104 protein-coding genes and 2 pseudogenes (2 of these 106 cut by a window edge) are annotated in these 113,544 nt (G+C 64.4%); 48 read left to right on the top strand and 58 right to left on the bottom strand.

Annotated elements, in window-relative coordinates; all coding sequences use genetic code 11:
• Window positions 1–683 carry the 3' portion of a Crp/Fnr family transcriptional regulator gene (locus LDZ23_RS17655; protein WP_008353439.1) on the top strand. Its footprint begins 22 nt before the window's first position, so the window shows 683 of its 705 coding nt (coding positions 23–705); its start codon lies off the left edge, out of view; it ends in the stop codon at window positions 681–683.
• A gap of 1 nt (window position 684) precedes the next feature.
• On the opposite strand, the gene LDZ23_RS17650 is transcribed toward LDZ23_RS17655, so the two are convergent.
• A complete protein-coding gene (locus tag LDZ23_RS17650) occupies window positions 685–1,674 on the bottom strand; it encodes a zinc-dependent alcohol dehydrogenase family protein (RefSeq protein WP_008353440.1) in 990 nt (329 codons plus the stop codon).
• 576 nt (window positions 1,675–2,250) lie between these two features.
• On the opposite strand from LDZ23_RS17650, the gene LDZ23_RS17645 reads away from it, so the two are divergent.
• Window positions 2,251–2,625 carry a DUF3564 family protein gene (locus LDZ23_RS17645; RefSeq protein ID WP_033536165.1) on the top strand — a complete coding sequence of 125 codons (375 nt, stop codon included), beginning with the start codon at window positions 2,251–2,253 and terminating at the stop codon, window positions 2,623–2,625.
• Window positions 2,626–2,643: 18 nt separating this feature from the next.
• Here LDZ23_RS17645 and LDZ23_RS17640 read toward each other — a convergent pair whose 3' ends face one another.
• Complete coding sequence (locus LDZ23_RS17640) at window positions 2,644–2,835, bottom strand: DUF2964 family protein (RefSeq protein ID WP_033536164.1); 192 nt, start codon at window positions 2,833–2,835, stop codon at window positions 2,644–2,646.
• 297 nt (window positions 2,836–3,132) lie between these two features.
• Between LDZ23_RS17640 and phaP the strand changes: the two genes are divergently transcribed.
• Both phaP and LDZ23_RS17630 read left to right on the top strand, forming a co-directional pair.
• Window positions 3,133–3,555 (top strand): phasin family protein, encoded by a 423-nt coding sequence (gene phaP / locus LDZ23_RS17635; protein WP_008353443.1) that lies wholly within the window; start codon window positions 3,133–3,135, stop codon window positions 3,553–3,555.
• Between the two features lie 71 nt (window positions 3,556–3,626).
• The gene (locus tag LDZ23_RS17630) at window positions 3,627–4,439 is read left to right on the top strand and encodes a class I SAM-dependent methyltransferase (RefSeq protein WP_008353444.1); all 813 of its coding nucleotides are present in this window, start codon (window positions 3,627–3,629) and stop codon (window positions 4,437–4,439) included.
• Window positions 4,440–4,446: 7 nt separating this feature from the next.
• On the opposite strand, the gene LDZ23_RS17625 is transcribed toward LDZ23_RS17630, so the two are convergent.
• A complete protein-coding gene (locus LDZ23_RS17625) occupies window positions 4,447–6,591 on the bottom strand; it encodes a serine/threonine-protein kinase (protein WP_033536133.1) in 2,145 nt (714 codons plus the stop codon).
• A 441-nt stretch (window positions 6,592–7,032) separates the two neighbouring features.
• Here LDZ23_RS17625 and LDZ23_RS17620 point away from each other — a divergent pair, with 441 nt between their 5' ends.
• Window positions 7,033–7,254: a hypothetical protein gene (locus tag LDZ23_RS17620; protein ID WP_008353446.1), complete on the top strand. Its 222-nt coding sequence runs from the start codon at window positions 7,033–7,035 to the stop codon at window positions 7,252–7,254.
• Window positions 7,255–7,290: 36 nt separating this feature from the next.
• On the opposite strand, the gene LDZ23_RS17615 is transcribed toward LDZ23_RS17620, so the two are convergent.
• Window positions 7,291–11,658: a DEAD/DEAH box helicase gene (locus LDZ23_RS17615; RefSeq protein WP_008353447.1), complete on the bottom strand. Its 4,368-nt coding sequence runs from the start codon at window positions 11,656–11,658 to the stop codon at window positions 7,291–7,293.
• Between the two features lie 134 nt (window positions 11,659–11,792).
• On the opposite strand from LDZ23_RS17615, the gene LDZ23_RS17610 reads away from it, so the two are divergent.
• A complete protein-coding gene (locus LDZ23_RS17610) occupies window positions 11,793–13,091 on the top strand; it encodes a glycosyltransferase family protein (RefSeq protein WP_008353448.1) in 1,299 nt (432 codons plus the stop codon).
• A 175-nt stretch (window positions 13,092–13,266) separates the two neighbouring features.
• Window positions 13,267–15,666 carry a phosphoketolase family protein gene (locus LDZ23_RS17605; RefSeq protein WP_008353450.1) on the top strand — a complete coding sequence of 800 codons (2,400 nt, stop codon included), beginning with the start codon at window positions 13,267–13,269 and terminating at the stop codon, window positions 15,664–15,666.
• A 134-nt stretch (window positions 15,667–15,800) separates the two neighbouring features.
• Here the strand turns inward: LDZ23_RS17605 and LDZ23_RS17600 are convergent, their stop codons facing one another.
• The 8 genes from LDZ23_RS17600 to amaB form a co-directional block, all read right to left on the bottom strand.
• Window positions 15,801–17,138 carry an MFS transporter gene (locus tag LDZ23_RS17600; RefSeq protein WP_008353451.1) on the bottom strand — a complete coding sequence of 446 codons (1,338 nt, stop codon included), beginning with the start codon at window positions 17,136–17,138 and terminating at the stop codon, window positions 15,801–15,803.
• A gap of 33 nt (window positions 17,139–17,171) precedes the next feature.
• On the bottom strand, window positions 17,172–18,110 hold the full coding sequence (locus LDZ23_RS17595; RefSeq protein ID WP_008353452.1) for a hydroxymethylglutaryl-CoA lyase: 939 nt from the start codon (window positions 18,108–18,110) through the stop codon (window positions 17,172–17,174).
• Window positions 18,107–19,300, bottom strand: coding sequence for a CaiB/BaiF CoA transferase family protein (locus LDZ23_RS17590; RefSeq protein ID WP_244808202.1), 1,194 nt, complete (start codon window positions 19,298–19,300; stop codon window positions 18,107–18,109). The genes LDZ23_RS17595 and LDZ23_RS17590 overlap by 4 nt, the downstream gene beginning before the upstream one ends.
• Window positions 19,301–19,425: 125 nt before the next feature.
• The gene (locus LDZ23_RS17585) at window positions 19,426–20,343 is read right to left on the bottom strand and encodes a LysR family transcriptional regulator (protein ID WP_008353454.1); all 918 of its coding nucleotides are present in this window, start codon (window positions 20,341–20,343) and stop codon (window positions 19,426–19,428) included.
• Entirely contained in the window at window positions 20,343–20,729 is a 387-nt protein-coding gene (locus LDZ23_RS17580) for a PaaI family thioesterase (protein ID WP_008353455.1), read from the bottom strand. Before LDZ23_RS17580 ends, LDZ23_RS17585 begins: the two co-directional genes overlap by 1 nt.
• Window positions 20,730–21,025: 296 nt before the next feature.
• A complete protein-coding gene (locus LDZ23_RS17575; protein ID WP_008353456.1) occupies window positions 21,026–21,217 on the bottom strand; it encodes a hypothetical protein in 192 nt (63 codons plus the stop codon).
• Window positions 21,218–21,480: 263 nt separating this feature from the next.
• Window positions 21,481–22,653: an NAD(P)/FAD-dependent oxidoreductase gene (locus tag LDZ23_RS17570; protein ID WP_033536132.1), complete on the bottom strand. Its 1,173-nt coding sequence runs from the start codon at window positions 22,651–22,653 to the stop codon at window positions 21,481–21,483.
• A 7-nt stretch (window positions 22,654–22,660) separates the two neighbouring features.
• Window positions 22,661–24,160 carry an L-piperidine-6-carboxylate dehydrogenase gene (gene amaB, locus LDZ23_RS17565; protein WP_033536131.1) on the bottom strand — a complete coding sequence of 500 codons (1,500 nt, stop codon included), beginning with the start codon at window positions 24,158–24,160 and terminating at the stop codon, window positions 22,661–22,663.
• Between the two features lie 198 nt (window positions 24,161–24,358).
• On the opposite strand from amaB, the gene LDZ23_RS17560 reads away from it, so the two are divergent.
• On the top strand, window positions 24,359–24,994 hold the full coding sequence (locus tag LDZ23_RS17560) for a helix-turn-helix domain-containing protein (RefSeq protein WP_008353462.1): 636 nt from the start codon (window positions 24,359–24,361) through the stop codon (window positions 24,992–24,994).
• 278 nt (window positions 24,995–25,272) lie between these two features.
• On the opposite strand, the gene LDZ23_RS17555 is transcribed toward LDZ23_RS17560, so the two are convergent.
• From LDZ23_RS17555 to LDZ23_RS17535, 5 genes are read right to left on the bottom strand one after another with little or no spacing between them, the layout of a single operon-like run.
• Window positions 25,273–26,094 (bottom strand): IclR family transcriptional regulator, encoded by an 822-nt coding sequence (locus LDZ23_RS17555; RefSeq protein WP_008353464.1) that lies wholly within the window; start codon window positions 26,092–26,094, stop codon window positions 25,273–25,275.
• A 58-nt stretch (window positions 26,095–26,152) separates the two neighbouring features.
• Entirely contained in the window at window positions 26,153–26,974 is an 822-nt protein-coding gene (locus LDZ23_RS17550) for a sugar phosphate isomerase/epimerase family protein (protein WP_008353465.1), read from the bottom strand.
• Between the two features lie 13 nt (window positions 26,975–26,987).
• Entirely contained in the window at window positions 26,988–27,599 is a 612-nt protein-coding gene (locus tag LDZ23_RS17545; protein WP_008353467.1) for an NIPSNAP family protein, read from the bottom strand.
• On the bottom strand, window positions 27,596–29,335 hold the full coding sequence (locus tag LDZ23_RS17540; protein ID WP_244808201.1) for an FAD-dependent oxidoreductase: 1,740 nt from the start codon (window positions 29,333–29,335) through the stop codon (window positions 27,596–27,598). Before LDZ23_RS17540 ends, LDZ23_RS17545 begins: the two co-directional genes overlap by 4 nt.
• Window positions 29,332–31,110 carry an FAD-dependent oxidoreductase gene (locus LDZ23_RS17535; protein ID WP_008353469.1) on the bottom strand — a complete coding sequence of 593 codons (1,779 nt, stop codon included), beginning with the start codon at window positions 31,108–31,110 and terminating at the stop codon, window positions 29,332–29,334. Before LDZ23_RS17535 ends, LDZ23_RS17540 begins: the two co-directional genes overlap by 4 nt.
• Window positions 31,111–31,204: 94 nt before the next feature.
• On the opposite strand from LDZ23_RS17535, the gene LDZ23_RS17530 reads away from it, so the two are divergent.
• The 4 genes from LDZ23_RS17530 (at window position 31,205) to LDZ23_RS17515 (ending at window position 35,578) form a co-directional block, all read left to right on the top strand.
• Entirely contained in the window at window positions 31,205–32,092 is an 888-nt protein-coding gene (locus tag LDZ23_RS17530; protein WP_008353470.1) for an NAD-dependent epimerase/dehydratase family protein, read from the top strand.
• Between the two features lie 67 nt (window positions 32,093–32,159).
• The gene (locus LDZ23_RS17525; RefSeq protein WP_008353471.1) at window positions 32,160–33,854 is read left to right on the top strand and encodes a SulP family inorganic anion transporter; all 1,695 of its coding nucleotides are present in this window, start codon (window positions 32,160–32,162) and stop codon (window positions 33,852–33,854) included.
• A gap of 174 nt (window positions 33,855–34,028) precedes the next feature.
• A complete protein-coding gene (locus LDZ23_RS17520) occupies window positions 34,029–34,856 on the top strand; it encodes a shikimate dehydrogenase family protein (protein ID WP_008353472.1) in 828 nt (275 codons plus the stop codon).
• 257 nt (window positions 34,857–35,113) lie between these two features.
• Window positions 35,114–35,578 (top strand): hypothetical protein, encoded by a 465-nt coding sequence (locus tag LDZ23_RS17515; RefSeq protein WP_008353474.1) that lies wholly within the window; start codon window positions 35,114–35,116, stop codon window positions 35,576–35,578.
• On the opposite strand, the gene LDZ23_RS17510 is transcribed toward LDZ23_RS17515, so the two are convergent.
• Window positions 35,545–36,894, bottom strand: a complete 1,350-nt coding sequence (locus LDZ23_RS17510; RefSeq protein WP_008353476.1) for a hypothetical protein — start codon at window positions 36,892–36,894, stop codon at window positions 35,545–35,547. The genes LDZ23_RS17515 and LDZ23_RS17510 overlap by 34 nt on opposite strands.
• 382 nt (window positions 36,895–37,276) lie before the next feature.
• Here LDZ23_RS17510 and LDZ23_RS17505 point away from each other — a divergent pair, with 382 nt between their 5' ends.
• Both LDZ23_RS17505 and LDZ23_RS17500 read left to right on the top strand, forming a co-directional pair.
• Window positions 37,277–38,122: an alpha/beta fold hydrolase gene (locus tag LDZ23_RS17505; RefSeq protein WP_244808200.1), complete on the top strand. Its 846-nt coding sequence runs from the start codon at window positions 37,277–37,279 to the stop codon at window positions 38,120–38,122.
• A gap of 200 nt (window positions 38,123–38,322) precedes the next feature.
• Complete coding sequence (locus tag LDZ23_RS17500; RefSeq protein ID WP_008353479.1) at window positions 38,323–38,799, top strand: hypothetical protein; 477 nt, start codon at window positions 38,323–38,325, stop codon at window positions 38,797–38,799.
• Between the two features lie 3 nt (window positions 38,800–38,802).
• Here the strand turns inward: LDZ23_RS17500 and LDZ23_RS17495 are convergent, their stop codons facing one another.
• Together LDZ23_RS17495 and LDZ23_RS17490 are read right to left on the bottom strand one after the other, a co-directional pair.
• Window positions 38,803–40,125: an MFS transporter gene (locus LDZ23_RS17495; RefSeq protein ID WP_008353480.1), complete on the bottom strand. Its 1,323-nt coding sequence runs from the start codon at window positions 40,123–40,125 to the stop codon at window positions 38,803–38,805.
• Window positions 40,126–40,227: 102 nt separating this feature from the next.
• Window positions 40,228–41,187, bottom strand: coding sequence for an MBL fold metallo-hydrolase (locus LDZ23_RS17490; protein WP_008353481.1), 960 nt, complete (start codon window positions 41,185–41,187; stop codon window positions 40,228–40,230).
• A 122-nt stretch (window positions 41,188–41,309) separates the two neighbouring features.
• Here LDZ23_RS17490 and LDZ23_RS17485 point away from each other — a divergent pair.
• Window positions 41,310–42,919: pseudogene (locus tag LDZ23_RS17485) on the top strand (IclR family transcriptional regulator).
• On the opposite strand, the gene pdxY reads toward LDZ23_RS17485, so the two are convergent.
• Window positions 42,916–43,797, bottom strand: coding sequence for a pyridoxal kinase PdxY (gene pdxY, locus LDZ23_RS17480; protein WP_033536161.1), 882 nt, complete (start codon window positions 43,795–43,797; stop codon window positions 42,916–42,918). The pseudogene LDZ23_RS17485 and the gene pdxY overlap by 4 nt on opposite strands.
• A gap of 483 nt (window positions 43,798–44,280) precedes the next feature.
• Between pdxY and glgC the strand changes: the two genes are divergently transcribed.
• Window positions 44,281–45,555: a glucose-1-phosphate adenylyltransferase gene (gene glgC, locus LDZ23_RS17475; RefSeq protein ID WP_008353483.1), complete on the top strand. Its 1,275-nt coding sequence runs from the start codon at window positions 44,281–44,283 to the stop codon at window positions 45,553–45,555.
• 43 nt (window positions 45,556–45,598) lie between these two features.
• The gene (gene glgA, locus LDZ23_RS17470) at window positions 45,599–47,062 is read left to right on the top strand and encodes a glycogen synthase GlgA (protein WP_008353485.1); all 1,464 of its coding nucleotides are present in this window, start codon (window positions 45,599–45,601) and stop codon (window positions 47,060–47,062) included.
• On the opposite strand, the gene LDZ23_RS17465 is transcribed toward glgA, so the two are convergent.
• On the bottom strand, window positions 47,038–48,423 hold the full coding sequence (locus tag LDZ23_RS17465) for a dienelactone hydrolase family protein (protein ID WP_244808199.1): 1,386 nt from the start codon (window positions 48,421–48,423) through the stop codon (window positions 47,038–47,040). The genes glgA and LDZ23_RS17465 overlap by 25 nt on opposite strands.
• A 148-nt stretch (window positions 48,424–48,571) precedes the next feature.
• Between LDZ23_RS17465 and LDZ23_RS17460 the strand changes: the two genes are divergently transcribed.
• Window positions 48,572–49,372, top strand: coding sequence for an SDR family oxidoreductase (locus LDZ23_RS17460; protein ID WP_008353489.1), 801 nt, complete (start codon window positions 48,572–48,574; stop codon window positions 49,370–49,372).
• 14 nt (window positions 49,373–49,386) lie between these two features.
• Complete coding sequence (locus LDZ23_RS17455) at window positions 49,387–50,823, top strand: dihydrolipoyl dehydrogenase (protein ID WP_033536159.1); 1,437 nt, start codon at window positions 49,387–49,389, stop codon at window positions 50,821–50,823.
• A gap of 60 nt (window positions 50,824–50,883) precedes the next feature.
• Here LDZ23_RS17455 and LDZ23_RS17450 read toward each other — a convergent pair whose 3' ends face one another.
• From LDZ23_RS17450 to LDZ23_RS17440, 3 genes are all read right to left on the bottom strand, one after another.
• Window positions 50,884–51,240, bottom strand: a complete 357-nt coding sequence (locus tag LDZ23_RS17450; RefSeq protein WP_033536128.1) for a hypothetical protein — start codon at window positions 51,238–51,240, stop codon at window positions 50,884–50,886.
• A gap of 268 nt (window positions 51,241–51,508) precedes the next feature.
• Window positions 51,509–52,402 (bottom strand): 3-hydroxyisobutyrate dehydrogenase, encoded by an 894-nt coding sequence (gene mmsB, locus LDZ23_RS17445; protein WP_008353493.1) that lies wholly within the window; start codon window positions 52,400–52,402, stop codon window positions 51,509–51,511.
• A 12-nt stretch (window positions 52,403–52,414) separates the two neighbouring features.
• Window positions 52,415–53,947, bottom strand: coding sequence for a CoA-acylating methylmalonate-semialdehyde dehydrogenase (locus tag LDZ23_RS17440; RefSeq protein WP_008353494.1), 1,533 nt, complete (start codon window positions 53,945–53,947; stop codon window positions 52,415–52,417).
• A gap of 190 nt (window positions 53,948–54,137) precedes the next feature.
• Between LDZ23_RS17440 and LDZ23_RS17435 the strand changes: the two genes are divergently transcribed.
• The 6 genes from LDZ23_RS17435 (at window position 54,138) to infA (ending at window position 59,098) form a co-directional block, all read left to right on the top strand.
• Window positions 54,138–55,118, top strand: coding sequence for a LysR family transcriptional regulator (locus LDZ23_RS17435; protein ID WP_008353495.1), 981 nt, complete (start codon window positions 54,138–54,140; stop codon window positions 55,116–55,118).
• A 292-nt stretch (window positions 55,119–55,410) separates the two neighbouring features.
• Window positions 55,411–56,361: a M23 family metallopeptidase gene (locus LDZ23_RS17430; RefSeq protein ID WP_008353496.1), complete on the top strand. Its 951-nt coding sequence runs from the start codon at window positions 55,411–55,413 to the stop codon at window positions 56,359–56,361.
• Window positions 56,348–56,713 carry a hypothetical protein gene (locus tag LDZ23_RS17425; protein ID WP_008353497.1) on the top strand — a complete coding sequence of 122 codons (366 nt, stop codon included), beginning with the start codon at window positions 56,348–56,350 and terminating at the stop codon, window positions 56,711–56,713. The genes LDZ23_RS17430 and LDZ23_RS17425 overlap by 14 nt, the downstream gene beginning before the upstream one ends.
• 60 nt (window positions 56,714–56,773) lie before the next feature.
• Window positions 56,774–57,208, top strand: a complete 435-nt coding sequence (locus LDZ23_RS17420) for a bactofilin family protein (RefSeq protein ID WP_008353498.1) — start codon at window positions 56,774–56,776, stop codon at window positions 57,206–57,208.
• A 169-nt stretch (window positions 57,209–57,377) separates the two neighbouring features.
• Complete coding sequence (corA, locus tag LDZ23_RS17415) at window positions 57,378–58,355, top strand: magnesium/cobalt transporter CorA (RefSeq protein WP_008353501.1); 978 nt, start codon at window positions 57,378–57,380, stop codon at window positions 58,353–58,355.
• A 476-nt stretch (window positions 58,356–58,831) separates the two neighbouring features.
• Window positions 58,832–59,098: a translation initiation factor IF-1 gene (infA, locus tag LDZ23_RS17410; RefSeq protein ID WP_006999277.1), complete on the top strand. Its 267-nt coding sequence runs from the start codon at window positions 58,832–58,834 to the stop codon at window positions 59,096–59,098.
• Between the two features lie 137 nt (window positions 59,099–59,235).
• Here infA and LDZ23_RS17405 read toward each other — a convergent pair whose 3' ends face one another.
• Genes LDZ23_RS17405 through zwf form a run of 3 tightly spaced genes read right to left on the bottom strand, consistent with a single transcriptional unit; the run spans window position 59,236 to window position 62,532 of the window.
• On the bottom strand, window positions 59,236–60,114 hold the full coding sequence (locus LDZ23_RS17405; RefSeq protein WP_008353504.1) for a Cof-type HAD-IIB family hydrolase: 879 nt from the start codon (window positions 60,112–60,114) through the stop codon (window positions 59,236–59,238).
• Window positions 60,114–60,935, bottom strand: a complete 822-nt coding sequence (locus LDZ23_RS17400; protein ID WP_008353505.1) for an ROK family protein — start codon at window positions 60,933–60,935, stop codon at window positions 60,114–60,116. Before LDZ23_RS17400 ends, LDZ23_RS17405 begins: the two co-directional genes overlap by 1 nt.
• A 40-nt stretch (window positions 60,936–60,975) precedes the next feature.
• Window positions 60,976–62,532, bottom strand: a complete 1,557-nt coding sequence (gene zwf / locus LDZ23_RS17395; RefSeq protein ID WP_008353506.1) for a glucose-6-phosphate dehydrogenase — start codon at window positions 62,530–62,532, stop codon at window positions 60,976–60,978.
• Between the two features lie 208 nt (window positions 62,533–62,740).
• Between zwf and LDZ23_RS17390 the strand changes: the two genes are divergently transcribed.
• The 6 genes from LDZ23_RS17390 (at window position 62,741) to LDZ23_RS17365 (ending at window position 67,174) form a co-directional block, all read left to right on the top strand.
• The gene (locus LDZ23_RS17390) at window positions 62,741–63,583 is read left to right on the top strand and encodes an arylamine N-acetyltransferase family protein (RefSeq protein WP_008353507.1); all 843 of its coding nucleotides are present in this window, start codon (window positions 62,741–62,743) and stop codon (window positions 63,581–63,583) included.
• A gap of 13 nt (window positions 63,584–63,596) precedes the next feature.
• Complete coding sequence (locus LDZ23_RS17385; protein ID WP_008353508.1) at window positions 63,597–65,300, top strand: peptidoglycan D,D-transpeptidase FtsI family protein; 1,704 nt, start codon at window positions 63,597–63,599, stop codon at window positions 65,298–65,300.
• Between the two features lie 104 nt (window positions 65,301–65,404).
• The gene (locus LDZ23_RS17380) at window positions 65,405–65,770 is read left to right on the top strand and encodes a hypothetical protein (protein ID WP_008353509.1); all 366 of its coding nucleotides are present in this window, start codon (window positions 65,405–65,407) and stop codon (window positions 65,768–65,770) included.
• 12 nt (window positions 65,771–65,782) lie between these two features.
• Entirely contained in the window at window positions 65,783–66,073 is a 291-nt protein-coding gene (locus LDZ23_RS17375; protein WP_034471787.1) for a hypothetical protein, read from the top strand.
• Between the two features lie 273 nt (window positions 66,074–66,346).
• The gene (locus LDZ23_RS17370) at window positions 66,347–66,652 is read left to right on the top strand and encodes a hypothetical protein (RefSeq protein WP_008353512.1); all 306 of its coding nucleotides are present in this window, start codon (window positions 66,347–66,349) and stop codon (window positions 66,650–66,652) included.
• Window positions 66,653–66,841: 189 nt separating this feature from the next.
• Window positions 66,842–67,174 (top strand): hypothetical protein, encoded by a 333-nt coding sequence (locus LDZ23_RS17365; protein ID WP_008353516.1) that lies wholly within the window; start codon window positions 66,842–66,844, stop codon window positions 67,172–67,174.
• Window positions 67,175–67,181: 7 nt separating this feature from the next.
• Here the strand turns inward: LDZ23_RS17365 and LDZ23_RS17360 are convergent, their stop codons facing one another.
• Window positions 67,182–68,039, bottom strand: coding sequence for a formate/nitrite transporter family protein (locus LDZ23_RS17360; protein WP_008353518.1), 858 nt, complete (start codon window positions 68,037–68,039; stop codon window positions 67,182–67,184).
• Window positions 68,040–68,121: 82 nt separating this feature from the next.
• Complete coding sequence (locus LDZ23_RS17355; protein ID WP_008353519.1) at window positions 68,122–69,189, bottom strand: HoxN/HupN/NixA family nickel/cobalt transporter; 1,068 nt, start codon at window positions 69,187–69,189, stop codon at window positions 68,122–68,124.
• Window positions 69,190–69,354: 165 nt separating this feature from the next.
• Between LDZ23_RS17355 and LDZ23_RS17350 the strand changes: the two genes are divergently transcribed.
• From LDZ23_RS17350 to LDZ23_RS17320, 7 genes are all read left to right on the top strand, one after another.
• Entirely contained in the window at window positions 69,355–70,359 is a 1,005-nt protein-coding gene (locus LDZ23_RS17350; RefSeq protein ID WP_008353520.1) for a fatty acid desaturase, read from the top strand.
• A gap of 25 nt (window positions 70,360–70,384) precedes the next feature.
• Complete coding sequence (locus tag LDZ23_RS17345; RefSeq protein WP_008353521.1) at window positions 70,385–71,197, top strand: phosphate/phosphite/phosphonate ABC transporter substrate-binding protein; 813 nt, start codon at window positions 70,385–70,387, stop codon at window positions 71,195–71,197.
• Window positions 71,198–71,320: 123 nt separating this feature from the next.
• Window positions 71,321–72,316 carry an LLM class flavin-dependent oxidoreductase gene (locus tag LDZ23_RS17340; RefSeq protein ID WP_008353522.1) on the top strand — a complete coding sequence of 332 codons (996 nt, stop codon included), beginning with the start codon at window positions 71,321–71,323 and terminating at the stop codon, window positions 72,314–72,316.
• A 241-nt stretch (window positions 72,317–72,557) separates the two neighbouring features.
• On the top strand, window positions 72,558–72,803 hold the full coding sequence (locus LDZ23_RS17335; protein ID WP_008353523.1) for a hypothetical protein: 246 nt from the start codon (window positions 72,558–72,560) through the stop codon (window positions 72,801–72,803).
• 364 nt (window positions 72,804–73,167) lie between these two features.
• Complete coding sequence (locus tag LDZ23_RS17330) at window positions 73,168–73,500, top strand: H-NS family nucleoid-associated regulatory protein (RefSeq protein ID WP_008353524.1); 333 nt, start codon at window positions 73,168–73,170, stop codon at window positions 73,498–73,500.
• Between the two features lie 463 nt (window positions 73,501–73,963).
• The gene (locus LDZ23_RS17325; RefSeq protein WP_008353526.1) at window positions 73,964–74,368 is read left to right on the top strand and encodes a helix-turn-helix domain-containing protein; all 405 of its coding nucleotides are present in this window, start codon (window positions 73,964–73,966) and stop codon (window positions 74,366–74,368) included.
• A 49-nt stretch (window positions 74,369–74,417) separates the two neighbouring features.
• Window positions 74,418–75,023, top strand: coding sequence for a copper-binding protein (locus LDZ23_RS17320; protein WP_008353527.1), 606 nt, complete (start codon window positions 74,418–74,420; stop codon window positions 75,021–75,023).
• A 235-nt stretch (window positions 75,024–75,258) separates the two neighbouring features.
• Here LDZ23_RS17320 and LDZ23_RS17315 read toward each other — a convergent pair whose 3' ends face one another.
• The 11 genes from LDZ23_RS17315 to rhaM form a co-directional block, all read right to left on the bottom strand.
• Entirely contained in the window at window positions 75,259–76,092 is an 834-nt protein-coding gene (locus LDZ23_RS17315; RefSeq protein ID WP_008353529.1) for an ABC transporter ATP-binding protein, read from the bottom strand.
• A gap of 29 nt (window positions 76,093–76,121) precedes the next feature.
• Entirely contained in the window at window positions 76,122–76,889 is a 768-nt protein-coding gene (locus LDZ23_RS17310; RefSeq protein ID WP_008353530.1) for an ABC transporter permease, read from the bottom strand.
• A 63-nt stretch (window positions 76,890–76,952) separates the two neighbouring features.
• Window positions 76,953–78,776 (bottom strand): OmpA family protein, encoded by a 1,824-nt coding sequence (locus tag LDZ23_RS17305; RefSeq protein WP_008353531.1) that lies wholly within the window; start codon window positions 78,774–78,776, stop codon window positions 76,953–76,955.
• A 165-nt stretch (window positions 78,777–78,941) separates the two neighbouring features.
• Complete coding sequence (locus LDZ23_RS17300) at window positions 78,942–79,955, bottom strand: COX15/CtaA family protein (protein ID WP_008353532.1); 1,014 nt, start codon at window positions 79,953–79,955, stop codon at window positions 78,942–78,944.
• A gap of 33 nt (window positions 79,956–79,988) precedes the next feature.
• A complete protein-coding gene (locus LDZ23_RS17295; protein WP_008353533.1) occupies window positions 79,989–80,675 on the bottom strand; it encodes a hypothetical protein in 687 nt (228 codons plus the stop codon).
• A gap of 1,135 nt (window positions 80,676–81,810) precedes the next feature.
• Window positions 81,811–82,824, bottom strand: a complete 1,014-nt coding sequence (gene rhaS / locus LDZ23_RS17290; RefSeq protein WP_008353534.1) for a rhamnose ABC transporter substrate-binding protein — start codon at window positions 82,822–82,824, stop codon at window positions 81,811–81,813.
• A 52-nt stretch (window positions 82,825–82,876) separates the two neighbouring features.
• Complete coding sequence (locus LDZ23_RS17285; RefSeq protein WP_008353535.1) at window positions 82,877–83,881, bottom strand: ABC transporter permease; 1,005 nt, start codon at window positions 83,879–83,881, stop codon at window positions 82,877–82,879.
• On the bottom strand, window positions 83,874–84,914 hold the full coding sequence (locus tag LDZ23_RS17280; protein ID WP_033536151.1) for an ABC transporter permease: 1,041 nt from the start codon (window positions 84,912–84,914) through the stop codon (window positions 83,874–83,876). Before LDZ23_RS17280 ends, LDZ23_RS17285 begins: the two co-directional genes overlap by 8 nt.
• The gene (locus tag LDZ23_RS17275) at window positions 84,914–86,428 is read right to left on the bottom strand and encodes a sugar ABC transporter ATP-binding protein (protein ID WP_008353538.1); all 1,515 of its coding nucleotides are present in this window, start codon (window positions 86,426–86,428) and stop codon (window positions 84,914–84,916) included. Before LDZ23_RS17275 ends, LDZ23_RS17280 begins: the two co-directional genes overlap by 1 nt.
• A gap of 10 nt (window positions 86,429–86,438) precedes the next feature.
• Window positions 86,439–87,323 (bottom strand): amidohydrolase family protein, encoded by an 885-nt coding sequence (locus LDZ23_RS17270; RefSeq protein ID WP_008353541.1) that lies wholly within the window; start codon window positions 87,321–87,323, stop codon window positions 86,439–86,441.
• Window positions 87,324–87,354: 31 nt separating this feature from the next.
• Window positions 87,355–87,669 (bottom strand): L-rhamnose mutarotase, encoded by a 315-nt coding sequence (gene rhaM / locus LDZ23_RS17265; RefSeq protein WP_008353542.1) that lies wholly within the window; start codon window positions 87,667–87,669, stop codon window positions 87,355–87,357.
• Between the two features lie 163 nt (window positions 87,670–87,832).
• Between rhaM and LDZ23_RS17260 the strand changes: the two genes are divergently transcribed.
• Entirely contained in the window at window positions 87,833–88,801 is a 969-nt protein-coding gene (locus LDZ23_RS17260) for a LysR family transcriptional regulator (RefSeq protein WP_008353543.1), read from the top strand.
• Here LDZ23_RS17260 and lra1 read toward each other — a convergent pair.
• From lra1 to LDZ23_RS17240, 4 genes are read right to left on the bottom strand one after another with little or no spacing between them, the layout of a single operon-like run.
• On the bottom strand, window positions 88,795–89,577 hold the full coding sequence (gene lra1, locus LDZ23_RS17255) for an L-rhamnose 1-dehydrogenase Lra1 (RefSeq protein WP_008353544.1): 783 nt from the start codon (window positions 89,575–89,577) through the stop codon (window positions 88,795–88,797). The genes LDZ23_RS17260 and lra1 overlap by 7 nt on opposite strands.
• 10 nt (window positions 89,578–89,587) lie before the next feature.
• A complete protein-coding gene (gene rhmD, locus LDZ23_RS17250; protein ID WP_008353545.1) occupies window positions 89,588–90,766 on the bottom strand; it encodes an L-rhamnonate dehydratase in 1,179 nt (392 codons plus the stop codon).
• A gap of 29 nt (window positions 90,767–90,795) precedes the next feature.
• Window positions 90,796–92,115, bottom strand: a complete 1,320-nt coding sequence (locus LDZ23_RS17245) for an MFS transporter (RefSeq protein WP_008353546.1) — start codon at window positions 92,113–92,115, stop codon at window positions 90,796–90,798.
• Between the two features lie 22 nt (window positions 92,116–92,137).
• Window positions 92,138–92,899, bottom strand: coding sequence for an SDR family oxidoreductase (locus LDZ23_RS17240; protein WP_008353547.1), 762 nt, complete (start codon window positions 92,897–92,899; stop codon window positions 92,138–92,140).
• A gap of 218 nt (window positions 92,900–93,117) precedes the next feature.
• Here LDZ23_RS17240 and LDZ23_RS17235 point away from each other — a divergent pair, with 218 nt between their 5' ends.
• On the top strand, window positions 93,118–94,602 hold the full coding sequence (locus LDZ23_RS17235) for a Fic family protein (RefSeq protein ID WP_008353549.1): 1,485 nt from the start codon (window positions 93,118–93,120) through the stop codon (window positions 94,600–94,602).
• A gap of 82 nt (window positions 94,603–94,684) precedes the next feature.
• Here LDZ23_RS17235 and LDZ23_RS17230 read toward each other — a convergent pair whose 3' ends face one another.
• The gene (locus tag LDZ23_RS17230) at window positions 94,685–94,849 is read right to left on the bottom strand and encodes a hypothetical protein (protein WP_160172889.1); all 165 of its coding nucleotides are present in this window, start codon (window positions 94,847–94,849) and stop codon (window positions 94,685–94,687) included.
• A gap of 196 nt (window positions 94,850–95,045) precedes the next feature.
• On the opposite strand from LDZ23_RS17230, the gene LDZ23_RS17225 reads away from it, so the two are divergent.
• Both LDZ23_RS17225 and LDZ23_RS17220 read left to right on the top strand, forming a co-directional pair.
• Entirely contained in the window at window positions 95,046–95,315 is a 270-nt protein-coding gene (locus LDZ23_RS17225; protein WP_033536125.1) for a hypothetical protein, read from the top strand.
• 158 nt (window positions 95,316–95,473) lie between these two features.
• Window positions 95,474–96,328 (top strand): helix-turn-helix domain-containing protein, encoded by an 855-nt coding sequence (locus LDZ23_RS17220; RefSeq protein ID WP_008353552.1) that lies wholly within the window; start codon window positions 95,474–95,476, stop codon window positions 96,326–96,328.
• Here LDZ23_RS17220 and LDZ23_RS17215 read toward each other — a convergent pair.
• From LDZ23_RS17215 to LDZ23_RS17205, 3 genes are all read right to left on the bottom strand, one after another.
• Window positions 96,325–98,163 carry an ATP-binding response regulator gene (locus LDZ23_RS17215; RefSeq protein ID WP_008353554.1) on the bottom strand — a complete coding sequence of 613 codons (1,839 nt, stop codon included), beginning with the start codon at window positions 98,161–98,163 and terminating at the stop codon, window positions 96,325–96,327. The two genes, LDZ23_RS17220 and LDZ23_RS17215, sit on opposite strands and share 4 nt — an antisense overlap.
• Window positions 98,164–98,166: 3 nt before the next feature.
• Window positions 98,167–99,804: an ATP-binding domain-containing protein gene (locus LDZ23_RS17210; RefSeq protein WP_008353556.1), complete on the bottom strand. Its 1,638-nt coding sequence runs from the start codon at window positions 99,802–99,804 to the stop codon at window positions 98,167–98,169.
• 78 nt (window positions 99,805–99,882) lie between these two features.
• Complete coding sequence (locus LDZ23_RS17205) at window positions 99,883–100,554, bottom strand: glutathione S-transferase (RefSeq protein ID WP_008353558.1); 672 nt, start codon at window positions 100,552–100,554, stop codon at window positions 99,883–99,885.
• Window positions 100,555–100,703: 149 nt separating this feature from the next.
• On the opposite strand from LDZ23_RS17205, the gene LDZ23_RS17200 reads away from it, so the two are divergent.
• Window positions 100,704–100,874: a hypothetical protein gene (locus LDZ23_RS17200; RefSeq protein WP_008353559.1), complete on the top strand. Its 171-nt coding sequence runs from the start codon at window positions 100,704–100,706 to the stop codon at window positions 100,872–100,874.
• Window positions 100,875–100,920: 46 nt separating this feature from the next.
• Here LDZ23_RS17200 and LDZ23_RS17195 read toward each other — a convergent pair whose 3' ends face one another.
• From LDZ23_RS17195 to LDZ23_RS17170, 6 genes are all read right to left on the bottom strand, one after another.
• Window positions 100,921–101,331, bottom strand: coding sequence for a response regulator (locus tag LDZ23_RS17195; RefSeq protein WP_051079069.1), 411 nt, complete (start codon window positions 101,329–101,331; stop codon window positions 100,921–100,923).
• A 349-nt stretch (window positions 101,332–101,680) separates the two neighbouring features.
• Window positions 101,681–102,475 carry an AraC family transcriptional regulator gene (locus tag LDZ23_RS17190; RefSeq protein ID WP_008353561.1) on the bottom strand — a complete coding sequence of 265 codons (795 nt, stop codon included), beginning with the start codon at window positions 102,473–102,475 and terminating at the stop codon, window positions 101,681–101,683.
• Between the two features lie 85 nt (window positions 102,476–102,560).
• Window positions 102,561–103,832, bottom strand: a complete 1,272-nt coding sequence (locus LDZ23_RS17185) for an NAD(P)/FAD-dependent oxidoreductase (RefSeq protein WP_008353562.1) — start codon at window positions 103,830–103,832, stop codon at window positions 102,561–102,563.
• The gene (locus LDZ23_RS17180; protein WP_008353563.1) at window positions 103,829–104,077 is read right to left on the bottom strand and encodes a 2Fe-2S iron-sulfur cluster-binding protein; all 249 of its coding nucleotides are present in this window, start codon (window positions 104,075–104,077) and stop codon (window positions 103,829–103,831) included. The genes LDZ23_RS17185 and LDZ23_RS17180 overlap by 4 nt, the downstream gene beginning before the upstream one ends.
• Window positions 104,070–105,209 (bottom strand): NAD(P)/FAD-dependent oxidoreductase, encoded by a 1,140-nt coding sequence (locus LDZ23_RS17175; protein WP_008353564.1) that lies wholly within the window; start codon window positions 105,207–105,209, stop codon window positions 104,070–104,072. The genes LDZ23_RS17180 and LDZ23_RS17175 overlap by 8 nt, the downstream gene beginning before the upstream one ends.
• On the bottom strand, window positions 105,206–106,138 hold the full coding sequence (locus tag LDZ23_RS17170; RefSeq protein ID WP_034471826.1) for a 4-hydroxyproline epimerase: 933 nt from the start codon (window positions 106,136–106,138) through the stop codon (window positions 105,206–105,208). Before LDZ23_RS17170 ends, LDZ23_RS17175 begins: the two co-directional genes overlap by 4 nt.
• A 212-nt stretch (window positions 106,139–106,350) precedes the next feature.
• Here LDZ23_RS17170 and LDZ23_RS17165 point away from each other — a divergent pair, with 212 nt between their 5' ends.
• The gene (locus tag LDZ23_RS17165; RefSeq protein WP_008353567.1) at window positions 106,351–107,256 is read left to right on the top strand and encodes a dihydrodipicolinate synthase family protein; all 906 of its coding nucleotides are present in this window, start codon (window positions 106,351–106,353) and stop codon (window positions 107,254–107,256) included.
• Window positions 107,257–107,320: 64 nt separating this feature from the next.
• Here the strand turns inward: LDZ23_RS17165 and LDZ23_RS17160 are convergent, their stop codons facing one another.
• Window positions 107,321–108,064 carry a response regulator transcription factor gene (locus tag LDZ23_RS17160; protein WP_008353569.1) on the bottom strand — a complete coding sequence of 248 codons (744 nt, stop codon included), beginning with the start codon at window positions 108,062–108,064 and terminating at the stop codon, window positions 107,321–107,323.
• 525 nt (window positions 108,065–108,589) lie between these two features.
• On the opposite strand from LDZ23_RS17160, the gene LDZ23_RS17155 reads away from it, so the two are divergent.
• From LDZ23_RS17155 to LDZ23_RS17145, 3 genes and pseudogenes are all read left to right on the top strand, one after another.
• On the top strand, window positions 108,590–109,882 hold the full coding sequence (locus LDZ23_RS17155) for an MFS transporter (protein ID WP_033536124.1): 1,293 nt from the start codon (window positions 108,590–108,592) through the stop codon (window positions 109,880–109,882).
• Between the two features lie 134 nt (window positions 109,883–110,016).
• Window positions 110,017–111,439 (top strand): annotated as a pseudogene (locus LDZ23_RS17150) (MFS transporter).
• Window positions 111,440–111,505: 66 nt separating this feature from the next.
• Window positions 111,506–111,673, top strand: a complete 168-nt coding sequence (locus tag LDZ23_RS17145) for a hypothetical protein (RefSeq protein WP_008353574.1) — start codon at window positions 111,506–111,508, stop codon at window positions 111,671–111,673.
• 92 nt (window positions 111,674–111,765) lie between these two features.
• Here LDZ23_RS17145 and LDZ23_RS17140 read toward each other — a convergent pair whose 3' ends face one another.
• Together LDZ23_RS17140 and LDZ23_RS17135 are read right to left on the bottom strand one after the other, a co-directional pair.
• Entirely contained in the window at window positions 111,766–112,038 is a 273-nt protein-coding gene (locus tag LDZ23_RS17140; RefSeq protein WP_008353575.1) for a hypothetical protein, read from the bottom strand.
• A 131-nt stretch (window positions 112,039–112,169) separates the two neighbouring features.
• Entirely contained in the window at window positions 112,170–112,988 is an 819-nt protein-coding gene (locus LDZ23_RS17135) for a helix-turn-helix domain-containing protein (RefSeq protein ID WP_008353576.1), read from the bottom strand.
• Window positions 112,989–113,226: 238 nt separating this feature from the next.
• Between LDZ23_RS17135 and motA the strand changes: the two genes are divergently transcribed.
• Window positions 113,227–113,544: the start of a flagellar motor stator protein MotA gene (motA, locus tag LDZ23_RS17130; RefSeq protein ID WP_008353577.1), read on the top strand. Its footprint extends 555 nt past the window's final position; 318 of the gene's 873 nt are visible here — the first part of the coding sequence; its start codon is at window positions 113,227–113,229; its stop codon lies beyond the right edge, outside the window.

Below are 113,544 nucleotides of genomic sequence, written 5' to 3'. Positions count from 1 at the left end.
GCGCTTCGACCCGGCGCGCGCCGACGTTGCACGTCCGCTTTTCGGACACCGACGCGATCCCGTTTCCGACGCGCACCGTCGAGCGTGGCGATGCGTTGTATTGCGCGGGGGAGCCGTTGCGCAGCCTGTATACGGTGCAAAGCGGTTGCTTCAAGACCGTTGCGACATTCCCCAGCAGCGACGATGACAGCGCGCCGCACACGCAGGTCACGGGCTTTCACTTCGAAAACGAAACGCTCGGTCTCGACGGCATATGCACGAACCGGCACGAAAGCGACGCCGTCGCGCTCGAAGCGAGCGTCGTGCGGATCATGCCGGTCGGCATTCTCGAACCGCTGTGTCGCGAATACGCGGGGATGCAGCACGAACTGCTCGCGATCATGAGCGCGGAGATCGTGCGCGCATCGCGTCTCGCGCTGATGCTCGGCACCATGCCCGCGCGCGAACGCGTCGCGGCGTTCCTGCTCGATTTCGCCGAACGCCTCGACGCGGGCGCAACGTCATCCGGCGGACATCCGGTCGATCTTCTCTTGCCGATGACGCGCGCGGATATCGGCAGCTATCTCGGGCTCGAACTCGAAACCGTGAGCCGCACGCTCTCGAAGCTGCAGCGCGAAGGCGCGATCGGGCTCAACGGGCGTCAGGTCCGCATCGTCGATCGCGCGATGCTCGAACATCACTGATTCACGCGCGGACCGTCAGCACCGCCGCGCCCGTCAGCTTGCCGTCGCGCAGATCGGCGAGTGCGCGGTTCGCTTCGTCGAGCGGATAAGGTGTCGTGTGCAGATCCAAATGAAACTGCGCGGCGATCCCCATGAACGCGCGGCCGTCCTCGCGCGTGAGATTCGCCACCGACATGACGCGCCGCTCGCCCCAGAGCAGCGCATACGGAAACGAAGGAATGTCGCTCATGTGGATGCCGCCGCACACCACGGCGCCGCCCTTCGCGACCGCCTTGAGCGCCGCGGGCACGAGCGCGCCGGCGGGCGCGAAGATCAGCGCGGCGTCGAGTTCATCGGGCGGCGTCTCGTCGCTGCCGCCCGCCCAATGCGCCTTCAGGGCGAGCGCGAGACGTTGCGCCGCGATATCGCCCGGACGCGTGAACGCATAGACCGCGCGCCCCTGATGCTTCGCCACCTGCGCGACGATATGCGCGGCCGCCCCGAAGCCATAGATGCCGATGCGCTGCGCGTCGCCGGCCACCGCGAGCGTGCGATAGCCGATCAGTCCCGCGCAAAGCAGCGGCGCGGCTTCCACGTCCGAATACCGTTGCGGCAGATGCAGGCAGTAGCGCGCATCGGCGACGACGCGTTGCGCGTAACCGCCGTCGATCGTATAGCCGGTGAAACCCGGCGCATCGCAGAGATTCTCGCGGCCGGCGATGCAGTAGCGGCAACGGCCGCAGGTATGGCCCAGCCACGGCACGCCCACGCGATCGCCGGGCGCGAAGTTCGTCACGCCCGCGCCGAGCCGCGCGACCGTTCCCACGATCTCGTGGCCCGGTATCACGGGCCGCTTCGGATGCGCGAGCTCGCCATCGACTACATGGAGATCGGTGCGGCACACGCCGCACGCATGGACGTCGATGAGCAGTTCACCTGCGCGCGGCACCGGATCGGGCAGATCGCGCAACTGCAGGAAAGGACCGTTGCCGTCGAAGACCATTGCGCGCATGAATTCATCTCCATCGATATTGCAGCGCAGCGTGTTGTCCGTCGCAGCAGCAAACGAACGGCACGCACGCGCGATGCGCTGGGGCGCGCGAAGCCGCCTTGGTGCACCGATGCACGCTCGACGGGCATTCTGGTTACACCACATCACGCGATGATGCGGCGCACGCATCGCGCATCGGTTGCTCGCGCGTGCGGCGATTTGCCTCCGATGACTGTCGCTGAACGGTCAGATTGTCGTACTAAACTTGACTCATGCAGTCACGAAGCGAACATGTGTCGGCGACACATTTCGGCATCGGACTTGCTTGTTTGGTTCGGACATCATCGCTGTTGCGGCGCGGCAAGTTCGCGATCCGAAGCGTGCCATACGAACGCATCGGCGATGGAACCCATTACATGCGGCGCGATTAAACTTATCTGCGGCGTCCAGTTCGAACCTCTCATCGCGGTCTGAGAAGATCGGGTCGCAACGCCTCAACAATACGCGCGGCGCAAGCCGCCATTCAACCGAGGACGCTCATGGCCGGCGAAAGCGCCGAGCGTCTTCGTCCATCGAATTTGCTTCATGGAGGATGACATGCGTATCACGGTCAAGCTGGATGGCTTCGAAGGCGCTCAATCGGCGGCCTACGCCATCCTGTGGCTCGACAAGGAAACCCGCCGATGGTCGCGCGAGGGTCATCAGTCCGTCGATGTGCCGGACTGGGGCGGCTTGCGCACAGGTTCGAACGGCACGATGATTTGCGGCCAGCAAGTGGGCGATCCCATCTGCGTTCTGGAGCGCCTCGATGTCGACGCGCCGGATGGCCCATGCGAGGGTCTCGCGGGACGCGTCCTCTGGTATGCCGACGGCGCGGGCATGAAGAGCACCGGACGCTGGCACGTCCAGTGCATCGATCGCGAGCAGATCAAGGCGGAGCACGGCGTATTCGCCGACGAGGAGAGAATCTGATCGGCACGCGCTCAATCGTCAGGGCTCGTCGCTCGGGAACGGTGTCAGCATCACGACGAACGACGCAGCCCCGATGAGTATCGCGAGCACGCCGTAGTACATCACCGACGTCTCGTCGAAGAGCAGGCCGCGCAGCGCCGCATTGATGCCGCCCAGCGTCACGAACACCGCGCCCAAAGCCGCCACGATGCGCCCTTCACCCCTGATCATGATGTTCTCCCGACCGTCGGGCGCACCGATACCGCGCCGCGATAATTCAATGGTCGCTTGCTCGGCGCGGCACGAATTGACCTGCATCAACCTCAACCGAACGCCGCGCGCGCTCGGGAGGCGACCGCTCGTTCTGGTGTTTTCCCTTGCCCCATTTCCACGGCTTATATTGGTAGTATCAGGTGCTGGCTGCGCGTTGGCATGGCTTCGCGCACACGGCGCATGCTGCCCGGGCCATCCTCGCCTTTGCCCGCAAGAATGGCTCGCATTCGACCGACAAAACCCTGGGGAGGCACGATGAACCAAAATTTCAGCGATCCGTTCAGCCAGTTTGCAGCCATGTTCCAGCAGTACCAGCTTCCTGGGTTTGACGTCACCGCGATCATGGAATCGCGCCGCAAGGACGTCGAAGCGCTCGCGGCGACCAATCGCGTCGCGTTCGGCGGCATGGAGGCGCTGCGCGACAAACAACTCGAAATCCTGCGCCGGACCTTGAGCGATCTCGAAGGCATCGCAAAACAATTCGCCACGACCTCGACGCAACCGCCGTTCAACGCCAACGAAGTCGTGCAACGCGCGCTGCACAACGCGCTCGCGGACATGCAGGACATCGCGCGCACGACCCAGCAGACTCAGGCCGAAGCCTATGCGCTCGTCAGCAAACGCATGGAAGACGCCCTGAACGAACTCAAAGCTTCTATCGAGAAGCCCAAGACCTAGCCTCGCGCGGTCCTGACGAGGCCCGGCCTCCGGCAACGACGAGCCGCGCGTGCGGCGAGCGGAGGTGCGTCATGCAATTCGACGAATTCGCAGCGTTCGAGAAGGACGGCTGGGAGCATGTGGTCCCGTCGTACGAGGACTATTTTGGAAGGCTGACCGTTCAGGCGCATCCCGCGCTGCTCGATGCGCTTTCGGTCGCGCCGGGCATCCGCATGCTCGATGTCGCCGCCGGGCCGGGCAATCTCGCCGCGGCGGCGATCGAGCGTGGCGCGACTGCGGCGGCCGTCGATTTTTCCGCGTCGATGATCGCGCACGCGCGGCAGTTTCATCCCGAGATCGAGTTTCATCTCGCGGGCGCGGAGCAGTTGCCGTTCGGCGACGAAAGCTTCGACGCCGTCGGCATCAACTTCGGCATGCTGCATTTTCCCGAGCCCGAGCGCGCGCTCGACGAAGCGGCGCGCGTGCTCCGCCAGGGCGGACGCATTGCGTTCACCGCGTGGGCTGCACCCGAACGCGCGGTCGGCTTCGGCATGGTGCTCGACGCGGTCCGGCTGCATGGGACGCTCGATGTCGGACTGCCGCCCTCGCCGCCCTTCTTTCGCTTCAGCGATCCCGACGAATGTGTGCGCGTGCTCACCGAAGCCGGCTTTGCGGACGCGCGCGCCGTCGAAGTCGAGCAAACGTGGCATCTCGTGCTGCCCGAAACGCCGCTCGACGCCTTGATGCACGGCGGCGTGCGAATGGCGGCGCTGCTGCGCGCGCAATCGAAAAGCGCGCTTGCCGCAATCGCGCAGGAAGTGCACGCCCGCGTGACGGCGTACGCGCGGCACGGCGAGCTGCTCGTGCCGATGCCCTGTGTGCTGGCGTCCGCCACGAAACCCTGAGCCGGCGCTACTTTTTGGCTTGCGTCGTGATCTGGAAGATATCGACGGCGACGCGCTCGCGGCCGTATTTGCCCGCGAGCGCCGAGAGCCGCTTGTCGACGGCGCGCAGATATTCGGACTTCGCTTCGCTGTCGGGGCGCGGCGAGTCGAAGAGCGGCGCGGGCGTGACTGTCAGCACGATCATCTCCGAACCGAACGGCTTGCCGACGACCCAATCGCCCATTGTGCCGATGGTCGCCGTGTAGTTCGCGGGCGCCTGGTTGTCGCGCGAGCGCGCGTTCGGCAACAGATGCACGACGCTGCCATCGAGCATGAAATAGTCGACGTTGACGTAGGACTCGAACGCGGGCGTCATCAGATCGACGATGAGCGGGTCGCCTTCGGTAAGGCTCGTCGCGCGCGAGCGCGTGTGCACCGATGCCGGTCGCCCCGACTGGCGGTTGGCCGTCCAGAACGGGCCGTACACCTTGAGCAGATCGCATTTGTCGTCGGCGACCGGCTGCACGCCGAAGTTCGTCGTCTTCACGCCTGGCACCCGGCCGAGCGCTTCCTTCAGTCGCGCGAGACCGTATTTCTGCGATACGAAGCCCTGCACGTCGACGGTCTGATCGTGCACCGACGCCACCAGCGCCGAGCACGGCACGCTCCCGAGCACGGGCGTGACGGCGGCCATCGTGAGTTCGGGAACGGGCGTCGCGGGCACGGCGGGCGTGACCGCCACCGCCGCCGAAGCGGGGGGCGCGCCGGGCGAATGCGGTGTCACCGTGCCCGCGGCGCTGCCTTCTGCCGGCGCGGGCGGCGCTTCGTGCGCAACTTCCTCGCCGCCCCTCGACTGATCGTAGAAGTAATATCCCGCGCCCGCCGCCAGCAGGGCCACGAGCGCCGCCGCGCCGATCGCAAACTTCGGCACGCCGCCTTTTTTTCCCTTGCGGCCCGCGGGCGACGCGGCATTTTCGTCGGCGATATCTTCGAGAAATTGCGTGACGCTCGGCGTCCTCGCTTCGCGTTCGAATGCGAGCGCGGCCTTCAGCGCTTTCCACTGCTTGTTGCCGAGATGCTCGGGACGCTGCGGCTTCATGCCCGCGCTTCTCGCCTGCAACGCGGGCACGCGATCGAACGGATGCTTGCCCGTCAGCAATTCGTAGGTGATGCAGCCGAGCGCGTAAATGTCGTCGCGCGGATCGGGCTCGCGATGCTCCAGCATCTCCGGGCTCGCGTACGCGGGCGTGAGCGCGCCGAGGCTGCCGGGATCGAACACGGTCGCCTCGGTTTCCTCCTCGGGCCGCTGGATCACGCGCGAAATGCCGAAGTCGATCACCTTCACTTCCGACGTGTCCGTGAGAAACACGTTGGCCGGTTTGAAATCGCAGTGCACGAAGCCGCGTTCGTGCGCGTAGGCGAGCGCGTTGGCCATGCCCTTGAAGATCGGAAAGACCTCGGAGAACGGCATGCCCTTGAAGTTCGGGTTCCGAAGCAGACGCGAGAGGGGCTGGCCAGACAGATATTCCATCGTCAGATAGACGACCTGACCGTCGCGGTCGAAGTCGTACACGGTGACGATATTCCGATGCGCGAGCTGCTGCGCCTTGCGCGCCTCGCGCTGCAACGCGATCAGCGATTTCGGATTGCCGCGGAACTGGAGATTGAGCACCTTGATCGCGACATACGGCCGCCGGTCCGACGCTTCGAGCTTGCGCAGATCGAGCGCCTTGTACACGGTCCCCATTCCGCCGATGCCGAGACATTCTTCCAGCACGAAACGGCTGTTGAGCGTGTCGCCGACGCCTTTCATCTGCTGATCGTGATCGACCATCACTTGCGTCGCCTGACTCCCGGTGCCGCCGCTCGGATCGCGCGAAGGCGGCGGCGCGAAACCCGGCGACGTTTGCAGACGCGTCTCGTCGCGGCTCGCGGGCCCGGTGGGAGAATCGGCTTCGGGACGCATGCGCGCCGCATGCTCGATGCGGCGGCGGATGGCCGCATAGATGTCGGGGGGCAACGGCCGCGCCGCGTGCTCCTCGTCGAGGATCTCCATGAGCCGCCTTGCCGGAGTCTGTTCGGTCGCCAGTGCGCCGTCCACTCCCGCAAAGAACTCGTCGCGCGACCCGCCGTCGCCCCGATAAGTACGAATCGCTTGCGCAAAACTTGTCATCTGTGCGACGCGACGCGGCTCCAATCGATCGACAACTACTTGTCGTAACAAAACCCCGGTGATCGTTCGATACTAGCCTTCACATGGAGCTTTCGCAAATGGCGTTTTCGATCATGAGCGGCATCGCGCACATGTCGTTCGGAGACCGACACATCGATGACGAGTGTTGGCGTCACGCCATCGAAATACGCTTGGCACGAACTCGCCGCGTGGCGAAAAGGACAAAAAAATCAACGCACTGGACAGTTCACGCAGCTCGCACGCGGCGTTGGCACGCGATTCGCATTGATCTTCACGAACGTCTTTGCGGCAGAAGGCACGCGCCTTGTGCCGCCATTGGCGTTCACGCGCGATCGGTGTTGCGGATCACGGAGTCGCTCCGGCACATCGAAGACGATTGTCTATACTCGATTGCGACTCCCCACTCTGGAGGAAGCATCCATGGCCGTCATCAGAATCAGGGATCTCGCCGACAGCGTCGAACTCGACAGGCAGGCGATGCATACGATCGTCGGCGGCGCGCGCGATGGCGTGCGTCCATTGTTTCGCATCCGGCCGGCATCGGCGACGAATCGCGTCGTCGATTATCCGGGCGTGCCGGTGAAGGACGTGCCCGCTACGCAGGCCGGTCCGTTCACCACGAGATTCGTCTCGAAGAAATAACGTCGATAGCGGCGAGGGATCGCGTCCTTCGCCGCTTCAATGGCGCGTCGGCATGCTCGCGCCCGTCACTCCGCTGCCGATGGAACTGCCGAGCGAACGCGCCGTGCGCTTGACGAGCGCGAGACGCATGCGCTCGCGCCCTTCTCCATCGAAATCGCCGAAATAGCGCGTCTTGCCCGCGACCACCGCGCCGACCGGCACGCCGTCGAGATACAGCACGCGATTGGCCGCGAGCGCCGGCACCTTTTCTCCCGGCAGCAAGGTGCCGACGAGATTGAGCGGATCGACCGCCGACAGCGCCACGAACACGCCGTCCTTCGGCCGCTTGCGCATGTCGCGCAGCAGCGGCACGGCTTCGGGCAGCGCGAATTGCTCGCCCGCGAGCCCGGCGACGAAGCGCCCGCCGCGAATCTCGCCGCGCGCTTCCAGCCGGTGATAGACGCGCAGCAGATCGCGCCACGGCGGCAGCCATTGCGCCTCGCGCTCCAGAAGACGCCAGAACACGACACCGTAGCGCCGCAAAAGCGTCAGCGCGATGTGTTCGAGATCGCCGTCTTCGCGCGCGTCGTCCGGTTTCGCGCGGCGCAGGAGCGCCCAGCGGCCCGCGTCGTCCATTCCGCCGATGAAGAGGCCACCGCGCCTCGGACGCCGCGCGAACGCGTTGCGCTTCGCCGCCGGAGCGAGCAGCGCGCGCAGGCCCGCGAAACTGTCGGCATTGACGAGTCCGAGCGCGACCAGTTCGCCGAGCGCGTCTTCGAGTTCGGTGCGCAGAAGGCGCACGTCGGAGAGCAGTTCGTCGAAGAACATCGCGCCGTGCGCTTTGAGCGCGTCGAACACGCGTTCGGCGCGCGATGACAGTTGCGGCGCTTCGTCGGGACGCATGAGCGCGTTCCATGCATCGAGGTGACGGCGCGGCAGCAGCACGATCGGCGTGCCGCGCACCGGACCGCCCGATGCGCGCGAGCGTCCTGCCGGACGCGTCCACACGAGCTTGCCCGCGCGGCACAGATCGTCGAGCCACATGCCCGAATAATCGGCGATGCGCGCCGGCAGTATTTCTTCCTCCCACGCGACGGCGGGCGCCTCGAAACCTTCGAGCTGTTCGAGCACGGCGCCGAGCGCGTCGCGGCCCTCGCCGCGCGAATCGGGCGCGACGCGCTGCCATTCGAGCAGAAAGCGCATGAAATCCTGCCGCTCGACCGGCTCGATCTCGCGACGCAGCCGCCGCACCGTATAGCGATGAATCCGCGCGAGCAAATGCCGCTCGCACCACTCTTCGACCTGCGCGCCCGGCGCGAACCGTCCGCGCATCACGTAGCCCTGCGCTTCGAGCCGCGTCAGGGCGAGCGCGATCGCCGACGCGGGCAGCGCGAGCGGACGGGCGATCTCCGGCACCGTCAGCGGCCCGAATCCCGACAGACGCGCGCGCACGATTTCGACGAGCGCGTCGTCGGTTGTCCACGCATCGTCGAAACCGGGCGGCGGCTGCAGCGACGGATGCATCGGCGCATGCTCGTAGACGGCGCGCACACACGCGAGACGTTCGACGGGCGTCCACAGCGCGTCGTGCTCCGCGATCTGCAGACGCGTCGCTCGGCCGGAGCGCGCGAGCGCATCCAGCCACGCGATCCATTGCGGGTCGCGTTGCGCTTCGGATTCGGCGATGCAGGCGAGCGTCGAAAGCGCCTCGTGCATTTCATCGGCGCTCGTGACTTCGGGCCAGGCTTCGTCGCGCACGCTCGCGATGGCGTCGGGATCGAGCGCGCCGAGATCGTCCGCCGATTGCGGATCGCTCCATCGGCGCGCGAGCACGGCCTGCGTGCGGCGTTCCTCGAGCGGCGCATCGTCGAGAAACGCATACGGCCGCGCCGACAGAATCTCGGCCGCGAGCGGCGACGGCGCGGGCAATTCGCGCGTGACGAGCCGCACATCGCCTGCTTCGATGCGCCGCAGGAGCGCGAGCCACGCGTCGGCATCCATCGCGTCGTGGAGGCAATCGTCGATCGTCTGCTCGACGAGCGGATGCGTCGGCACGTCGCGCTCGCCCGCGATGTTTTCCGCGCACGCGACCTGATCCGGGAACACCGCCGCGAGCAGATCCTCGCTTTTCATGCGCTGCAACTGCGGCGCGACCTTGCGCCCGCCGGTATAGCGCGGCAGCGCAAGCGAGTTGGTCGCGTTCCAGCGCCAGCGCACGCCAAAGAGCGGCGCGTCGAGCAGCGCCTGGATCAGCACGTGCTCCGCAGTCGCCGATTTCAGATAGCGCCAGACGTCATCGAGCGCAAAGCTGTGGCTGCCCGTCAGCGACAGCACGATCGCGTCCTCGGTCGCGGCCGCCTGCAGCTCGAAGTTGAACGTGCGGCAGAAGCGCTTTCTCAGCGCGAGTCCCCACGCACGATTCACGCGGCTGCCGAACGGCGCGTGGATGACGAGCTGCGTGCCGCCGGATTCGTCGAAGAAGCGCTCCATGACGAGCGTGTCCTGCGTCGGCAGCACGGTCAGCGCGGCGCGCGAACGCGCCAGATAATCGACGATCTGCCGCGCGGCTTCGATGTCGATGCCACTTTCTTGTGCAAGCCGCGCGACCGTCGCTTCGACGCCGCTATCGAGCCATGCGTCGACATCGGCGCGCAGACGCGAAATCGCATGAGAAAGCTCGTCGCTGCGGCCCGGCGCTTCGCCGAGCCAAAACGGGATGTTCGGCGGCTGGCCGTTCGCGTTTTCGACGCGCACGCGCCCGCCTTCCACGCGCACGATCCGGTACGACGTATTGCCGAGCTGAAAGATGTCGCCCGCGAGACTCTCGACGGCGAAATCCTCGTTCACCGTGCCGATCTGCAAGCCTTGCGGTTCGAGGATCACGGCGAAATCGGCGTTGTCCGGTATCGCGCCGCCCGAGGTCACGGCCGTCAGCTTGCCGCCGCGACGGCCGCGCAGCGTGCGCGAGACCGCATCGCGATGCACGTACGCCGCCCGCACGCCCTGCCGTCCGGTATAGCCTTCCGCGAGCGTGCGCAGCACGGCCTCGTAATGCGCGCGATCGAGCGTCGCGTACGGATACGCGCGCGTGATGCGCTCGAACAGTGCGTCCTCGCCCCACTCGCGGCACGCGACTTCGGCGGTGATCTGCTGCGCGAGCACGTCGAGCGGCGCGTGCGGGATCGTCAGGGCATCGAGTTCGCCGCGCCGCACGCAATCGAGGAGCGCCGCGCATTCGATCAGATCGTCGCGCGAGGTCGGGAAAAGCCGTCCTTTCGGCACGCCGCCGACGTGATGCCCGGAGCGCCCGACACGCTGCAAGAATGCGCCGATCGAGCCGGGCGAGCCGATCTGGCAGACGAGATCGACATCGCCGATATCGATGCCCAGTTCCAACGACGCCGTCGCGATCAGCACGCGCAGTTCGCCGCGCTTCAGACGCTGCTCCGCGTCCAGCCGATGCTCGCGCGCAAGACTGCCGTGATGTGCGGCGACGGCTTCCTTGCCGAGGCGCTCGGTCAGATGCCGTGCCGCGCGCTCGGCCATGCGCCGCGTGTTGACGAAGACGAGCGTCGTCCGATGCAGCCCGGCAAGCTCCGCGAGACGGTCGTAGACGCGCTCCCACATGTCGTTGGACATGATCGCTTCGAGCGGCATCGGCGGGAGGTCGAGCGCGAGATCGCGCGCTCGAACATGTCCGACATCGACGATCTCGCAGGGCTGGTTATCACCGACGAGAAACTTCGCGACGAGTTCGATCGGCTTTTGCGTCGCCGACAAGCCGACGCGCACGGGCCGCTGCCCGCCCGCTTCCTCGCACAGCGCGTCGAGGCGCGCGAGCGACAGGCTCAGGTGCGAACCGCGCTTGCTGCCCGCGACCGCATGAATCTCATCGACGATCACCGTGCGCGTGGTCGAAAGCATCGCGCGGCCGGAATCGGACGACAGCAGCACGTAGAGCGATTCCGGCGTCGTAACGAGGATATGCGGCGGGCGCTTCCTGACGGCGTTGCGCTCTTGCTGCGTCGTGTCGCCGGTACGGACGGCCGCGCGAATCTCGGGCGCCGCCACGCCGGATTCGCGCAAGGTCTGCGCGATGCCCGCGAGCGGCTCCTCCAGATTGACGTGGATGTCGTTCGACAGCGCCTTCAGCGGCGACACGTATACGACGCGCGTCTCGTCCGGCAGCGTCCCGCCGCGCGCGACGCCGTCACGCACCAGTTCGTCGATGGCGGCGAGAAACGCGGTAAGCGTCTTGCCGGAGCCGGTCGGCGCGGCGACGAGCGTCGAGCGGCGCGCGTGGACGAGCGGCCACGCGCGCGCCTGCGCCGCGGTCGGCGCGGGAAAGCGGGCGCCGAACCACGCGGCGACGGCGGGATGAAAGCCGTGCAGCGCGTCGGCGATGGAAGCGGATTTTCGGATCATTCGGACATTCTATGGGCGCTTGAGAAACGGCGTATTACTGGCGCTTTTCGGACAGTTCCCATGCGACCCGGAACGCTTTACAGCGATGCTAGGCGGTTCGCCCAAGCAATCCGTTCAAACGCTTTCCGCCTCTCATGATCGTCCTAAGCCTTCTGTCCGACCACGCGCCCGGCGCGCTCGCCAACCATCGCCACTACGCACGGGAATTCGGCTATCGCCACATCGAGATCGACTTGTCCGATTTGTCGGGAAGCAACAAGCACCTGCAATGGGTCTACAAGTACGAAGCGTTGCTGCGTCATTTGAGCCGCGCCGCGCCGAACGAAATCCTCATGCTGCTGAGCGAGAACGCCGCGATACTGCGGCCCGTCGCATTGCCCGATCTCATGGCCGGGCGCGACTGGCTCCTGACTTGCGCCGAAGGCCATATCCCGCAGACGGATATCCTCATCTTCCGCAATACGGAACCGGTGCGCCGCAAGCTCGCGGATCTCGTCGGCCGCTGCCGGCTCGGCGTCGCGTTGCCGGAAAACGAAGGCGAAATGCTGCATGACTTCACGATTTGCCCGCAACAGTTCCGCGTCGGCGACGTGTACGTTGTGCTTCCGGCCGCGGTCAATCTCGAATGCGTCTGGGCGACGTGGAACAGCTTCTCCACCTGCTTTCGCGACGAGAAACATCATCGGCGGCTTCGTGCGGCAGCGTTTGAACACATCAACGAATGCAGGACGCGCGCAACGCCGTTTCTCTCGCTCGCCAATCCGGGCGTGCATGAAACCGAAACGCAAAGCGTCTATCAACCGAACCACGCGATCGCGATCGTCATGCTCTATACGCCGAATATCGCGCAGTACGGGCGCATCGCCGAGGCCAACATCAGGCAATATTGCAAACGCCACGGTTACACGCTTTACGTGCATCGCGATGTTCCGCCGCGATTGAACGACGGAAAGACGTCGGCGAACTGGCACAAGGCCGCGTTGCTGCACGCGTACTTGCCGCATCATCAATGGGTGTTCTGGCTCGATGCCGATGTGCTCATCAACGACATGAACCGCCGTCTCGAACCGCTCACGCGCGAACGCGACACCGTGTTGGCACGCGATATCGGAACGTGGGCGTTCAACTCCGGCATCATGGGCTTTCAGCGCAATCAGCAGAACTACGACGCTCTCGCGCGTGTGATCGAAAGGTGCCGGAACCTGGACGACAGATCCCACATCTATGCGAACCAGGGCGATCAGTATTACTTCATCGATGTCTTCCACTCGCTGCCGGACTTCGATGCGACGCGCATTTACGATTTCATCGAACTGAACACGCCCTGGGTCTATCGCCGCCCGGACAGCTTCATGGTTCATTACATCGGCATGTGGGAAGATAACCGCGCGCTTATCATGGACTACGACCTCCGCCACGCCGCGATGGAATGACGCGCTCGCCACCATCGTTGCCGCGCCGCCGGTAAGATGTACCGGACGGCGCCGCGCGTGCCCTGCAACCAAACCGCCACAATCACAGCCGATCATTAACCAGCGCGCAGGATTCGATCTGCGCAAGCCGCACGCACGACGCTCGACCAATCCTCTCACTCATCAGGAGAACCAATTGAACGACGACGTCACTCGCACGACCGCCCTCGAGACGCCTCTCGATCCCGATCTTCTCGCGAAGATCGACGCCTACTGGCGGGCCTGCAATTATCTTTCGGTCGGCATGATTTACCTGCGGGCGAATCCGCTGCTGCGCGAGCCGCTCGAGCGCGAACACATCAAGCGGCGTCTGCTCGGACACTGGGGCTCCGATCCCGGCCAGTCGTTCGTCTGGGTGCATCTGAACCGGCTCATCAAGCGCGATGATCTGAACGTCCTGTTCGTCTCCGGTCCCGGCCATGGCGCGCCCGCGACGCTCGCGAACTCGTGGCTCGAAGGCCATTACTCGGAGATTTACCCCGATCGCAGTTTCGACGAGCGCGGCATGCTCAAGCTCTTTCGCGCGTTTTCGTCGCCGGGCGGCATCGGCTCGCATTGCACGCCGGAAACGCCGGGATCGATTCACGAAGGCGGCGAGCTCGGTTACAGCCTGTCGCATTCGTTCGGCGCGGCGTTCGACAATCCCGATCTGATCGTCGCGGCGGTCGTGGGCGACGGCGAAGCGGAAACCGGCCCGCTCGCCACATCGTGGCATTCGAACAAGTTTCTCAATCCCGCGACCGACGGCGCCGTGCTGCCGATTCTCCACCTGAACGGCTACAAGATCGCCAATCCGACGATCCTCGCGCGCATTCCGCACGACGAGCTCGAAGACCTGTTCAGGGGCTACGGCTACGCGCCGCATTTCGTCGAAGGCGACGATCCGGAAACGATGCATCAGCGCATGGCCGCGACCTTGGAACGCTGCATCGCCGATATCCGCGCGATTCAGGCGAACGCGCGCGCCAATCCTGAGAACGTGACGCGCCCGCGCTGGCCGATGATCGTGTTGCGCACGCCCAAAGGCTGGACCGGACCGAAGGAAGTCGACGGCCGGAAGGTCGAGGATTACTGGCGCTCGCATCAGGTGCCGATCGCGGATGCCGTAAGCAATCCCCGCAGTCTCGCGCAACTGGAAGCGTGGCTGCGCAGCTACAAGCCCGAGGAACTGTTCGATGAAGACGGCCGTCTGATCGAACCGCTGCGCGCGCTCGCGCCCGAAGGCACGCGCCGCATCAGCGCGAATCCGCACGCGAACGGCGGCGCGCTGCGGCAATCGCTCGACATGCCCGATATCCGCGACTACGCGTTCGAGTTCAAACGCGCCGCAAGCGTCTACACGTCGCCGACGGCCGTGCTCGCCACGTTCCTGCGCGAAGTGATCCGCCGCAACATGACGAGCTTCCGTCTCTTTGGCCCGGACGAGACCGCGAGCAACAAGCTCGACGGCGTGTACGAAGTATCGGGCAAGCGCTGGATCGCACAGACGCTGCCCGAAGACGAAGACGGCGGCGCGCTGTCCGTCGACGGACGCGTCATGGAGATGCTGTCGGAGCACACGCTCGAAGGCTGGTTCGAAGGTTACGTGCTCACCGGGCGTCACGGTCTTTTCGCGACCTACGAAGCGTTCGTGCACGTCATCGATTCGATGTTCAACCAACACGCGAAGTGGCTCGAAAAAGCAAAAACCGAAGTCGGCTGGCGCGCGCCGGTGCCGTCGATCAACCTGCTCATCACGTCGCTCGTGTGGCGGCAGGATCACAACGGCTTCACGCATCAGGATCCCGGCTTTCTCGATGTCGTCACGAACAAGAGCCCGAACGTCGTGCGTATCTATCTGCCGCCCGATGCGAACTGCCTGTTGAGCGTCGCGGATCACTGTCTGCGCACGCACGACTACGTGAATGTGATCGTCGCGGACAAGCAGCCGCATCTGCAATATCTGAACATGCAGGACGCCATCGTGCATTGCGCGAAGGGCATCGGCATCTGGGACTGGGCGTCGACGGATCAGGGCGCGGAGCCGGATGTCGTGATCGCGTGCGCGGGCGATATCGCGACGATGGAAGCGCTCGCCGCCGTCGAAATCCTGAAGGCGCATTGCACCGATCTGAAGATCCGCTTCGTCAACGTCGTCGATCTCTTCAGGCTGCTGCCGGACACCGAGCATCCGCACGGCTTGTCGCATCGCGATTTCGATTCGATCTTCACGCGCGACAAACCCGTGATCTTCAACTTCCACTCGTACGCGTCGCTCGTGCACAAGCTCACGTACAACCGCACGAATCACGCGAACATGCACGTTCACGGCTATCGCGAGCGCGGCAACATCAACACGCCGTTCGAACTCGCGATCATCAACGGCGTGGATCGCTATACGCTCGCGATCGACGTGATCGACCGCGTGCCGCGCATCGCGGGCAGCAGCGCGCATACGAAGGAATGGCTCAAGAACCAGATCATCGAGAGCGTGCGGTACGCGCATGAGGAAGGCATCGATCGCGACGAGATCCGCGAGTGGACGTGGAAGGATTGATGCGAGACTGAATGCGGCATGCAAGATGCCATCTGGCCTGATGAATGCAAAACGCCAGATGCAAAATGCAAAAAGCGCCCGGGGACAGGACATGCAGTCCGCCGGGCGCTTTCCCGTTCGCAGAAGCCTTGGCGTCAGGCTTTGCGCTCCGAATGATCCTTCTGCCTGAGCGTCTGCGGCAAGCCGAAGAGCAGCAACAGCGCGCACAGCACGCTCATCGCGCCGATCGCATACAGCGCGGGCGTCGTGCTGCCCATCGTGTCGCGGATGCGGCCGACCATCACCGGGCTCACGATGCCGCCCAGTTGCCCCAGCGTGTTGATCAGCGCAATCCCGCCCGCCGCGCCCGCGCCGGTCAAGAGCTTCGGCGGCAGCGCCCAGAACGCCGGAATCGAGGCGATCACACCCGCGCCCATCACGCCGAGCGCGGCGATGAGCAGCGTCGTCTGCTTGTCGAAGATGCCCGCCGCGAAGAAGCCGGCAGCCGCCATCACGAGCAGCGTCGCGACGAACTTGCGGCGCTCGCCCGACCGGTCCGACATGCGGCCGACCACGACCATGCAGATCGCGCCGCAGATATATGGGACGGCCGTGAGCAAGCCGATGATCGTCGGATTCTGCGTGCCCGCCGCCCGGATCAGATGCGGCGCCCAGAAGTTGAGACCGTACGACGCGATCTGAATCAGGAAGTAGATCAGGCCGAGCATCAGGAAGCCGGGCGTCCTGATCGCGCCGAACAGCGAATGGCCGGTGTCGGTATGCTGACTTTGCGTCGAGATCTGGCTCTTCAGATACGTCTTCTCGTCGCTCGTGAGCCACGCGGCGTCATCGACGCGATCTTTCAGCACCTTCAGCACGAGAATGCCGAGCAGCACGCACGGCAGGCCGCCGAGCAGGAACAGCCAGTGCCATCCCGCGATGCCCGCGACGCCATTCAGATGCCCGAGCACGAGCCCCGACAGCGGCGCACCGAAAAGCCCCGAGAAGGCCGACGCGAGAAACAGCATCGACGTGATGCGCCCGCGATAGCTCGCCGGAAACCACAGCGTCAGGTAATACAGCACGCCCGGCGCGAAGCCCGCTTCCATCGCGCCGATGATGAAGCGCAGTCCGTAGAACTGCCATTCCGTCTGCACGAAGACCATGAGCGCGGTCGCGATGCCCCACGAAATCATGATGCGCGCGATCCAGCGGCGCGCGCCGACCTTGTAGAGCAGCATGTTGCTCGGCACTTCGAAGAGCACATAGCCGATCACGAAAAGACTCGCGCCGAGACCGTATGCGGTGTCCGACAGGCCGAGCGAACTCTGCATCTGAAACTTCGCGAAGCTGATATTGATGCGGTCGAAAAACGCGAAGAAATAGCACAGCATGATGAGCGGCATGAGCCGCAATGCCACCTTGCGGATGATGTGCGAGGTGTTGCCGACAATGTGCGGCTCATCGGCCGCGTGGACGCTTAGATCGCTCATGTTTTGTCTCCAGTGTTGTTTTGGTCTTTTGAATTAGATCGCTTGCACGTAATCGGGCGCCGGATGCAGATCGCAATTGCGTCCCGCCTTCGCGACTTGTCCCGACACTTCGTGTCCGACGAGCGCGGGCAACGTGCGCGACAGCGCAATCAGCCTTGGCAGATCGATGCCCGTCGGAATGCTCATCTCATCGCACATGTTCACGAGGTCTTCGGTGCAGATGTTTCCCGAAGCGCCCGGCGCGAACGGACAGCCGCCGAGACCGCCGAGCGCGGCGTCGAAACGGCGCGCGCCGGTGTCGTAGGCAGCGAGGACGTTGGCGAGGCCGAGGCCGCGCGTATTGTGAAAGTGCAGCGTCAGATCGGCGGCGGGGACGTGTTCGAGCACGCGTGCGACCAGCCGCGCGACCTGACGCGGATTCGCCATGCCGGTGGTATCCGCGAGCGTGATGCCGTCGATGCCCATTTCGCGATACGTCCGCGCGATCGACACGACGCGCTCTTCGTCGATGCGCCCCTCGAACGGGCAGCCGAACGCGGTCGCGACGGTCGCGTTCAGCGAAGCCTTGCCGGAGGCGAGCCGAACGACATTGCCGAAACCGGCCAGCGACGACTCGCAACTCATACGCATGTTCGCGCGATTGTGCGTCTCGCTCGCGGACATCACGAGGTTCAGTTCATCGGCGCCCGCGGCGAGCGCGCGCTCGGCGCCCTTCACGTTCGGCACGAGCGCGACGTAGATCACGCCTCGCCCGCGCCGGATGCCGTTGAAGACCGCGTCGCCATCGCGCAGCGCGGGAATCGCTTTCGGCGACACGAACGAGCCCGCCTCGATGCGGGAGAAGCCGCACGCCGACAATGCGTCGATCAGCGCGATCTTGTCTTCGGTCTCGACCCACTGCTTTTCGATCTGCAGACCGTCGCGCGGCGCGACCTCCTGCACGACCAACGGTTCTTTGTATTCGTAATTCATTGCACCGCTCCTTCGGCACGCAACCGTTCCACTTCATCCGCGGCGAAGCCGAGCGATTCGAGCACCGATTGCGTATGCTCGCCGAGCGCCGGGCCTTGCCAGTGCACTTCGCCCGGCGTATCGGAGAGCTTCGGCACGATGCCCGGCATCTTCACCGATGCGCCGCCCGGCAGTTCTGCCTTCAGCAGCATGTCGCGCGCTTGGTAATGCGTGTCGTTGACGATGTCCGCGACGGAGTAGATGCGACCCGACGGCACTTCCTCGCGTTCGAGCGTCGCCAGGACATCGTCCATCGAGTGATGCGAGGTCCACGCGGTGATCGCTTCGTCGAGCATTGCGCTGTGACGCACGCGGCCGTCGTTGCGGGCAAGCGCGGGATCGTCCGCGAGATCGGGACGGCCGATCACGTTCATGAGCCGCCTGTAGATCGGGTCGCTGTTGCCCGCGATCACCACGAAGCCGCCATCCTCCGTGCGATACGTGTTCGACGGCGCAATGCCCGGCAGCGCCCCGCCGCTGCGCTCGCGCACATGGCCGAGCAGATCGTATTCGGGTACGAGGCTTTCCATCAGATTGAACACGCTTTCGACGAGCGAGACATCGACCACCTGGCCGTCGCCCTTGCCGGTCTTCACGCGCAGCACCGACATCAGCGCGCCGATCACGCCGTGCAGCGAAGCGAGCGAATCGCCGAGACTCACGCCGACGCGCGCCGGCAGCCCTTCTGCGTCGCCCGTCGTGTAACGGATGCCGCCCATCGCCTCGCCGATCGCGCCGAAGCCGGGCCGGTCGCGGTACGGACCCGTCTGGCCGTAGCCGGAGATGCGGACCATCGTGAGCTTCGGGTTTATTGCATGCAAAACGTCCCAGCCGAGACCGAGTTTTTCGAGCGAGCCGGGCCGCATGTTTTCGATGACGATGTCGGCATCGGCGGCGAGACGCTTGATCACGTCCGCGCCTTCGGGCGACTTGAGATTCACGCACACCGACTTCTTGTTGCGCGATTGCAGATACCACCAGAGCGAAGTGCCCTCGTGCAGCTTGCGCCATTTGCGCAGGGGATCGCCGGTATTCGGCGCTTCGATCTTGATGACTTCCGCGCCGAATTCGGCCAGCATGCGCGCCGCGAACGGCGCGGCGATCAGCGTGCCGATTTCGATGACGCGAATGCCCTGGAGAGGTCCGCTCATGCTGCTGTCTCCTGATGATGTGCTTTTCGATGGAGACAAGCTTATTGGCGAACGCTCGGGGACGTCCAACCGCATTTCGGCAAGCATCGTTCGTCAAACGCGAACGCTCGCCGGTTTTTTGAATGCTAAATGCCTGCTTCGACGGTCCGCAGATGATCGAACAGCAGCCGGCTCACGGGCGATAGCGCATCCGAATCGCGCACGACGATCACGAGGCTGCGCGCTGCCCAGTCGTCGTCGAGCGCGACGGCCGCGAGTCCGAGCTGACGACCCATCGCTTCGAACACCTGCATCGGCAGCACGCCGACGCCCATGCCCGCCTGCACCATGCGGCACACGGCGTCGAAACCGGGAACGTGGATGCGCAACCGCAGTGCGCGCCCCGCCTGACGCGCCGCGAGATGCGTGCGCTGGTTGATGGAACTCGCCGAATGCAGCCCGATGTGATCGAAGTCGAGCGTCTGCGCGAATGCGATGCTCGCGCGCTTCGCCAGCGGATGATCGCCGGGCATGACGAGCGCGAGCCGGTCGTGCCGGTAATGCGCGGTTTCGAGGCCGCGCGTGTCGGCGTCGCCGGAACAGATGCCCAGGTCGACGAGACTGTCCGCGACGCCTTCCACGATGCCGCCGCTCGGGCGCTCCTCGAGATCGATCTTGATCTGCTCGTGCACGGACGAAAACGCGCGCAAGTCTTCCGGCAGGAATTCGACGATCGCCGAGAGATTCGCCATCATCCGCACGTAGCCGCGGACGCCGCTCGCATGTTCGGCGAGTTCGATGCCGATGTTCTCGACATCGCGCAGCACGCGCCGCGCGTGATGAAGCAGCGTTTCGCCCGCCGGCGTCAGCGCCATGCCGCGCGCCTTGCGTTCGAACAGCGCGGCGCCGACGGCCTGCTCCAGTTCGAGCAGACGCTTGCTCGCCGCCGACACCGCGATCGCCTCGCGTTCCGCCGCGCGCGTGAGCGTGCCTTCCTCGAACACCGCGAGAAAGAGTTGCAGCGTCGTGAGATCGAGACGCCGAAGGAGATTGCGGGTAGCCATCAGCGCGCGTATTTGAAGGTGCCTTGCGCGCTCGCGATCATCACGCGATCGTCGACCCACGCTTCGCCGCGTGCAAAATAGACGGAGCGTCCCTGACGTTCGAGAAAGCCTTTTGCGACGACCTTGTCGCCGATGCCGCGATCGAGATAGTTCACGGTCAGCGAAAGAGTGAAGCCGTGCACAGGCGCGGCGCCGGTCGGAAAGAGACCGGCGTAGCCGCAAGCGGCGTCGAGCAGCGTGGCGATCGCGCCGCCTTGCAGGATGCGCTGCCGGTTCAGATGCCCGGCGTGTATCGGCATCGTGAATTCGGCGTAGCCCGCGCGCCATTCCGTGAGCGTCGCGCCGAGCGCTTCGAGAAACGGATTGTCCAGATCCAGGTTCGCCACCTTTGCTCCTGATTGCCTGCGTTGCGGCGATTGTGCCATCGGCGGCCAGGCGCTGCCGGGCGGCACGAACCTGTTTTCCGGACATCCAGAATGGAAAAACCCGCACGCGGCGGGTTCGATTTACGCAGTTCCGATTTACAAACTCACCGGACCGCGTTCCGTTTGGCAACGCACACAAAAATTCGCTATATGCGTTTCATGAAGGTGCGTCATGAATCGCATGGCGCATCTTTGTGCGCGTAAATATGCGTCGTGACAAAGCGTCTCACGAACGCAACACACTGCATTAAAGGGCGTCAGTTATATCCGCGAATGACGCAGGAGTTTTTTTCGTCATCGGTCTTGCCGAAACGTCCGCAAATCTCTGCGATATATTCGGGTTCGGCCGATACCTGACTCGAACGATGCGACACCGGAACGCTCGTGTCGTGCGGCAGCTCGCCGTCGTCGATCCAGGCGTAGAAATGCGCGCTCGTATTGGCTTCCATGTTTTGTCTCCTATCTATGAAGCGCGAAAAAAGCGTTTTGACAGATTCAGAATGCACTCATCGAAAGCGGCTGGCCCTAGTGGATTTCATTAATGGACGAAGCCCGCCAGCCTGACGATGATGATAAGAATGCCCGTTCGCAACGCAAATCCGAACCGGTTCCAATCCGCCTGTCTGTTTCGTAGCGAAAAAAATGCCCGGTGCATGACCGGGCAGACTTGAACCATCGATTATGGAAAGCGGCGTTGGCAGTCTTCTATCAGTTATACGACATTCTTTTCGACGATCGGCCGGCCTTCCAGCACGCGAGTCCAGTCGAGCGGCGATAAATCGAGCGTTTCGTAACGCCCGCGCAAAATCAGTTCGCTGACGCCGCGCCCTGTTGCCGGGCCTTGTTGCAGGCCGTGTCCGCTGAACCCGTTCGCGAAGATGCAATTATCGACATCCGGATGATGGCCGATGATCGCGTTCTGATCGAGCACGTTGTATTCGTAATAGCCGGACCAGCAACGCTCGACGCGCAGCGCCTCGAACGCCGGCACGCGATGCGCGAGCGTCGGCCAGATCACGTCGTCGAAGAGCGCGTGATCGACTTCGTCGAGCGGCAGGTCGTCGGGATCGTTGTCCGCCGAGGGCGACGTGCCGCAAATATACGTGCGCCCTTCAGGACGGAAATAGACGCCCGTGGGATCGATCAGCAACGGCGCGCGCTCGAGCGTCGCCGGCGACGACACATTGAAGATGCTGCGCCGACGCGCGAACACCGGAATGTCGATGCCGAGCATCGCCGCGACCGGACGCGACCACGCGCCCGCCGCGTTCACGACGACATCGCATGGATACGTTTCGCCGTTGGCCGCGCGCACGGCGTTCGCACGCCGGCCTTCGCGTTCGATGCCGACGACTTCCGTGGTCACGTAACGCGCGCCGAGCGCCTGCGCCTTGCGACGCAGCGCCTGCACGAGACCGTAGCCGTCGAACCAGCCTTCGCCGCTCTCGCCGAACGCGCCCGCCGCGAGATCGTCCGTGTTGAGCCACGGAAAACGCGCGCGCAGTTGCGCGGCGTCGAGCAGGCTGATGTCCGCGCCGAGCGCTCGCTGCAACGCGTGGTTTTGGCGCAGCGTCGACGCGCCCGCCGCCGTCGCCAGAAAGAGATAACCGCCTTCGTGCAGATCGATCGACGGACGCTCGCCGTTCACTTCGAGCCGCTCGCCGATCGAACGCAGGAAGTCGATGCCGAAGAGCGACATGCGTACCGAAAGCGGCGTCGAGAACTGCTGCCGGATCGAGGCCGCCGACAGCGCCGACGACGAACGCGCGTAAGTCGGGTCGCGCTCGATCACGGTGACTTGCACGGTCGGGTCCGATGCGCGCAGAAAGTACGCGACCGAGCTGCCGATCACGCCGCCACCTACGATGACAACGCTCGAACTCACGTTGGCCTCAGCTCAGATTGAAGTCGATGCCCTGCGCGAGCGGCAATTCCGACGAGTAGTTGATCGTGTTGGTCGCGCGGCGCATGTAGGCTTTCCAAGCATCCGAGCCCGATTCGCGGCCGCCGCCGGTTTCCTTCTCGCCGCCGAATGCACCGCCGATCTCCGCGCCGCTCGGCCCGATGTTCACGTTCGCGATGCCGCAGTCGCTGCCCGATGCGGACAGAAAGCGCTCGGCCTCGCGCAGATCGGTGGTGAACGCGCACGACGACAATCCGTGCGCGGCGGCGTTGTTCGCGGCGATGGCTTCGTCGAAATCCGTGTAGCGCATCACGTAGAGAATCGGCGCGAAGGTCTCCTTCAGCACGACCTCCGTCTGCGACGGCATTTCGACCAGCGCCGGGCGCACGTAGTAGCCGTTTTCGTGGCCCTTCACGGTCACGCGCTCGCCGCCCGTCACCTTGCCGCCTTCGCCCTTCGCCTGTTCGAGCGCGTCCTGCATGCGCGCGAACGCCTGCACGTCGATGAGCGGGCCCATCAGCACGCCCTGCTCCAACGGATTGCCGACGGGCACTTTGGCGTAGAGATCTTTCAGACGCGCGACGGTTTCGTCGTAGATGCTTTCGTGCACGAAAAGACGCCGCAGCGACGTACAGCGCTGCCCTGCCGTGCCGACCGCCGAGAACAGGATGCCGCGCAGCGCGAGATCGCGATTGGCCGTCTGCGACACGATGCCCGCGTTGTTGCCGCCGAGTTCGAGGATCGAGCGGCCGAAGCGTTCCGCGACCGCGACGCCGACCTTGCGGCCCATTTCCGTGCTGCCCGTCGCGCTGACGATGTCCGAGCGCTTGTCCGCGACGAGCGCCGCGCCGACCTCGCGCCCGCCGATGACGACCGACGCGAGGCCCGCAGGCGCCGCGCCGAATTCATCGATGGCATCGCGCAGGATGCGGTCGACGGCGAGCGCGGTGAGCGGCGTTTTCTCCGATGGCTTCCACACGACCGCGTTGCCGCACACGAGGGCGAGCGCCGCGTTCCACGACCACACCGCGACCGGGAAATTGAACGCCGAGATGATCGTGCACACGCCGAACGGATGCCACGTCTCCGCCATGCGATGACCCGGCCGCTCCGACGCGATCGTCAGGCCGTACAACTGGCGCGAGAGACCGACGGCGAAATCGCAGATGTCGATCATTTCCTGAACTTCGCCCAAGCCTTCCTGGAGAATCTTGCCCGCTTCGAGCGACACGAGCCTACCTAGCGCCTCCTTCTTCTCGCGCAGCCGATTGCCGAGCAGGCGCACGAGTTCGCCGCGGCGCGGCGCGGGCACGTTGCGCCACGAGGCGAACGCGGTGCGGGCGGCGGCGAGCGCGGCGTCGACGTCGGCGGTGGTGTTCTGCTTCACGCGGCCGATGACTTCGCCCGTGATCGGGGAAGTGACGGCGATATCGCCATCGGTGACGAGGCTCGCGATGCCGAGGTCGGAAAGAATCGATTGTGCATTCACGATGAAAGTCCTTGCGAAGCGGGTTCGTTCGTCGGAGCAAAAGTTTCTGATAAGAAACTTTCGGAAGTCAGGAGACTATACGCGCTGCCGATGGCGCTCACAACAGCCGTCAATATTAGGGTTGTCACCAGATGCGGGCCGTTCGCCGCCGTTTTGCGCGATGTTATTATCGGAAACAAAGCGCTCCCACACGTTCCCATGTCCAGCCCCGGCACCAAGAATTCGCCCGAACAATCCGCGTCCGATCTCGGTGCCCGCGTGAAACGCGCGCGGCTCGCGCACGACCTGACGCTCGAAACCGCAAGCCGCATGTGCGGCGTGTCGCGGTCGGCGCTGTCGAAAATCGAGAACGGGCTGATGTCGCCGACCTTCGACGTGCTTCAGAAAATCGTGCGCGGCCTGCAGATCGATCTCGCCGAACTCTTCGGCACCGCGCCCGCGCCGAATGCGAGCGGCCGGCGCGCGCTCACGCGCCGCAACGAAGGACAGCGCCACGCGTATCGCGGCTATCAGATGGAATTGCTCGCCACCGAACTCGCGCACAAGGCGATGCTGCCGTTTCGCATCCGCATTTCGGCGCACACGCTCGATGCGTTCGACGACTGGGGCCGTCACGAAGGCGAGGAGTTTCTTTACGTGATCAGCGGCAGCGTGTGCCTCTATTCCGAACTCTACGCACCGACGCATCTGCATGCCGGCGACAGCATCTACTTCGACAGCCGCACCGGCCACGCGGCGATTTCGACGAGCGACGAAGACGCCGAAGTGCTGTGGATGGCCACAGGCGGCGTGCCGGCGCCCTCATCCGCGCGCGATGCCGTGGACGCCGGCTGACGCGTTCATCGCAGAAAAGACGCATCGGCATTTCGTTCGGGCCGACGGTGAAGGTGCAGACCTCGTGGATATCGGCGGGATTCGTCGCGAGTTGCGCGGTGAAGTTCGCCGTCAGCATCGACACGACCAGACGCATTTCCACCGCCGCCAGACAGTGGCAAATTCGGACACGATCGGATCGAGTGGAGGAGGCATTTCAAATTCTCGTTTCATGATGAAAACGATGATAATGCGGGCGTTTTCCCCGCGTCACCTCGTCCATTCGGGCTAATCCAGCATCAGCCTGCACTGACAGCGTTCCCCTCCACCTTCGCCGCCGACCGCTTGAAATAGGGCGAACTCAACGTCGCCGCGCCCATGTCCGACGCCGCTTCCAGCAGCGCGGGCGCGAGCTCCTTCAGACGCGCCTCCGGCAAACGGCTCGTCGGCCCGGCGAGGCTCACGACGCCCACGACGACGCCCGTCACCGGATGATGAATCGGCGCGGCCATCGACGTCATGCCGGCCTCGTACGTCTCGCTCGCGATGCCGTAGCCGCGTTTGCGCGCCGCCTGCAGATCGGCGAGAAACTGCTGGATCGTCTTCGGCGCCTTCGGTCCGCCCGAGCCGGGCTTGCCGAGCCCGCCCTGCTTCGACACGAGTTCGAGCGCCTCCTCATCGGAAAGCGACGACAGCCACGCCTGTCCGCTCGCCGTGCAATGCAAGGGCGGCTGGCTGCCCATGTCCGGGTCGTAGCGCAGCCCCGACTTCGCGCCCTGCGCCTTGCCGACGAACGTAATGTGATCGTCCTCGACGACGCCCAGCCGCGCCAGTTCGCCGGATTGCGCCGCGAGCCGGTCGAGCACGGGCTGCGACACGTCGAGTACGCCGCCCGTCGACAGATAGATGAGCGCGAGCGACACGAGCTTGAGCGCGAGCATGTATTCGCCATGATCCTCGTCCTGCCGCACGTACCCTTCGTCGATCAGCATCGCGAGCAGGCGATGCGTGCCGCTGCGAGGAATATTGAGCGTGTCGGCGATGGCGGCGAGTTGCATCCGCCCGCCGTTTTTCGCCAGCAATTCGATGATCGACAACGCCCGCTCCAGATTTCCCGCCATCTTTCAGTCTCTCGAAGTTCCGATGATTCGGAATGAGAACATGATTCCACCTCGGAATTCAACCGGCGTATGTTTCCTCCAGCCATGCAATCGTCGCCTCGCGCAGACGTTTCGCACGCGTGAGCGCGCTCGCCGATTTCGCCCATTCGTTCATCGGCACTTCGAGCGAGAGCGGAAGATCGTCGGGCAACGCGCGCAGAATGCCCGCGAGATCGAGGCCGCCCTCGCCCGGAATCATCCGCTCGGCGCGCGCCTGATACAGCAACGTTTCGAGATCGCTCGGGCGCTCGGCGGGCGCGTCGCAGAACTGCACGTAACCGAACCATTCGCGCGGCAATTCGCGCAGCGTTCGCGTCGACGATCCCGTGCGGTCGAAATGGATCGGATCGACGATGAGGCCCGTATTCGCGCGCTGCGCCGCTTTCACAATGCGCGCGCCCTGCACGATGTCTTTCGCGTCGGTCCAGGGCATCGGTTCGAGCGACGGCGACAGGCCATACGGCTTCGCGAGATCGCACAGCGCGGCGAGCCGCTCGGCCGTGCGGGCCTCGTCGGGATCGTTGCCCGCGACGAGCACGTAGCGCGCGCCCAGCTCGGCGGCGGTTGCGAGCATCGGTTCGTAATCGGCGACGTTCGTGTCGGGCTTGAGGCGCAGGATTTCGGCATCCAGCACGCCGATGCCGGTATCGCGCAAAGCCGCGAGCGTCTCGCGTTTCAGCGGTGTCGCGCCGACGATCTCGTGGCGCACTTCCGTATCGGTCGCGGGCACGAGGCGCAGGCCGACGAAGTCGTAGCCCGCCTGCGCGGCGCACTCGACCATCTGCGGCGGCGTCAGTTCGAGGATCGTCAGCGCGGACAGAGATAGCTTGCGTCGTGACATCGACAATCTCCGGTTAGCGCAGCGGCGAGAACGGCGCGGGCACGTAGATGGTCGATTCCATCGTCGTCAGATGCGCCGGTCCGCCCTTCGGCGGCCAGATGCCGTCCTTCACGGCTTCCGCGCGAATCCGCGAGCGCTCGTCCACGCTCTTGTACGGCCAGATGTTGAGAAAGCGCGGCACGGTGCCGTCGAGCGCGTACATCGCGCCGATGAGCGGCGAGCGTTTCGTGCGCTCGGGCACGGCGTTCTGCCATGCGTCGATCGTGTGTTGCAGGCTCGCGAGCTTCGTGCCGTAGACGCGCATCTCGTAGATGCCGCCGTGCACGGCCGGCTCGATCAGCGGCAGGAAGGGAAAGAGCGCGTAGCTGTTCACTTCGACATCGGTGATGAACTCGCCGCAGCCGAACGGATTGCCTTCGAGCAGCAAGCGCCGGCGTTCCCCGATCAGCGCCGCTTCGGATTCGAATCCGCGCAGCACCATGACCTTGCCGAGCGCGCCGATATCCGAATACCAGCAGCCGAGCAGCTTCGAGCCGGGCGCATCGCCGCTTGCCTTGATGTTTTCGAAGACCTGCGCGTTCGCGCCGATCTTCACCGTCAACGTGACCGTGTCGTACAGAGTCATTGCAGAGTCCTTGCCTGATGGAAGTTGGAGAGATTCGTGATGCTGTCCTCGCGCGCCGGTTCGGCCAGTTCGAGGCCCGCGAGATAGCCGAAGGTCATCGCTGGGCCGAGCGTGATGCCGCCTGCGGGATAGTGGCCGCCCATCATGCTCGCGGCGTCGTTGCCGACCGCGTAGAGGCCGGGAATCGGCGCGCGCATGTCGTCGAGAACACGCGAGCGCGCATCCGTCGATAAACCCGCGAACGTGCCGAGGCTGCCCGGCACGATCTTCACCGCGTGAAAAGGCCCATCGACGATCGGCGCGAGACACGGATTCAGCTTGTGCGATGCATCGCCCTGAACGCGGTTATACGGCGTCGAGCCCTTGTGGAACTGCGGATCGAAGCCGTCTTTCGCGTAGCCGTTGTACGTGGCGACCGTATCGGCGAGGCCGCGCACATCGATGCCGCATTGCTGCGCCAGCGCTTCGAGCGTCGGCGCGGACTTGAGATATCCCGAGCGTTCGTAAGGCCGCAGCGGAAACGGAAACGGCTTCGCGAAACCGAGGCCGTATCGGCGCTGAAACCGGTGATCGCAGACGAGCCACGCGCACGTCTCTTCGCCCGGCGACGTCGTGCCGATGAGCGCGGAGATGAAGTCGTAATACGACGACGCCTCGTTCGTGAAGCGCCTGCCCGCGCGCGTGACGGCGATCAGACCCGGCTTCGCGCGCTCGATCAGATGCGGAAACGCGACTTCGCGTCCCGTGGATTTCGGCACGAGCGACACCGGCGCCCACGCGGCGGGCGCTTCGAGCGACGCGTCGAAATGCGCGCCCGCCGCTTCGCCCAGGCGAATGCCATCGCCGGTATTGCTCTTGGGCGCGGCGGACCAGTGCGGCATCACGGGAAACGTTTCGGTCTGCCGCTTCGCGTCGTGCGGATAACCGCCGCACGCGAGCACGACGCCGCGCCGCGCGCGCACGTCGTGCATGACGCCATCGATCTCGACGCGCGCGCCCGTCACGCGATTCGCCTCGCGCGTCAGCGATACCGCCTTCGCCCGCGTGCGCAGATCGACGCCGCGATCCGCCGCCGACTTGAGCAGCCGCGCGACGAGCGCATTGCCGTTCACCAGATGCATCGAGCGCCGATAACGCAGCATGTGCCACGCAAACGCGGCGAAACGCTTCGCGACGTGCCACGCCGACTTCGCGCTGCGCGTCGCGTTCAGGAAGTGCGCGAGGTCTTGTCCCGACGCGATCGCCATGCCCTTGATCGTTACTTCGGCGAGCGGCGGACGCAGCTTGTCGATGAGCGGGCCGAGCTCGCGTCCGTCGAACGGCATCGCGCAGACCGAGCGGCCGCCCGTCGCCGCGCCTTGCGTCATGTGGAAATCGGGGATGCGGTTGCCGTCGATGAAACGCATCGACGTATTGCGCTCGAAGAATTCGATCATGCGCGGACCGTGCTCGATGAGCGCATCGGCTTTCGCGGCATCGAAATGCGCGCCGAGTTCGCTCTTCAGATACGTGCGCGGCGCGCTTTCATCCTCGACGATGCCCGCGCGCGTCGCGAGCGGATTGCGCGGAATCCACATCCAGCCGCCCGACCACGCGGTCGTGCCGCCGAACACGTCTTCCTTCTCGCAGACGAGCACGGACAGGCCGCGCGTGGCCGCCGTGACCGCGGTCGACAAGCCGCCCGCGCCGGAGCCGAGCACGAGGACGTCGCATTCGAGAATCGGTTCGAGCTTCATTTGGCGTGCGCGTGCATTGAAAGATCGACCGGAAGATCGAGCGCTTCGTCCTGCTTCGGTTGCTTCGCGCGCGACGTCGCGTGGCGCGCCGCGAGATAGCCGAACGCGAGACCGGGTCCGAGCGTGATGCCGGGGCCGGGATACACGCCGCCCATCACCGATTGCGCATCGTTGCCGCAGGCATAGAGGCCGACGATCGGCCGGTCGTCGCGGTCGAGCACGCGCGCGTCGGTATCGATAACGAGGCCGGTCGCCGCGCCGATATCGCCCGGATAGAGCCGCACCGCATAGAACGGCGCCTGGCCGATCGGACCGAGGCACTTGTTCGGGCCGGTCCAGTTGGCGTCGCCGTTGGCGTTCTGATAATCGGTCGTGCCGCGCTGGAAATCCGCGTCGACGCCGGTTTGCGCGTAGCGATTCATGCGCGCGACGCTATCGGCGAGACCGGCCTTGTCGATATCGAGCTTGTCCGCCAGTTCGTCGAGCGTCTTGCCTTCGACGAGATAGCCATCGGCGAGAAACGGCGCGAGTCCCTTGCCGCCCGGACGCACCATGCCAAGGCCGTACTTGCGCAATCCTTCGGAGTCCGTGACGAGATAGGCGGGCACGGCGGGCGTCGTCTTGTTCGCCGTCTGCATCGCAATCCCGAACAGGTGATACGACGTGTTTTCGTTGAGAAACCGCTTGCCGGACTTGTCGACGGTCATCATGCCGGGCTTGCCGCGATCCATGATGAAGTGCGGAAACACGGCGGTCGTACCGTCGGCGCGCTTGCGCACGGAGACCGGCGCCCAGAACGCGTTCGACAGCGCGCCAACGCCGAAGCGCGCGCCCGCCGCGAGCGCGAGATCCTGCGCGTTCCCGCTGTGGCCGGGCGCGCCGGGACACCACGCCGCATCGGCGCCCGGCAGCATCTCGGCGCGCCGCATCGGATGACGATTGAATCCGCCGCTCGCGAGAATCACGCCGCCCTTCACGTTGACGCGCCGACGCTCGTTGATCTGGCTCAGCGTCACGGCTTCGATGCCATTCGCGCCCGCGTGCAAAGCCTCCACCTTCGTGCTCGTCAGCACGGTCACGCCGCGCTGAAGCAGCGAGTAAAGCAGACGCCCGATCAGCGCGTTGCCCATCACGAGACGCGTGCCGCGCGGCGAGCTCATGCGGTCGCGTGCATGACGCGCGAGCAGTTTCGCCGCGTGCCTGAACGATGCCAACGACTTCGTCATGTTCAAAAGATGCCCGACGTCGTCGCGGTCGACCATCATGCCGCCGAGCACGGTGAATTCGGGAATCGGCGGACGAATCAGCGAGAACGCGCGGCCGAGCTTGCGGCCGTCGAACGGCAGCGGCTCCAGCGCGCGGCCTCGCAACGTCGAGCCTTCGATTTCCGACAGATAGTCCGGATGGAACGGCCGCGCGCGATATTTGACATCGGAGTTCGCTTCGATGTGCGCGACGGCCTTCGGGCCGGCGTCGAGGAACGCGCGGCGCATCGCGGCGCTGCTGCGCTCGCCGACCGCGCGGTTCAGAAAGCCTTCGGCATTCGCGGACGAATCGTCGCGATTGACGCTCGCCGCGTGCTTCGACGCGGGAATCCACGTCGTGCCTGCCGAGTACGCGGTCGTTCCGCCGACGTATTCGGTGCTCTCGACGAGCAGCACCCGCGCGCCATCGATCGCCGCGACCAGCGCCGCCGACATGCCCGCGCCGCCCGCGCCGACCACGATTACATCGAAGGTCTCGTTCTGTTCCAGTTTGTCCAGTGTCTCCGCCATGTGCACGCTTCCTGTAGAACTCTCTTTGATATTGGAATACTATTCCAGAAACGCGACGTAAGCCAAGTTCTTTTTGAGACGATGGAGAAACGGTATGCGAGTGCTGGTTACAGGCGGAAGCGGCTTTCTGGCAGCGTGGGTCATGCGGCGGCTGCTCGCGCGCGGCATGGATGTGCGCGCATTCGATGTCCGCGAGGACGCGCGCCTTCTGTACGCGCTCGCGCCCGAACGCGCCGGTGACGTGCAATGGCGGATCGGGGATATCGGCGAGGCGCGCGATGTGGCGAACGCGCTCGACGGCTGCGATGCCGTCGTACATCTCGCGGGCGTGCTTACGCCCGCGTGCGCCGCCGATCCTGTGCGCGGCGCGCGCATCGATCTGATCGGCACGCTGAACGTGTTCGATGCGGCCATCGCGTGCGGTTTGCGCTCGGTGCTTTACGCGAGCAGCGCGGGCGTCTTCGGCCCCGACGATGGCGCGACGCCCTTTCCGCTGACGCACTACGGCGCGTTCAAACTCGCGTGCGAAGGCTCGGCGCGGGCGTACTGGCACGATCATGGAATCGCGAGCATCGGATTCCGGCCGCTCGTCGTGTACGGCGCCGGACGCGAGACCGGTTCGAGCGCGGGTCCGAGTCTCGCGTGCCGTGCGGCCGCGCGCGGCGAGCCGTACACGATTCCCTTCACGGGCGCGACCGGCCTCGTCTACGCCGATGACGTCGCCGCCGCCTACGAACTCGCGCTCGTGACCGCGTTCGACGGCGCGCACGCGTTCACGCTCGCAGGCGACATCACGCCGATGCAAAGCGTGGTCTCGACGCTCGAGCGCATCGCGCCCGGCGCGCGCATCGACGCAGCAGGCGCGCCGTTGCCCATCGCGACATCCTTTCCCGACGATCCCGCGCTCGCCCGATCGCTGCCCGGCCTTCCGAAAACGCCGCTGATCGACGGATTGCGGCAAACCGTGGCGTTCTATCGATAGACGAAGCGGGTCTTGGCACCGCCTGTTCCTTGGGGCACGATCGCCTCTTCAGGAACACGGTGCCAGCATGCAAAAAACGACACTGCTCAAAGGCATCCTGCCGATCAGCCGCGCCGCCGCGTGGCGCGACGCGCTCGCGGGCATCTCGCTCGCATCGATGGACATTCCGCAAGTGCTCGGCTATGCGCGCATCGCCGGCATGCCCGCGGTGACGGGCCTCTACACCGCGTTCCTGCCGCTCATCGCGTTTGCGCTGTTCGGGGCGTCGCGGCATCTGGTCGTCGCGGCCGATTCGGCGACCGCGACGATCTTCGCGAGCAAGGTTTCGTCGATGGCCGCGATGGGCAGCCCGCAATACGTCGCGCTGGCGGGCATGGTCGCGTTGCAGACGGCCGCGCTGCTCCTCGTCGCGCGGCTTTTCAAACTCGGCTTTCTCGCCGATTTCCTGTCGCGCACGGTGCTCACCGGTTTTCTCGCGGGCGTCGGCGTACAGGTGTCGATCGCGATGCTCGGCGATCTCTTCGGCATGACGGTGCCGTATCCGTCCTCGCGCAGTCTCGCCCAGCTTGCTTACGTGCTCGGTCATCTCGTGCACGCGCACGGACCGACGCTCGTGCTCGCGCTCGCCGTGGTCGTCGCGATTCTCGGCTGCAAGCGTTTCGCGCCGCGCCTGCCGATGCCGCTCATCGCGGTAATCGGCAGCATCGCCGCGAGCAAGGCGTTCGATTTCGCCGCGCACGGCATCTCGGTGCTCGGTCCGGTCGATGGCGGCCTGCCCGCGATCCGTTTTCCCGACATCACCTGGCAGCAATCGCTCGACCTCGTGCCGGTCGCGCTGTCGTGCTTCGTGATGATCATCGCGCAGAGCGCCGCCGCGGCGCGGGTCTTCGCGCAGCAGTATCGCGAGGACGTCGATACCAACAGCGACATCCTCGGTCTGGCCGCGGCGAACGCGGCGGCGGCCGTGAGCGGCACGTTCGTCGTCAACGGCAGTCCGACGCAGACCGCGATGGCCGACCGCGCCGGCACGCGCAGCCAGTTCGGACAGCTCGTGTTCGCGGCAGTCGTCGCCGTCGTGCTGCTCTTCTTGAGCGGCTTTCTGCGCTATCTGCCGCATTGCGTGCTGGCGGGCATCGTGTTCACGATCGCGATCGGGCTCATCAACGTGCAAAGCCTGAAGGACATTCGCGCGGAAAGCCCCGGCGAGTTCGCGCTCGCGCTCATCACGGCGGCTGCGGTGGTCATGGTGGGCGTCGAGCACGGCATTCTGCTCGCGGTGGCGTTATCGCTGCTGCGGCACGTGCGCCACAGCTATCATCCGCACACGATGGTGCTCACGCCCGTCGCGCCCGGCAAACCGTGGCAGTACGAGCCGACGAGGCCCGCCGCGATGACCGCGCCGCACCTGATCGTCTATCGCTTCGGCGCAGATCTGTTCTATGCGAACGATCACTTCTTCGCGTCCGAAGTGACGAATCTCGTCGATACGGCGCCGGACGAGTTGCGCCATTTTGTCGTCGATGCCGGCGCGATCACGGACCTCGATTATTCGGCGGCCCGCACCATCGGCGAACTGGTCGAAACGCTGCGCGCACGCGGCGTCGTCGTGATATTCGGACGCGTGAACCGCTTCCTGCGCAGCGACATGGACCGGCACGGACTGACGCCCGCGCTCGGCGCATCGAACGTGTACGACACACTTCACGAAGCGCTGGCAGCGGCTGGCGCAAGTCCGGGCGCGCACGAGCCGAACGTTCTCTGAATGCGCGTTGGCAGCCGTCTGTCTGCCGGCGTTTTTTGGTGGTCGCGACTCGGGAAGACCGTTAGTTGCCTTCCTTCAAGTAGCAATTTTGTTGAATAGCATTCCATTTTCAACTAGCATTCAGCGAGTGCGGTCACACTATTTTCCGATCACGGATCAGGAGGCAATCGAGGCATGGCGCAGGACACTTCTTTTTCCGCATCGCTCGATGCGGGCTTGAGCGGCGCGACGCGCGTCTATTTCATCGTCGGCGATCCGATCGCGCAGGTACGCTCGCCTTCCGGCGTAACAGCGGCGCTGCGTGCGGCGGGACGCGATGCAATCGTGATTCCGGCGCACGTCGCGCCCGAAGATCTCGGCGCGTTTTTCGCGGGCATCGCGCCGCTGCGCAATTGCGACGGCGTGATCGTCACCGTCCCGCACAAGTTCAGCGCGACCGAATACTGCCGTTCGCTGACCGATGAAGGCGCGTTCCTCGGCGCGGTCAACATGCTGAAGCGCAATGCCGACGGCACCTGGCACGGCGGCGCGTCGGACGGCATCGGCATGGTGGCGGCGTTGAGAGATGCGGGCTGCGACCCGAAGGGCAAACGCGCGCTGCTGATCGGTGCGGGCGGCGCGGGTTCGGCGATCGGCCACGCGCTCGTCGATGCGGGCGTGGCCTCGCTCGCGATCCGCGATTTCGACGCCGCGCGCACCGGCGCCCTCGCCTCGCGCCTCGCTGCGCTGGGGCGCGGCGCGGTGAGCGTCGCCGACGATTCGGCTGCCGAAACCTACGATCTCATCGTGAATGCGTCGCCGGCGGGCATGCGTCCGGGCGACCCGCTGCCGATCGACGTCTCGCGCCTGCCACCGACGACCTTCGTCGGCGATGTCGTGACGAAGCCGCCGGTCACGCCTTTCATCGAGGCCGCCCGCGCGCGAGGCTGCACGACCGTCACCGGCACGCAGATGTTCGGGCGCGTGTGCGATGCGATCGTCGCGTATCTATTGAAGGGGTGAATCGCGGGACCGTTTGCCGTGCGAGGAATCGGAGCAATCTGGTTCAATCGCGAAACACGATCAGTCAACATTCCCGCCGCGCATTCGCGTCCCTCGCGAAGCGCGCCGGCTTGCAAGCTCCGGAACGAATCGTCGACGAACGCCGCCCCTTCGAAGGCGGCGTATTTCTGCGCCACGTTCCCGCCACGCCGGCGCTAGCGGCCGATTCCACAAGACTCGTGCGCTCGCATCGAGGGCAATGGAAGGAAGAGGCTGGAATGAACTCGGATCGAAAAACAATTCAACGCGTTGCGCGAGCTGGCTTCGCGGCCATCGCATATGCCGTTCTCGCGGCGTGCGCATCGGGACCGGGCGCATCGGCGCCGCTGCCGGCTGACGGCACGCTCGCGACCGGCCGCATAGTTGGCAAACAGTATTTGACGACTGTGTCGACGAACACGGCTTCTTCTTCCGGACCGACCGTCGGCGTGGGCGGCGGCGGCATCGGCGGCAATGGATGGAACGGCGTGGGCGGCGGCGCAGGCCTGAGCTTCGACCTGACGAACCTGTTCCAGAAGGCCCCGGAACAGACCGCGAAAATCTACCGCTACAGCGTGCAGATGAAGGACGGCTCGAAGCGCGACATCGACAGCCCGCTCGATCTCAACGAGGGTGCCTGCGTGACGACGATCGACTCGAGCCAGCCCGGCTACCCGAGACTGACGGGCGCGGACGCCTGCTGATCTTCCGGCGCCGCTCGTCCGATGAGCCGCCCCGACACCGCCGCAGCGACGCGCCTGATAACCGGGGCCCAATCGCCCGGTTCGCGCTGACGAATGAGCCGCACCGAGTCGTACCACGGCTGCGTCTCGTCTTCACCCCAACACCAATGCGACGCGCGATCGATCATCGCCAGCACCGGCTTGCCGAGCGCGCCGGCGAGATGCAGCGGCGAACTGTCGATGGTCACGAGCACATCCAGCGCGCTGACGAACGCGGCGGAATCATGAAACTGCTCGCGATAGTCGGGCACGCCGGCGATACGCGCGCCCGCCGAACGCATTGCGGCAATATCGTCTTCGCGGCCCGGCGCAACGGGATGGAACGTGACGTTCGGCAGGCTCCAGAGCGGCGCGAGCGCTTCGACGGGAATGCTGCGCTGGGCGTCGCGACGATGCGTCGGGCTGCCCGCCCACACGAGACCGACGCGCAACGCATGGGTGCCGTCCGATGCGAGTTCGCGCCGCCACGCGTCGATGCGCTCAGGCGCGGCGTGAAGATACGCGCGGCCATCGACGTGATGCGGCAGCAGACCGATCCAGACAGGCAGGCTCATCATGCCGACGGTGTAATCGACCGTGCCGAAGTCGTGCGCTTCGATCTGCACGCAGTCCGGCACGAACCGCCGCACCAGCGGATACAGCGCCGAACGCACCGCCAATAGCGTCGCGCCGCCGTTTCTTCGCACGCCCTCCGCGAATTGCGGAAAGTACCGCACGAATTGAATGTCGTCGCCCAGGCCGAGTTCGCTGTAAACCACGACGCGCTTGCCGTCGAGCGGCTGCCCGCGCCAGCCCGGCGCGAGCCGCTCCATGCGCGCGACGACGCCGTTGTCGCCCTGTTCCGATGTGCGGCGATCGAAGCGCATCCAGCCGCTGCGCCACGCGCCGCGCCGCAATTCGAGGTCGGCGAGATCGACGGCGAGCCAGGCCGCATCGGGCGTCTGCGAGAGCGCCAGACGGTACATCGCTTCCGCTTCGCCGTAGCGCGACTGCTCGTTGAGGTACATGGCGATTGCGCCGGTCACGTGACCATTGTCCGGATGATGCCGCGCGGCTTCGCGCATGATCGCTTCCGCCGATACGCTGTCGTGACGCAGCCAATAGCAATGACTCAGTTGCCAGCGAAGCTCGTAGTCTCTCGGGAATCGTTCCAGTGCTTCGACGCAGAAACGTTCGAGCGCGAGCCAGTCGCCCGAGCGGCGAATGTCGAGCGCGACGGCCAGCGCGTGGGCCGCATCGGACAAAGAGAGCGGAGGTGCGAATGAATCGGAGTACATGAATGACTGCAATAGAACGGTGTTTGAAACGCGTGCTGAGTTTATATGAATCAAGGTTCATAGGAATACCGTAAAGCACGAGATAAATCCGAAAATAGCAATGCCGGATCGTTTAATCTGCATATCGAACTATCTTCAGGTCATGCTGAAATGCAGTGATTCGAATCGGCGATTGTGTGCGGCGCGGCGCTTTGCCATACTGAGTTCATTCGCCCTGTCTCCTCAAGCGTCCGCACTCGACTAACGAGCCCACAAGCGGACGCTCTCGCCGCCTCCCCGGGCGGCGTTTTTTTGCACGCGGCCTATTACCTCTGGCGTAATTGTCCGGCTCACTTTCTCCTGCGACGATGCACTCACACTGTTCATCGACGAGGAGACGGAAATGCCTGCAAAGCACTCACGCCCAGGTTTTATCGCGACCGCAGACGGCGTCGAATTGTTCTATCGCGACTGGCATCCGCAAGGCACGCCGGGCAACGGCAGGACGATCGTCTTCGTTCCGAGCTATTCGCTGCCAGGCGACATGTGGGCCTATCAAATGCTGTCGCTCGCGCGACAGGGCTTTCGCTGCGTCACCTACGACCGGCGCGGCCACGGACGATCGAGCGATCCGGGCGGCGGCTACGACTACGACACGCTTGCGGACGATCTCGCCGCACTCATCGATGCGCTCGATCTGTCGGACGTGACGCTCGTCGGCTATTCGATGGGCGGCGCCGAAGCCGTGCGCTATCTGACGCGTCACGGCAGCACGCGCATTGCGCGCCTCGCGTTGATCGCTTCGACCTTGCCGATGCTCGCGAAGACGCCGGACAATCCCGACGGCATCGACCGCGACTACAACGATGCCTTCCTGCACGACTTGACGACGGACTATCCGCAATGGCTGGCCGACAACGCGCGTCCCTTCGCCGGGCCGGGCGCGTCGCAGGCCATGATCGACTGGATTCGGGAAATGGCATTGCGCACGTCGCATCAGGCGCTTTTCGCGTGCAACGAAACCGTCAATCGCGGCGATTTCCGCAACGAGTTGCGCGACATCGACGTCCCGACGCTCATCGTGCAAGGCGATCGCGACGAATCGAATCCGCTCGAACTGACTTCGCAGCGCACGGCGCGCCTGATTCCGAACGCGCGGCTCGTCGTCTATGAAGGCGCGCCGCACGGCATCTTTCTGAGCGACGCGGCGCGGCTGACGGCGGATATCGGCGCTTTTGCGTCGGCGTAGCGATTGGCGCTCTGTTCCGGCGGCTTAATAACAAGTTCGGCGTTTGTCGGATAAGCGCTGAGTCCTGACGCGTTTGAAAACACTCATAACAATAGACTCTGGAAGAATCCCGGCACACCATAGCACTGCGAATCGACATTCCACCGCGCGGCTCTGCAATCGCCGCGCAATCCGCCCCACGTCCACCGGAGTCCATCGCAATGATCTTCCACGCCTCCATTCCCGCCCACGATCCGAAACACGTCGCGCAAGTGCTCGCCGAACTGTGGGATGGCTTCGCCGCGCCCTTCTCGCCCTTTCCCGGCGCGTGGATGGCGGTCGCCGGCGACGATCGCGGCAGCATCATCGAGGTCTATCCGAGCGATCAGGTCATCACGCCGGGCGGCGGTCACGAGGAAAGCGTCAGCTATGGCGCGGACACGGTGAAGCGCCCGCAGTACAGCGCGTTCCACATGGCCATCGCGACGAAGCTGAACGCAGAGGAAGTCATCGCGATCGGCGAACGCGAAGGCTGGCGTGCGGTGCGCTGCACGCGCGGCGACAACTTCTTCCACGTCGTCGAATTCTGGATCGAGAACTCGACGATGCTCGAATTCCTCACACCCGACATGCAGGCCGAATATCTCGCCTTCGCGACGCCGGAAAACTTCAAGGCGATGGCCGCGGCTGCGGCCTGACGCTCACTTGCCGCGCCGCAGCCCGAAAAACAGCGCGGCGCCGCTCGCGAAGAGCAGCAACGAAAGCAGATGCACGGCGAGATCCATGCTGCCCGTCGAGGTGCGGATCTGGCCGATCACCCACGGACTCACGATCCCGCTCGTGATGCCGATACTGCTGATGAAAGCGATGCCCGCCGCCGCGCTCTTGCCCGGCAGATGGCTGGCGGGCACGGCCCAGAAGATCGGCAGCGCGGCGAAAATCAGCGTCGCGGCGAGCGAGAGAATCGCGAGCATCAGCGGGAAGCTCGGAAAATGCAGCGTGAGGGCCGCGAGCGCGACGCCGCCGCCGATCGTGCAGCACGCGAAGTGCTTGCGCCGCTCGGCGACGCGATCCGAATGGCGCGCGATCAGAATCAGACCCACCGCGCCGATCGCGTTCGGCACGACGGTGTAGAGGCTGACCGACATGACATCGGTGATGCCGAAGTCGCGGATCATCAGCGGCATCCAGAAGCTCAGCGTCAGCGACGCGCACGTCAGCGAGAAATAGATGAACGCGAAGAGATAGACGCGCGGATTGCGCAGCGCGTCGAGCATGCCGCTGTTATCGTGCTTCTCGTGATGGCCGGTCGCGCAGAGTGCCGTGAGCCGATCCTGCTCCGTTTGCGTGAGCCATTGCGCATCGCGCGGCGTGTCCACCAGCAGGCGCAACGCGATAAGACCGAGCAGCACCGCGGGCGCGCCCTCGATCGCGAACATCCACTGCCAGCCGTGCAGGCCCATCACGCCGGCCATGTCGCGCATGATCCAGCCGGACACGAGTCCGCCGAACACGCCCGCGACGGCCACGCCCGCGAAGAACACCGACATCACGCCCGCCCGCCGTTTCGGCGGAAACCAGTACGTCAGATAAAGCACGATGCCCGGAAAGAAACCCGCTTCGAACACGCCGAGCAGAAAGCGCAGCAGATAGAAATGGCCGGGCGTCGATACGAACATCATTCCGACCGACGCCGCGCCCCACAGCAGCATGATCCGCGTGAACGTGCGGCGCGCGCCGAACTTCGCGAGCAGCAGATTGCTCGGCACTTCGAAAAGCACGTAGCCGACATAAAACACGGCGGCGCCGAGGCCGTACATTGCATCGGAGAAGCCGAGATCGTGCTTCATCTGCAATTGCGCGAAGCCGATGTTGATGCGGTCCAGAAACGACACGACGTAGCACAGGAACAGAAACGGAATGATGCGCCACGCGATTTTGCGGAACAGCGCGTCGTCCGATTGGGCGTGCGCATCCGCGACGGCGCTGGGCTCAAGCGCCGCCGTGCTGATCGACTTCGACATGTCTCGCTCCAGATGGGCGTAATGAGGCCGGCGTCTTGCGCGCGCCTTTTGCCTTGAGAGAGGGAGAAGCGGCGCGTCAGTGCGCGCCGCAAGAAACGGCGGTCAGTCCTGCAATGCGGCCCACATTTCCTGGTCGCGCTGGGCCGTCCAGATACGCGGATGCTTGATGCCGCTCGCTTCGTCGTAAGCGCGCGAGACGTCGAACGGCAGGCAGTGCTCGTAGATGAAGACGTGACCGAATTTCGGATCCATCGCCTTGCGCGTCAGCGCCATCGATCCCTTCAGGTCGAGTTTCTCGGCGACGGCCTCGCGGCCCGCCTGCAAGAGCGTCGTGACGAAGTCCTTCGTGTAATCGAGGCCCTTGTCGACTTCCGCCGGCGAGAGCAGCGCCGGGCCGCGTCCCGGCACGAGTTTGTCGGCCTTCAGCGCGCGCAGCGCTTCGAGCGTCGCGGGCCATTCTTCGAGTTGGGCATCGCCGCAGTAACAGGCGGCGTCGTACTCGACGAGATCGCCCGAAAACAGCACTTTCTGCGACGGCAGCCAGACGACCGTATCGCCCTTCGTGTGACCCGCGCCGAGATGCGCGATCTTCACTTCGAGCTTGCCGAGATACAGCGTGATTTCCTTCTCGAAGACGAGCGTCGGCCACGTCAGGCCCGGCACCGTCTCGACACCGGCGAAAAGGCGCGGAAAGCGCTCGATCTCCGATTTCATGTCCTGCTCGCCGCGCTCGACGATCATTTCATACGTGCCGCGGCTCGCGATGACCTGCTGCGCGCCTTCCGCGAAATACGCCGACGCGCCGAGCACGCGCACCGCGTGATAGTGCGACAGCACGATGTACTTGATCGGCTTGTCGGTGACGCTGCGGATTTTCGCGATGAGATCCTGCGCCATCGCGGGCGTGGCGGTCGTATCGACGATGAGCACGCCGTCGTCGCCGATGATCACGCCCGAGTTGGGATCGCCTTCCGCCGTGTACGCGTATGCGTTCTCGGAGAGTTGCGTGAACGTGATCTTCTTCTCTTCCAGATCGGCCTGCGATGCGAATGCTTTTGCCATGGTCGTGTCTCGCTTCCATTCTCGTGGGGATGGGTGGATGATCGGCGTGATGCCGTTGTTTGTCAACAGCAAGCATACTTGCTATTTGCAAATTACGGGTAAGTACCGAATCGCTTCATCGGATGATTCCTGCTCGGCTAACATCTGCGGTTCGTTCATCCTTTATAGATCGCGGAGTGCTTTTGGCTCGTTCCGAAATCGGCGAAGAAAAGAAACAGCGCGGCATCCAGAGCGTCGAAGTCGGCGCGCGTCTGCTCGATGCGCTCGCCGCGCGCCGCGAGCCGCTTGCGTTGAGCGCGCTGGCCGAAGCGGCCGAACTGTCGACCGCGCAGGCCCACACGTACCTCGTGAGCTTGACGCGGCTCGGTCTCGTCAAGCGCGACGCGCTCACCGGCAATTACGAGCCGGGGCCGCTCTCGCTCAGGCTCGGCCTGTTGAATCTCGAGCATCAGCCGGCGTATCGGGCCGCCGCGCCGCGCGTGTCGGCGCTGGCGCTCGCGACAGGCATGAGCGTCGCGGTGAGCGTCGCCGGGCCGCAAGGGCCGACGATCGTGCGTTACGAGCGCGGCGGCTATCCGCTGCATGTGAATCTGCACGTGGGCACGGTGATGTCGCTCTCGGCGACGTCCACGGGCCGCGTGTTCCGCGCGTTCGACGACGACACCCGCGTCGCCGCGATGCTCGCGCATCAGGACGAAGCCGATGCGCCGGAGATGGCCGCGTGCATCGAAGCGATTCGCGCGCGCGGCATCGAACGCAGCGTCGATGCGCCGAGTCCCGGCGTGAGCAGCATGAGCGTGCCGGTGTTCGACGGCGCGCATCGGATGCAGCTCGCACTGACGGCGATCGGACCGACCGGCCTCGCCGACGTCGCGTGGGACGGCCCGCTCGCGCACGCGCTGAAGGATGCCGCGCGCGACATTTCCGGACTGCTTTCATGACGATCTTCGACGAGGACACGAAGCCGCAGCGCGGCATCAACGCGCTCGACGCGACCGGCGATCTGCTGCGCGCGCTGGTCGCCGCCGGCGAGCCGCTCACGCTGCGCGACCTCGCGGCCGCGGCCGGCATGCCGCCCGCGAAGGCGTTCGCGCATCTGGTGAGTCTGGTGAAGGTCGGCCTGCTCGCGCGCGACGACGCCGGGCTATTCCACGCCGGCCCGCTGAGCCGCGAGCTCGGGCTGATCGCGCTGCAGCGCCTTTCGCCGATCCGCGATGCCGAAGCCGAGATCGTCGCGCTCGCCGCGAGCACGTCGATGACGGTCGCCGCCGCCGCGCTCGGACCGCTCGGCCCGACCGTGATCCGGCTGGAGGAATCGGCGCGGCCGCAGCATGTGAGCTTGCGCGTCGGCACGGTGATGTCGCTCGTCAACACCGCCATCGGGCGGGTGTACGCCGCGCACCTTCCCGCCGACATGCTCGCGAGCCTGATGACGCAGGACGCCATCCGCCTCGCGGGCGCGCAAGCGGCTGCGGGAAGCGACGCCGCGTATCGCGCACGGCTCGACGACATCCGCGAACGCGGCCTCGATACCGCGCTCGGCGCGCCGGTGCCCGGCATCCATACGCTGGCCGCGCCCGTGTTCGATCACACCGGCAGCGTGTGCCTCGTGATCGCGTTGATCGGTTCGTCGGGGGGCTTCGACAGCGCCGCGGACGGCCCGCTCGCCCGCGCGCTGCTTTCCGCGACGCGGCGCCTTTCGTGGCGTTTCGGTCTGATGGACGCGAGCTAGCCGCCCTTGACCATCTCCGTGCCGGTCACGCGGATCGCGGGGAAACGGTCGGTCGGCTTCGCGATCTCGTCCTGCGATGCGACGATCTCCAGTTCGTAACGCCCGGCATCGTACGTTGCCTTGACGACGGCATTGACCGCCGCGAGCGTGTGCTCGAGCGCGGTGCGCAGCGAGTCGCCCTGCAAGGTGCGCGCGACGAAGACCGCGCTCGTCAGATCGCCGACGCCCACCGGCTGGCGCGCGAACGGATACAGCGGGCGCTGCGCGAACCACGCCTCGCCGGGCGTGACGGCGAGCATATTGAAGGTGTCGGCGCGGCTGTTGCGATCGAGCAGATGCTTCACCAGCACGATGCGCGGCCCGCGCGCGATCACTTCGCGGCATGCGTCGACGGCTTCCTCGACCGTCTCGATCGGACGCCCGACGAGCTTTTCCAGCTCGACGTGATTGGGCATGATCGCATCGGCGATTCCGGGCATCGTCGTAACGAGGAAATCCTCGATGCCGGCCGCGACCGTGCAGCCGCCCGTCTGACCCATGACCGGATCGCAAAAATAAAGCGCGCGCGGATTCACCGCCTTCACCATCTTCACGATTTCGACGACCGCGCGGCCCTGCTCCGGCGCGCCGAGATAACCGGAGAGCACCGCGTTGCAGCGCCCGAGCACACCGATCGCGCCGATGCCTTCGATGACGTTCTGCAATTCGTCGGCATCGAAGGCGCTGCCTGTCCAGCGGCCGTACTGCGTGTGATTGGAAAACTGCACGGTGTTGAGCGGCCAGACGTTCACGCCGAGTCGCCGCATGGGAAAAACCGCCGCGCTGTTGCCCGCATGGCCGAACACCACATGCGATTGAATGCTCAGGACGTTGTTCATGTTCTGCTTTCCCGATTGATCGTGTCCGGTCGGATGAAACGTCGAAACGCTCGTCGCGCGCCAGCGCCGTGCAGCGCAACGCAACGCAACGCAACGCGACGATGGTTTCGGAAGCACGCCCGCGGACGCCGTGCGCGGGCAGTGCAACCTTCATATTGTGCCGTGCCTCGACGCACTGCGGCATGGCGTGCCCGTTATAAATTGCGCGGACGCGTTTTGTCGAGCGATGCGATCGACAGGAAGTCCAAAGGTCGCGCGTCTGCAACACCGCAGCACGCTCGTGCGCGTTCGGCACACGCATTGCTCGATGCGGACGGCGAAACGGTCCGCATCGCCCGGCGAAAAAAACGGGCGACTTCAGCACACGAATTCGAATGCGCGCCGGATAATGCTCCATCGACAGATACCAACAAAAGCATACGAGGACGCACACACGGCAAGACATCGAACATCAATAGTCGCAGGTCAAATCAGGAGGCTGACATGGAGATGCTGGCTAAGAATCGCACCGATTTGCAGAAGTCGACCCTCGCAATCGTCCTCGCCGGCGGGCGCGGCACCCGGCTCGGTCCGCTCACCGACAAGCGCGTGAAGCCGGCCGTCCACTTCGGCGGCAAGTACCGCATCATCGACTTCGCGCTGTCCAACTGCCTCAATTCCGGCATCCGCCGCATCGCGGTCGTCACGCAATACAAGGCGCATTCGCTCATCCGCCATCTGCAGCGCGGCTGGGGTTTCCTGCGCGGCGAGTTCAACGAGTTCATCGATATCTGGCCGGCGCAGCAGCGCGTGGATTCGAGCTGGTATCGCGGCACCGCCGACGCGGTCTATCAGAACCTCGATATCGTCCGCTCGATCGGGCCGGAGTTCGTCATCGTGCTGGCGGGCGATCACATCTACAAGATGGATTACACGCGCATGGTGCTCGACCATGTGGAAAGCGGCGCGGACTGCACGGTCGGCTGCATCGAGGTGCCGCGCATGGATGCGGTCGCGTTCGGCGTGATGCACGTCGATGAAAACCGCCGCGTCACCGATTTCCTGGAAAAGCCCGCCGATCCGCCCGCGATGCCCGGCAAGCCCGACATCGCGCTCGCGAGCATGGGCATCTACGTGTTCAGCGCGAAGTATTTGTATGACCTGCTGCAGGAAAACATCGAGACGTCGAACACGGATCACGATTTCGGCAAGGACATCATTCCGCGCGTCGTGACGACCGGCAAGGCGATCGCGCATCCGTTCAGCATGTCGTGCGTGACGTCGAGCAGCGATCCGGAAGCGCCCGCGTACTGGCGCGATGTCGGCACCGTCGATGCGTACTGGTCCGCGAATCTCGATCTCGCATCGACGATTCCGGAGCTCGATTTGTACGACCGCAAATGGCCGATCTGGACGAATCAGGAGCAGTTGCCGCCCGGCAAGTTCGTACGCGACCTGAACGGGCAGCAAGGCGCGATCACCAATCTGCTCGTGTGCGGCGGCTGCGTGATCTCGGGATCGCAGGTGTCGAAGTCGGTGTTTTCGTCGGCGGTGCGGGTCCACTCGTTCTGTAACATCAATGAGGCAGTCTTGTTGCCGCAAGTGACCATCGGGCCGAGTTGCCGTTTGCAGAAGGTCGTGATCGACCGCGGCTGCACGGTGCCCGAAGGTCTCGTGGTCGGCGAGGATCCGGACGACGATGCCGCGCGTTTCTTCCGCACGGAGTCCGGCGTCACGCTCATCACACGCGACGCGCTGGCGCGGCTCGGACAGCGTTAGACGCCGCGCGCCGGCCAATAAAAACCAATCGACGGGAGTGCCGATGACCGTATGCGTGCTGCATGCCGCAGCAGAAATGTTTCCGCTGTTGAAAACCGGCGGCCTCGCCGATGTGGTCGGCGCGTTGCCGCCCGCGCAATCGCAACTGGGCACGAACGCGCGCGTCGTGCTGCCGGGCTTTCCCGCCGTGCTCGCGGGTCTCGACGATCTTCAGCCCGTGGCCGATCTCGGCAGCGCGTTCGGCGCGGGCAATATCCGCCTCGAGCGCGGCGTGCTGCAGCCGCACGGCATCGTCGTGTATGTGGTGCGCGCCGATCAGTTCTACGATCGTCCGGGCAATCCGTATATGGATGCGACGAATCGTCCCTATGCCGATAACGATCGCCGCTTCGCGCTGCTCGGCTGGGCGGCGGCGCGCATCGCGACGGGCGTGGACCCGGCATGGAAGCCGCATATCGTCCACGCTCACGACTGGCATGCGGGACTTGCGCCGGCGTATCTGCGCGCGTTCGAGCGCGGCGGCGCGGCGCGGGTCGGCACTGTGATGACGGTGCACAACCTGGCGTATCAAGGCACGTTTCCGGCTTCGGAATTCGGCGCGCTGCAATTGCCCGGCGATTTCTACGCGGTGGAAGGCGTCGAATTCTACGGCCACGTCTCGTTTCTCAAGGCGGGGCTTTATTTCGCCGATCGCATCACTACCGTCAGCCCGACCTACGCGCGCGAAATCCAGACGCAGGCGCAAGGCGCCGGACTGCACGGTCTCCTGCAGACGCGCACGCACGACATCACCGGGATTCTGAACGGCGTCGATTATTCGATCTGGAGCCCGACCGCCGATGAATCCATCGCGTCGAAATACACGCAGGCGAAGATCGGCGGCAAGTCGAAATGCAAGACGGCGCTGCAGGAGCGCATGGGTCTCGCGAAGGACGACGACGCCCTGCTCTTCGGCGTCGTCAGCCGTCTGACGGAGCAGAAAGGACTCGACCTGCTGCTTTCGGCCGTGCCCGATATCGTCCAGCGCGGCGGCCAGCTCGTCGTGCTCGGCACCGGCGACCCGGCGCTCGAAACCGGCATGAAGAACGCGGCGGCGGCGCATCCGGGCGCGGTCGCGGTCGAACTCGGCTTCGACGAGACGCTTTCGCATTCGATCATCGCGGGCAGCGACGTCGTGATGGTGCCGTCGCGCTTCGAGCCGTGCGGGCTCACGCAGCTCTACGCGCTCGCGTACGGCTCGCTGCCGCTCGTGCATCGCGTGGGCGGGCTCGCGGATACCGTCGTCGATTCATCGCTCGAAAATCTCGCCGAGGATCTCGCGACCGGCTTCGTCTTCGATACTTTCGATCGCGCGGGCATCGTCGGCGCGATCCGGCGCGCGTTCGCGCTCAAGGCGCGTCGCACGGAGTGGAAGGCCGTCGTCAAGCGCGCGATGGGCCGGAGCTTCGGCTGGGAAGACGCCGCGCTCAAGTACGCGGAGGTTTATCGGGATTTGACGGGCGGCTGAGCCGTCCAGACGACGTCGCCATCCACCGCGTAGAGCGCGCAGCCGCGATGCTTGCGACTGCAATGCGCGATCGCCGATGCGATCGGGTCCGGCCCGAGTGCCGCGATCGACCACGCGCCATCCGGCGCGATCACGAAAGCGCGCGGACGCGGCAACTTCAGAAACGCGTCGTAGCCCTTGCGACCGGCGGCGTCGATGAACGGCACGGCGCTCGCATCGGCAAGCGCGGCGAAACCGGTCGCGGGCGGGCCCGAGCGCGTCCAGACCACCTGATCGTCGTACGCATAGAGACGGCAATCGGCCGTGAGCGCCGCACAGTCGCGCAGGGCCTGCGTCAACGGATCGAAGCCGCCGTGCGCCGCCGCGCCGCCGTTCGGTCCGATTGCAAACGCGCGCGGAATCGGCTTCGAGAGGAACTTCCGATACAGCGCGCGCATGCCCTCGCTGCCGAGATACGGCACCGCGGCGATGTCGTCGACGGCGGCGTATCCGCTCGAGGGCGGCGTCGCCATCGGCATGTTCTCCGGGTAAATCGACGCGAACGGCATGCCGATTTTCTTCAGGAACGCATCGAGTTTCGGCGTCCACACGCGCAAGCCTTCCCATGAACCCAGCAGCTTGTGGGAATCGGTCATGAAGGCGCCGTAGTTCGCAAGTTCGGCGTTCGCGCCCGCCGACGTGTAGCGCGCGAACATTTCCCGCCAGGTGCCGGCCGGAAAGAACGAATCGTTCTCGCCGTACAGCCACAGCGACGGAACGTGCGCACGCGCGCCGAGCGCCGCGCTGTCGCGGATGAGCGCAGCGTCGTCCGACGCGCATACGTCGACGCGCACGCCGCCGTAGAAGTTCACGACGCCCTTCACTTCCGGCGCGTTTCGCGCCCCGAACGCGAGGCTGTACCAACCGCCCGCGCTCTCTCCTGCGACAACGACGCGCGAACCGTCGACGTCAGGCTGCTGACGCATGTACGCGATGACCTTGCCGATATCGTCCGCCGCCTTGTTCGCGAGCCCCGCCAGATCGCACCCGTGCGCGCGCAGTTCGCCCGTCGATCCCGCGTAGCCGCGCATCATCGGCAGCGCAACCGCGTAGCCGCGCGACATGAAGTAGTTCGCCAGATAGGTGAGATGAAAGCGTGGCATCGTCGCCTTCGTTTTCTTGCCGTAACCGCCATGATTGATGACGGCGAGCGGAAACGGTCCCGCGCCCTCCGGCATCGCGATCGTCACCTGCAATTGCGCGGTATCGCCGCGCTCGCCGACCGGCACTTGCACGACGCGTTCGCCGGGCAATGCGGGAACCGGCGCACGCAACGCGTCGTAGGCGCTGGTTGCATGACTGTCCGATAGATGGAATGCCATCAGAAAGACGAAAAATAGCTGCAGTCGAAACATGGTTCCCGCGCGCGTAGCCTAAAGGCCGCATTATCGGCGTTTCCTGTTCGCGAACTTGCGCCGGCGGGCGCGCAATTTGCGTAAGGCACAAATTAATACAAATGCAGGAGCGCATATGCATAAACCCCTCGCAGGCCAGATTGCGCTCGTGACGGGCGCGAGTTCGGGCATCGGCACGGGCGTCGCGACCGCGCTCGCCGATGCGGGCGCGCACGTCGCCATCAACTATCACTCGCACGCGGAACCCGCCGAAAAGCTCGCCGCCGCGATCACGGCGAAAGGCGGCAAAGCGTTCGCGGTCGGCGCGGACGTCTCCGACGAAACCCAGATCGACGCGATGTTCGATGCCGTCGTGAAGCGCTACGGCACGGTCGATATCGTCGTCGCGAATTCGGGCTTGCAGAAGGACGCGAAGTTCACCGCGCTCACGCTCGACGACTGGAAGACGGTCATCGAAACGAATCTCACCGGCCAGTTCCTCACCGCGCAGCGCGCCGTGCGCGAATTCGAGCGGCGCGGCATGCGCGACGTGTCGAAGGCGCTCGGGAAGATCATCTGCATGAGTTCCGTGCACGAGGTCATTCCGTGGGCGGGACACGTGAACTACGCTGCGTCCAAGGGCGGCATTCAGATGATGATGAAAACGATCGCGCAGGAAGTCGCGCCGCAGCGCATTCGCGTGAACGGCATCGCGCCCGGCGCAATCCGCACCCCGATCAACAAGGACGCTTGGGATACGCAGGACAAGCTCGACAAGTTGCTGACGCTGATTCCGTATGGGCGCGTCGGCGAGGTCGAGGATATCGGGCGCGCGGCGGTGTGGCTTGCGTCTGACGATAGCGATTACGTCGTCGGCACGACGCTTTTCGTCGATGGCGGCATGACGCTCTATCCGGGATTCGCGGATAACGGCTGATGGCGGACAACGGAATGAACCCAATCAAGGTGGACGTCGCCGTGATCGGCGCGGGCACGGCCGGCATGGCCGCGTTTCGCGCGGCGCGGCTCGCGGGCGCGAACGCGGTGCTGATCGAGGGCGGCGAACCGGGCACGACCTGCGCGCGCGTCGGCTGCATGCCGTCGAAGCTGCTGCTCGCGGCGGCCAACGGCTTGCACGACGCGCATTCGCTCGCCGCGCGCGGCATCGAAGGCACGCACGCGCTCGAAGCCGATCGCGCGCGCGTGCTCGATTACGTGCGGCGCGAACGCGATCACTTCGTCAAGGGCGTACTCGACGAAATCAAAGCGCTGCCGGATGGCATGCTGCTGCGCGGCAAGGCGCGCTTCGAAGCGCCGACGCGATTGCGGATGGGCGACGGCACGCGCGTCGAGGCCAAAAGCGTCGTCATCGCGACGGGCGCCGCGCCGAGCGTGCCCGACGAGCTGAAGGTGTTCGGCGACAAACTCATCACGAGCGACGATCTCTTCGAACTGCGCACGTTGCCGAAGCGCATCGCCGTGTTCGGCGCGGGACCGATCGCGCTCGAGTTGGGGCAAGCGCTCGCGCGGCTCGGCATCGAAATTTTCATGTTCGGCAAAGGCGGCAGCGCGGGAGCGATTATGGACAAACCGGTGCGCGATGCGCTTATCGCCGCGCTCGCCGACGAGTTCTATTTCGATCCCGACGCGAAAATCGACGGCATGTCGCTAGAGGGCGGCCAGCCGACGCTGCGCTTCACGTCGCCGGACGGCGTGGCGCGCGTCGAACGCTTCGATCTCGTGCTCGCCGCGACCGGACGCGCGCCGAATCTGAAGCCGCTCGCGCTGGAAAACGCGGGCATCGAACTGAACGAAAAAGGCGCGCCGCTTTTCGACGAAACAACGATGCAATGCGGCGACAGCGCGATTTTCATCGCGGGCGATTGCGACGGCGCACGCCCGTGGCTCCACGACGCCGCCGACGAAGGCAAGCTCGCCGGCGACAACGCCGCGCGCTTTCCGGACGTGCAGCGGATCGAGCGCAAGGTGCCGTTCTCGATCGTGTTCTGCGAGCCGCAGGTGGCGATCGTCGGCGCATCGTATGACGATCTCGACAAGCCGATGACGGTCACAGGAGAAGCATCGTTCGAGAATCAGGGACGAAGCCGCGTCATGCGTCAGAATCGCGGCCTGCTGCACGTCTATGCCGACGCGAAAACCGGCAAGCTGCGCGGCGCGCAAGGCTGCGGCCCGGCGATGGAGCATCTCGGGCATCTGCTGGCGTGGGCGCTGCAACTGGAATTGACGCTCGATGAAGCGCTCAAACTGCCTTTCTATCATCCGGTCGTGGAAGAAGGCTTGCGCACCGCGCTAAAAGATGCAGATAGAAAATGCTACGAGGAAAGATCGGAAACACCGCCGGCATTACCAAGCGCCGCGGGTTGCTGATCCAAAAAAAACGAACGCCGGTTGCAAGCAACCGGCGTTTATCGTCGGAAAGAGCAAGGATCAGCTTCCGCTCAAACCATATTGCAGTGCGAGATCGAACCCGAGCACGACGAGCGAACAGAAAAGCCCCAAGGACAAATTCGCCAGTCTATGTCCGACGTCCTTGTGCTTCGTCAGCACGGCGCCCGCGAGGAACGCGATTTCCACGATGACCTGCATGCAAAACACGGCAATCATCAACGCGAACTCGTAACCCATCGAGTTGAAGTTCAGAAAGTTAAAGCCGTTCACCGCCACCCAAGACCCCACTCGCCAAGCTTCGTATGCCAATAGCAGCAACGGGAAGAAATAGCTGGCTACATAAGTCGGCACCGTGGCGTGCCGCAGTTCCATATTTAAGTGACGTGTTACTTGCATCGCGTACTCCTCATCTGATTGCCCGAAAACGACGGGCGTTCTACCTGCACCGTGGCGCAAACCGGAGCGTTCTGATCGAACGGCAGACGGGCGTCGTGCTTTCAGAATAGGACAATTTTTTGGAAAGCGAATCATCGTATTCCCGATGATCGTATCCAATAAGGCTTTACGCGCTTCGTTGTGCAGTGCAACTGAATAAAGCAGTTATTTCCCGGCCCTAAATTCGGCACGCGCATACGTGCCGATTTCCTAAAGTGTTCGAGCCGTATCAAACGCCAGAGTTCTTCGCGTACAACTTGATAATGCCCGAAAAATCGAGCCCGCCGAATCCTTGCTGGCTCATCGACTGATACAACTGTTGTGCCAGCGCACCCATGAATACCGGCTGCTTCGCGGCGCGCGCTGCATCGACGGCAAGTCCGAGATCCTTGAGCATTAAATCAGCGCCAAAACCGCCCGAATAACCGCGCGACGCCGGCGCGGTTTCGACGATGCCCGGATAGGGATTACACGTATCCGAGCTCCAGCAACGCCCAGTCGATGTATTGACGATACTCGCGAGTTTCGTCGGATCGATGCCGAGCGTTTCGCCGAGTTTCATCGCTTCGGCGACGCCGATCATGGAAATCCCTAGCAGCAAGTTATTGCAGATCTTCGCGATCTGGCCCGTGCCGGTTTCGCCGCATCGCACCATGTTCTTGCCCATGCCGGATAAGACGGGACGCAATGTTTCGAAGAGCGTTTCATCCGCGCCGACCATGAACGTCAGCGTGCCCGCCTGCGCGCCGACGACGCCGCCGGAAACGGGGGCATCGGCGAACGGGTTGCCCTGGTTCGCCGCCGCCTCGCCGATGAGCTTCGCGGTCGCCGGATCGATCGTGCTGCTGTCGACGAGCGGCACGCCTTTCCCAACGCCCGCGAGCACGCCGTCATCGCCCAGATAGACCGTCTTCACATGCTGCGCGGCGGGCAGCATCGTGATGACGACTTCCGCGCCTTGCGCCGCCGCGCGCGGCGATGCGGCGAGCGTCGCGCCCGCCGCCTTCGCCGCATCGAGCGCGGCGGAGACGAGATCGAACGCCGTCACCGCGTGGCCGGCCTTCAGGAGATTGGCGGCCATCGGACCGCCCATGTGACCCAAACCAATGAATCCGATTCGCATGGACATCTCCCTTTAGCGAAGCGCGATGGTCGTGTTGACGCCGTCGTTCACGGTGGCGTCGTCGAACCAGCGCGCGGTGACGGTTTTCGTCTGCGTGTAGAACTGCACGACCTGCTTGCCGTACGGGCCGAGGTCGCCGAGCTTCGAGCCGCGCGAGCCAGTGAAGCTGAACGCGGGCACCGGCACCGGAATCGGAATGTTGATGCCGACCTGACCGATATCGATCTCGCTCTGGAACTTGCGCGCCGCCGCGCCGCTTTGCGTGAAGAGACCGACGCCGTTGCCCATCGGATTGCGATTGACGAGCGCGATGGCGTCGTCGAGCGTATCGGCTTGCAGCACGCACAGCACCGGGCCGAAGATTTCCGTCTTGTAGATCGACATGTCGGTATCGACGTTCGTGAAGATCGTCGGTCCGATGAAGTTGCCCTTCTCGTAGCCCTTCACGTCGATATCGCGGCCATCGAGCGCGAGCGTCGCGCCCTCTTCCACGCCCTTGCTGATGAGCCCGAGAATGCGCTCCTTTGCCGCTTTCGACACGACCGGGCCGACGTCCGTATTCGGCTCTGTGCCGCCGTTGACCTTGAGCGTCCTGGCTTTCTCGACGAGTTCCGGCACCCAGTCCTTCGACGCCCCGACGAACACGGCCACCGACGTCGCCATGCAACGCTGACCCGCCGCGCCGAAGCCCGCGCCCGCGAGCGCGTTGAGCGTCTGCTCCTTGTTGGCGTCGGGCAGGACGACGGCGTGATTCTTCGCGCCCATCATCGACTGCACGCGCTTGCCGTGCTGGCTCGCGAGGTTGTAGACGTGCGTGCCGACGGCCGTCGACCCGACGAACGAAATCGCCTTGATATCGCGATGCGTGCAGATCGCATCGACGACTTCCTTGCCGCCATGCACGACGTTCAGCACGCCCGCCGGCACGCCCGCTTCGAGCGCGAGTTCGACGAGTTCCATCGTCGAGAGCGGATCCTGTTCGGACGGCTTCAGTACGAACGTGTTACCGCAGACGATCGCCATCGGGAACATCCACAGCGGGATCATGGCGGGGAAATTGAACGGCGTGATGCCGGCGCACACGCCGAGCGGCTGCCGTAGCGTGTACGTGTCGACGCCGCCCGCGACGTTTTCGGAGAATTCGCCCTGCTGCAGCGTCGAAATCGAACACGCGTGCTCGACCACTTCGAGACCGCGAAAGATGTCGCCTTCGGCATCGGCGAGCGTCTTGCCCTGCTCCGCCGTCAGCGTCCGCGCGATGCGCTTCTGGTTCTGGCGCACGAGGTCCTGAAACTTGAGCATCAGACGCATGCGCGTGCCGAGCGGCGTCGTGCGCCACGTCTGAAACGCCTTGTGCGCGGCGGCAACGGCGGCGTTGACTTCATCGACCGTCGCAAACGGCACGCGACCGACGACTTCCTGCGTCGCAGGATTGACGATGTCGCGCCACTCCGTCGTCTTCGAATCGACGAACTGGCCGTCGATCAGCAGTTTGGCCGTACGGACGGACGCACTCTGCGCCGGATGTTCAGCAGCGATATTCACGAGTCACTCCTTTTGGATGAGTTGTCACGAAGGGGAACGAAGACGCGCGGACGGAGCGCCGGTGCGGCGCCGAAGGGAAAAGGCATGTCGTCTCCGTTTATAAGAAATCGGCGCGCAGTGCAGCACGCTCGTTTCCTTGAGTATAGTTATGCAAAAGTCCATCATGGCACTAGAAAAACACCCGATCGATATGCAAAAAAACGCCATGCCAAACGTTATTCCAAGCGCCAAGCTCGATATCGGGCGCCTCAACTGGGACGACCTGCGCTTCTTCCTGGAAGTCGCGCGCACGCAGCGCGCGAGCGGCGCGGCGAAGCGTCTGGGCGTCGATTACACGACGGTCGCGCGGCGCGTTCGCGCGCTGGAGGACGCGCTCGGCACGCTTCTGTTCGACAAATCGCGCAGCGGCGGATTCATTCTGACGGCCGAAGGCCAGCGCCTGCTCGGTTACGTCGATTCGATCGAGACGACGGTGCAGTCCGCGACCGAGCAGATCGCCAATACGGGGCACGCGCTGTCCGGACACGTTCGCGTCGGTTCGACGGAAGGCTTCGGCTGCTTCTTTCTCGCGCCGCAACTCGCGCGCTTTCAGGACGCGCATCCGAACATCTCCATCGATCTGCTGCCGGTACCGCATTTCGTGAGTCTGTCGAAGCGCGAGGCGGATATCGCCGTCACGCTCGAACGACCCGAGCAGGGCCAATACGTTTATACGAAGCTGTGCGATTACCGGCTCAAGCTCTACGCGACCGCCGACTATCTCGACGCGCACGAACCGATCCGCACGAGCGACGATCTGCGTCATCATCGTTTCGCAAGCTATATCGACGATCTCGCGTTCAGCTACGAATTGCTGTATCTCGAACGCGCGGTGCCGGGCGCGGTGTCGCGCTGGCGCAGTACGAGCGCGATTGCGCAGTACTTCGCCGCGCTGCAGGGCCGCGCGCTCGCGATCCTGCCGTGCTTCATGACCGCGCCCGATCCGCGCTTCGTGCCGGTCTTGCCCGACCATATCGTCGTGACGCGCGCCTTCTATCTGTCCTGCCGCGAGGATTTGCGCAAGCTGAAGCGCATCACGGCTGTATGGGACTACCTGCGCGCGGCGGCCGAAGCGAACCGCGGCTTCCTGATGGGAGACGGCGCGCAGATGGCCTGGGTCGATGTCAAGTGATCCTGACCGGCGACACGCTTTTTGACAGCGATTCGAGACCGAACGTGGTATGCGTGACGCCACCGCGAACATCACAAAATTTGACTCGATAAATTCGTGGAATTTTGCTTCGATGTCCTGCCGAAACGTCACTCGCCCACGCGAGCTCGGGCATAATCGCCGGCCAGTTTCATTGCATTGCCGTGGAGAGCGCGGCGCACTCCATTCCCGTGATTTCCTCTAGTTTCTTTCCCGCTGCCCCGACGGGCCGCGCCGTGCGCTAATGGCTTTCGTCATCTGGTCACGGCGGTCCATGTCCCGCCAGCGCATCCGTTTCGTCGAGGCCCGCACGGCGCGCGCCATCGCGGTCATCGGCGCCATTACGCTTCTCGTGGCCGCGCTTGCGCTCGGCATCGCGATCGGCACCATGTTCGCGCGCAGCCATCTCGGCGAGGAGCAGACGCTGATGTCGCGCCGCTCGTACGAGATCGAAGAGCTCGGCCGCATCAATGCCGCGCTGATCGAGCTGACGCCGCGCGTCGAAGGCCTGTCCGCGCAAGTCAGCGAGCTGCACGAATTCGACACGCATCTGAAGGCCGCGCACGGCGCGGGCGGCACGTCCGGCGTGCATGACGTGCCGCCGCTGCCCGACAGCGAAGAGCCAGCCACGTCGCTCGACGGCGCGGGCGGCCCCGCCTTGCCGCCGCGCCTGTGCGATATCGGCCGCGCGGCGGCGGGCGCGCCGCGGCAGCGTTTGAAGAGCGCGCATCGGATCATCGATTGCCTGAACGACGAAGTCTCGCAATTGCAGACGCAAACGCTCGCCCACTACGCCGCGTACATGGCCTTTCCCGGCCGCAATCCGGCACCCGGCCTGCGCAGCGGCTCGCCTTACGGCAACCGTCTGGACCCGTTCACGGGGCGTCTGAGCTTTCATCCCGGCATCGACTTCGCCGGACCGGCGGGCACGCCGATTCTCGCCAGCGCGGGCGGACGCGTCATCGCGGCGGGCGAGCGCAACGGCTACGGCATTTCGGTCGACATCCGCCACAGCGACGGCATGGTGACGCGCTATGGACACGCGTCGCGCATCTTCGTGAAAACCGGCGAATTCGTGATGCCGGGACAGGTGATCGCGGAAGTCGGCTCGACCGGCCGCTCGACGGGGCCGCATCTGCATTTCGAAGTGATCGTCGACGGCGCTCAGATCAATCCTTCTCCCTATCTCGCGCTCTTCAGGCGTTTGTCGCATGCGCAAAGTTGATTCGAAGCGGCTGTCGCTGCAACTCTCCCGCCAGTCCTATTCGCTGACGCCGAGGCGCGGCGCGGGCATCTGGCTCGGACTGATCGCGGCCGTGTGTGCGATCGCGGCGCTCGCCGCCGCAGGCTTCGCACTCAAACGCTCGCATGAAGACGTGCGCAAGCTCGACGCGCTCTGCGCGCCACCCGTCTCCGAGCAAAAGCTGCGCGAGCAGCTCGCGCATGCTCAGCTCGCGCTCGAACAGGAGATGGCGAGCCGTACCTCGCTGGAAGACCGCGTAAAGGACAGCGCGGCCGAAATCCAGCGTCTGCAGACCGATCTCGCTTTCCTCAGGAAGCAGCAAAAACCCAATTGAGCGGCACGCGTCAGCGCGGGCTTCGTGCAGCAACCCTTTACCGCATCGCAAGGACTCGACATGTTTTCATCGAAGAAGGATTCCAACGGCATCAAGATGGCCAAGCTCGCGACGCTCGTCGCGCATAACGTGCATATCTCGGGCGATCTCGAGTTCAGCGAAGGCCTGCGCATGGACGGCCAGGTCACGGGCAACGTGGCCGGCCGTCCGGGCGAAGAAACGCTGCTCGTCGTGAGCGATCAGGGCGCGATTCGCGGCAACGTGAGCGCTTATAACGTCATCATCAACGGCTGCGTGACGGGCGATGTCACCGTCGCGCATTTCGTCGAACTTCAGTCGAACGCGCGCGTGCTGGGCAACATTTACTATCAGCAGTTGCGCATGGATATCGGCGCGACGGTCGAAGGCAAGCTCACCAAGTTCGATTCGCAGACGGCGCACGTCCCGAGTCTGCCGGCGCCGCCCGAATACAACATCGACCTCGTCTCGAACTGACGGCAGACAACGAGCGCCGGAGAATCCGCGCGTGCTGGCAGCCGGGCGCGTGTCCGGCTAAGATTCGATGGATCAAGGCCACGCGCTCGCGCCCCTGGCGAAATCACGCGACTTCGAGCGTCCATCGACACGTGGCCGGTTATATCCAGATAACGATAAAGGGCGTCCCATGCTGGTCAATTGCGCGGCTTATCAGAATGGCCGAAAGCTCGCGGACGTCGAGATCGACGATATCAACGCCTATCGCGATCTGCCCGACTCTTTCATTTGGGTTGCATTGAAAGAGCCTGGTCCTGGCGAACTCGCGCACATGACGCAGCAGTTCGGCTTGCACGAGCTGGCGGTCGAAGACGCGCAGCACGGTCATCAGCGGCCGAAGATCGAGGAATACGGCGACTCGCTGTTCGCGGTCTTTCATACGGTCGAATTCGACGAAGAAGGCGAAGTGCTCGTCGGCGAAATGAACGTGTTCGTCGGCACGAACTACGTGCTTTCGGTCCGCAACCGCACGACGCAAGGTTTTCAGGAGGTGCGCAAGCGCTGCGAGCGCGAGCCGCATCTGCTCAAGCACGGCCCCGCGTTCGTGATGTACGCGCTGCTCGATGCGGTCGTCGATCGATACTTTCCCGTGCTCGAGACGCTCGGCGCGGAAGTCGACGAAGTGGAAGAGCGCATCTTCGAGCAAAAAGGCTCGGTGGAATCGCGCGAGATCATCGAGGATCTGTACTCGCTCAAGCGGCGCATGACGATCCTGCAGCATCACACCGCGCCGCTGCTCGAAGCCGTCAGCAAGCTGTATGGCGGGCGCTCGCCCGGCGTGTGCTCCGGCATGCAGGAATATTTCCGCGACGTGTACGATCACCTGCTGCGCATCGTGAAGACCATCGAAGGACGGCGCGAAATGATCGTCACGGCGATCCAGGTGAATCTCGGTCTGATCGCGCTCGCGGAAAGCGAAGTGACCAAGCGCCTCGGCTCGTTCGCCGCGCTCTTCGCCGTGCCGACGATGATCGCCGGCATCTACGGCATGAACTTCAAGTCGATTCCCGAGCTCGACTGGGTCTACGGCTACCCGACGTGTCTCGCGGTCATGCTGGTGGTCGATGTCGTGCTCTACTGGCGCTTCAAGAAGGCCGGCTGGCTGTAGCAAGAATGTTCCTTTTCGGAACCTTCGGGCGAAATTCGTTGTCTAATCAAGCGATTTGCGAGAGAATGTCATCTGGCCTTGCAAAATCGGCCTATCGACCGCACATGACGTAAGCGCACGGCAGAAGCGCTCACTTCCGCAGCACACGTTGCTTTTCCGTTTCAACCGCACATCGGCTCTGCTGTTGCCGATGTCGCCGTCCCGGTCATGCCGGCCACGGCGCGCCGCATCCGCGGTTCGCCCTGTCGTCCGGCCTATGCCGTCAAGCTCACGACGAGCCTGAGATAGAGACGCAGCGCGCCCCGCATGCACGTTTATCGTGCATGGACGCGCCAGGCCACGCTTTGCATCGCCACTTACGATTCGTAGCGACGACGCTTTCGGGCAGCGGCGCAGAACGGTTCGTTGGCGTCGAATGCGCGTTTTTCGCGCGATGCGCGGCAGCACCCACTACAACTCATTACAGGAGCCCCCATATGGCGAAAGAAGAACTCATCGAACTCGACGGTATCGTTGACGAAGTGCTTCCCGACAGCCGCTATCGCGTGACGCTGGACAACGGCGTCGTCGTGGGCGCTTACGCCTCGGGCCGCATGCGCAAGAATCACATCCGTATTCTGGCCGGCGACCGCGTAACGCTGGAACTGTCGGTGTACGACCTGACGAAGGGCCGCATCAACTTCCGTCACAAGGACGAGCGTGCCGGTGGCGGCGCCCCGCGCGCACCGATGCGCCGTCGTTGATTTCCCTGCATCATCCGTAACGAGCGTGAGCCTGATCCGCAGCGCGCGCTTTTGAACCAAACACGCGGATCATTCTGAACTTCGACGCGGCCGCTCATCCGTCAAGGCTGCGCAGCGCGTCGATGTCCCTTCTTCCTTCAGCCGCGCGCCGCCAAGAGCGCGTCGATGCCGACCGCGAAGCCGTCCTCGTCGTTGCTCTTCGAGACCAGGCTCGCGCGACGCTGCACGCTGTCGGATGCCTGCCCCATCGCGATCGATACGCCCGCGATCTCGAACATCGCCACATCGTTGCCCATGTCGCCGAGCACGGCCACGCGTTCGAGCGGCACGTTCGCGAGTTGCGCCAGTTCGCGTACCGCAGTGCCCTTGTTCGCTTCCAGGCTCGTGATATCGAGGTAATAGGTCTGCGAGCGCGCGGCGTGTCCGCGGCCTTCCAGTTGCTTTTGCACGCTGCTTTCGACGCGCGCGAGCAGCGCCGTATCGGCGGTCGAGCCGACGATCTTGTCGACCTCGCCGAGATCGACATCGTCGAAACGCGTGACGAGCACGCCTTCGTAGCCGACCGTGCGCGTTTCGAGCGGCACGTAGGTGCCTTCTTGATTCGTCAGATACCAGGCGTCGTCGATGAACACCCACGCGTCGACGTTCGCCGACGCGAGCGCTTCGAGCGATGTCTGCACGACATCGCGCGGCAGCTTGTGCGACGACAGCAAATCCCACGTGCCCGGCCTGACGAGACTGCCGCCGTTGTACGACGCGTAAGGCATGTCGACGTCGAGCGCCTCAACGATATGCCTCATGCCCTTGCCCGGCCGGCTGCTCGCCACGGTAAAGCGCACGCCCGCTTCCTTCAGGCGACGCACGGCGTCAATCGCCGGTTGGCCCAATGCCTTGTCGGTATAGAGCAGCGTGCCGTCGCAATCGGTGACGACGAGTTCCGCTTTGGCGAGCGCGGCGAACGCCGCATCGGCGTCGCCGTTCACGCTGTGAAGTCCGTATTTGCTGTTGGCGTTCATCAGTGCGCCCCTTCACGCTGATTGAAATGCGGCAACTGGCGCGTCTCGCGCACCGAGCGCGGATGCCACAGCCGCGCGCCGCCTTCGATGCCCGCCGCATTCGACACGACCGCGACGTTATCCGGCAGCTTGAACTTGATATGCGCCGCGTTGCCGCCGCCGATCCACAGCCTGTCGTAGTTCGTCAGCGTCGCCAGGATGCCGATGATCTTCTCCACGCGCCGGCTCCAGCGCTTCTTGCCCGCCTTCTCGCGCGCCGCGTTGCCGATGTACTCGTCGTAAGTCTTGTCCTTCGCGACCGGATGATGCGCGAGCTCCAGATGCGGCATCAGTTCGCCGTCGCGAAAGAGCGCGGTGCCCGCGCCCGTACCGAGCGTCAGCACCATTTCGATGCCGCGCCCTTCGATCGCCGCGAGCCCTTGCATCTCGGCGTCGTTGATCATGCGCGCGGGCACGTTGCCGAGGCGCTCGGCGATCAGTTGCGCGAGCGGCACGCCGCGCCAGGCGGGCGTGCCGAGATTCGGCGCGGTCAGCACGACGTTATCGCGCACGACGCCCGGAAAGCCGATGGAAATGTGCGTCGGCGGCTCGGCGACGATCGGCGCGATCAGTTCGATGAGCGTCTCCACGACCACGTCGGGCTTCGCCGGATGCGGCGTCGCCACGCGCACGCGGTCGCTCTTCATCTCACCGTCCGCCGAGATGATGGCCGCCTTCAACCCGGTCCCGCCGATATCGATCGCGAGAATGCGTTCCGCCTTGATCGCGAGTTTGTCCGCCGTGACGTGGGTCTTCTGCTTGGCTCTTGATTCTGTGCTCACGCTCGTTGTCCTTTTGAGTTTGCGTTGCGATGAGATGAGTTCAGTTCTTCTTGTGCGCGTCGGTCAGCGGTCGCCACGCGCGGCCGTCGTCGGCAAGCAGCTTGTCCGCTTCGGCCGGCCCCGCGCTGCCCGCCGCGTAACCGCGCACGGGCAGCGGACTGTCCGGATGCAGCACGCGATCCACCGCCGCCCAAGCCGTCTCGATGCTGTCCGCGCGCTGAAAGAGCGTCGCGTCGCCGAGCATGCAGTCGTAGAGCAGCGTCTCATAGCCGACGTTCGCGCGCTCCGCGAAGAAGTCGGCATAGTCGAACCTCGAACGCACCTTGCCGATCTGCATTACCGGTCCCGGCACTTTCACGTTGAAATCGAAGCTCGTGCCGTGCGCCGGATCGATGCGCAGCGTGAACACATTCGGCGTCAGCGCATCGACGGGCGTATCGCGAAACAGCAAAAACGGCACCGCCTTCAGTTGCACCGCGATCTCCGTGCGACGCTCGGTGAGCCGCTTGCCCGTGCGCAGATAAAACGGCACGCCGGCCCAGCGCCAGTTCTCCACGTACACGCGCGCCGCCGCGTAGGTTTCGGTCCGGCTATCTTTGGCCACGCCCGGTTCTTCCTTGTAGCCCGGCCCGGCGGGTCCGGCTTCGTACTGGCCGAGCACGACGTCGTCGGCGGTGAGCGGACGGATCGCATCGAAGACTTCGGCTTTTCTGTCGCGCACGGATTCGGCATCGAAGGAATTCGGCGGCTCCATCGCGACCATGCCGAGCAACTGGAACAGATGGTTCGGCAGCATGTCGCGAAACGCGCCCGTCTGCTCGTAGAACTTGCCGCGCCCTTCCACGCCGATCGTCTCCGCCGCCGTGATCTGCACGTTGTCGATGTACTCGCGCCGCCAGATCGGTTCGAACATCGCGTTGGCGAAGCGCACGGCGAGAATGCTCTGCACCGTGTCCTTGCCGAGAAAATGGTCGATGCGGTACACCTGCGACTCGTCCGCATACTTGAGGATGCAGCGGTTCAGTTCCTGCGCCGACGCCAGATCGCTGCCGAACGGCTTCTCGATGACAAGCCGTCTGAAATTGCCGTCCTTCTCTTCGAGCATGCCCGCCGCGCCGAGATGCTCGATGATCGGCTGAAAGAACCGCGCGCCCACCGCGAGATAGAACACGACGTTGTCCGACTTCGCCTGCGCGAGCCGCGCCTTGAGCCGGGCAAAGGTTTCGTCCTCTTCGAATTCACCGGGGAAATATTCGAGCCGCCCGACGACCCAGTTCCACGCGTCCTCGTTCAACTGCGACGTGTGAAACGTCGCGGCCTTGTCGGCGGCGAACGTGCGCAGCGATTGCGTGAGCTCGTCGCGCCATTCGGACGTCTCGCGCTCGCCGTGATTCACGCCGATGATCTCCATGCCGTCGTCGAGCAGCTTGTCGGCGGACAGGTTGTAGAGCGACGGCATCAGCAAGCGCTTGGTGAGATCGCCGCCCGCCCCGAAAATCACGAGCGTGCATGGCGGCGCGGGATGCTTGCCGGCGCACGTCGCGCTGGCCGGGTTGTTTTCCTTCGATTGATTCGCTTCGTTCGATTCTTTCGGCATGGCGTATCGCCCCTTGTCAGTTGCGCTTGAACCTGGAAAGACCTGCATCGATGCGGCACAGTTCATTCGAACGACGCGTTGCAAGCTCGCGCGACGAATAACGTATGCATTTTGTAATTTTTAACCTTTCGTGTCGTAAAATATGCGCGCCTGACGACAGCACTCGCGGACATTGCGACATCGAAGCTTGACGAAGCCTGAACTCCATATGAACGCACACGACACTTCCATCGACCTCGCCGCCTACTTCGAGCGCATCGGGTACGCGGAATCCGTGCGGCCCGCGCCGACGCTCGACACACTGCGCGCGCTGCATCTGCTGCATCCTCAGGCCATTCCCTTCGAAAATCTCGACGTGCTGATCGGCCGCCCGATCCGGCTCGATCTCGAATCGATCCAGCGCAAGCTCGTCGCCGGACGGCGCGGCGGCTACTGCTACGAGCACAACCTGCTGTTTCGCAGCGTACTTCAGACGCTCGGTTTTCGCGTGCGCAGCTTCGCAGGACGCGTCCTGTGGGGCCGCGAGCTGTCTGACATGCCTGCGCGCACGCATATGCTGCTGCTCGTCGATCTCGACGAAGGCGCGTTCCTCGCCGACGTCGGCTTCGGCGGCATGACGCTTTCCGCGCCGCTCGCGCTCCAGACGGGCCTCGAACAGATCACGCCGCACGGCGCTTTCCGCCTCGAAGGGGCCGGCGAAGCGCCCGGCTACGTCCTGCAGGCGCTCGTGAACGGCGCGTGGACGAACGTCTATCGCTTCGACCTCGATCCGCAGTATGACGCCGACTACGAGATGGCCAATCATTTCGTGTCGATGTATCCGCAGTCGATCTTCCTGCACAACCTGCTCGCCGCGCGTCTCGCGCCGGGCAAGCGCCTCGCCCTTTTCAACCGGCGTTTTTCGATCCACGACGAACGCGAAGGCAGCGATCATCGCGAACTCGACGGCACGGCCAGTCTGCGCCGCGTGCTCGAAGGCGAACTCGGCATTCGTCTGCCGGATGGCGCCGAACTCGACGCCGCCCTCGCCCGTCTGCCCAACCAAGCTTAATCAGAAGACCACGATGTTCAAGAAGAAGACGCGCGGCGGCAGCGATTTCCAGACGCATCACCGCAGCGCGGTGCTCGCAAACCGGCTGCCGGCCTGGCGCTCGCGGCTCGTCGTCATCGGGGTGACGGCGGCGTTTTTGACGCTAGCCGGACGCGCGCTGTGGGTCCAGGTCATCGACCACAAGTTCTATATCGGCGAAGGCCAGAAGCGCTATCAGCGCACGCTGGCGCTCTCGGCGACGCGCGGACGCATCGTCGATCGCAATGGCGCGATGCTCGCCGTCAGCCTCGCGACCTACGAAGTCTGGGCGACGCCCAAGCTCTTCGACGGCGATCACGGTGGCGAGATCGCGCGCCTGCTCGACATGCCGCCGAAGGATCTGCAGCGCCGCATCGACGGGACTCGCGCGTTCGTCCTGCTCAAACGTCAGGTGGAAGCGGAAACCGCCGAGCGCATCGCGACGATCGGGCGCGCGGGCATTACGCTCGTGCCGGACACCAAGCGCTTCTATCCCGAAGGCGAATCGGCGGCGCACGTCGTCGGCTTCACGAATAACGAGGATCACGGGCAGGAAGGCGTCGAGCTGGCCGCCGACGCGCGTCTGACGGGCGCGGCCGGCCAGCGCGAAGTGATCCGCGACCGGCTCGGGCGCGTGGTCTCGCAGATCGGCGAGCCGGCCATGCCGCAGAACGGCGAAACCATTCAGTTGACGATCGACCGGCGCATCCAGCAACTCGCGCATTCGCAACTCAAGGCGGCGATCGCGAAGCACAAGGCGCGCGCGGGCAGCGTCGTCGTGCTGGATGCGAAGAACGGCGAAGTGCTCGCGCTCGCCAACTATCCGAGTTTCGATCCGAACGATCGCTCGCGCCTCACCGGCGAGCAGTTGCGCAACCGCGCGCTCACGGACACCTTCGAGCCCGGCTCGACGATCAAGCCGCTCGTCGCCGCGCTATCGATCGATCTCGGCCGCGTGCGGCCCGAAACGCGCATCGACACATCGCCGGGCACGTTCAAGCTCGGCCCGAACGTGATTCACGACACGTCGAATCACGGCGTCATCACCGTGTCCGAGGCGGTGCAGATGTCGAGCAACGTCGCGCTCACGAAGCTCGCGCTGCAGATTCCCGCGCAGACGATCTGGGACAAGTACCGCGAATACGGCATCGGCCGCGCGCCCGAGCTGACGTTTCCGGGCGCCGCGACCGGCCGCCTGCGCGCGCCCGAGCGCTGGAAGCCGATCGAACAGGCGACGATGGCGTATGGCTACGGTTTATCGCTGTCGCTCGTGCAGATCGCGCAGATCTACACGGCGTACGCCGGCGACGGACGCTTTTATCCCGCCACGCTGATTCACGGCGAAACGCGCCGCGACGCCGTGCAGGTGACGAAGCCCGCGACCGCGAAGGCCGTGCGCAACATGCTCGAAAACGCGACCGGCGACCACGGCACGGGCCGCGCGGCGGCGGTGGAAGGCTATCGCGTCGGCGGCAAGACGGGCACGGCGCGCAAGCAGGTCGGACGCTCGTATGCGGCGAACAAGTACCGCGCGTCGTTCGTCGGCATCGCGCCGATGAGCGATCCGCGCGTGATCGTCGCCGTGATGATCGACGAGCCCACGGGGGGCACCTATTACGGCGGAACGGTCGCGGGGCCGGTGTTCTCGGGCATCGTCGGCGCGACGCTGCCGCTGCTCGGCGTGCCGCCCGACGCATGAAGCGCGGCGCACGCGGGCGCGGGCCTTGCTGCAGCGTGACCGGACTGTCAAGGGCTTGTGCTCTAATGTCGTGTTCGGCACCAGAAGATCAAACGGGAAAGACCATGAAAAAACTCGCCGCGGCGCTCGCGTTGCCTGTGCTTTTCGCCGCCTGCGCCCAGTTTCATAACGAAGATGCAGGACAACCCGAAGTCGAGAAATCGTCGACGGAAAACAAGGTGAACGGCATCGTGCAGTGCATCGCCGCCGAAGCGAAAAAGCACGACGCCCAATACAAGCAGACGTCCATCCCGCAAGGCGTGATGCTCGAATTCGGCGATTCCAACGTCATCAAGGTCCGCTACGACAACGGCGAGACCACGTACCGGTACTATCCGGGGCAGCGTCATCCGTCGAACATGTGGATCGAAGGCGCGGGCAAGAAATGCGCGCCGGCGGACGCCACCGCTCACGACGAACCTCAGAAATAAGCAGACAGGACCATGCGCTCGACCAAAGCCATCAGCGCCGTCGAACGGCTCAAGACGCGCAGCGGCAACGCGAATTACGCGGCCATCTCGATGCCGGGCGGCTACTTCTATCTCGCCGAGCGCGCGCCCGAAGGCACGAAGAAAATCTCCGAGCCGATGCCGATGGACGACTTCGTCGCGTTCGTCAACGCCCGCGATCCGGCCAAGCCGCGCAAGGCCAGCAAGCTCGATCTCGCGATGGAAGAACAGATTGGCCGCAGCGGCAAACGCACGGCAAAAACGCCGTCCGCGAACGACGAATGATCGGCCTGCGTCGCCCTTGCGCGACGCAACATCGAAATCCCCGCGTTGCTCTCACACCAATGTGCGATGACAGACGGAGCCATCAGGTCCGCGTTGCGTACATTTTTGTTAACGATCGAAATCGCCGAGACAGGCAACGATCGGTCATCCGAAGAAAAGAGCAAGGGCCACCCGCTTAGCCACAAAAATATGCGCGGGTGAACGGGGTGCCTCAACGGCGCGCGTGTCCGATGTCGGGACAAGCCGTCGTATGGCCGAGAGGAAGACCAAATAATGAAGAAGAAAAACGAGACCAAGGGCAGTCTCTTGCCCTCGGCGTTGGCTGACGTCGAGCTTCAGCACATCGAGCGCGCACTCGCGCAACTTCGCACGATGCACAAGCAGTCTTCCGGCACGCTCAACGTCGAATACTGGCGGGAGCGGCTCGCCGCCGTGGTCAAGGGTTACGCGCTCGTGCCGGCGCAGAAGCAACGCATCGAAGCGTTGCGCGTCGCGCTCGACACAGTCGACAGCGGTCCGCGCGACGGCTCCGGCAGCCGTAAAAGATCGACCAACAGGCTTTGGGCGAAAGCGGCCTAAGAACCGCTTTCGCCGCTCGCGCTGCGGCGCGAATCCCTCGTTCGCGCCCGCGTCTCGCGACGAAGCGGGCGTGCAACGGTCCTTTGAACTTCCGACGATTCACGGCACGCGCGTTTCAACGCGCCGCTTTGCCGCGTCAGGCACCGTTCATGCTCGAAAGCTAGTCTTTCGATCATGCCGGGAATCGCCATGTCCACTTTCTTTCACGACCGCGCGGGCGCATCGCGCCGGCCCTCGCCGATGCTCGCGAACGCGATCGTCGCCAGTCTCATCGCGACGTTCAGCACGGTCGGCGTCGCGCAGATCACGAACGGCGGCGGGTCGGAGCGACAGGAAAGCCGTCAGTCGGATTCGAGCTCGCGCGCGAATCCATCGGGCTCGCCGCTGGTCGAATCGCAGAAACCGCAATCGAAGGATGCCGCGCAGGGCCGCGCCGCGACCGCCGACAAGAAGCACAAGGCCGAGGGCAGCACCGGCTTCAACAACGGCCTTTACGGCACGGGCGCGGGCAACAACAAATGATGCGCGCTTAGTCGCGATGCCGCTGCGGCGCGCTCGTGATCTCTGGCGCGATCGCCGCGTGATTGACGATCGCGACGAGCGACACGCCGCCAATCACATTGCCGATGAACGTCGGCACGAGGAACACGAAGAAGTAGTCGGAGATGTCCGCCGCGCCGATCATCACCGCGTAGGCCGCTTCGACCGATCCGGCGATGACGTGCGTGAGCTTGCTCACAGCGACGGTGTAGGTCACGAGCAGGATCGTGAGGAGCCGCCCCGAGCGCGCGCTCGGCAGCAGCCATACCATCAGCGCGATCAACCAGCCGGAAAACACGCCGCGAACGACGGTCACGCCGAAATCCGCGGAAAGCGGCGTCATCGCGACCTTGGCGAGCGCCTCGCTCACTTCCGGCGAAAAGACGCCGCGAATCTGCAGGATCGCGGCGAAGATCGTCGTGCCGACCAGGTTGAAGAAAAGCACGATCGCCCAAAGGCGCAGCGCCTTGAACAACGTCGACAAATCGCGCCGCGTAAGGACCGGCAGCACCGCCGTCAGCGTGCTTTCGGTGAAGAGCTGCTGACGTCCGAGGATCACGAAGACGAAGCCGATCGTGTAGCCGAAGCTCGATACGAGTCCCGTCCAGCGGGCCTCCGGCAGCGCGCTTTCGAGAATCGACTGGACGAGAAAGGAGAATCCCATCGACAGGCCGGCGGCGAGCGCCGACCACATCAGCGCCGCGAAGGTGCGCTCCATCGCGACTTCGCCTTCCTCGCGCACGATCTCGTGGATGACGAGCGGATGCGGTGCGGAATGCTCGGCGGCTTGCTCCTGCTCGGCGCTGTCGAGATGCGGCGAGTCGGCCCCCGCTTGCGGGTCGTTCATGTTCTTTCTCCCTGAACGCCGCTCGATGCGAAATGTGGATGAGCGGCTGGCGCATCCACGAAGCAGGAAGAATGCCCGTTGATTATCTGGCGACCCCGCCGTCGAGCGATTCGTAACCGCGCCACTTGTAGATGAGCGCGGAGACGATCCAGCACGCCGCGAACAGCGCGACGATGCCGTAGCCGAGCATCCCGAAGTGCTCGGAGAGCGACGCTGCCACGTCCCACAGTCCGCCCTTCAGCCGCAGCCGGTCCGCGATCAGCCCGAGCGCCTCGATGCCGCCGATCAGCACGGCAATCAGCACCGAGACGAGCGTCACGGTGAGGTTGTAGTAGAGCTTGCGGATCGGCTTCATGAAGGCCCAGCCGTAGGCGCCGGTCATCAGCAGGCTGTCGGCGGTGTCGATGAGCGACATGCCCGCCGTGAACAGCATCGGGAACACGAGAATCGACCACACCGGCATGCCGCGCGCCGCTTCGGCCGCCGCGATGCCCATCAACCCGATTTCGGTCGCCGTGTCGAAGCCGAGGCCGAACAGAAAGCCGAGCGGATACATGTGCCAGCTCTTGCCGATCAGCCTGAAAAGCGGACGGGCGATGCGCGCAAGCGGACCGCCGCCGACCGTGAGCATGTCTATGTCGTCGTCGCGGCAGGTTTCGCCGCGCCGCACGCGACGGAACGCGCGCCATACGCCGCGCAGCACGAACAGGTTCATCGCCGCGATCGCGAACAAAAAGAGCGACGACACCGACGTGCCGATGATTCCGCCGATCTCGCGGTACTCGGCGAACCGGCCGTGCACGGCCATCGCCGTCGCGGCGATGAGCGCGGTGGCGGCGATGACGATCGTCGAATGTCCGAGCGAAAAGAAGAAGCCGGCGAAGTGCGGCCGCTTGCCTTCGTGCATCAGCTTGCGCGTGACGTTGTCGATGGCGGCGATATGGTCGGCATCGACCGCATGGCGCAGCCCGAGCGAATACGCGAGCAACGACGTGCCGAGCAGCAGCGGATAGTGACGGAACGCGACCAACGCCCAGAGCCATGCGAGCACGTTGAACGCGATCAGCCCGCCGATGAGCCGCGCGGATTTGCGCGGCAGGTTGCGATGCGCCTGATGCGGCGCGGAAGCGGGCTCGATCGGTTCGGACATATGCGCGCGCTTGCGAGGATGAAGGGACAAAGCATAACGTGCGCCGATGCATGGTCAAAAATCGGATGCATATTGCGTCGAATGCGAAATCCTTAGCCGGATTCCTTGGTTGGGAGGCGTGCGACGCGCCGCTACCATGGCCCTTCGCCATTTTCGACGTCCGCCATGCCCCGCTATCTCGACGACGCCCAACGCCAGGAACTCCAACGCCAGCGCGAAACCTGGCGCTGGCGCAGCGAATGGCCGACGTGGGCGGTCGCCGTCGCGATCTACGGCGGATGGTTCGGCGTCGCGCTCAACGCGCGCGCGATCGGGCTGGTTCCGGCCGTCGCGCTGCTCGCGGTGCTGTCGTGCTGGTATATGTCCCTGCAGCACGAGCTGATGCACGGTCATCCGACGCGCTGGCCGCTCGTCAACATGCTTATCGGCATCGCCCCGCTCGCGGTATGGTTTCCGTATGAGGTGTATCGCGAGTCGCATCTGCGGCATCACGACGACGCGCATCTGACCGAGCCGGGACGCGATCCCGAGAGCTATTACGTGACGCCCGAACAGTGGGCGAGCGCGGGTCCCGTCCTGCGCGCCGCGCTCGCCGCGCGCAATACCTTCGCGGGCCGGATGCTCGTCGGGCCGTGGTTCTCGATCGCGGCATCGTGGCGCGAGGCGGCGCAGGCCGTCGTCGAGCGGCGCTGGAAAATCGTCGCGAGCTGGATCGTGCATCTCGCGTCGCTCGTGCTGCTCGCGAGCTGGCTCGACACGCGATGCGGCATTCCGTGGCGCGCCTTCGTGTTCGGTGTCGGCTATGCGTCGCTCGCGCTGGCGTCGATTCGCTCGTTTCAGGAGCATCGCGCGGCGGAGAGCCATAGCGAACGCACGGTCGTCAACGAGGCTGCGTGGCCGTGGCGACTGCTCTTTCTCAACAATAACTTTCACGCCGTGCATCACGATCTGCCGGGCGTGCCGTGGTTCGCGCTCGGGCGGATCTATGCGCGGCGGCGCGATGCCTATCGCGCGAGCAACGGCGGTTTCGTCGTGCGCGGATACGGCGAATGGGCGAGCCGTCACGCGTTCGCGCAGGCTGCTGAACCGGTGCATCCGCTCGCCGCGCCGGACGCATCTGCCGATCGACGCCGCGACGCGCGCCGCGAACCCGCGCGTCTCGCGAGCTGACGCCTCCCACGGTACGATTCGCGTCATGCACTGGATCGCCGCCCTGCCGATGTACAACGTCGCGCCCGCGCTCGCCGCGGATTGGCGCACGCTGCTCGAACGTGTCCGCGAGCAGCTCGCGGACTGGCTACGCGCACGCGGCGATACGCTCGAGATCGTCGATCCCGGTGCGGATCTCACCGCGTTCTGGCTGCGCGACGACGTGTTGTTGTCGCAAACCTGCGGCTATCCGCTCGTGCATGCGCTCGCGAATCGCGTGCAAGTCGTAGGCGCGCCCGATTTCAACGCGCCCGGCTGCGAAACCGGCGCTTATCGCAGCGTGATCGTCATCGGGGCGCGTGTCGGCGCGCAATCGGTCGAAGACTGCCGAAACCTGCACGCAGCCTACAACGACGACGATTCCAACAGCGGCATGAACCTTTTCCGACACGCCGTCGCTCCTTACGCGAACGACGGGCGCTTTTTCGCGTCGGTGACGAAAACCGGCGCGCATCTCGCGTCGCTCGCCGCAATCGCCGAAGCGCGCGCTGACATCGCCGCGATCGACTGCGTCACGTTCGCGTTTGCGCAGGCGCATCTGCCCGAATTGACGGCGGGCGTGCGCGTGCTCGACGTGACCGCCAGCGCGAGCGCGCTGCCGTTCATCGCGTCGCTGCGCGTGCCGCCGGATTCCATCGACGCAATCCTCGACGCCCTCGCCGATGCACTCGCGGACGACCCCGCGCTCGCCGCACGGCTGAGGCTCAAAGGCATCGTCAGACGCACACAGACGGACTACGCGGCCATTCTCGACTACGAGCGCGAGGCCATCGAGCGCGGCTATCCTCGCCTCGCCTGACACTTCGCCCCACGGTGCATTCCGGCAGATTCCGCGGACTTTCGGCACAATCGGTCTTTTCAGCGCGTGAAACCAGCGCGATGCCGGATGCATCGCGATCCGTCACGCTTTCGGAAAGCCGCAATGATCCCCTTCTCGCTACTCGACCTTTCCCCGGTTCCGCTCGGCTCGACGCCGGCCGACGCCTTCGCCCATTCGCTCGATCTCGCCCAGCACGCCGAGCGCTGGGGTTATCTGCGCTACTGGCTCGCCGAGCACCACAACATGACGGGCATCGCCAGCGCGGCGACCGCCGTCGTGATCGGCCATATCGCGGCGGGCACGAAGACGATTCGCGTCGGCTCGGGCGGCATCATGCTGCCGAATCACGCGCCGCTCGTGATCGCCGAGCAGTTCGGCACGCTGGCTTCGCTGTTTCCGGGACGCATCGATCTCGGACTCGGACGCGCACCCGGCACCGACCAGACCACGGCGCGAGCGCTGCGCCGCGACCTGCACGGCAGCGCCGAATCGTTTCCCGATGACGTCGTCGAATTGCAGCGCTACTTCGCCGATCCGGTCGAAGGCCAGCGCGTGCGCGCGGTGCCCGGCGCCGGCCTGAACGTGCCGATCTGGCTGCTCGGCTCGTCGCTGTTCTCGGCGCAACTCGCGGCCGCGCTCGGGCTGCCGTTCGCGTTCGCGTCGCATTTCGCGCCGGATTATCTGCTGACCGCGCTCGAGGTCTATCGCAAGCAATTCCGCCCTTCCGCGACGCTGCAAAAGCCCTACGCGATGGTCGGCGTGAACGTGTTCGCCGCCGATACCGCCGATGAAGCACGCTTTCACTTCACGTCGCTGCAGCAGCAGTTCATCAATCTGCGGCGCGGCACGCCCGGACAATTGCCGCCGCCGGTCGAGTCGATCGCGTGGAGCGACGCCGAGCGCGCGGGCGTCGAGCATTCGCTCGCGTGTTCGGTCGTCGGCGCGCCCGCCGATGTCGAAGCCGGGCTGCGCTCGGTCATCGATCAGACGCAGGCCGACGAGCTGATCGTCACCGCGCAGATCTTCGATCACAAGGCGCGTCTGCGCTCGTTCGAGCTCACGAGCCAGGCGCGCGACGCGATCGGCGCGAGCGCCTGAACCATCGGCCTGAGCAGAGAAAATTAGGGGTCGCAAGGCTTCGACGGGTCTCCCGCTTTACGCGCGCGCTTTTGACAGGCAATAATGAGATACCGGAGGACGGCGCGGGCCGCGCCATCCTTCGCGTCCGCTTCACTTGCCAAGTTGAAACTCCGCATGGCGCGCCCGATATTCGTGCATGCCGGTGTTCGGCGCGGCGACACAACAACAACGACGTCGCAAGACGGGAGGAAGAATGTCGATGCCGAGAAGCGCCGCCACTGGCGCCATGACGCTCCTGACGGAATACGACGATGCCAGCGGACAGGAAGTGCGTTCGCTGCGCCTCGAACCGGCAGCGGACGGCAAAGCCGTACTGCTGATTGAAATCGACGAGCGCAAACCCGGCATTCACCGCGAAGTGCGTTATGAAATTACGCCCGCGGAGCTGATTGCCGCCATTCGCGCGCACGGTGCCGAATTACCTGGGGAACAACACAGTCGTTAAAACGTTTTAATAGTTGCCATCGGCAGCATACAATAGAGTTAGCGAGGTTTCGGCCGCCATGCGGAATTGGCGGAGCGGTTTCGCCATCGGTTCGTGGCTCCCCACGTGACGTTCCGCGCGCTTCCCGTTCGCGCGTCCGTCACGGCGATGCTCGGGCGGGCGAACGTTCGCATTGGTGGCAATGCACACATTAAAGGCAGAGTCATCGCGCGAATTAATAGGCGTGCGGTAATACACTAATTGACGCGTGCCATGCGCTGCGTCACGCTTCATAAAACACATATATTCAAGTCATCGAACCGCCCCGGTCCGCGCGGGGTTTCGGTTCGTCCTCTGAAAATCAAAAAGCTGAATCAGGAAAGCCGTGGACGAAAGAAAGCGAGACAGCATCATTGCGTATTTGCGCAGCCGAATGGCTGAGTTCGGCATTTCGGAAAGAGCGTTGGCCGAAGCATTGGCCGAAGCGCCGGCGGAGAATCCGCCGCCGCCCTCCTTCACCAAGACCAACGGAACTCATGGCGCACCCAAGGCAAAGCGGCCGATGCCGCAATTGCCCCTGATACCGCATTCGTCGGATGCCGGGGCGCCGATATTCCGAAACGCGAGCGGCGATACGTGGGACGGCATCGGCGATATGCCCGAGTGGCTCAAGCGTGCGGTGCACGCCGGGCAGGACATCGAGTTTTATCGCGTTTGAGCGTCGTCGGCACATTGCCGAGGCAGGCCGCGCCTCGCTGGCGGCGGTTCGCGCGCGTCCTTTGAAACGCAGACCCGGTACATTGCGCCCAGCGCGCTCGCCGGTCGCGTTTTCGCTGCTCATAGGCAGCGTTCATAGGCAATTCACAGGGATTTATCAAGCCCAAAAAATTTTCGCCGATGGTTGCCCATCGAGCCTGAAAACGTTTATTGATACTTCTCTGTAAGTCGGCTCCTATTCGAGCCACGCATCGGCCTGACGTCAAGCACGCCCGATCAAGTCCCGCCGTCTCCATTCGACCAGGGGGCACGCATGAACGCATACGGACGCCGCAACGTTGCACCCGCCGCTCGCCGGCATCGACCGACACAGGAACGCGCGCGAGGCACCGGCTCGGGTTCGCACAGTGGCGCCTGACGTCCCGGTCAACCGAAGTAATCCTAACGATCGAGCGGCGCGCGCCATGCTCTCCCGTCCCGACACACTGCCGAGCGTCGTGCGGCGCATGACGGCCGGACGCATGCTGCTCGGTGGCGCGTCGGTCGAGGCGGTGGCCGAGGCGCTGCATCTTTCCTTGCAAACGGTGCGGCGTTACAAGGCGATCGTCGACGAAGGCGGCCTCGACGCGCTCGGCAAGATGGGCGTGGGCGGGCGCGCGTCGGTGCTGGATCGCGAGGCGCTCGACTGGATCGCCGCCGCGCTGCGTGGGCCCGCGCGCGCGCATGGTTTCGAGAGCGATACGTGGACCAATGCGCGTCTGCGCGAACTGATCGAGCGGCGCTACGGCGTGCGTTACTCGCGCGTCTATATCTGGCAGATCGCGACGAACCTCGGGCTCGGACATTTGCTGTCGAAGTCGCGCCGCTGAGCGCGTTCCGCAAGTTGACTGAAGCAACACGAACATAAGGAGGCACGGCATGTTCCGCTCGTCATCTCAAGCTTCGCATCGTTCGGTCAGGATTCTCGCCGCCTGCGTGGCGCTCGCTCTCGGCGCGATCGGAAGCGCATCCGCCGACGATGCCGCGTCCGCCCCGACGACGCGCGGCGCGGCGGCCATCGCGCAGGTGCAGGCGCGCGTGGTCGGCATCGATCCGACGACGAACAGCGTGTCGCTGCAGGGTCCGGGCGGGCGCGTCGTCGAAGTGGCGGTGAATCCCGAAGTCGGCGATGTGAAGAAACTTCAGCTCGGCGATATCGTGAACATCGAATATCGCAGCGCGGTGCTCGTGAGCGCGACGAAGGTGAAGTCGAACGGCATCCGCGAGCGCATCGACACGGACGCGTTGATTCCCGCGTCGGGGGGCGTGGCGGCGGAGGCGCGCGTCGTCGAGGTGATCGGGACGATCGAGCGCGTCGATGCGAAGAACCGGCGCATCACGCTGCGCGGGCCGAACAAGACGGTGACGCTGCAAGCCGCGCCGGATGTGCCGCTCGCCGGGTTGAAATCCGGGGATATGGTGCACGCGCGGTTCGAATCGGCGACCGCCGTGCAGGTGATGCGCGGCGGCCAGGGGATCAAATGAATGTGTGCGGTTGTCCACAGTTTCGGGCACACACCCGCAGACATCCCGGTAGGCCGTACGTAACCGCCTGAATCACTCGGATTTGGTAACGAACCGGTGCTGATGCCACGCGAGCCGCGTTAGAAATGCATTGAAAGGGGCGGTAGGCGCCCCAACATCGAGAAGCGTCCAACGTTCGCCCCGCCCCTGCGCCGGGCTGTTCACCCGAGCTCCCGGCGCGCGATTCAGGCCTGAGTTAAAGCAGTGTCTTGAACCGATCTATGATGTTCTCGCGCAGCGTCGCAAACTGAAGAAGCTTTTGCTTGTCGGGCCGCCAAGCCAGGCCCATCTCCATCAGATCGTAGCGGTCCACGATGGTGGCGCCAGGAAGGGGCTGACCTTGGCCATCACGGGTTCGTCCAAGTACGCAAATGGTGTCTGAGATGTATATGGCCGCATCGATGTCGTGCGAAATTACAATGGTTGTGCTCCATTCGTGTTTTTGCGACACAGTCAGCAGCGTATCGCAGACCATCTGCTTCGCTTGCGGATCCAGGCCCGAGAACGGTTCGTCCATGACTAGGAAGCGCGAGCGGTTTAGCAACTGCTGAATAATGGCGACGCGTTGGCGCTGCCCACCGGAAAGTTGCATTGGATATTTGGAGGCCTGATCGGCCAGCTTGAAATCACCCAGGTAATGGTCGACGGCCTCTCGCGTCTTGTTCGCCCGCTTGGCGGCGATCAACAGGTTGTCCACCACAGTCCGGTGGTTGAACAGGGGATAGTGCTGGCCGACCATACCCACGTCGCCGGCGTGCACGTGCTTGTCGCCGTGTTCGGCTTGGATGCTGACGGTACCGGTCGCTGGTGACTGTAGCCCCGCAATGCAGCGCAACAGCTGAGTTTTTCCAATGCCAGACGGGCCCAGGATCGTCACCACCTGACCTTGGGTCAGGTTCGGGCGAACGATATCGTAGATCTTGAGATTGATGTCACGAAGAATTGGCCTGTCGTAGTGAACGCCGAGGTTCTCGATGGACATGAGGCATTCAGAGCGGGTGTAGCTGTAATCGGCAACGGTGTCGGACATGGCGTAGGAACTCTCTGCTTGCGGTCGGTTTATTCGGTGGCCAAATAGGGACATACGGCTTGACGCACCCAGCCCAAGAACCAGTCCTGCAGAAGGCCGTACAGAAGGATAGTGATCTGAATCGCGAAGACGCCGTCGAGGTTGAAGTAGCGGTTCTGGTTGAGCAGCATCACGCCCACGCCGCCCGAGGAACGCACCAAGCCTTCTACCATGGTCAGCAGCGTCCAGCCGACGGCCGCGTTTTGCCTGACGAGATCAAGGATTGTGTCGAGCTTGCCTCGCAGCACCAGCTCATAGGAAATGCGCCAGCCGTGCATGTCCAGGGTGCGGCAATGGTCGATGCTGGATTGCGGGATGGCCTTCACCTCGGCCATCAAGCTGGTGGTCATGAATACGGTCATGCCGAAGGTGAGCAGGCCCACCTTCAGGTCGTCACCGTTCTTCGTGAGCAGCGTGAAGATGTAGGTGAGGCCGGCGAAACCGAGAAAGCGCAGCGCAGCCATGAATTTGGCGAAGGGCCAAAACAAGGGCGCGGTCGAAAGAAAGACGATGAGCGTCGACAATAGTCCCGCGGCAACCAATGAAATCAGGCTGGTGCGGATGCTTTCAAGCAGGTTCGGCAGAAGGCCTTGGTTGACGATGAGCTGCCGCCAAGCCTCGATGATGCCAACCGGAGAAGGCAGCCACGTGGCTCTCAGCGACAGCCAAATCCCCAGCGTAACGGCTACTTGTACGCCGATAAGGACAACGATACTGCGACGACTGAACCACACATAGGGAGTCCAAAGTGCTCTCATCAAATCTCCTAAAGGAACGGGCGCGTATGCGCCCGTTCTTTGAAACATCCACAAATGAAAAGATCAGGTGCCTGTCTGAACCATGCTGATATCGACTCGGCGATTCTTAGCGCGGCCCTCGGCCGTTGCGTTGTCAGCCACCGGCTGCGCATCGCCGTAGGCGCGCACGCGGATACGGCCTTGCGGGAAACTGCTGGGTGCATTCATCTGCAACCAGGTCTGCACGGCTTCGGCGCGCTTGCGCGACAACTGCAGATTGGCGCTGCTGTCGCCCACGTTGTCCGTATTGCCGGTGATAACCACGGACAGGCCGGACACGGAAATCTGGTTCAGCAGTTCCTCCAGGACAGGAATAGCTTGCGGTTTAAACGAGGCCTTTCCCGTATCGAATTCGATGGACCAGGATTTTTGCGTCACCGTTCGCTGTACCACCGCATCCTGGCGGAACGTGGGCATGTCGGCCGTAGTGACCGGGGCGCTCGGTTTGGTGGCTTCCGCGACGCGCTGCAAGTACGCGGTGTTCACCGCCTGCGCGTAGGGAACCAGGTTCGGCATGATGTCGGGATAGAGCTTCTTGCTGATGCCGCCATACACTTCGTAGACACGCTTATAGACCGAATCGTTGCCGTTCAGGCCGAACAGAAACTGGTTGTCCGCCAGGTTGTTCGTGGTGGACCCGCCTAGGTCGACCATGAGGCCCTGCTTGTCGCGTTCAGTGACGCCCTTGAAATACTTGGCCCACCACTGCGGCGTCTGTTCCTTGTGTACTTTCACCAGCACGGCCGAACCCTTGAGGAGCTCTGAGTCGTCGCCGCGGCCAAGCGCGCCCTTGATGCGGTCGGAAGCATCGAACGTGGCCGCCAATATGTTGCTGACGACATCCGGATTCCTCTCGGCCCATTGTTTGTTCACGATGAGCGTGGACGGCATCTGCCACATGTATTCCTTGGTCGATGCCACTGACACCAGGCCACCTCGGTTCATGGCGACCTTGACGTCACCCGGCGTCCAGGTTGCCGTGCCGTTCTGACAGACGCGACGCTTTTCTGCGGTGCGTTTGCCACCTTGCGTGACCGTACGCTCTTCGCAATACCCGGAAATGTACTTTTCATCGGCCTCGGCGAAGCTTGAGGTGGCGACGAAGTTCATGGCATCCGGGTCGTAGGTCTGTTCGTTCGGATTGACGGGGATGCCGTTATCGCCCGCCCACTTGACGCAGATGTTCCAATCACCGTCGCGCAGCACGGCGCCAATCAGTGAGCCCCGGGCTTTCTGTGGATCCGAACGAACGTCCGGTGGAAGCATGCAGCGGTCTTCGCCACGCGAGTAGCCGACCGCACCGACCACTTCGGCGGACTGACCGAACTTGCTCAGTACATCGTCGGTCGCCGCAATGAAGGCCGGCACACCATCGCCCATGATGATCACCATCGGCGTGCCATTGCTCGGGTTGGCAGTGCCTCCCTTATAGTCCTTGGCAAAGCTCGCCATTTCCTCGGTCATCCGGCCGTAGTCGTCCTGCCGTTCGATAAGAAGCTTGACGCCGCGCTGGCCCAGCAGACTGTTCGGCGTGGTTTCCGCATCGCCGTTGGCGTACATCAGCGCGGAGGTGGCGTTCCACGGAATGGTAAGCAGGCGGACGGGGCGGTTCATGCTTGACGCACCGAGGTCGTAGCTCGAGACGTTCGAGCCGCTTGTCGGCATTCCGCTCCGGTCGGAGGGACTGTTCGGCAGCGCGCCCGTGGGAACGTCCGCCGTTACCGTCGTGCTCGAGGGCAGTTTCGAAGTGCCCAGCCAGCCGTTCTGATTTGCCACGGTGACGCCGTAGCCTAGAGCACCGACGATGGCGGCAATGAGGATGAATTTGGGAAGTGGTTTGAGCTTCATGGCTGAGTATTGTTCAAGTCGTTGAATGACTGGTCCGGTCGCGGTGCATCGACGCAAAGAGCGCGCGTTCGACCGTTCTCTTGCGATACGCCATTACCAGCGTCATCGATTGGATCAGGCGGAAAAATTTCAAAGAACGGCCTTGGCGCTTGAGACAGTCATGCGTCAAGACTCCGGTGGAAGTGACTCCAGAAATCGCACTTCCTGGCTGGAAGCGGCGGCGCTCGACGCGCGGCCCGGATTGAGCGAGGCGACGGTGTCCTGATCCATTAACAGGTTGTTGCTGTTGCGCTCCCACTCCTCGAGCTTCTTCATCGCGTCGGCTTCGAACACACCGTTCTCCAGGTCCATGCCCGAGACGAAGGATTCGGACACGCGGACGAAGTCTTCGATCTGGCCGATCTTGCTCGCATAGTCGACAGCCAGGTACTCCATGGATGCGTTGTACATGTCGCGCCCTGCGTCCTGCCCCCTGAGGATGCGCATGGCTGCACTCATGGCGCCGTGGGCGGAACGCGTCATTTCCCGCCGCTCCGTTTCCACACGTACCTCTTCCTCCATGTCGGCGATCATGGTTCCGGCGTAATCCTGGTAGCGCGTCAGCACGTTGAACAGAAACTGGGATTTCTGTTCAAGGTCAAGATAGGTCATGTTGGCCTTCTCCAATCGACCATGCTGACGTGATTGCAATAGTAGTTGTTGGTTGTTACCGACTTTCTGCGCCTGCTGCGCGATTTTTAGCGCCTGCTGCGCCTCGCATTCGTTCTTCTTGATGATGTTCTTGAGACGTTGGATGACGCCATTGAGATCGCTGATGCGCGCATCCATCACGGATTTGCTCTTGCGCAAATCGCTGATGTAGTTCTTCAGGATGCCGATTGGATCGATTTCAATGAGAAGACCAGTGATCCAGCGCATTAGGCTCTTGTACGCGTATGCGATCAGCGTCCGGAAGCGCGGGTCGAACACGACATAAAGAATGGCGGCCAGCGCCACACACGTCAAGACGAGAGTTAGCGTATTGGTCGCGATGGACACCAGGTACGGAAGCAGCTTGTACAGCACGGTGATGCCGCCCACACCAAGCAGCGCGGCCACCACCATGCCCATCGTTCCTTCCGGGCGCTCCCAGAACGTTTTGGGCGTGAAACCCTGGGGTGAGAGGTTGCCCTTGTCCATAATGCTCCTGCAGCGGTGTTGGGTTGAAACGAATTAGTCGGTGGCTAACGCCTTGACGTTTTTGCTTTGCGCGGCGAGCCAGTTCTTTTCGTGCTCGACGGCTGCTGAGAACTGCTCGCTAGCGCGGTCGAGTTCGGCTGTCTGGTTTTGAATCTCGACCTTCAGATGAGTTATCTTTTTCTGCTGGGCGTCGATAATTTCCTGCTGCCGGTTCACTTCCAATTGCGCGGCGTCGATTAACGATTTGGCATCTTCGAGACTTTTCTCCCGCTGACCGACTCGTTGTTTGCGTTCGCGGTCGGATTCCTCGCGAAAGCGCAGGCTTTGTGTCTCGAGGTCACGCGCGTGCAGGTCGATGTCCTGCAGCAGGTTGGGTATTGAGCCGCCACTTTGCTGGAGCACAGCGAAGGCCGCTCTCAGGCGCGAGGTTTCGTCGGGGATGACCTTTTCGAGCGCCTGCATGTTGGTTGCGAGTTGACGAAACCCCGTCGCGCGGCTCATCACGGCTTCGTGCAGCCGAGGCGTCATAGGGTTATCAGCCGCAGACGCTGCCGCTTGTGTCGCTGCGGTTGGTTGGTTTGGGGTGACGTTTGGATTGGAACTGCCGGCGTCGCCTTTGGGATTTTCGACGAAGATGGCTTCGCGCAGGCTGTCCGTCAGACGGCCAAAGACTGAGCCAATACCGCCTTCGCCCGTCGTATGCTTCTCCCCAATCGACATGAGATTTCCTTTTCTAAGTGATGTCTGCGGGGCGTGATTGAACCGCAGTGTCGGAGGATAGGGGTCACGGCGGCAAGACGTTGCGTAAAGCGGGTGTAACTGGCGGTGTCCACCATCACCTGCCGATGCCGTGCCCGATGCCATCGACCGTTGTGTGCCCGATGGCGCTTAATGAGCCGGTTTGCGCTTTGGCCATTCTTCGGTGCTTACGCCGCTTCGGCGACAACCGACAACACGAATTCCATCAGAAAGTGGCTGACATAGAGCCCCGGACAGTGATCGTATGTCCTGTAGATTGAGGGCGCTATCGGATATGTCCGAATGCCCTAGCGATGGATTCCGCATTCGGAAGTCGATGGAGGACTCGCCGAGACACACGTATCTCCATTCGGCACGCTAATGGCCCAGATCGCGCGGTGGCGGGCGCGACGCAGACGCTGGCGTTGCTCGACCAAGGCGTGTCGCACATCTGGCCAAACGGACGAGTGGTTCGCGACCAGGCGCGAGCGCGCCATCGCTGCAATGTTTTGCTGTTCACGCGCGTCGCGTTTCTGCGCGGCGGGGTTGATCCCGGATCCGATCTGCGCCTTTACGTCGATGAACTTGAAGCGAATGTCCTTGAGGGTGACTTTAGGCCACGTACCACGGCTGTTTAATTCTCGGCCCCTTCGAATCGGAAGCGATAGCGGAAGGACACGCTGATTTTGCCGTCAAGCCCTATGCGGACCTTGCCCGCGCAGTTTTTGCTGTCGCGCAGCTTCCGGCCATCGTCGGCGACGGTCAGGTCCGTGAGTTGAAGCTCACTGAGTTGAATCGTTTCTGTTCCCAAAATGTTCCCGGTTGGCCGGGTATCGGAAACACTGTACGGTCAAGTTAGGCCGTATATCACTCGTCTCAAACGCTTTTAGTTCAACAAGTTAGATGTTCGGTCGACCGCACAGGAGGCGTAGCAACGCAGCAAAAACCTATCCACAGTTTCTGTGGAGAGCCTTGTGGATAGCCGTGGGAGCATCGCCTCAACGCTTTGATCGCAAAGGCTTTTCCTTCGTGCATCGACAACGCGGCAGCCGCTGAAAAACGAAACGCCCCGCAGGGCGTTTCGTCATCCTCTCAGGCTCGAAGCGCGCCCTTCGCGTCAGAAATTGAAGTTGTCGATATTCGCGGCATCGAAGGTCGTCGGCGGGCCGAGAATCACTTCCCCGCTCTTGCCGACCGTGCGCTTGCCCAGCTTGCCCGCCTCGAACGAATCGCCTTCCTTGCCGGTGATCGTCCCCGATGCGAGATTGGCCGCCGCGAACGCCGCGAGATAACCCAGTTGACCCGGATCCCACAACTGGAACGCCTTGACCGTGCCGTTCTTCACGAACGCGCGCATCTGATTCGGCGTGCCGAGGCCCGTCACGACGACCTTGCCCTTCGCCGGCGAACTGGAGATATAGCGCGCCGCCGCCGCGATCCCGACCGATGTCGGCGCGACGATACCCTTCAGGTTCGGATAAGCCTGCAACAAGCCCTGCGTCTCGACGAAGGACTTCTGATCGTCGTCGTTGCCGTACGCGATCTTCACGAGCTTCATCTTCGAATATTCGGGCTTCTTCAGTTCCTCCTGCATCCACTTGATCCAGGTGTTCTGATTCGTCGCATTGGGCGTCGCCGAGAGAATCGCGAATTCGCCCTCGCCGCCGATCAGCTTCGACAGCAACTGGATCTGTCCGCGCCCGATCGCTTCCGAATCGGCCTGATTGACGAAGATCTGCCGGCCATCGGGCGCCGTGTCCGAGTCGAAGGTCACGACCTTGATCCCTTGCGACATCGCCTTCTTGAGATACGGCACGACCGCGTTGGCATCGTTCGCCGCGATCACGATCGCGTTCTGCCGCTGCGTGATGAGCGTGTTGATGTAGCTCACCTGCGACGACGCGCCCGCATCCGACGGACCCACGACCTTGCCATCGCCCTTGAGCTCCTTGATCGCGGCCATGCCGCCGTCGTCGGCGATCACTTCGTACGGGTTGTTGATCTGCTTCGGCAGGAAAGCGATCTTCAGGCCGCTCTTGATATCGGCGGCGCTCGCCGAAAGCGCCACGGTCGCCGCGAGAAAGGCCGCCGCCAGCGCCGGCCCGCGCAGGAATCGATGAGGTTTATTCATGTTGGCATGTCTCCTGTCATTGCGCATTGGCTGCGCTGGTTGATTACGACGTTCAAAGCGCCTGCGCCATCAGACGCTTCTCGCGCGCGGCCCGCCAGCGCGCGACGAGATTCGGGATCAGCACCGACGAAAGCAGCAGCGCGCCCGTCACGATGGTGAGCGTTTCGCTCGATACGTCCGCGAGTGTCAGCGCATTGCGCAGCACGCCGATGATGACGAGCGACAGCAGCACGCCGATCATCGAGCCGCGTCCGCCGAAGATGCTCACGCCGCCGAACAGCACCGCCGCGATCACCGAAAGCTCGAAGCCCTCGCCGTTGTCGCCGCGCGCGCTCGTGAAGCGCAGCGTGTAGACGATGCCCGCGAGCGCCGCCATCACGCCGGACATCATGAAGAGCTTCAGCTTCGTCTTCGCCACATCGATGCCGGAAAATTGCGCGGCCGTCGGATTCGCGCCGATCGCGAAGAGGCTGCGGCCGAAAGGCGTCGCTTGCAGCAAGACCGTGAAGATGATCGCGCCTGCAATGACGAGGACGAACGGCATCGGCAGGAAGGTGTCGCCGACCGTATCGATGCCGAACGCCGTGTACGACGCGGGAAAATCCGCGATCGCCTGATCGCCGAGCAGCACGTACGCAAGGCCGCGAAAAAGCGCGAGCGTGCCGATCGTCACCGCGAGCGATGGCAGACTGAAGCGCACGATCACGAGGCCGTTGAGCAGGCCAGCAAGCGTGCCGAACGCGAGCACGAGGACGATCACGAGCGGCATCGGCAAGCCCATGTGCCACAGCACGCCCATCAGCGCGCTCGATGCGCCGAGCACCGACGCCACCGACAAATCGATCTCCGCCGCGACGATGATGAGCGTCATTGGCAGCGCGATCAATGCGATCTCGGTGAAGTCGGCGAGCATGTTCGAGATGTTCGCCGTCGACAGGAACAACGGCGACAGCACGCGCCCGGCGACGAGCGATACGACGAGCACGATCGCGAGCATCGCTTCCCATTGCAGAGAGCGGCGTTTCGTCGTGGACAGAGCGGAATCGGGTTTAGCCATGATCGCGTTTCCTCATCATGCGGCGCGCGACGGAACGCGCGAGCAAGGTATCGAGCGCGATCGCCGCGACGATCAACGCGCCTTGAATCGCCTGCTGCCAGAACGGCGACACGCGCAGCACCACCAGTGCGATGTTGATGACGCCGAGCACGAGCGCACCGAGCGTCGCGCCGGCGATGGTCCCGACGCCACCCGTGATCGCGACGCTGCCCACGACCGCCGCGGCGACGACTTGCAGTTCGATGCCCTTCGCCGTGCTGGCATCGACGGTGCCGAAACGCGCGAGCCACAGCACGCCCGCGAGCCCCGCGATCGCGCCGGAAAGCAGGAAGCCGATCATCACGCGGCGATCCACGCGTATGCCCGCAAGACGCGCGGCCTCGGGATTCGAGCCGATCGCATAATGCTCGCGCCCGCCGCGATACTGCTTCAGATACACCGACAGCGCGATCAGCACGACGAGCGCGATCAGCACGAGATTCGGCACGCCGATAAGCGAGCCCGTCGCGATGGACGCGAATGCGTCGGGCAGGCTCGTCGCGTTGATCTGGCCGCCGTGGACCCACGCGTAATCCGCGCCGCGCACGATATAGAGCGTCGAGAGCGTCGCGACGAGCGACGGCACGCGCCCGAACGTGACGAGCGCGCCGTTCACCGCGCCGATCACGAAGCCGATGCCGATGCCCGCGAACATCGCCACGATCACCGGCATGTGCGGGAACATGACGAAGAGGCTGCCGACGCCATACGCGCTCACGCCGACGACCGACGCCACCGACAGATCGATATGCCGCATCAGCATCACGATCGTCATGCCCGCCGTCAGCAGGCCGATGATCGACACGTTGAGCAGCACGTCGCGCAGGTTCTGCAGGTTCAGGAAATCGGGCTTCACCGCGGCGGTCGCGCCGATCAGCACGAGCAGCACGATGAAGAGCGTCAGCTCGCGGCTCTTCGCGATCGTGACCGCGAGGCTTTCGCGCTTCGTATCGGCGGCGTGCATCGCGGGGAGTGAAGATGTATGTCGAGTCATCATGCTGCGTGCCCCAAAACGGCAGGCGATGCGCCCAGCGCAGCGCTCATTACGCGTTCTTCGTTCGCCTCGGCGCGCGCGATATCGGCGCTGATGCGGCCTTCGTGCATCACGAGCACGCGATCGGCCATGCCGAGCACTTCGGGCAGCTCGCTGGAAATCATCAGCACGGCCATGCCTTCTCTGACGAGTTCGGCGAGCGTGCGATACACCTCCGCTTTCGCGCCCACGTCGATGCCACGCGTCGGTTCGTCGATGATGAGCACCTTCGGATTCGTCGCGAGCCATTTGCCGAGCACGACCTTCTGCTGATTGCCGCCCGACAGCGTGCCGACGGGCGCATCGAGATCGCTGGCCTTCAGACGCAGGCGCTTGCCCCAGTCGGCGGCGAGCGTCGATTCGCTTCTCGCCGTGATGAGCCCGTGGCGCATCAATCGGCCGAGCACCGTCAGCGATGCGTTGCGCGCAATGCTCAACTCCAGCGCGAGCCCTTGCGCGCGACGATCTTCCGGCACCAGCGCGAGCCCGGCGCGCACCGCCGCCGCCGGATGCCCAAGCGCGAGCTTCTTGCCGGCGATCTTCACCTCGCCGCCATCGACCGGATCGATGCCGAAGATCGCGCGCGCCACTTCGCTTCGTCCCGCGCCGACGAGTCCCGCGAGCGCGACGATCTCGCCCGCGCGCACATCGAAGGACACGTTCTTGAACACGCCTTCGCGCGTGAGATTGCGCACCGAAAGACGCACGTCGCCGGGCGCGACATCGGCTTTCGGATAGAACGTGTCGAGATCGCGGCCGACCATTTTGCTCACGATCGCATCGATGTTCATGTTCTCGGTGAGCGCGTCGTGGACCTTCATGCCGTCGCGCATGATCGTCATGCGCTGCGTCAGCGCGAACACTTCATCGAGACGATGCGTGATGAAGAGAATCGCGGCATCGCGCTCGCGCAACGCACGCACGATCGCGAAGAGCCGCTCGACTTCGGGCAGCGAAAGCGCGGCCGTCGGCTCGTCCATGATGAGCACGTTCGCGTCGAGCGACAGCGCCTTCGCGATTTCCACGACTTGCTGATCCGCGATCGACAATCCGCGCACGAGCCGTTGCGCGCGCAGATTCACGCCGAGCGACGCGAGCAACGCATCGACTTCGCGATGCATCTCGTCGTAGCGAATGCGCCCGAAGCGATCGCGCGGCTGGCGGCCCATGTAAATGTTCTCGGCGATGGAAAGATCGGCGAAAAGCGTCGGCTCCTGATAGATCACGGCGATGCCCGCATCGCGCGCTTGCGCCGGATTCGCGAAGCGGCGCGCCTCGCCTTCGACGAGCAACTCACCCGCATCCGGCTGATAGACGCCCGCGAGCAACTTCACGAGCGTCGATTTGCCCGCGCCGTTTTCGCCGAGCAGCGCGTGCACTTCGCCGGGAAAGAGTTGCAGGCTGCCGTCGCCGAGCGCGCGCACGCGGCCGAACGATTTGCTGGCGTGTCTCAGTTCAAGACGTGGCGTCGTCATGTCGTTTTCCTCAGATGCGGTAGATGCGTTCCGCGTTGCGCACGAAGAGCGCTGCTTTCTCGCTGTCGCTCGCGTCGGCGACGATGCGCGCATACGCGTTCCACAACGCCGTGTACGTGCCGAACAGCCGATCCACCGGAAAGTTCGATGCGAACATCGCGCGCTCGACGCCGAACGCATCGATCGTCTCGTGCACGTAAGGACGCAGGCTTTCGATAGTCCAGCCGTGATCGAACATCGCAAAGCCGCTCAGCTTCACCGCGACGTTCGGGCAAGCGGCCAGCAAGCGCATGCCGTCGCGCCACGCGCGATAACCTTGCGTCGATGCGCGATCCACGAACATGCCCGCATGATTGACGATGAATTGCGTATCCGCATGCTCGCGCGCGAGTTGCGCCGCCTCTTCCATCTGCGATGGATAAAGCTGCAGATCGAACGACATGCCGAAGCGCTTGAGCAAGCCGAAGTGCCTGCGCCATTGCGGCTCGCGCATGTAATGACGCCCGACGTAGTCGTAGAGCTTGCTGTCATGCACGTTGAGAATCTGGCGGATGCCGCGCGTATTGGCGAACGCCGCATGCGCTTCGAGCACTTGCTGCGCGTTATCCGCCGACAGATCCGCGCCCGCGACGATGCCGTTCGGCATGCCTTCGATATCCGCGATCGATTGAAGCCAGCGCGTTTCCTCGACGGGATCGGCGGGATCGTGATTTGCATCGACGTGCACGAGCTTCAGCACTTCGATGTCTTCGGCATCGCGCAGCAGATCGGTGAGCAGATAGTCGTGCTGCAAGTCGCGCGCATCGCCGACGAACGACGTCTGCGGATTCGCAAGCCACGGGTAATGATGCGTCTTCAAGTCCCACAAATGAATGTGCGGATCGACGACCTGCATGATGGCGTTCCTCGCGAAAGAGGCGAACGTTTCAGGGAAGATGAAAGACCGGCACGAGCGGCGTCGTCACGGGCGAATTGTCCGCGTGCGTGTCCATCAACTCGGCCATGAGGTTCCACCACTTGCGCATGATGGGCAGCGTCGGCAACGCATCGGTCGTGTGCGTGTCGGTGCGCTGATAAATGCCGAAGAGATGCCCGTTCGAGTCGTCCAGAAAGATCCGGTAATCGCGGATTCCGGCGGCGCGCAACGCATCGGCCAGTTCCGGCCATATCTCGCGATGACGCTTCTCGTATTCGTCGCGCATGCCCGGCTTGAGGGTCATGCGAAATGCCACTGTCTCCATGGCGGACCGCCTTTTTATGTTTGGTGAATCCCTGTGTTCGGGACTCGTTGTGCTGCGACTATAATTCGCCGACCGATAACACGACAATCCGATTGCAGGATTGGCCGATCGCAAAAACGTATCGCTGCGCCGTATCATCGCGCGGTTCCGAGCGGACTGTCGAATGAACCAGAACGTGTCCCAAAGTGTGTCGTCCAGCCTTTCACCGATCGCGCTCGTCAATCGGCTGAAGTTCAAGCATCTCGCCCTTCTCGTCGCGCTCGACGACGCGCGCAATCTGCATCAGGCCGCCGACGCGATCAACGTCGCGCAGCCGAGCGCGAGCCGTATGCTCGCCGACATCGAGGAAGCATTCGGCTTTCTGCTCTTCGAGCGCAATGCACGCGGCATGCAGCCGACGCCGCTCGGCACCGCCGCGCTCGCTTACGCGCGCCGCTCGCTCGCGGACCTGACGCGCTTCGCCGACGATCTCGACGCCAAGCGCCGCGGCGGTCACGGTCAACTGACGGTCGGCGCGATCATGGGCGCAGCGCCCGACGTGCTCGCGATGGCCGTCACCGAATTGAAATCCGAACGTCCGCTACTGAACGTGCGCATTCTCGGCGAGACGAGCGATCAGGTCGTGCAATTGCTGCATCGCCGCGAAGTCGACCTCGCGCTCGGACGCCTCACCACGCCGTTGCAGCACAACGATTTCGACTTCGAGCCGCTCGCGCGCGAAGCGATGCGGCTTGTCGTGCGCGCGGGGCATCCGTTGGCGGACAAGGCTTCGCTCGAGCTGCAAACGCTCGTCGGCTGGCCCTGGATTCTGCAACCGATCACGAGTCCCGCGCGCGGCCTCTTCGAAGACGAACTCGCGCGCGCCGGGCTGACGACGCCCGCCGATATCGTCGAATGCGCGTCGATCTTCGCGACGCTGCAACTGCTGCAAAACAGCGAAGCCGTCGCGATGCTGCCGGAATCAGTCGTGCGCGACTATCTGCGCGCGCAATTGCTGATCGAACTGCCGATCGAAATCGGCAAGAGCCTGTCCGGATTCGGCTTGTTGCGGCGCAAGTTCGAAACCTTGAGCGAACCGGCCGAGTACTTCATCGCGTTGTTGCGCAAGTACTCGGCGTCGTCGCGTCACTGAAGGTTCACGAACAGCCCGCCATCGACGAGCAAGGACGCGCCCGTCACATAGCGCGCCCGATCCGAAGCCAGAAACACGACGCACTGCGCGACATCGTCCGGTGCGCCGAGACGTCCGAGCGGGATGCGTTTTTCCATGTAGGCGCGCTTGTCCTCGTTGGAGAGATCGTCGGCGTTGAGGTCCGTCGCGATCGTGCCGGGCATCACCGAATTGCAGCGGATGCCGTACGGTCCCAACGCGATCGCGCAGGATTGCATCAGCGAATGCACGCCCGCCTTGGTCGGCGTGTAATGCGTCTGCATGCCGCCGCCGACGAGCGCGCTGATCGAACTCGTCGCGACGATCGCACCGCCCGTGCCCTGCGCTTTCATCTGGTTCGCGGCGGCCTGCGTGACGTAGAACGCGCCGTTCAGATTCACGGCGACCGTGGTTTCATAGACAGAAGCCGGCATGTCGAGGAACGCGTGAAACGGACAGATGCCCGCGTTGCTCGACAGCACATCGACGCGCCCGAACGCTTCCACCGTGCGCCGGATCAGTTCGATGCCGGTTTCGCGCTCGGCGACGTTGCCTTCGACCGCGATCGCGCGCCGCCCGAGCGCCTCGATCTCGCCGACGATCGATTCCACCGCCGACGCCTTCCCGTAAGACGTGTCGTTGTCGCGCCAGTAGTTGATCGCGACGTCCGCGCCTTCGCGCGCGCTCGCGAGCGCGATCGCACGGCCGATGCCGCGCGAGCCGCCCGTCACTACGACGACCTTGTTCTCCAGCAACATGCGATGCCCCTCAGTGTGTGTAAGGCCGCGTCAACGCGCATTCCGGATTCAGCCGCACGCCGAAGCCCGGCGTCTCCGGCACCTTCATGCGGCCGTTGACCGGCACGGGTTCGTCGAGCAGCAAGGGCGTGAACATCGGCACGACCTGATCGGCCTTGGGCGCCATCATCAGAAACTCGGCGAACGGCGAGTTATGGCGCGTCACGACGAAGTGATAGCTGTACACCGACGAACCGTGCGGCACGACGAGCACGTTGTGCGCGTCCGCGAGCGCCGAAATCTTGATGAGCTCCGTGATGCCGCCGCACCAGCCGACATCCGGCTGCACGAGATCCGCGCAACCCATTTCGAACAGCATGCGAAAGCCCCAGCGCGTCGCTTCGTGCTCGCCGGTCGTCACCATCATGCCGCCCGGCACGGAACGGCGCAGTTCGGCATAGCCCCAGTAGTCGTCGGGCGGCAGCGCTTCTTCGATCCACTTCAGGCCGTGCTCGCGCGCCGCGTTCGCGAGGCGCTTCGCGTAGTTGAGATCGAGGCTCATCCAGCAATCGAACATCAGCCAGAAATCGTCGCCGACTTTCGCGCGCATGTCCGCGAGCTTCGCGATGTTCTTGTGCAGCCCTTCCTCGCCTTCCGCCGGGCCGTGCTGCAAGGGCATCTTGCCGCCGATGAAACCCATCTCCTTCGCGAGATCCGGACGCGCGCCGGTCGCATAGAACTGCAGCTCGTCGCGCACCGGTCCGCCGAGCAGATGGAACACCGGCTCACGGCGCACCTTCGCGAGCAAATCCCACAGCGCGAGATCGACGCCCGAAATCGCGTTGAGCACGATGCCCTTGCGCCCGTAATACAGCGTCGCGTTGTACATCTGATCCCACATCTTTTCGATGTCGGTCACGCGCTGGCCTTCGAGAAAGCGCGCCAGATGCTTCTCGACGATGAACGCGCCGATCTCGCCACCCGTCGTCACCGCGAAGCCGACGGTGCCGTCACTCGCTTCGATCTCGACGACGAGCGAGCCGAGCACGTTCAGCCCGAACGACTGGCGGCTCGCGCGATATTCGGGATAGCGGGCCATCGGCGTGGCGATGTGATCGTCGATCCAGTGATCGGCGCCCTGATCGTGGTAATCGGCGCCGCCGCCGCGAACGGTGAAAGCGCGTACTTGCTTGATCGTCGGCATGGACATGTGTTCGTCTCCTTCTCTGTTCTTTCTGTTCAGGATGCGCTGGCGGTTTCGCCGCGCGTAATCGAATGACGTTCGGGCACGCGCACCAGCACGACGATGACAAGCGCCGCGAGCACGCTCGCGCCCGCCAGCACCATCAGCCCCGCGCTCGCCGAATGGAACGCGGCTTCGGCGGCGGTGCGGGCCATCGGCGCGAAGAAGCCGCCGAGTCCGCCCAGCGAATTGATGAGCGCGATGCCCGCCGCGGCGGCCGCGCCCGTGAGATAACGCGTCGGAAAGGTCCAGAAGAGCGGTTGCGCGGCGATGAAGCCGCTCGCCGCGCAGCACAGCGCGATCAGCGACACGACCGGCGATCCCGCGATGCCCGACACGGCGATCGCGACGCCCGACATCGCGAGCAGCGCGACCGCGCACACGCGATGCCGGCCGGTGCGATCGGCGTAGCGCGGCACGATCCACGTCACGATCACGGCGGCCATCCACGGCAGCGCCGTCACCAGTCCCACGCGAAATCCGACTTTCGTGCCGAGCAGCGCCGACACCTGTTGCGGCAGATAGAACACGACGCCGTACACCGCCGCCTGAATCAGGAAGTACACGCAACAGAGCACGAGCACGCGCGGATCGACGAGCGACGCGAGCACACTGCGCGGTCCGTGCGACGACGCCGCGCGCGCATCGTCGTCGAGGCGGCTGGCGAGCAGCGCGCGCTGATCGGGCGTAAGCCAGCGGGCTTTCGCGGGATCGTCGTCGAGATACCAGAACGCCCACACGCCGACGATCGACGCGAGCAGTCCTTCGACCAGAAAGAGCCATTGCCACCCTTTCAGGCCGAACGCGCCGTGCAGATCGAGCAGCAGACCGGACAGCGGCGCGCCGAAGATGAACGCGAGCGGCGCGCCGAAATAGAACACGCCGAGCGCACGCGCGCGCGACGATTGCGGAAACCAGCGCGTGAGGTAATAGACGATGCCGGGAAAGAAGCCCGCCTCCGCCACGCCGAGCAGGAAGCGCAGGGTATAGAACGTCGTGGCGTTATGCGCGAAGGCCATCGCCGCGGAGACGAGGCCCCACGTCACCATGATTCGGCACATCCACAGCTTTGCGCCGACGCGATGCAACAGCAGATTGCTCGGCACTTCGAAAATCGCATAGCCGACGAAAAACACGCCCGCGCCGAAGGCGAACGCGGCGTTCGTGAGGCCGGTGTCCTGCTGCAGCGCCTTTTGAGCAAAGCCGATATTCGCGCGGTCCAGAAACGCGAGCACGTACATGAGCAGCAGAAACGGCAGCAGCCGGCGCATGACACGCGACGTGACCGCGCCTTCCGCCTGTGCGGAATGGTTCATGTGAGTCTCCCGATGATGCGTTTCAGTACGTCGCGCGTCCGCCCGACAGATCGAACACCGCGCCGGTGCTGAACGCGCAGTCCTCGGACGCGAGCCACAGAATCAGCGACGCAGCTTCTTCCGGCATCAGGAAGCGGTTCATCGGAATTTTGGAGAGCATGTAGTCGATGTGCTGCTGCGACATCGAATCGAAGATTTCGGTCTTGGCAGCGGCGGGCGTGACGGCGTTCACGAGGATGTTCTTGCCCGCGAGTTCCTTGCCGAGCGATTTCGTGAGCCCGATCAATCCGGCCTTCGACGCGCTGTAGTGCGACGCGTTCGGATTGCCTTCCTTGCCCGCGATCGACGCGATATTGACGATGCGCCCGTAGCCCGACTTCAGCATGTGAGGCACGACGGCGCGGCACGTCAGGTACGGCCCGATCAGATTGACATCGATCACGCGCCGCCATACGTCGGGCGCGAGTTCCCAGGTCGTGCCGTTGCCACCGGTGATGCCCGCGTTGTTGACGAGCACGTCGATCTTGCCGTGCGCCGCCAGCGCCTTGTTCACGGCTGCATCGACGGAGGATTCTTCGGTCAGTTCGACGACCGCGTCGCTGACTTTGCGCTCCCTGTACTTTGCCGCGAGCTCGGCGCTCGTGCGGGCGAGGCGCTCGCCGTCGACATCCCAGAGCGATACCTCGGCGCCGGACTGCAGCGCGCGTTGCGCCACAGCCAGGCCGATGCCACGCGCGCCGCCCGTGACGATCACGACGCGGTTCGCCAGGTCGATACGGTTCATGGATGTGTCTCCTTTCGTTGTTCGTTGCTTTGGATGGTCATGCCGTGAGAGGCACTATAGTCCGGCGGCAATAGCGCAACAATTCGAAAGGGCGATCGTTCGATAGCAAAAGCGGATCGGTGGCGGAGTCGAAGCGGGCGGGGGGTTAAGATTTCTCGATACGAATCGCGGAAACGCGCCTAAAGTTATAATTTCTCGATAAACGTTAAGAAATCTCGATGACACCGATCGGTTATTCCCGACTCATCGCCATCGGCGAACTGCGCGTAACGCCGCCGCGGAGGCTGGCGTACGCCAGTTCGTCGGTAAACCGGCGCGTCGACAGCGAGAGCCATATTCTGTTTCCAAACAGCGTGGCGTTCGACGATACGCCCGTCGGTCACTTGGAATTCGCGCTACGCCACGAAGGCGTGAATCTCGAGATTATCGATGCCGCGTTCGAGCATATCGAGCCGGAAGAACTCATCGCCCGTCTGCGCGCGACGCCTTCCGGCGAGCAGATTCGCCGCGCCTGTTTCCTGTGGGAATGGCTGACCGGCAAGGCACTGGATGCGGGCGTGAGCGTCCGCGGCGGTTACGTCGATCTCTTTGCGCCCGATGTCTATTACACGGCGCCGCAGCCCGTGAATTCGCCTCGCTACCGCGTGCGCAATAACGCGCCGGGCACGCCGTGGTTTTGTCCGGTCGTGCACCGCGCCGCGATTCCGGACGATCCGCCCTTGAGAGACCTGCTTCTGGAAGCGCAAAGCGCGCTCGACGCGATGCAGGACCCCGATCTGTACAAGCGCGCGCTCGCTTTTCTGTATTTATCGGAGACGCGCGGCAGCTACGCGATCGAATCCGAAACCCCCAGCTCCGACAAGCAAGAGCGTTTTGTGCAGCTTCTGAAGCGCGCGGGCGAGCCTGCGAAGATCGACGAAGAATGGCTGGTGCAGTTGCAAAACGTGATCGTGCGGGACGTGTATAGCCAGGAAGCGTCGTATCGGACGAGACAAAACTGGCTGGAGGACGCTGCGGGCCGGATCGACTTCTTTCCCGCGCCGGTTGACGATCTTCGACGCGTGATGACCGATTGGGAAGCCTTCGTGAACGATCGGAAACGGTGCCCCGATGTGCTCGTGAAGGCCGCCTGCGCGGCCTTCGGCTTCGTTTATCTGCATCCGTTCTTCGATGGCAACGGCCGGCTGCATCGATTTCTCATCCAGCACGTGCTTGCGCGCTCGGGCGTGCTAGGCGCGGATACCGTGATTCCGGTGTCGGCTGTGATGGAGCGAAACATTCCGGCTTACCACGCCGTGCTGACGGCGTTCTCGCGCCCGGTCACGCGACTGTGGAATTACCGTCGCGTCGAGACGGAGCCGCTCGTACTGAGTGCGCCTTCGAGCCGCGCGTATCGGTTCTTCAACGCGGATCGTGAAGTCGCGTTTCTGCACGCGATGATCAAGGAGGCCGTGCGCGAGGAAATTCCGCGCGAGATCGCGTGGCTTCAGGGCTACGACGCCGCTTTTGCGCAACTGAACGACGAGTTCGACTTGCCGCGAAAGGATCTTTCAGCGCTCATTCGGATGGTTCAGTCGAACAAGGGGGTCCTGTCGGCGCATCGCAGGAAGCAGTATCAGCACCTTCCTCGCCCCGTACTCGACCGAATCGAGGAAGTGGTGCACGGTGCGTTCGCAAGCAGGGCGGCAGACTCGGAAAGTTAAGATTTCTCGAGTCAAACGCCAAAAATCCATCGAAAATCAAAATATCTCGTTGGGCGTGAAGAAATCTCGATTCCCTCGCCCTTCAGTGCGTTTGCCGGCGCTCGGGCCTTTCCATCCCGGAAACGTGGCCGCGCGGCATGGCGACCGAATCCTTGAAATGCTTATCGGCAAAAAGCGCGAATCCGAAAAGCGCGGCCACGCCGAGCGGGCAAATGACGAAAGCAGCAACGAGCACGGCAACCTCCATTCGATGATGCTCGCAGTGTATCCCGCGTAAAGCCGCCAATTGTCGTGAAAATCGACAATACTCCGTTCAATGTTCGCGAACTTTCACCCTGTTTGATTCGATGAGCGTGCGTATTCGCACCGGATCGTGGTGCCAGGCACGGCCGTTGCTATATGCACCAGCCGTCGATCCCGACACCGAATCAACCTGGAAAAGCATGTTCACACCGAAAGCCTGCACCGCTACCTGCGTACTGGACGGAATGCCCGTCACGCTGACCTACTTTCCCGACACCACGCTGCTGCGGATCACCGACGCGAATGGCCGCTGCGTGCGCGAAACCCGCTGGCCCGCGCCGTGGCGGACGTTGCTCGCGACCTTGCGCGAATTCAGCGGACGCGATGCCGAAAGCCAGCTTTCGACCTTGCTCGACGAGATTCCCGCCATGTCGAAGCCGACGCGCGAGCTGGCATCGGCGCTCGCGTAGCGGAATGTTTCATCACTAGAATCAATGAGTTCCATCGAGACAATTTTGAGCGCGCGGACCCGCGCCATTTACAATGTCGGATCGGCTGCGCATGGGCTGCCCGGCCCGCGCCGATTCACGCCCCTCGCGGTCCCACTCTCACGCATCCGACTGGCTGTATGGTCACTGAAACGTCTTCATCGGAATCCCTCGCCGTCGCTGAACGCGTGCGCGAACTCATGGGCCGTCACGGCATCGGAAAGCGTCAGCAGACAGCGGAGCTGTGCCGCATTCTCGACCTGAGCTTTTCGCAGGGCCACCGGAAGCTGCGCGGGAACAGTCCGTGGACGCTCGCGCAGATTCGCCGCGTCGCCGATGCCTTCGACGAACCCGCGCTCAAGCTCTTCGATTCGATCAACACGCGCCCCGACGAAACCGAAGGCACCGCGCACGACGCCGTGCTCAAGCTCGGTTCGGTGGAAATTCCCTGCATGGCGTGGGTCGGCAACGCGCTCGATGCGGGCAGCCGTCCGGATTTCATCGCGCAGAAACTCAACAATCGCTGGATCGTCACCAAGCACGAAGGCGTGCTGCTGCACGAAGCCAGCGACGTCCACAAGATCGAAATCCAGCCGCGCCGGCCGGATACCGACAAACCCATCATCGCCGTGGTCGACGACGATCACGCCTCGGCCGACAATCTGCACGACTATCTCGAAGCCACCGGATTCGCGGCGATGGCCTTCTACGGCCTCGACGCGTTCCTCGAAGCGCTGCAGACGCAAGTGTTCGATGCCGTCGTGATCGACTGGCTGTTCGGCGTGCATACGTCGGCGGATGCGATCCGCGCGGTGCGCGAGTCGGACAATCCGGACGCGCCGGTTTTCGTGCTGACGGGCGAGCTCACCACGGGCAAGGCGAGCGAATCGGAAATCAGCCAGGTCATCCGCGACTACAACGCGACGTGTTTCGAGAAGCCCGCGAGGCTCGGCATTCTCGTCGCCGATCTCTCCAAGCGGCTGATGCGCAATTAGCTGACGCGCCGGCGCACCGTCACCGCGCGATGCACCGCGCCCTTCAGCACCTCGTAGCGCACCGGCTTCAGCAGATAGTCGAAGAACAGCACGGCCGCGCTCGGATCCACCAGTTCGGGCGCGTACGCGCTCACCGCGATGATCGGCACGCTCGCGCCGGGCGCACTGCGCGCACGATACTCGTTCGCGAACGAATAGCCGTCCTTGCCCGGCATATGCAGGTCCGCGAGGATCACGTCGGCGTCGTTCGCGCGCAGCCACGCGAGCGCGCTGTCGACATCCGGCAGCGCGACCGCGTAATAGCCGAGATGCGTGAGCATTTCGATCAGAGAATCGCGGATCGACTCGTGGTCGTCGATCACGAGCACGCGCGACTTGCGCAACTCGGGCGCATCGGCTTCCGGCTCACGCCGGGGCACATGACGCGCCGCGACCGCCGGCAGGCTCACGCGAAACGCCGCGCCCTGCCCGACTTCGCTCGAAACCTCGATCTTCCCGCCGAGCAGCTCGACAAGTCCGCGCACGACCGCGAGGCCCATTCCCGCGCCGTCGAAGCGCCGCGTGCTCGATGAATCGAGCTGCGTGAATTCCTGGAAGATGAGCGGCAACTGCTCGCGGGAAATGCCCGGCCCCGTATCGATCACGGAGATGTCGAGGCGCTTCTCCGTGCGCGCGAAATGCACGTCGATGGAACCCGCTTCGGTGTACTTGATCGCGTTGGTCACGAGATTCGTCACGATCTGCCGCACCCGATGCGGATCGGATTCGATCGGGCCGCGCTCGCCCGCATAATCGCCGCGCAACGCCAGGCCCTTCGCGCTCGCGGCGGGTGTGTTCGCATCGACGATGGATTCGAGCAATTCGACCGGATCGAACACGGCCATGCGCAGTTCGAGCTTGCCCGCGCCGAGACGCGCGTAATCGGTCAGATCACGCATCTGCGCCTCGAGATGACGCGCGCCCGCTTCCAGACGCTGCATGATCTTGCGGTCGGCGTCGCCGCGCGCGTTCAGCCCGAGCAATTCGACCGACGAGACGATTGCATGCAGCGGCGTGCGCAGCTCGTGGCTGATCATGCCGAGGAACGTGTCTTTCGCGACGCCCGCCTCGCGCGCCGCGCGCGTCGCCTGATGCTCCGCCGCCAGCGCCGCACGCTGCTGTTCGATAAGGCGCGTGCGCCGATAGCCGTTCAAGAGCAGCAGGATCGTCGCCGCCGCCGAGAGCAGGCCGAGCAGCACGCCGCCGTAAATCAGATAGCGGCGCTTCGCCTCGAAATCGCGCACGATCGCCTCGCGCTCCGCGACATCCATCAGCCGACGCCCGCCCGCCAGTTCCGCGACGACGGGCGCGTTCTGCCGCAATACGCCGATCACGCGCAGGGTGCGCTGGTGCTCGCTCTGCAATCCGTCGATATCGCCTTGAATGGAATCGAGCGCCGTTTGCAACTGACGCAGAATCTCGCGCTGCCGGTTCAGCAGCGCCTGATGATCGTCCGACACACCCGCCGATTCCGACACCTGCCTGAGCCGCGCCCGCAGCAGCCGATAGCTCGCGCGCACGCCCCCCGCGTCCTCGTCGATGCCATTGCGATACAGCAGAACGTGATTTTCGAAGCGCGCGTACGCGATCTGAAACTGCGCCGCGTCCCAGTACACGTCGTAAGGCAGAACGAGCCGATGCGTCTCGCGCGCGACCAGACCCGAATACAGCATGTAGCCGACCGCGCCGATCGGCGGCGCGACCGCGAGCGCGATCAGCGCCGCATACCAGAGCCGGCGAAACCAGGGTCGCGCGGCGTGTGCGCGCAACGGGGATTCGGTGCGGATGACGGCCATCCGCTATTGCAAGGCTTCGATCGCCCGGGCCGCGCGCTCGGATGCGACGACGATCAGCTTCATCGTCGCCCGCGTCGCGCCGACGAAGATCTTGCGCGCGGCCTGCTCGTCGAGCGCGTCGAAATCGACTTCGGTGAGAATCACGCAGGGCGCCGATTGCCCCTTGAAGCGATAGATCGATTCGAGCAGCACGTCGCCCTCGCGATACTCCGGGTTGCCGAACAGATCGTACGTTCCGGTGAAGGCGCGCAGCCGATGCGGGCCGAGGTGATCGACGGCAGTGAGCGCCGAACCCTCGCGGCCCCGGAACGACAGCACCGCGATGTCCTGCTTGCGAAAGCCGAGCGACAACGCGTGCGTGATCGCGCGCTTGGTCGCCTCGATGATTTCCTCGGGATGCCCGTCGGCGTAGGTCGAAACGCTCACGTCGGAGCCGTCGAAGGGACTGCCCGCATCGAGCCGCACATCTGGCCCGACGACCTTGCGGATGAAACCGAGTAGATCGCGCGGGCTGCGATAGTTCGTCGTTTCGCGCAGGATCGTCCAGCCCGGCAGCGGCACCGGCTCGCGCAAATACAGGTTCTGCATCGGATCTTCGAGCCACCACCACGCGCCTTCAGGATTCAGCAGACGTTCGAGCGCCTCGACCCACGCCGCCTGAAAATCCTGGCCTTCATCGACGATGAGCACATCGGTCTTCCATTGCTCGGGCACGGGCACGGCGGCGAAGCGATCTTCGAGCGTCGCGAAGACATTCGGCTGACTGAAGTCCGGCGGACTGCCCGCATCGCGCGCGACGGCCGCGCTCAACTGATGGTAATTCGCGATCTTCGCCTCTTTCGGTGCGATCGCACGAATATGGTCGGCGAGCGGCCGGTTGAAGCACACGTAGAGCACGCTCTTGCCCTGCGCGAGCGCGTCGCGCATCACGCGCACGGCGAGTTGCGTCTTGCCCGCGCCCGCGGTCGCGATCACGCGCAGACGGAACGGTTCGAATTCGAGCCGCCGCGCCCACGTCGCGAGCCCGCCCGACAGACGCGTGACGAGCGTGTTCGCCGCACCGACGAGCGCGTTGGTATCGGGCGTGAGCGAAAGTTCGTCGGCGAGAAAATGATGGATGCGCGCCGCCGATTCGAAGCGCGGCTCGTCCGGCGGCAGGATTTCGAGCACGACGCGCGCAAGCTGCGACTTGCGGCTCGCATCGACGATGCGCGCCGGCGACACGCCCGCGATCGCCGTGTTCTTGACGGTGTAATCGGGGCAGTAAAGCAGTTCCTCGATCCGGTACGTGCCCGCGCCGAACGCCGCCGTGAACCGCCGATGCAGGTTCTCCAGCGTGCGCGCGAGCTGAATGGCGACGTTGCGCTCTTTCTGCAAATAGACCTTGACGAGACCTTGCCCCGTCTCGCGCAGAAAACCGGCCTTCTGCTCGATCATCAGCACGCGGCCGGACGGCGCGACGACTACGAAATCCGCTTCGCCGAAGACCGAAAATCCTTCGTTGACGCGAGTCCAGTGCACGCCGTGATAGACCGTGTAGTCGTCGGGCAGCTTTTCGAGGCGCGCGAGCGTTTCGAGTTCGCGCGCCGCCGCGCCGGTCGCTTCGAGGTTCTTCCAGTCGTCGGGAACGATTCGGGCCATGCGTCGCCTTTGGGCTGAGTGATTGCGTCCGAGTCATTGTACGCAACGCGCTTACCGTTCCCGCAATAGGCCGGATGGCTAGCTTGCGTAATCGTATCGGCCGCCTTTTTCGAGCGCGCGCTGATATGCCGGACGCGCGTGAATGCGTTCGAGAAAGGCGCGGATATGCGTCATCGACTTCGCGCCCGCGCGGGCGCTGCCGGCTTCGAGGGGAAAGCTCATTTGCACATCGGCGGCGGTGAACGAATCGCCGGCGAACCACGGCGACTTTGCCAGTTCGGCATCGATATAGCCGAAATGCAGACGCAGTTGCGGATCGATGAAACTGCTCTGCATCGTCTGCGCGATGCGCCTTGCGATCGGCTTAGCGAAGAACGGCATTTTCGCGCTCTCCAGCCGCCGCGCGACGAGCTTGAGCAGGAGCGGCGGCATCGCGGAGCCTTCGGCGTAATGCATCCAGTAGTTGTAGCGCACGCGTTCGGGCGTCGTGCCGGGCGGCGGCGCGAAACGGCCTTCGCCGTACCGTTCGACGAGATATTCGATGACCGCGCCCGACTCGGCGAGCGTGAGGCCATCGACGGTCACGACGGGCGATTTGCCGAGCGGATGCACCGCGCGCAACTCGGCAGGCGCGAGCATCGTGCGCGGGTCGCGCTGATAGCGCTTCAGCTCGTATTCGACGCCGAGTTCTTCGAGCATCCACAGCACGCGCTGCGAGCGGGAATTGTTGAGATGATGAACGGTTAGCATGCCTGGACTCTTCTTCATATTCGACGATGCCGCTCGCGGTACGCCACTTGCATCCAGCGAACTGATGCGCGGCCGGGCGTCGAAAGCATACGGCCCTTCGATGAAGGCCGCGCAACGATTTCTAACACACAACGAAAAAGGAGAAGTCGATGACGCTGATCATTTATCTCGTAGGCTGGCTGATTTTCATTGGCGGCGTGTCGTGGGCGCTCGTGGCGATGCACGTCTCGCAGCACACGATCATGATCGTGGCCGTCATCATGCTGGGCATCGCCGTCATCACGGGCGCGACGCGGGCGCGCAACCGCGACCGGTCCTAGGCGTTCCGGGCCGCCGTCGATGGCGGCCCGCGCGACTCACATCACATCACATCACCACACGGGCCCGAGCCGCGTCCTGGATCAGCGTGACGAGTTCGTCGGGATGCACCGGCTTCGTCATGAAATGCTGAAAGCCTTCACCGATGCTGCGTAATCGGTATTCCTCGCCGCCGTGCCCCGTCAGCGCGATCGCCACGGACGGCGGCAGATTTCCGCGTATTTCGTGATCCCGCAAACGTTGGACGAGGTAGAAACCGTCCATCTCGGGAAGGTCGAGATCGCAGATCACCGCATCCGGAAGATGCTCGATCGCCGCTTGCGCGCCGTCTTCGGCGTCGGCTACGGCGATGACTTCGGCACCCTCTTCTTCCAGCAACGTCTGCAGCGACGCTCTGCTCTCGGGATCGTCTTCGATGAGGACGATCCGCATATGCCCCAGTCTTGCCACTTCGTTCATGATGTTCTTTTCTACTGCCAAAAACGGAATTCTCGCGTCGGTCTCCAGCTCTTTCCGCCGCGCGCGCGGTAGCGCGCACTGATTGACACGAGAACGCGGCGGGAATTCCGAACGCACCGTTTTTTATGCCGCGCGTACGCCGGTGCGGAACGCCTCGCGGTTTGTGACTGCGCCGACGCGAAAAATCGCCCGGTTGCAGCGTGCCTAAAAGAGCAAAAACCGGACCGGTTTGCATCTTTCGCCGCAAGCGCCGCGTCGCGCGGGCCTCCCGGCCGATCCGCCTCGCCCAAACGCTCGTCACACGCGCACGATCGTGTAATTCCGGCATCGGCCGTGCCCTGTTTTCCCATCAGACGTTTGTCTCGCGGATGGAATCGGGGCGCGAGGCGCTCGACGTGCCCGCCTGCAGCAGCGCGCGATATTCGCTCGGCGTGAGGCCGACCGTCGCCTTGAACTGGCGCGTGAAGGCGCTGTGATCGGTGTACCCGCACAGGGCGGCGACATCGGTGACTTTCTCCTGCGAGACGAGGAGCGCAGTGGCCGCGTCGAGCCGCGTTTTCAACAGCACCTGGCGCGGCGTCAGATGAAAGACCTTGTGAAAGTAGCGCTCCAGTTGCGCGATGGACATGTTCGCCATCTGCGCGAGCTGCCGCATGTTGAGCGGCTGCACGTAATTTTCCTGAATGTGCTGCACGACCGCCGCGAGCCGGCTGTACGCGGGATGCGTGCCTTCGGCCGCTTGCAGATCCCGCGAAATGCCCGCGAGCCCGACGATATGTCCCTGCGTATCGTGCAGCGGCTGCTTGCACGTCATGCACCAGCCGGGCTCGCGCCCCGGATACAGATGCAGTTCGAGCTGATCGATCAGCTGATGTCCCTGCGCGATGATCGCCTGATCCTGCGCCGTGTAGATGCGCCCGAAGCGACGCGGGAATACGTCCTCGGCGGTCTTGCCGAGCAGCGCGGATTTGTCGTCCTTGTGACCGCAGCGGCGCGCGAGCGTGCGATTGACCATCGCATAGCGCGCCTCGCGATCCTTCACGAAGAACACGATGTCGGGCATCGCGTCGAAAACCGGCGCGAGCAGCGCGAAATGCGCGAGCATGTCGGCGAGCGTCGATGCCGGAGGTGGTGCGATCGTCATGCGTGCGGGTGTCGGTTGCGCTCGGTGGATTCTGGCGACCGATTATAGGAGCGCCAATACGCGGACAAAATTGGCGCTGGCCCCACTAGAAATGACGCGTTTCAGTCAGCTCGCGCGCAGCGATCAGCGTGTCGATGCAAACCGGCGCGAACGGCGGACGCGCCACCGCACGCGGCCATCCGAACAGGACCGACGCCGCCTCGCCGCAGATGCGCCCCTGACACGGCCCCATGCCGCAACGCGTCTGCAATTTGGCATCGCGCCAGCTCGCGTGCGCGGCGACTTCGCCGATTGAAACATCCTCGCAGCGGCACAGCAACGTGTCCGGCGATGGCATCGCGCGGGCGTCGGCGCCGAGTTCGAACGTACGTGCGACGCGTCGCGCGAAGGCACGCCAGCGATCGCGTTCGCGCACCAAACGCGCATCGATGGCGACGCCGAGCGCCGCCTGCGCCGCGATCGCGCCTTCGACGCGCGCGAGTTCCATCCCGCCGATGCCCGCGCATTCGCCCGCCGCGAATACGTCTCGCTGAGAGGTTCGCTGGGCGCCGTCGACGTGGATCGCGCCGTCGCGTTCGTCCGTCGAGCAGCCGAGTGCGAGCGCGAGCGTCGTGTTCGGCACGAGTCCGAAACCGCACGCGATGCGATCCGCTTCGAGCGTTTCATCGCGCCCGCGCGTGCGGATCGTGACCGCCTCCACGCGCGCGCTTCCATGCGCCTTCACGACGACGCTGCCCGTCCGGTAACACGCGACGCCGAGCGCGACGGCCTGCGCCAGCTTTCCCGGCGTCAGCGCCAGCGACGCGACGAATCGTGCCACCCGCGCGAACGGCGCCTGTTCGACGACCGCGACGACGCGCGCACCGTGACGACGCGCGGTATCGGCGGCGGCGAGCAACAGCGGCCCGCTGCCCGCCACGACGATGCGCTCGCCACGCACCGGCATGCCGCCTTTGACGAGCGCCTGCAAGCCGCCTGCACCGGTCACGCCGGGCAAGGTCCAGCCGTCGAAAGGAAGCAGCCGCTCGCGCGCGCCGGTCGCGAGGATGAGCTTCGAATACGCGAGCACGAGCGGCGCGCCGTCGCGTTCGAGCAGCAGCCGTTTGTCGCCGGGCGCTGCCGCGACCTTCGTCGAGTTCATCACGATCAGCTTCGCGTGCGAGCGCGTTTCGTCGAGCCATTGGCGCAATGGCGCGGCGGGCGCTTGCGTCGGACCTTGCCGCCAGATCTGGCCGCCAGCGCGCGGATTGTCGTCGATGAGCGCGACGCGCCCGCCCGCTCGCGCCGCCATTCGCGCCGCGCTCAAGCCCGCCGGTCCCGCGCCGACGATCGCGATGTCCACTCGTTCGATGTTCATCGCGTCGTCTCGATCGACAGGCCGTCGCGGCAAAGCGTCTGACAGCCGAGCACATGCGCGCGGCCATCGACCGTCACGCGGCATTCGTGACACACGCCCATGCCGCACAGCGCGGCGCGCGGCTCGCCGGTGACAGAGCGCCGCGTGCCACGAATGCCCCGCATCGCGATCGCGGCCGCGACGGTCGCGAACGCGGGCACGTCGAGCGATTCGCCGTCGATGATGACGCGCACGCGCTCAGCCATCGGCGTGCTCCGGCGCGAATCGTTGCGGGCAGAAAGCGTTCATGTCGGGCATATCGAATGCAAGCGGCTCGCCGAGCATCTGCGCGACGAGGAGTTTCGCGGTGCCGAGCGACGTCGTCACGCCGAGCCCTTCGTGACCCGCCGCGAGCCACAGCCGGTCGCCGGGGAAACGCGCCGGTCCGATCAGCGGCAAGCCGTCGGGCGTGGCGGCGCGAAAACCGGTCCACGCCCGAATCGCATTGAGCCCGCCGATTCCCGGCAGATAGCGCGTCGCGCGCGCGAGCATCATCGCGAGCACGTTCATTTCGACGGCGGGATCGAGCGTGCCGAATTGACGCGACGACCCGATCAGCACTTGCCCGGTCGGACGCGGCTGCGCATTGAACGCGACCGACGTGCCGCGCGCGTGATGCGCGCTCTTGATATAGCCGAGCTCCAGCACCTGATGACGAACCGTGCCCGGATAACGATCGGTGATGAGCAGATGCCCCTTCTTCGCTTCGAGCGGCAGGCCCGCGATCAGATCCGGCGCGGCGAGCCCGTTGGCGATGACCACGTGCGCAGCCGTTCGTCGTTCACCATTCGCGAGCGTGACGCGCGCGTGCGCGCCGGCGGCATCGACGGAATGCACCGCGCAGCCGGTCGATACGCGAATGCGCGTCGAACTCGCCAGCAGCCATTGCGCGGCGGCGGGCGCGTAGACGATCGCGTCGTCGTCGATGAGCAGGCCGCCTTGCATCGCGTGGCTCACCGACGGCTCGGATTCGCGCAGCGCGGCGCGGTCGACCATATGCGCGCGCACGCCCGCCGCGGCGAATGCGTCGCGCATCGCGCGCGCGGCGTCGAGTTCCTCGTCGTCTTCCGCGATCCAGAGCGTGCCGCAGCGCGAGAACGCATCGCGCTCGCGCAGTTGCGGGCCGAGCGCGAGCCACAGTTCGCGCGAAGCCCGCGCCAGCGCGAATTCGGCGGGCGAATCGTTCATCACGACGATATGGCCCATGCCCGCCGCCGTCGCGCCGCCGCCGATGCCGCCCGCGTCGAGCACATCGACCGTCATGCCGCGCGCGGCAAGCTCGGCTGCGCACGCCGCCCCGACAATCCCGCCGCCGACGACGATCACGTCCGCCGTCATATGCCTTTGATGAACGGATCGCGCGCGTCGAACACGAGCCGTCCTTCGCACATGACGTGCGCGTAACCGGTGATCGTCGGGATCAGCGCGTCGCCGTCGAGCGCGTAACTGCCCTCGAACACGCTGCCGATGATGCTCTCCTGGCGCCAGATGTCGCCCGGCGCGAGCGCGTCGTCCGCCGCGAGGCACGCGAGCTTGGCGCTCGTTCCGGTTCCGCACGGCGAACGGTCGTAGGCGCTGCCCGGACACAGCACGAAATTGCGGCTGTCGACGCCGGCGACGGGCGAATTCGCGAACAGTTCGATATGGTCGATGAACGCGCCGTCCGCGCCGGTGATGCCCTGCGCATGCAAGGCATCGCGGATCGCCTCGGTGAACGCGGTCAGCTCGGCGATGCGCGCGGGCACCAGTTCGCGACCGTGATCCGCGACGAGAAAGAACCAGTTGCCGCCCCACGCGACGTCGCCGGTGAGCGTGCCGTGGCCGGGCACATCGACCGATACCGCCCGCCGATGCCGATACGCCGGCACGTTGCGCACGCTGACACTGCCGTTTTCGTGCAGCGTCGCATCGACGGGCCCGACGGGCGTATCGATCCGATGCCGCCCCGGCGCGATCCTGCCCGCATGGGCGAGCGACGCGACGAGCCCGATCGTGCCGTGCCCGCACATGCCGAGATAGCCGACGTTGTTGAAGAAGATGACGCCCGCCGCGGCTGCGGGATCGTCCGGTTCGCAGAGCAACGCGCCGACCATCACGTCCGAGCCGCGTGGCTCCGTGACGATGGCGCGGCGCCAGTCATCGAAGCGCGTGCGAAACGCGTCGAGCCGTTGCACGAGTGTGCCGTTGCCCAGATCGGGGCCGCCCGCGATCACGAGGCGCGTCGGTTCGCCGCCCGTATGCGAGTCGATGATGTCGATGGTTTTCATGCCGCAATCGTAGAAACGCTTACGCCGGGCGTCTTGACGCGGCTGGACGGTTTGGATGACGAAATCGGCATAATCGAAGATCGTCCGGTGGGGCTTTTCGCGGTGCGAAACGGCTATGCCGAAATCGGCACGCGGCGCGCGCGAATCACGCAAGACGCCTGATTTTTCGGTGCTTACACTGCGTACCGTCCAATCAATTTCGGAGAGCCGCCGTGACGCATATCTGGGAAGGCGTGATGCCCGCCGTGACCACCAAGTTCAACGCCGATTTCAGCATAGACCGTGCGTGGACCGCGAAGAACATCGACGCGCAGATCGAAGCGGGCGTGGACGGCATCATCGTGTGCGGCTCGCTCGGCGAAGCATCGACGTTATCGCTGGACGAAAAGCTCGACGTGCTCGACATCGCCGTGGACGCCGCACGCGGCCGCGTGCCGGTGCTCCTGACGATCGCCGAGAACAGCACGCTCGACGGCTGCCGCCAGGCCGAGCGCGCCGCGCGCCACGGTGCGGCGGGCTATATGGTGCTGCCGGGTTTGCGTTATCTGTCGGACCGGCGCGAGACGCTCAATCATTTCCGCATGGTCGCCGATGCCAGTCCGCTGCCGCTGATGGTCTACAACAATCCGCTCGCTTATGGCGTCGATGTCACGCCGAAGATGTTCGCCGAACTTGCCGAAGACAAGAAGTTCGCGGCGATCAAGGAATCGAGCGGCGACGTGCGCCGCATCACCGATCTCATCAACGAAACGGGCGACCGCTATGCGATTTTTTGCGGCGTCGACAATCTCGCGATGGAAGCGATGCTGATGGGCGCGCACGGCTGGGTCGCGGGTCTCGTGTGCGCGTTCCCGCGCGAAACGGTCGCGATCAGCAAGCTGATTCGCGCGGGGCGTGTCGAGGAAGCGCGCGCGATCTATCGCTGGTTCGCGCCGCTGCTCGCGCTCGACGTGTCGCACAAGCTCGTGCAGAACATCAAGCTCGCCGAGGCGATCGTCGGTCTGGGCACGGAGCCGGTGCGTCCGCCGCGCCTGCCGCTCGCCGGCGATGAGCGCAAGGAAGTCGAAACGCTGATTCGCCGGAGCATCGAGACGCGCCCCGCATTGCCGGCGCTTTAAGACGCGCGCGAAATGAAAAATGCCGCCGGTTTGTCAACCGGCGGCATTTGCTTTTTGATCGGCTTCAGGCCGCGATCTGCGCAGGCGCGGGATCGGTGAGACCGCCATCCGAATCCGCGCCTTCATCGTAGAGATGCAGCAGACGGTAACCGCTCTTGTACACCGGCTGCAGGCGGAAGTTGTTGACCGGCTCGATTTCCAGCGCGAGACGCAGGCGCGAAACGTGGCTGTCGATCGTGCGGGTCGTTTCGCGGAACTCGCGTCCCCAGACCATCGCGAAAATATGATCGCGCGATAGCACGCGGCCGATGTTCGAGAAGAAAAGCTGCGCGAGACGGAATTGCGTGCCGCTCAACTGCACCGGCTTGCCGCGCACGGTGACGGTTTGCTGGCGTGCGTCGAAACGATACGGCCCGACTTCGAGGCATGCGCTCGACGTCGCGGGATACGCGCGGCGCAAGAGCGCTTCGACGCGCGCGCCGAACTCGCCCGGGCGGATCGGATACACGACGAAATCGTCCGCGCCGGCGGTGAGCGCGCAGACGACGTTGTGTTCGGCGCCGTCCGGCGTCGCGAACATGACCGGCACGCGTTCGCCGAAGCTCGAGCGCACGGATTTCAGCAGATCGAGGCCGCAGAGGCCCGTGGAATTCCAGTCGAGAATCAGCAGATCGACCGTGGAGCGGGACAGCGCCTTCGACAGCACGAGGCCATCGCCGAAAGTCACGCAAGTGTGGCCGAGTCGTTTGACGACATCGCTGATGAGATTTCGATAACTGGGGTCGGTTTGCAAAACGGCGACGCGCATAGTGTCTTACCTGATGAGTCCAAGGGACATGAAGCGGAGGCCGTTTTGCGGCGCCCGCCGGGCGTCTCGTCGCGGGATGAGACGGGGATTTACAAGCTGCGAATTCTGGGCAGCGATGCGACCCTTTCCCATCGGACTCATCCGAATTGTCAACGCATGTGACTGCGTAGCGCCCGGAACGGGCGGCGTGATGCGCGCAACCATCTCGAAATTAGAACGGCTTTTCGCTTTTGCGCGCGTTTTCATCCTGTAACATGCCGTGTTTGGCTCAAAAGTTCCCGCTTCCGCCGTTTTACCGAGACGTCGCGTAGCAAGCTGCGCCGCGACTGTCCGTCGCATCGCGCAGCGCGGATGACGGGCAGCGGCTTTCGAATCCGCGCCCGCTGGCTTCCGGCCCGGATCGTTCGCGTTCCGCGCCCGGGCCTTCGCTTCGCGTCCACCCGGCGCGTTTAGTCACTCCCGCAGGGCAAAGCCTCGTTCTACCGCGCGTCATGCGTGGCTTTTCCACTTACGGGTTCTTTTCCGATGCAGGCAACACCTCTGTCCGACGCCCCGCGCGCGGCCGGCCGTGCGCTCACGCGCGGCGATTACAAGACGCTCACGCTCGCCGCGCTCGGCGGCGCGCTCGAGTTCTACGACTTCATCATCTTCGTGTTCTTCGCGCCGGTCATCGGCCAATTGTTCTTTCCGCCGTCGATTCCTGACTGGCTGCGTCAATTGCAGACTTTCGGCATCTTCGCGGCGGGTTATCTCGCGCGCCCGCTCGGCGGGATCATCATGGCGCACTTCGGCGATCTGCTCGGACGCAAGCGCATGTTCACGCTTTCCGTGCTGCTGATGTCCGTGCCGACGCTCCTGATGGGCCTCCTGCCCACGTACGCGTCGATCGGCCTGATGGCGCCCGTCCTGCTGCTCGTGTTCCGCGTGATGCAGGGCGCGGCGGTCGGCGGCGAAGTGCCGGGCGCGTGGGTGTTCGTGTCGGAGCATGTGCCGGGGCGTCATATCGGCTATGCGTGCGGCACGCTCACGGCCGGCCTGACGGCGGGCATTCTGCTCGGCTCGCTGATCGCCACGGGCATCAACAAGGCGTTCGCGCCGGCCGAAGTCGCCGATTTCGCGTGGCGCCTGCCGTTCCTGCTCGGCGGCATCTTCGGTCTGTGCTCGGTGTATCTGCGTCGCTGGCTGCATGAAACGCCGGTGTTCGCCGAGTTGCAGAAGCGCAAGTCGCTCGCCGCGGAACTTCCGCTCAAGGCCGTGCTGCGCGATCACGGCCGCGCCGTCATCGTGTCGATGCTGCTGACGTGGATGCTTTCCGCCGCGATCGTCGTCGTGATCCTGATGACGCCGACGCTGCTGCAGAAGCAGTTCCACATCGCGCCGGCGACGGTGCTCGTCGCGAACTGCGCGGCGACGCTGTGTCTCACGATCGGCTGCGTGCTGGCGGGCGCGATCGCGGGCCGCATCGGCGCGGGCAAGACGATCTTCGTCGGCGGCGTGGCGCTCGCCGTCACGTACTGGATGATGTTCCAGCAGGTCGCGGCCGATGCCTCCGCGCTTTTGCCGTGGTACGCGCTCGCGGGCTTTTTCGTCGGCGTGATCGGCGCGATTCCGTTCGTGATGGTCAAGTCGTTCCCCGCGGCCGTGCGTTTCTCCGGCATCTCGTTTTCGTACAACGTCGCGTATGCGGTGTTCGGCGGACTCACGCCGATCGTCGTCTCGCTGATGATGAAATCGAGCCCGATGGCGCCCGCGATCTACGTCGGCGCGCTGTGCGCGGTCGGCGCGCTGACGACGTTGTTCATCAAGCAGGCGCGCTGATCCGGCGTTAGCGTTCCACACGCGAAGTGGCGCACCGTTCACGCGGTGCGCCATTTTTCATTGCGCTTTCACGTTTCGGCCCACGCCGAAACATCGGCCGCGCCGCGCGCCTACGATGGCCGGCATGAACTCGAATCTTTCTTCATCCGAAACGCGTCTGTCCGCACCGGCAGACGCTCACCGTGACGGCGACCAGCGTCGGCTTCGTCGTCTCGCAACTCGATGTCTCGATCGTGAATGTCGCGCTCGCGCGCATCGGCCACGATCTGGGTGCGAGCGTCGCGAGCCTGCAATGGACCATCGACAGCTACGCGCTCGCCTTCGCCGCGCTCATGCTCTCGGCCGGTTCGCTCGGCGACCGCTTCGGCGCGCGGCGCATGTTCGTCGGCGGACTCGCGCTGTTCGCGCTGGCGTCGCTCGCGTGCGCCTTTTCCGGCGACGCGACGCAACTCATCGCCGGGCGGGCCTTGCAGGGCGTCGGCGCGGCGGCGATGCTGCCGAACTCGCTCGCGCTGCTGAACGCGGCGTGCGGCCACGACCGGCGTCTGCGCGCGCGAGCCGTCGGCTTGTGGACGGCGGCGGGCGCGGTGTCGATCGCGGCGGGACCGATCGTCGGCGGCGTGCTGATCGCGGCGTTCGGCTGGCGCAGCATTTTCTGGGTCAATCTGCCGATCTGCGCGGCGGGCATCGTCGCGACGCTCGCGTGGATAGAAAACGCGCGACCCAAAGATGCCGGTCGTGCGCGCGGCATCGACCTGCCCGGCCAGGCGCTGGCGATCGTCGCGCTCGCCTCGTTCGTCGGCGCGGTGATCGAACTGCGCCCGCTCGGACCGATGCATCCGCTCGTCATCGGCGCTTTGCTGCTCGCGCTGGCGGCGGGCGGCGCGTTCATCGCGATCGAGCGCGAAAGCCGCACGCCGATGCTGCCGCTGTCGCTCTTCGCCGAGCGCACGTTCAGCGCGGCCGTGGCCTTCGGTATCGGCGTGAATCTCACCTACTATGGAATGGTCTTCGTGCTGAGCCTGTATTTGCAGCGCGTGCTCGGTCACACGCCCTTGCAGACCGGCCGCGTTCCTGCCGCTGACGGGCGGATTCCTGATCTCGAACCTGGCGAGCGGTCCTGTCGTCGCGCGCTTCGGCTCGCGCGGCCCGATGATCTTCGGCGCGCTGCTCGACGCCGCCGGTTTCGCCGCGCTCGCCTTCGTCGATGCGACGACGCCCACGGCCGCGCTGCTCGTGCCGTTCCTGCTGATTCCATCGGGGATGGGACTCGCGGTCCCGGCGATGACGACCGCGCTGCTCGGCACCGTCGGCCAGCCGCGTGCGGGCACGGCGTCGGCGGTGCTCAACACGGCGCGGCAGGCGGCGGGCGCGATCGGCGTCGCGGCGTTCGGCGCGCTCGCGGCTCATGGCGACGGCGCGGCGAGCGCGCACCAGATCGTCGATGCGGTGCGCTGGTCGGCGGCGATCTCCGTCGCGCTTCTGTTGTGCGCCGCGTTGATCGCGCGTCATGTGAACAATCCGGCGAGCGCGAACGCCGAAGAACGTGTTACCTAGAGACGGACGTCGGGAACGGCCGTTGCAACGCCCAGGTAAAGCCGCGAATCTTTTGAGGACAACACCATGTCGACAATGCCCCGCTCCCCCGAGGAGCCGCTCGAACCGGACCCGGACAAGCTGCTCGATCCCGACGCCGCGCCGAACCCCGAAGATCCGGACATGCCTGACGGCCCGGATTCCGCGACGCCGATGGTGCCCGCCGATCCGAAAAACGGCGAACCGCGCATGTAGAACGCCGGGCGGCCATCGCGCGCATAAAGCAATGCCCGCGCGGCCTTGAAAGCGGCGCGGGCATTCTTACTGATGCTCGTGGACGAAGAGCGTTACAGGCTAGTGGTCTGCACCGCGCCGGTTTCCAGCGCACGCTCGATGAGCGCTTCCTGCTGCGCCTTGCGAACGGCATCGGCGACGAGCGTATCGGGCGCTTCCACTTCGGCCTTGATCGCGCCGATGATGCCGTCCGCTTCGACGATCACGAGCGATTCCGCCGAATCCGCACGGCTGATGATGACGCGCAGCGGCCCGCCGCCCTCCGCGATGCTGGCGCAAAACTGCATCGTTTGCCCGCCGATCACTTGTTCGAATGTTTGAATCATCGCTGCCTTCCGCGTTGGTTGGACAAAAGCTGACACAGGCTGCGCGCCAAGCGGCGCGCAGCCTGCTTTCTCATTGATCCGCGCATGTCGACTAGGTTCAATTCTGTAAGCATGCGCGGCGCGACGCAAGCTCAACGTCTTGCGTCGGCGAGTTCGCGAAGGATGGCGGCGGTCGAATCGTCGGCGGGAAAGAAGGCTTCGATCGCAAGCTCCGACAACGTGATGTCGACGGGCGTGCCGAAAACCGTCGTCGTGCTCAAGAACGACAGCACGCCGTGCTGCGTGCGCAAACGCAAGGGCACGACGACGGGATCGGTCTCGCCGCGCGGCTCGTGGGTCGCGTGACGCGGCGCGGGATACGCCTCCAGTTCGGCCAAGAGCGAGACGAGCGTCGCATCGCCGGACACGTCGATTTGCCGGCGCAGGCGCGCGAGCAGATGCGCGCGCCACTCGTGCCAGTTGTCGATGGCATCGGCGAGACCTTGCGGATGCATCGACAGCCGCAGCACGTTGACCGGCGGCACGAGCAATTGCGCATCCGCCGATGCGACGAGCGGCGCGAAAGCCGCGTTGGCCGCGATCATCGTCCAATGACGATCGACCGCGAGCGCGGGATACGGCTCATGCCCTTTGAGCACGAGATCGACAGCACGCCTGGCAGCGGAAAGTTGCGGATCGGCCAGCGCGCGCTCGCGATAAAGCGGCGCATAACCGGCCGCGACGAGCAGCGTGTTGCGCTCGCGCAGCGGCACGTCCAGTTGCTCGGCGAGGCGCATCAGCATGTCCCGGCTCGGCAGCGAGCGGCCCGATTCGACGAAGCTCAGGTGACGCGTGGACACGTCCGCAACGCCTGCGAGATCGAGCTGGCTCATGCGCCTGCGCTGACGCCATTCGCGCAATAGCGCGCCGACGTCCGATCGAACGGCCGGATGTACGAGGGTCGAGTTCATGCAACCGATGTTAGACGAAACATGATCACGCGATCCATTACCTGCGAAGTAAGCGGCGCCACGAACGTAACATTTACGCCGCAAACATATGCGAAGAAAAACTTGCGCGCGACACCCTAAATCTCCGGCACTTTCGCGCCGATAAGTCCAACAACAAGCGAACAATGCGTCGCGAGCCGTGCGCGTCTCAATCCCGAGCACGCACGGCCCGCGGCGCCCGGACTTTTGCGGAGAAATCATGTTTGTCATCATCGGATGGTTGTTGGTCATCGGCTCGGTGATCGGAAGCTTCGTCGGCGTCGGGGGCCACCTCGCGGCCCTCGTGCAACCGTTCGAGCTGCTGTGTATTTTCGGCGCGGCGATCGGCGCGTTCGTCGTGTCGAATCCGACCGCGACGCTCAAGAAAACGTTGCAATCGATTCCGAAGGCGTTCAAGGGCGGCGGCTACACGAAAGAGAAATATCTCGCGCTGATCGCATTGCTCTACGAACTGCTTCAGAAGGCGCGCAAGGAAGGCATGATGGCGCTCGAAGCCGATGTCGATGCGCCCGAGTCC

Origin of the sequence: Caballeronia zhejiangensis (assembly GCF_022879815.1) — a bacterium.
Lineage (GTDB): Bacteria > Pseudomonadota > Gammaproteobacteria > Burkholderiales > Burkholderiaceae > Caballeronia > Caballeronia zhejiangensis.
The sequence above is the reverse complement of the archived record's forward strand: the minus strand, read 5'-3'. Positions and strand labels throughout refer to the sequence as shown.

Bases quoted from the DNA above. Each gene is read 5' to 3' on its own strand.
- LDZ23_RS17420 (WP_008353498.1), top strand. From the start codon at position 56,774: ATGTTTTCATCGAAGAAGGATTCCAACGGCATCAAGATGGCCAAGCTC.
- LDZ23_RS17590 (WP_244808202.1), bottom strand. From the start codon at position 19,300: ATGAGCGGACCTCTCCAGGGCATTCGCGTCATCGAAATCGGCACGCTG.
- LDZ23_RS17460 (WP_008353489.1), top strand. From the start codon at position 48,572: ATGCATAAACCCCTCGCAGGCCAGATTGCGCTCGTGACGGGCGCGAGT.
- LDZ23_RS17210 (WP_008353556.1), bottom strand. From the start codon at position 99,804: ATGGCCCGAATCGTTCCCGACGACTGGAAGAACCTCGAAGCGACCGGC.
- LDZ23_RS17205 (WP_008353558.1), bottom strand. From the start codon at position 100,554: ATGCTAACCGTTCATCATCTCAACAATTCCCGCTCGCAGCGCGTGCTG.
- LDZ23_RS17370 (WP_008353512.1), top strand. From the start codon at position 66,347: ATGAAGAAGAAAAACGAGACCAAGGGCAGTCTCTTGCCCTCGGCGTTG.
- LDZ23_RS17530 (WP_008353470.1), top strand. From the start codon at position 31,205: ATGCGAGTGCTGGTTACAGGCGGAAGCGGCTTTCTGGCAGCGTGGGTC.
- LDZ23_RS17435 (WP_008353495.1), top strand. From the start codon at position 54,138: ATGCAAAAAAACGCCATGCCAAACGTTATTCCAAGCGCCAAGCTCGAT.
- LDZ23_RS17500 (WP_008353479.1), top strand. From the start codon at position 38,323: ATGATCTTCCACGCCTCCATTCCCGCCCACGATCCGAAACACGTCGCG.
- LDZ23_RS17555 (WP_008353464.1), bottom strand. From the start codon at position 26,094: ATGGCGGGAAATCTGGAGCGGGCGTTGTCGATCATCGAATTGCTGGCG.
- LDZ23_RS17550 (WP_008353465.1), bottom strand. From the start codon at position 26,974: ATGTCACGACGCAAGCTATCTCTGTCCGCGCTGACGATCCTCGAACTG.
- LDZ23_RS17650 (WP_008353440.1), bottom strand. From the start codon at position 1,674: ATGCGCGCAATGGTCTTCGACGGCAACGGTCCTTTCCTGCAGTTGCGC.
- LDZ23_RS17380 (WP_008353509.1), top strand. From the start codon at position 65,405: ATGAAAAAACTCGCCGCGGCGCTCGCGTTGCCTGTGCTTTTCGCCGCC.
- LDZ23_RS17145 (WP_008353574.1), top strand. From the start codon at position 111,506: ATGTCGACAATGCCCCGCTCCCCCGAGGAGCCGCTCGAACCGGACCCG.
- LDZ23_RS17575 (WP_008353456.1), bottom strand. From the start codon at position 21,217: ATGGAAGCCAATACGAGCGCGCATTTCTACGCCTGGATCGACGACGGC.
- LDZ23_RS17170 (WP_034471826.1), bottom strand. From the start codon at position 106,138: ATGAAAACCATCGACATCATCGACTCGCATACGGGCGGCGAACCGACG.
- infA (WP_006999277.1), top strand. From the start codon at position 58,832: ATGGCGAAAGAAGAACTCATCGAACTCGACGGTATCGTTGACGAAGTG.
- LDZ23_RS17215 (WP_008353554.1), bottom strand. From the start codon at position 98,163: ATGGCCGTCATCCGCACCGAATCCCCGTTGCGCGCACACGCCGCGCGA.
- LDZ23_RS17465 (WP_244808199.1), bottom strand. From the start codon at position 48,423: ATGGCATTCCATCTATCGGACAGTCATGCAACCAGCGCCTACGACGCG.
- LDZ23_RS17195 (WP_051079069.1), bottom strand. From the start codon at position 101,331: ATGAACGAAGTGGCAAGACTGGGGCATATGCGGATCGTCCTCATCGAA.
- LDZ23_RS17135 (WP_008353576.1), bottom strand. From the start codon at position 112,988: ATGAACTCGACCCTCGTACATCCGGCCGTTCGATCGGACGTCGGCGCG.
- LDZ23_RS17305 (WP_008353531.1), bottom strand. From the start codon at position 78,776: ATGAAGCTCAAACCACTTCCCAAATTCATCCTCATTGCCGCCATCGTC.
- LDZ23_RS17225 (WP_033536125.1), top strand. From the start codon at position 95,046: ATGTTCACACCGAAAGCCTGCACCGCTACCTGCGTACTGGACGGAATG.
- LDZ23_RS17220 (WP_008353552.1), top strand. From the start codon at position 95,474: ATGGTCACTGAAACGTCTTCATCGGAATCCCTCGCCGTCGCTGAACGC.
- LDZ23_RS17240 (WP_008353547.1), bottom strand. From the start codon at position 92,899: ATGAACCGTATCGACCTGGCGAACCGCGTCGTGATCGTCACGGGCGGC.
- pdxY (WP_033536161.1), bottom strand. From the start codon at position 43,797: ATGAACAACGTCCTGAGCATTCAATCGCATGTGGTGTTCGGCCATGCG.
- LDZ23_RS17295 (WP_008353533.1), bottom strand. From the start codon at position 80,675: ATGTCGATTGGGGAGAAGCATACGACGGGCGAAGGCGGTATTGGCTCA.
- LDZ23_RS17645 (WP_033536165.1), top strand. From the start codon at position 2,251: ATGCGTATCACGGTCAAGCTGGATGGCTTCGAAGGCGCTCAATCGGCG.
- lra1 (WP_008353544.1), bottom strand. From the start codon at position 89,577: ATGTTGCTGGAGAACAAGGTCGTCGTAGTGACGGGCGGCTCGCGCGGC.
- LDZ23_RS17175 (WP_008353564.1), bottom strand. From the start codon at position 105,209: ATGACGGCGGACGTGATCGTCGTCGGCGGCGGGATTGTCGGGGCGGCG.
- LDZ23_RS17535 (WP_008353469.1), bottom strand. From the start codon at position 31,110: ATGGCGGAGACACTGGACAAACTGGAACAGAACGAGACCTTCGATGTA.
- LDZ23_RS17230 (WP_160172889.1), bottom strand. From the start codon at position 94,849: ATGGAGGTTGCCGTGCTCGTTGCTGCTTTCGTCATTTGCCCGCTCGGC.
- LDZ23_RS17185 (WP_008353562.1), bottom strand. From the start codon at position 103,832: ATGAACATCGAACGAGTGGACATCGCGATCGTCGGCGCGGGACCGGCG.
- LDZ23_RS17430 (WP_008353496.1), top strand. From the start codon at position 55,411: ATGTCCCGCCAGCGCATCCGTTTCGTCGAGGCCCGCACGGCGCGCGCC.
- zwf (WP_008353506.1), bottom strand. From the start codon at position 62,532: ATGCCGAAAGAATCGAACGAAGCGAATCAATCGAAGGAAAACAACCCG.
- phaP (WP_008353443.1), top strand. From the start codon at position 3,133: ATGAACCAAAATTTCAGCGATCCGTTCAGCCAGTTTGCAGCCATGTTC.
- LDZ23_RS17140 (WP_008353575.1), bottom strand. From the start codon at position 112,038: ATGATTCAAACATTCGAACAAGTGATCGGCGGGCAAACGATGCAGTTT.
- LDZ23_RS17315 (WP_008353529.1), bottom strand. From the start codon at position 76,092: ATGTCCGACACCGTTGCCGATTACAGCTACACCCGCTCTGAATGCCTC.
- LDZ23_RS17320 (WP_008353527.1), top strand. From the start codon at position 74,418: ATGTTCCGCTCGTCATCTCAAGCTTCGCATCGTTCGGTCAGGATTCTC.
- LDZ23_RS17520 (WP_008353472.1), top strand. From the start codon at position 34,029: ATGGCGCAGGACACTTCTTTTTCCGCATCGCTCGATGCGGGCTTGAGC.
- LDZ23_RS17200 (WP_008353559.1), top strand. From the start codon at position 100,704: ATGACGCTGATCATTTATCTCGTAGGCTGGCTGATTTTCATTGGCGGC.
- LDZ23_RS17450 (WP_033536128.1), bottom strand. From the start codon at position 51,240: ATGCAAGTAACACGTCACTTAAATATGGAACTGCGGCACGCCACGGTG.
- LDZ23_RS17425 (WP_008353497.1), top strand. From the start codon at position 56,348: ATGCGCAAAGTTGATTCGAAGCGGCTGTCGCTGCAACTCTCCCGCCAG.
- LDZ23_RS17620 (WP_008353446.1), top strand. From the start codon at position 7,033: ATGGCCGTCATCAGAATCAGGGATCTCGCCGACAGCGTCGAACTCGAC.
- LDZ23_RS17510 (WP_008353476.1), bottom strand. From the start codon at position 36,894: ATGTACTCCGATTCATTCGCACCTCCGCTCTCTTTGTCCGATGCGGCC.
- LDZ23_RS17545 (WP_008353467.1), bottom strand. From the start codon at position 27,599: ATGACTCTGTACGACACGGTCACGTTGACGGTGAAGATCGGCGCGAAC.
- LDZ23_RS17285 (WP_008353535.1), bottom strand. From the start codon at position 83,881: ATGGCTAAACCCGATTCCGCTCTGTCCACGACGAAACGCCGCTCTCTG.
- mmsB (WP_008353493.1), bottom strand. From the start codon at position 52,402: ATGCGAATCGGATTCATTGGTTTGGGTCACATGGGCGGTCCGATGGCC.
- LDZ23_RS17270 (WP_008353541.1), bottom strand. From the start codon at position 87,323: ATGCAGGTCGTCGATCCGCACATTCATTTGTGGGACTTGAAGACGCAT.
- LDZ23_RS17560 (WP_008353462.1), top strand. From the start codon at position 24,359: ATGTCCAGCCCCGGCACCAAGAATTCGCCCGAACAATCCGCGTCCGAT.
- glgC (WP_008353483.1), top strand. From the start codon at position 44,281: ATGGAGATGCTGGCTAAGAATCGCACCGATTTGCAGAAGTCGACCCTC.
- LDZ23_RS17625 (WP_033536133.1), bottom strand. From the start codon at position 6,591: ATGACAAGTTTTGCGCAAGCGATTCGTACTTATCGGGGCGACGGCGGG.
- LDZ23_RS17180 (WP_008353563.1), bottom strand. From the start codon at position 104,077: ATGGCTGAGCGCGTGCGCGTCATCATCGACGGCGAATCGCTCGACGTG.
- LDZ23_RS17515 (WP_008353474.1), top strand. From the start codon at position 35,114: ATGAACTCGGATCGAAAAACAATTCAACGCGTTGCGCGAGCTGGCTTC.
- LDZ23_RS17490 (WP_008353481.1), bottom strand. From the start codon at position 41,187: ATGGCAAAAGCATTCGCATCGCAGGCCGATCTGGAAGAGAAGAAGATC.
- LDZ23_RS17525 (WP_008353471.1), top strand. From the start codon at position 32,160: ATGCAAAAAACGACACTGCTCAAAGGCATCCTGCCGATCAGCCGCGCC.
- LDZ23_RS17350 (WP_008353520.1), top strand. From the start codon at position 69,355: ATGCCCCGCTATCTCGACGACGCCCAACGCCAGGAACTCCAACGCCAG.
- LDZ23_RS17610 (WP_008353448.1), top strand. From the start codon at position 11,793: ATGATCGTCCTAAGCCTTCTGTCCGACCACGCGCCCGGCGCGCTCGCC.
- LDZ23_RS17340 (WP_008353522.1), top strand. From the start codon at position 71,321: ATGATCCCCTTCTCGCTACTCGACCTTTCCCCGGTTCCGCTCGGCTCG.
- LDZ23_RS17300 (WP_008353532.1), bottom strand. From the start codon at position 79,955: ATGGACAAGGGCAACCTCTCACCCCAGGGTTTCACGCCCAAAACGTTC.
- LDZ23_RS17540 (WP_244808201.1), bottom strand. From the start codon at position 29,335: ATGAAGCTCGAACCGATTCTCGAATGCGACGTCCTCGTGCTCGGCTCC.
- LDZ23_RS17245 (WP_008353546.1), bottom strand. From the start codon at position 92,115: ATGAACCATTCCGCACAGGCGGAAGGCGCGGTCACGTCGCGTGTCATG.
- rhmD (WP_008353545.1), bottom strand. From the start codon at position 90,766: ATGTCCATGCCGACGATCAAGCAAGTACGCGCTTTCACCGTTCGCGGC.
- corA (WP_008353501.1), top strand. From the start codon at position 57,378: ATGCTGGTCAATTGCGCGGCTTATCAGAATGGCCGAAAGCTCGCGGAC.
- LDZ23_RS17495 (WP_008353480.1), bottom strand. From the start codon at position 40,125: ATGTCGAAGTCGATCAGCACGGCGGCGCTTGAGCCCAGCGCCGTCGCG.
- LDZ23_RS17405 (WP_008353504.1), bottom strand. From the start codon at position 60,114: ATGAACGCCAACAGCAAATACGGACTTCACAGCGTGAACGGCGACGCC.
- rhaS (WP_008353534.1), bottom strand. From the start codon at position 82,824: ATGAATAAACCTCATCGATTCCTGCGCGGGCCGGCGCTGGCGGCGGCC.
- LDZ23_RS17155 (WP_033536124.1), top strand. From the start codon at position 108,590: ATGCAGGCAACACCTCTGTCCGACGCCCCGCGCGCGGCCGGCCGTGCG.
- LDZ23_RS17335 (WP_008353523.1), top strand. From the start codon at position 72,558: ATGCCGAGAAGCGCCGCCACTGGCGCCATGACGCTCCTGACGGAATAC.
- LDZ23_RS17325 (WP_008353526.1), top strand. From the start codon at position 73,964: ATGCTCTCCCGTCCCGACACACTGCCGAGCGTCGTGCGGCGCATGACG.
- rhaM (WP_008353542.1), bottom strand. From the start codon at position 87,669: ATGGAGACAGTGGCATTTCGCATGACCCTCAAGCCGGGCATGCGCGAC.
- LDZ23_RS17355 (WP_008353519.1), bottom strand. From the start codon at position 69,189: ATGTCCGAACCGATCGAGCCCGCTTCCGCGCCGCATCAGGCGCATCGC.
- LDZ23_RS17360 (WP_008353518.1), bottom strand. From the start codon at position 68,039: ATGAACGACCCGCAAGCGGGGGCCGACTCGCCGCATCTCGACAGCGCC.
- LDZ23_RS17345 (WP_008353521.1), top strand. From the start codon at position 70,385: ATGCACTGGATCGCCGCCCTGCCGATGTACAACGTCGCGCCCGCGCTC.
- LDZ23_RS17235 (WP_008353549.1), top strand. From the start codon at position 93,118: ATGACACCGATCGGTTATTCCCGACTCATCGCCATCGGCGAACTGCGC.
- LDZ23_RS17455 (WP_033536159.1), top strand. From the start codon at position 49,387: ATGAACCCAATCAAGGTGGACGTCGCCGTGATCGGCGCGGGCACGGCC.
- LDZ23_RS17585 (WP_008353454.1), bottom strand. From the start codon at position 20,343: ATGGCTACCCGCAATCTCCTTCGGCGTCTCGATCTCACGACGCTGCAA.
- LDZ23_RS17640 (WP_033536164.1), bottom strand. From the start codon at position 2,835: ATGATCAGGGGTGAAGGGCGCATCGTGGCGGCTTTGGGCGCGGTGTTC.
- LDZ23_RS17260 (WP_008353543.1), top strand. From the start codon at position 87,833: ATGAACCAGAACGTGTCCCAAAGTGTGTCGTCCAGCCTTTCACCGATC.
- LDZ23_RS17160 (WP_008353569.1), bottom strand. From the start codon at position 108,064: ATGCGCGTCGCCGTTTTGCAAACCGACCCCAGTTATCGAAATCTCATC.
- LDZ23_RS17280 (WP_033536151.1), bottom strand. From the start codon at position 84,914: ATGACTCGACATACATCTTCACTCCCCGCGATGCACGCCGCCGATACG.
- LDZ23_RS17190 (WP_008353561.1), bottom strand. From the start codon at position 102,475: ATGACGATCGCACCACCTCCGGCATCGACGCTCGCCGACATGCTCGCG.
- LDZ23_RS17595 (WP_008353452.1), bottom strand. From the start codon at position 18,110: ATGAATTACGAATACAAAGAACCGTTGGTCGTGCAGGAGGTCGCGCCG.
- LDZ23_RS17310 (WP_008353530.1), bottom strand. From the start codon at position 76,889: ATGAGAGCACTTTGGACTCCCTATGTGTGGTTCAGTCGTCGCAGTATC.
- LDZ23_RS17385 (WP_008353508.1), top strand. From the start codon at position 63,597: ATGTTCAAGAAGAAGACGCGCGGCGGCAGCGATTTCCAGACGCATCAC.
- LDZ23_RS17505 (WP_244808200.1), top strand. From the start codon at position 37,277: ATGCCTGCAAAGCACTCACGCCCAGGTTTTATCGCGACCGCAGACGGC.
- LDZ23_RS17390 (WP_008353507.1), top strand. From the start codon at position 62,741: ATGAACGCACACGACACTTCCATCGACCTCGCCGCCTACTTCGAGCGC.
- LDZ23_RS17615 (WP_008353447.1), bottom strand. From the start codon at position 11,658: ATGATCCGAAAATCCGCTTCCATCGCCGACGCGCTGCACGGCTTTCAT.
- LDZ23_RS17600 (WP_008353451.1), bottom strand. From the start codon at position 17,138: ATGAGCGATCTAAGCGTCCACGCGGCCGATGAGCCGCACATTGTCGGC.
- LDZ23_RS17375 (WP_034471787.1), top strand. From the start codon at position 65,783: ATGCGCTCGACCAAAGCCATCAGCGCCGTCGAACGGCTCAAGACGCGC.
- LDZ23_RS17630 (WP_008353444.1), top strand. From the start codon at position 3,627: ATGCAATTCGACGAATTCGCAGCGTTCGAGAAGGACGGCTGGGAGCAT.
- glgA (WP_008353485.1), top strand. From the start codon at position 45,599: ATGACCGTATGCGTGCTGCATGCCGCAGCAGAAATGTTTCCGCTGTTG.
- LDZ23_RS17365 (WP_008353516.1), top strand. From the start codon at position 66,842: ATGTCCACTTTCTTTCACGACCGCGCGGGCGCATCGCGCCGGCCCTCG.
- LDZ23_RS17275 (WP_008353538.1), bottom strand. From the start codon at position 86,428: ATGACGACGCCACGTCTTGAACTGAGACACGCCAGCAAATCGTTCGGC.